Annotated in this window: 111 protein-coding genes and 1 riboswitch (2 of these 112 cut by a window edge); of the genes, 59 read left to right on the forward strand and 52 right to left on the reverse strand. The window is 71.3% G+C overall.

Features of this window, described 5'->3' with window-relative positions; genetic code table 11:
• The 3 genes in view from ACY34M_RS08920 to ACY34M_RS08930 are tightly spaced (each overlapping or abutting the next) and all read right to left on the reverse strand, a layout consistent with a single transcriptional unit that may run on beyond the window.
• Nucleotides 1-274 carry the start of an isocitrate lyase/PEP mutase family protein gene (locus tag ACY34M_RS08920; protein ID WP_462716139.1) on the reverse strand. The gene continues 452 nt to the left of window position 1, outside the view, so 274 of the gene's 726 nt are visible here — the first part of the coding sequence; the start codon lies at nt 272-274; the stop codon falls past the left edge of the window.
• A complete protein-coding gene (locus tag ACY34M_RS08925; RefSeq protein WP_462716138.1) occupies nt 268-717 on the reverse strand; it encodes a carboxymuconolactone decarboxylase family protein in 450 nt (149 codons plus the stop codon). The genes ACY34M_RS08920 and ACY34M_RS08925 overlap by 7 nt, the downstream gene beginning before the upstream one ends.
• The gene (locus ACY34M_RS08930) at nt 714-1238 is read right to left on the reverse strand and encodes a carboxymuconolactone decarboxylase family protein (protein ID WP_462716137.1); all 525 of its coding nucleotides are present in this window, start codon (nt 1236-1238) and stop codon (nt 714-716) included. Before ACY34M_RS08930 ends, ACY34M_RS08925 begins: the two co-directional genes overlap by 4 nt.
• A 47-nt stretch (nt 1239-1285) precedes the next feature.
• Here ACY34M_RS08930 and pdxR point away from each other — a divergent pair, with 47 nt between their 5' ends.
• The 3 genes from pdxR (at nt 1286) to ACY34M_RS08945 (ending at nt 4333) form a co-directional block, all read left to right on the forward strand.
• Entirely contained in the window at nt 1286-2707 is a 1422-nt protein-coding gene (pdxR, locus tag ACY34M_RS08935; RefSeq protein ID WP_462716136.1) for a MocR-like pyridoxine biosynthesis transcription factor PdxR, read from the forward strand.
• Between the two features lie 61 nt (nt 2708-2768).
• A complete protein-coding gene (locus tag ACY34M_RS08940) occupies nt 2769-3122 on the forward strand; it encodes a hypothetical protein (protein WP_462716135.1) in 354 nt (117 codons plus the stop codon).
• Between the two features lie 20 nt (nt 3123-3142).
• On the forward strand, nt 3143-4333 hold the full coding sequence (locus ACY34M_RS08945; protein ID WP_462716134.1) for a glutathionylspermidine synthase family protein: 1191 nt from the start codon (nt 3143-3145) through the stop codon (nt 4331-4333).
• 42 nt (nt 4334-4375) lie between these two features.
• On the opposite strand, the gene rocD is transcribed toward ACY34M_RS08945, so the two are convergent.
• Nucleotides 4376-5581, reverse strand: a complete 1206-nt coding sequence (gene rocD / locus ACY34M_RS08950; RefSeq protein WP_462716133.1) for an ornithine--oxo-acid transaminase — start codon at nt 5579-5581, stop codon at nt 4376-4378.
• Between the two features lie 141 nt (nt 5582-5722).
• Nucleotides 5723-5809: riboswitch (ZMP/ZTP riboswitch) on the forward strand.
• Nucleotides 5810-5837: 28 nt separating this feature from the next.
• Between rocD and ACY34M_RS08955 the strand changes: the two genes are divergently transcribed.
• Nucleotides 5838-7286, forward strand: a complete 1449-nt coding sequence (locus ACY34M_RS08955; protein WP_462716132.1) for a glycine hydroxymethyltransferase — start codon at nt 5838-5840, stop codon at nt 7284-7286.
• Between the two features lie 97 nt (nt 7287-7383).
• On the opposite strand, the gene ACY34M_RS08960 is transcribed toward ACY34M_RS08955, so the two are convergent.
• Nucleotides 7384-8040 (reverse strand): hypothetical protein, encoded by a 657-nt coding sequence (locus tag ACY34M_RS08960; protein WP_462716131.1) that lies wholly within the window; start codon nt 8038-8040, stop codon nt 7384-7386.
• Between the two features lie 147 nt (nt 8041-8187).
• On the opposite strand from ACY34M_RS08960, the gene trpS reads away from it, so the two are divergent.
• Both trpS and ACY34M_RS08970 read left to right on the forward strand, forming a co-directional pair.
• Nucleotides 8188-9201, forward strand: a complete 1014-nt coding sequence (gene trpS, locus ACY34M_RS08965) for a tryptophan--tRNA ligase (RefSeq protein WP_462716130.1) — start codon at nt 8188-8190, stop codon at nt 9199-9201.
• Between the two features lie 55 nt (nt 9202-9256).
• The gene (locus ACY34M_RS08970; protein ID WP_462716129.1) at nt 9257-9841 is read left to right on the forward strand and encodes a 2'-5' RNA ligase family protein; all 585 of its coding nucleotides are present in this window, start codon (nt 9257-9259) and stop codon (nt 9839-9841) included.
• 13 nt (nt 9842-9854) lie between these two features.
• Here the strand turns inward: ACY34M_RS08970 and ACY34M_RS08975 are convergent, their stop codons facing one another.
• Nucleotides 9855-10610 carry a decaprenylphospho-beta-D-erythro-pentofuranosid-2-ulose 2-reductase gene (locus ACY34M_RS08975; RefSeq protein ID WP_462716128.1) on the reverse strand — a complete coding sequence of 252 codons (756 nt, stop codon included), beginning with the start codon at nt 10608-10610 and terminating at the stop codon, nt 9855-9857.
• A 37-nt stretch (nt 10611-10647) separates the two neighbouring features.
• The gene (locus tag ACY34M_RS08980) at nt 10648-12054 is read right to left on the reverse strand and encodes an FAD-binding oxidoreductase (protein ID WP_462716127.1); all 1407 of its coding nucleotides are present in this window, start codon (nt 12052-12054) and stop codon (nt 10648-10650) included.
• A 184-nt stretch (nt 12055-12238) separates the two neighbouring features.
• On the opposite strand from ACY34M_RS08980, the gene ACY34M_RS08985 reads away from it, so the two are divergent.
• On the forward strand, nt 12239-13216 hold the full coding sequence (locus ACY34M_RS08985; protein ID WP_462716126.1) for a YihY/virulence factor BrkB family protein: 978 nt from the start codon (nt 12239-12241) through the stop codon (nt 13214-13216).
• On the opposite strand, the gene ACY34M_RS08990 is transcribed toward ACY34M_RS08985, so the two are convergent.
• Nucleotides 13203-14441 (reverse strand): D-alanyl-D-alanine carboxypeptidase family protein, encoded by a 1239-nt coding sequence (locus tag ACY34M_RS08990; protein ID WP_462716125.1) that lies wholly within the window; start codon nt 14439-14441, stop codon nt 13203-13205. The genes ACY34M_RS08985 and ACY34M_RS08990 overlap by 14 nt on opposite strands.
• A 109-nt stretch (nt 14442-14550) precedes the next feature.
• Between ACY34M_RS08990 and ACY34M_RS08995 the strand changes: the two genes are divergently transcribed.
• Together ACY34M_RS08995 and ACY34M_RS09000 are read left to right on the forward strand one after the other, a co-directional pair.
• Nucleotides 14551-14793: an SCO4848 family membrane protein gene (locus tag ACY34M_RS08995; RefSeq protein ID WP_462716124.1), complete on the forward strand. Its 243-nt coding sequence runs from the start codon at nt 14551-14553 to the stop codon at nt 14791-14793.
• A 12-nt stretch (nt 14794-14805) separates the two neighbouring features.
• Nucleotides 14806-16053, forward strand: a complete 1248-nt coding sequence (locus ACY34M_RS09000) for a metallophosphoesterase (protein WP_462716123.1) — start codon at nt 14806-14808, stop codon at nt 16051-16053.
• A gap of 6 nt (nt 16054-16059) precedes the next feature.
• Here ACY34M_RS09000 and ACY34M_RS09005 read toward each other — a convergent pair whose 3' ends face one another.
• From ACY34M_RS09005 to ACY34M_RS09045, 9 genes are all read right to left on the reverse strand, one after another.
• Complete coding sequence (locus ACY34M_RS09005) at nt 16060-17199, reverse strand: D-alanyl-D-alanine carboxypeptidase family protein (RefSeq protein ID WP_462716122.1); 1140 nt, start codon at nt 17197-17199, stop codon at nt 16060-16062.
• A gap of 45 nt (nt 17200-17244) precedes the next feature.
• Nucleotides 17245-17970: a TetR family transcriptional regulator gene (locus tag ACY34M_RS09010; RefSeq protein WP_462716600.1), complete on the reverse strand. Its 726-nt coding sequence runs from the start codon at nt 17968-17970 to the stop codon at nt 17245-17247.
• A gap of 28 nt (nt 17971-17998) precedes the next feature.
• Nucleotides 17999-18538 carry a thiol-disulfide oxidoreductase DCC family protein gene (locus ACY34M_RS09015; RefSeq protein WP_462716121.1) on the reverse strand — a complete coding sequence of 180 codons (540 nt, stop codon included), beginning with the start codon at nt 18536-18538 and terminating at the stop codon, nt 17999-18001.
• Nucleotides 18535-18942, reverse strand: a complete 408-nt coding sequence (locus ACY34M_RS09020; protein WP_462716120.1) for a hypothetical protein — start codon at nt 18940-18942, stop codon at nt 18535-18537. Before ACY34M_RS09020 ends, ACY34M_RS09015 begins: the two co-directional genes overlap by 4 nt.
• A 202-nt stretch (nt 18943-19144) precedes the next feature.
• Nucleotides 19145-19921 (reverse strand): succinate dehydrogenase iron-sulfur subunit, encoded by a 777-nt coding sequence (locus ACY34M_RS09025; RefSeq protein ID WP_462716119.1) that lies wholly within the window; start codon nt 19919-19921, stop codon nt 19145-19147.
• Nucleotides 19921-21675, reverse strand: a complete 1755-nt coding sequence (sdhA, locus tag ACY34M_RS09030; RefSeq protein ID WP_462716118.1) for a succinate dehydrogenase flavoprotein subunit — start codon at nt 21673-21675, stop codon at nt 19921-19923. Before sdhA ends, ACY34M_RS09025 begins: the two co-directional genes overlap by 1 nt.
• Before the next feature lie 19 nt (nt 21676-21694).
• Nucleotides 21695-22180 carry a succinate dehydrogenase hydrophobic membrane anchor subunit gene (locus tag ACY34M_RS09035; protein ID WP_462716117.1) on the reverse strand — a complete coding sequence of 162 codons (486 nt, stop codon included), beginning with the start codon at nt 22178-22180 and terminating at the stop codon, nt 21695-21697.
• An 8-nt stretch (nt 22181-22188) separates the two neighbouring features.
• A complete protein-coding gene (gene sdhC / locus ACY34M_RS09040) occupies nt 22189-22569 on the reverse strand; it encodes a succinate dehydrogenase, cytochrome b556 subunit (RefSeq protein WP_462716116.1) in 381 nt (126 codons plus the stop codon).
• A gap of 149 nt (nt 22570-22718) precedes the next feature.
• Nucleotides 22719-23243: a 2-oxo-4-hydroxy-4-carboxy-5-ureidoimidazoline decarboxylase gene (locus ACY34M_RS09045; RefSeq protein ID WP_462724111.1), complete on the reverse strand. Its 525-nt coding sequence runs from the start codon at nt 23241-23243 to the stop codon at nt 22719-22721.
• Nucleotides 23244-23551: 308 nt separating this feature from the next.
• On the opposite strand from ACY34M_RS09045, the gene ACY34M_RS09050 reads away from it, so the two are divergent.
• From ACY34M_RS09050 to ACY34M_RS09060, 3 genes are all read left to right on the forward strand, one after another.
• A complete protein-coding gene (locus tag ACY34M_RS09050) occupies nt 23552-25123 on the forward strand; it encodes a beta-N-acetylhexosaminidase (RefSeq protein ID WP_462716115.1) in 1572 nt (523 codons plus the stop codon).
• A gap of 102 nt (nt 25124-25225) precedes the next feature.
• Nucleotides 25226-25735, forward strand: coding sequence for a hypothetical protein (locus tag ACY34M_RS09055; RefSeq protein WP_462716114.1), 510 nt, complete (start codon nt 25226-25228; stop codon nt 25733-25735).
• A gap of 81 nt (nt 25736-25816) precedes the next feature.
• Nucleotides 25817-26383 carry a hypothetical protein gene (locus ACY34M_RS09060; protein ID WP_462716113.1) on the forward strand — a complete coding sequence of 189 codons (567 nt, stop codon included), beginning with the start codon at nt 25817-25819 and terminating at the stop codon, nt 26381-26383.
• 227 nt (nt 26384-26610) lie between these two features.
• On the opposite strand, the gene ACY34M_RS09065 is transcribed toward ACY34M_RS09060, so the two are convergent.
• Nucleotides 26611-29088: an N-acetylmuramoyl-L-alanine amidase gene (locus ACY34M_RS09065; RefSeq protein WP_462716112.1), complete on the reverse strand. Its 2478-nt coding sequence runs from the start codon at nt 29086-29088 to the stop codon at nt 26611-26613.
• A gap of 270 nt (nt 29089-29358) precedes the next feature.
• Between ACY34M_RS09065 and ACY34M_RS09070 the strand changes: the two genes are divergently transcribed.
• From ACY34M_RS09070 to ACY34M_RS09085, 4 genes are all read left to right on the forward strand, one after another.
• Nucleotides 29359-29946 (forward strand): RNA polymerase sigma factor, encoded by a 588-nt coding sequence (locus ACY34M_RS09070; RefSeq protein WP_462716111.1) that lies wholly within the window; start codon nt 29359-29361, stop codon nt 29944-29946.
• 60 nt (nt 29947-30006) lie between these two features.
• Nucleotides 30007-30291: a hypothetical protein gene (locus ACY34M_RS09075; RefSeq protein ID WP_462716110.1), complete on the forward strand. Its 285-nt coding sequence runs from the start codon at nt 30007-30009 to the stop codon at nt 30289-30291.
• 286 nt (nt 30292-30577) lie between these two features.
• The gene (locus ACY34M_RS09080; protein ID WP_462716598.1) at nt 30578-31264 is read left to right on the forward strand and encodes an RNA polymerase sigma factor; all 687 of its coding nucleotides are present in this window, start codon (nt 30578-30580) and stop codon (nt 31262-31264) included.
• Nucleotides 31264-32430, forward strand: a complete 1167-nt coding sequence (locus ACY34M_RS09085) for a hypothetical protein (RefSeq protein ID WP_462716109.1) — start codon at nt 31264-31266, stop codon at nt 32428-32430. The genes ACY34M_RS09080 and ACY34M_RS09085 overlap by 1 nt, the downstream gene beginning before the upstream one ends.
• Before the next feature lie 210 nt (nt 32431-32640).
• On the opposite strand, the gene ACY34M_RS09090 is transcribed toward ACY34M_RS09085, so the two are convergent.
• Nucleotides 32641-33462, reverse strand: coding sequence for a L,D-transpeptidase family protein (locus tag ACY34M_RS09090; protein ID WP_462716108.1), 822 nt, complete (start codon nt 33460-33462; stop codon nt 32641-32643).
• A gap of 255 nt (nt 33463-33717) precedes the next feature.
• Between ACY34M_RS09090 and ACY34M_RS09095 the strand changes: the two genes are divergently transcribed.
• Together ACY34M_RS09095 and leuE are read left to right on the forward strand one after the other, a co-directional pair.
• Nucleotides 33718-35298 carry an acyl-CoA mutase large subunit family protein gene (locus ACY34M_RS09095; RefSeq protein ID WP_462716107.1) on the forward strand — a complete coding sequence of 527 codons (1581 nt, stop codon included), beginning with the start codon at nt 33718-33720 and terminating at the stop codon, nt 35296-35298.
• Nucleotides 35299-35610: 312 nt separating this feature from the next.
• A complete protein-coding gene (gene leuE, locus ACY34M_RS09100) occupies nt 35611-36267 on the forward strand; it encodes a leucine efflux protein LeuE (RefSeq protein WP_462716106.1) in 657 nt (218 codons plus the stop codon).
• Here the strand turns inward: leuE and ACY34M_RS09105 are convergent.
• Complete coding sequence (locus tag ACY34M_RS09105; protein WP_462716105.1) at nt 36242-37732, reverse strand: FAD-dependent monooxygenase; 1491 nt, start codon at nt 37730-37732, stop codon at nt 36242-36244. The two genes, leuE and ACY34M_RS09105, sit on opposite strands and share 26 nt — an antisense overlap.
• Before the next feature lie 72 nt (nt 37733-37804).
• Between ACY34M_RS09105 and ACY34M_RS09110 the strand changes: the two genes are divergently transcribed.
• Nucleotides 37805-38500, forward strand: a complete 696-nt coding sequence (locus ACY34M_RS09110; protein WP_462716104.1) for a TetR/AcrR family transcriptional regulator C-terminal domain-containing protein — start codon at nt 37805-37807, stop codon at nt 38498-38500.
• Here ACY34M_RS09110 and ACY34M_RS09115 read toward each other — a convergent pair.
• From ACY34M_RS09115 to ACY34M_RS09125, 3 genes are read right to left on the reverse strand one after another with little or no spacing between them, the layout of a single operon-like run.
• Nucleotides 38485-39642, reverse strand: a complete 1158-nt coding sequence (locus ACY34M_RS09115) for an acyltransferase family protein (protein WP_462716103.1) — start codon at nt 39640-39642, stop codon at nt 38485-38487. The two genes, ACY34M_RS09110 and ACY34M_RS09115, sit on opposite strands and share 16 nt — an antisense overlap.
• A complete protein-coding gene (locus ACY34M_RS09120) occupies nt 39639-40976 on the reverse strand; it encodes a polysialyltransferase family glycosyltransferase (RefSeq protein WP_462716102.1) in 1338 nt (445 codons plus the stop codon). Before ACY34M_RS09120 ends, ACY34M_RS09115 begins: the two co-directional genes overlap by 4 nt.
• The gene (locus tag ACY34M_RS09125) at nt 40973-41950 is read right to left on the reverse strand and encodes a glycosyltransferase family 2 protein (protein WP_462716101.1); all 978 of its coding nucleotides are present in this window, start codon (nt 41948-41950) and stop codon (nt 40973-40975) included. The genes ACY34M_RS09120 and ACY34M_RS09125 overlap by 4 nt, the downstream gene beginning before the upstream one ends.
• 198 nt (nt 41951-42148) lie before the next feature.
• Here ACY34M_RS09125 and ACY34M_RS09130 point away from each other — a divergent pair, with 198 nt between their 5' ends.
• The 14 genes from ACY34M_RS09130 to ACY34M_RS09195 all read left to right on the forward strand — a co-directional run bounded on the left by ACY34M_RS09130 (nt 42149) and on the right by ACY34M_RS09195 (nt 58242).
• A complete protein-coding gene (locus ACY34M_RS09130) occupies nt 42149-43450 on the forward strand; it encodes a DUF6716 putative glycosyltransferase (protein WP_462716100.1) in 1302 nt (433 codons plus the stop codon).
• A 38-nt stretch (nt 43451-43488) separates the two neighbouring features.
• A complete protein-coding gene (locus ACY34M_RS09135) occupies nt 43489-44772 on the forward strand; it encodes a cytidylyltransferase domain-containing protein (protein WP_462716099.1) in 1284 nt (427 codons plus the stop codon).
• 14 nt (nt 44773-44786) lie between these two features.
• On the forward strand, nt 44787-45731 hold the full coding sequence (locus ACY34M_RS09140; protein ID WP_462716098.1) for an N-acetylneuraminate synthase family protein: 945 nt from the start codon (nt 44787-44789) through the stop codon (nt 45729-45731).
• Between the two features lie 79 nt (nt 45732-45810).
• Nucleotides 45811-46836, forward strand: coding sequence for a hypothetical protein (locus ACY34M_RS09145; RefSeq protein ID WP_462716097.1), 1026 nt, complete (start codon nt 45811-45813; stop codon nt 46834-46836).
• A 233-nt stretch (nt 46837-47069) separates the two neighbouring features.
• The gene (locus ACY34M_RS09150; RefSeq protein WP_462716096.1) at nt 47070-48242 is read left to right on the forward strand and encodes a Cmx/CmrA family chloramphenicol efflux MFS transporter; all 1173 of its coding nucleotides are present in this window, start codon (nt 47070-47072) and stop codon (nt 48240-48242) included.
• A 139-nt stretch (nt 48243-48381) separates the two neighbouring features.
• Nucleotides 48382-49632 (forward strand): amidohydrolase, encoded by a 1251-nt coding sequence (locus ACY34M_RS09155; RefSeq protein WP_462716095.1) that lies wholly within the window; start codon nt 48382-48384, stop codon nt 49630-49632.
• Nucleotides 49633-49863: 231 nt separating this feature from the next.
• Nucleotides 49864-50925: a BMP family lipoprotein gene (locus ACY34M_RS09160; RefSeq protein ID WP_462716094.1), complete on the forward strand. Its 1062-nt coding sequence runs from the start codon at nt 49864-49866 to the stop codon at nt 50923-50925.
• A 197-nt stretch (nt 50926-51122) separates the two neighbouring features.
• Nucleotides 51123-52178, forward strand: a complete 1056-nt coding sequence (locus ACY34M_RS09165) for a BMP family lipoprotein (protein ID WP_462716093.1) — start codon at nt 51123-51125, stop codon at nt 52176-52178.
• A 153-nt stretch (nt 52179-52331) separates the two neighbouring features.
• Nucleotides 52332-53915: an ABC transporter ATP-binding protein gene (locus tag ACY34M_RS09170; protein ID WP_462716597.1), complete on the forward strand. Its 1584-nt coding sequence runs from the start codon at nt 52332-52334 to the stop codon at nt 53913-53915.
• Nucleotides 53916-53920: 5 nt separating this feature from the next.
• Nucleotides 53921-55057 carry an ABC transporter permease gene (locus tag ACY34M_RS09175; RefSeq protein WP_462716596.1) on the forward strand — a complete coding sequence of 379 codons (1137 nt, stop codon included), beginning with the start codon at nt 53921-53923 and terminating at the stop codon, nt 55055-55057.
• A complete protein-coding gene (locus ACY34M_RS09180; protein WP_462716092.1) occupies nt 55054-56319 on the forward strand; it encodes an ABC transporter permease in 1266 nt (421 codons plus the stop codon). The genes ACY34M_RS09175 and ACY34M_RS09180 overlap by 4 nt, the downstream gene beginning before the upstream one ends.
• Nucleotides 56316-56702 (forward strand): cytidine deaminase, encoded by a 387-nt coding sequence (locus tag ACY34M_RS09185; protein WP_462716091.1) that lies wholly within the window; start codon nt 56316-56318, stop codon nt 56700-56702. The genes ACY34M_RS09180 and ACY34M_RS09185 overlap by 4 nt, the downstream gene beginning before the upstream one ends.
• A gap of 116 nt (nt 56703-56818) precedes the next feature.
• Nucleotides 56819-57370 (forward strand): carboxymuconolactone decarboxylase family protein, encoded by a 552-nt coding sequence (locus ACY34M_RS09190; protein ID WP_462716090.1) that lies wholly within the window; start codon nt 56819-56821, stop codon nt 57368-57370.
• Entirely contained in the window at nt 57370-58242 is an 873-nt protein-coding gene (locus ACY34M_RS09195; protein WP_462716595.1) for an RNA polymerase sigma-70 factor, read from the forward strand. Before ACY34M_RS09190 ends, ACY34M_RS09195 begins: the two co-directional genes overlap by 1 nt.
• Before the next feature lie 10 nt (nt 58243-58252).
• On the opposite strand, the gene ACY34M_RS09200 is transcribed toward ACY34M_RS09195, so the two are convergent.
• On the reverse strand, nt 58253-58954 hold the full coding sequence (locus tag ACY34M_RS09200) for a DNA alkylation repair protein (protein WP_462716089.1): 702 nt from the start codon (nt 58952-58954) through the stop codon (nt 58253-58255).
• A gap of 156 nt (nt 58955-59110) precedes the next feature.
• Between ACY34M_RS09200 and ACY34M_RS09205 the strand changes: the two genes are divergently transcribed.
• On the forward strand, nt 59111-60388 hold the full coding sequence (locus tag ACY34M_RS09205) for a thymidine phosphorylase (protein WP_462716088.1): 1278 nt from the start codon (nt 59111-59113) through the stop codon (nt 60386-60388).
• Nucleotides 60389-60430: 42 nt separating this feature from the next.
• Here the strand turns inward: ACY34M_RS09205 and ACY34M_RS09210 are convergent, their stop codons facing one another.
• Nucleotides 60431-61363 (reverse strand): AEC family transporter, encoded by a 933-nt coding sequence (locus ACY34M_RS09210; RefSeq protein ID WP_462716087.1) that lies wholly within the window; start codon nt 61361-61363, stop codon nt 60431-60433.
• Between the two features lie 130 nt (nt 61364-61493).
• Between ACY34M_RS09210 and ACY34M_RS09215 the strand changes: the two genes are divergently transcribed.
• Nucleotides 61494-61892 carry an STAS domain-containing protein gene (locus tag ACY34M_RS09215; RefSeq protein ID WP_462716086.1) on the forward strand — a complete coding sequence of 133 codons (399 nt, stop codon included), beginning with the start codon at nt 61494-61496 and terminating at the stop codon, nt 61890-61892.
• Here ACY34M_RS09215 and ACY34M_RS09220 read toward each other — a convergent pair.
• Nucleotides 61803-62780 (reverse strand): sigma-70 family RNA polymerase sigma factor, encoded by a 978-nt coding sequence (locus tag ACY34M_RS09220; RefSeq protein WP_462716085.1) that lies wholly within the window; start codon nt 62778-62780, stop codon nt 61803-61805. The genes ACY34M_RS09215 and ACY34M_RS09220 overlap by 90 nt on opposite strands.
• A 166-nt stretch (nt 62781-62946) precedes the next feature.
• A complete protein-coding gene (locus ACY34M_RS09225; RefSeq protein ID WP_462716084.1) occupies nt 62947-64236 on the reverse strand; it encodes an MFS transporter in 1290 nt (429 codons plus the stop codon).
• Nucleotides 64237-64300: 64 nt separating this feature from the next.
• On the opposite strand from ACY34M_RS09225, the gene ACY34M_RS09230 reads away from it, so the two are divergent.
• A complete protein-coding gene (locus tag ACY34M_RS09230; RefSeq protein WP_462716083.1) occupies nt 64301-65326 on the forward strand; it encodes a LysR family transcriptional regulator in 1026 nt (341 codons plus the stop codon).
• A 75-nt stretch (nt 65327-65401) separates the two neighbouring features.
• Here ACY34M_RS09230 and ACY34M_RS09235 read toward each other — a convergent pair whose 3' ends face one another.
• Nucleotides 65402-66154, reverse strand: coding sequence for an alpha/beta hydrolase (locus tag ACY34M_RS09235; protein ID WP_462716082.1), 753 nt, complete (start codon nt 66152-66154; stop codon nt 65402-65404).
• 164 nt (nt 66155-66318) lie between these two features.
• Between ACY34M_RS09235 and ACY34M_RS09240 the strand changes: the two genes are divergently transcribed.
• Together ACY34M_RS09240 and ACY34M_RS09245 are read left to right on the forward strand one after the other, a co-directional pair.
• On the forward strand, nt 66319-67485 hold the full coding sequence (locus tag ACY34M_RS09240; RefSeq protein WP_462716081.1) for an adenosine deaminase: 1167 nt from the start codon (nt 66319-66321) through the stop codon (nt 67483-67485).
• 146 nt (nt 67486-67631) lie between these two features.
• Nucleotides 67632-67964, forward strand: coding sequence for an ATP-binding protein (locus ACY34M_RS09245; RefSeq protein ID WP_462716080.1), 333 nt, complete (start codon nt 67632-67634; stop codon nt 67962-67964).
• Between the two features lie 88 nt (nt 67965-68052).
• On the opposite strand, the gene ACY34M_RS09250 is transcribed toward ACY34M_RS09245, so the two are convergent.
• The 5 genes from ACY34M_RS09250 to afsQ1 all read right to left on the reverse strand — a co-directional run bounded on the left by ACY34M_RS09250 (nt 68053) and on the right by afsQ1 (nt 71847).
• A complete protein-coding gene (locus tag ACY34M_RS09250) occupies nt 68053-68253 on the reverse strand; it encodes a PspC domain-containing protein (protein ID WP_399227762.1) in 201 nt (66 codons plus the stop codon).
• An 86-nt stretch (nt 68254-68339) separates the two neighbouring features.
• Nucleotides 68340-68882, reverse strand: coding sequence for a VanZ family protein (locus tag ACY34M_RS09255; protein ID WP_462716079.1), 543 nt, complete (start codon nt 68880-68882; stop codon nt 68340-68342).
• 105 nt (nt 68883-68987) lie between these two features.
• Nucleotides 68988-69590 (reverse strand): hypothetical protein, encoded by a 603-nt coding sequence (locus ACY34M_RS09260; protein ID WP_462716078.1) that lies wholly within the window; start codon nt 69588-69590, stop codon nt 68988-68990.
• Nucleotides 69587-71173 (reverse strand): ATP-binding protein, encoded by a 1587-nt coding sequence (locus ACY34M_RS09265; RefSeq protein ID WP_462716077.1) that lies wholly within the window; start codon nt 71171-71173, stop codon nt 69587-69589. Before ACY34M_RS09265 ends, ACY34M_RS09260 begins: the two co-directional genes overlap by 4 nt.
• The gene (afsQ1, locus tag ACY34M_RS09270; RefSeq protein WP_013001223.1) at nt 71170-71847 is read right to left on the reverse strand and encodes a two-component system response regulator AfsQ1; all 678 of its coding nucleotides are present in this window, start codon (nt 71845-71847) and stop codon (nt 71170-71172) included. Before afsQ1 ends, ACY34M_RS09265 begins: the two co-directional genes overlap by 4 nt.
• A gap of 308 nt (nt 71848-72155) precedes the next feature.
• Here afsQ1 and ACY34M_RS09275 point away from each other — a divergent pair, with 308 nt between their 5' ends.
• The gene (locus ACY34M_RS09275) at nt 72156-72920 is read left to right on the forward strand and encodes a SigE family RNA polymerase sigma factor (RefSeq protein ID WP_462716076.1); all 765 of its coding nucleotides are present in this window, start codon (nt 72156-72158) and stop codon (nt 72918-72920) included.
• 209 nt (nt 72921-73129) lie between these two features.
• Here the strand turns inward: ACY34M_RS09275 and ACY34M_RS09280 are convergent, their stop codons facing one another.
• A complete protein-coding gene (locus ACY34M_RS09280; RefSeq protein WP_462716075.1) occupies nt 73130-73762 on the reverse strand; it encodes an ATP-binding protein in 633 nt (210 codons plus the stop codon).
• 125 nt (nt 73763-73887) lie between these two features.
• Here ACY34M_RS09280 and ACY34M_RS09285 point away from each other — a divergent pair, with 125 nt between their 5' ends.
• Nucleotides 73888-74295, forward strand: coding sequence for a hypothetical protein (locus ACY34M_RS09285; protein ID WP_462716074.1), 408 nt, complete (start codon nt 73888-73890; stop codon nt 74293-74295).
• 94 nt (nt 74296-74389) lie between these two features.
• On the opposite strand, the gene ACY34M_RS09290 is transcribed toward ACY34M_RS09285, so the two are convergent.
• From ACY34M_RS09290 to deoC, 3 genes are read right to left on the reverse strand one after another with little or no spacing between them, the layout of a single operon-like run.
• Nucleotides 74390-75286: an aldehyde dehydrogenase family protein gene (locus tag ACY34M_RS09290; protein ID WP_462716073.1), complete on the reverse strand. Its 897-nt coding sequence runs from the start codon at nt 75284-75286 to the stop codon at nt 74390-74392.
• Nucleotides 75279-76715 carry an aldehyde dehydrogenase family protein gene (locus tag ACY34M_RS09295; protein WP_462716072.1) on the reverse strand — a complete coding sequence of 479 codons (1437 nt, stop codon included), beginning with the start codon at nt 76713-76715 and terminating at the stop codon, nt 75279-75281. Before ACY34M_RS09295 ends, ACY34M_RS09290 begins: the two co-directional genes overlap by 8 nt.
• Nucleotides 76716-76721: 6 nt before the next feature.
• Complete coding sequence (gene deoC, locus ACY34M_RS09300; RefSeq protein ID WP_462716071.1) at nt 76722-77675, reverse strand: deoxyribose-phosphate aldolase; 954 nt, start codon at nt 77673-77675, stop codon at nt 76722-76724.
• A 178-nt stretch (nt 77676-77853) separates the two neighbouring features.
• On the opposite strand from deoC, the gene ACY34M_RS09305 reads away from it, so the two are divergent.
• Complete coding sequence (locus ACY34M_RS09305) at nt 77854-78471, forward strand: PH domain-containing protein (protein ID WP_462716070.1); 618 nt, start codon at nt 77854-77856, stop codon at nt 78469-78471.
• 71 nt (nt 78472-78542) lie between these two features.
• On the opposite strand, the gene ACY34M_RS09310 is transcribed toward ACY34M_RS09305, so the two are convergent.
• The 3 genes from ACY34M_RS09310 to ACY34M_RS09320 form a co-directional block, all read right to left on the reverse strand.
• On the reverse strand, nt 78543-80189 hold the full coding sequence (locus tag ACY34M_RS09310) for a phospho-sugar mutase (RefSeq protein WP_462724109.1): 1647 nt from the start codon (nt 80187-80189) through the stop codon (nt 78543-78545).
• A gap of 49 nt (nt 80190-80238) precedes the next feature.
• Nucleotides 80239-81063, reverse strand: a complete 825-nt coding sequence (locus ACY34M_RS09315; RefSeq protein ID WP_462716068.1) for a purine-nucleoside phosphorylase — start codon at nt 81061-81063, stop codon at nt 80239-80241.
• Between the two features lie 104 nt (nt 81064-81167).
• The gene (locus tag ACY34M_RS09320) at nt 81168-81605 is read right to left on the reverse strand and encodes a gamma-glutamylcyclotransferase (RefSeq protein ID WP_462716067.1); all 438 of its coding nucleotides are present in this window, start codon (nt 81603-81605) and stop codon (nt 81168-81170) included.
• Nucleotides 81606-81735: 130 nt separating this feature from the next.
• On the opposite strand from ACY34M_RS09320, the gene ACY34M_RS09325 reads away from it, so the two are divergent.
• Both ACY34M_RS09325 and ACY34M_RS09330 read left to right on the forward strand, forming a co-directional pair.
• On the forward strand, nt 81736-83184 hold the full coding sequence (locus ACY34M_RS09325; RefSeq protein ID WP_462716066.1) for an NAD(P)H-quinone dehydrogenase: 1449 nt from the start codon (nt 81736-81738) through the stop codon (nt 83182-83184).
• A gap of 174 nt (nt 83185-83358) precedes the next feature.
• A complete protein-coding gene (locus tag ACY34M_RS09330; protein ID WP_462716065.1) occupies nt 83359-84294 on the forward strand; it encodes a DeoR/GlpR family DNA-binding transcription regulator in 936 nt (311 codons plus the stop codon).
• A 119-nt stretch (nt 84295-84413) separates the two neighbouring features.
• Here the strand turns inward: ACY34M_RS09330 and ACY34M_RS09335 are convergent, their stop codons facing one another.
• A complete protein-coding gene (locus tag ACY34M_RS09335; RefSeq protein ID WP_462716594.1) occupies nt 84414-84959 on the reverse strand; it encodes a TetR/AcrR family transcriptional regulator in 546 nt (181 codons plus the stop codon).
• A gap of 201 nt (nt 84960-85160) precedes the next feature.
• A complete protein-coding gene (locus tag ACY34M_RS09340) occupies nt 85161-86933 on the reverse strand; it encodes an acetyl/propionyl/methylcrotonyl-CoA carboxylase subunit alpha (RefSeq protein WP_462716064.1) in 1773 nt (590 codons plus the stop codon).
• Between the two features lie 435 nt (nt 86934-87368).
• On the opposite strand from ACY34M_RS09340, the gene ACY34M_RS09345 reads away from it, so the two are divergent.
• Nucleotides 87369-87848 (forward strand): hypothetical protein, encoded by a 480-nt coding sequence (locus tag ACY34M_RS09345; protein WP_462716063.1) that lies wholly within the window; start codon nt 87369-87371, stop codon nt 87846-87848.
• Here ACY34M_RS09345 and ACY34M_RS09350 read toward each other — a convergent pair.
• From ACY34M_RS09350 to ACY34M_RS09365, 4 genes are all read right to left on the reverse strand, one after another.
• Entirely contained in the window at nt 87820-88431 is a 612-nt protein-coding gene (locus tag ACY34M_RS09350) for a Maf family protein (RefSeq protein WP_462716062.1), read from the reverse strand. The genes ACY34M_RS09345 and ACY34M_RS09350 overlap by 29 nt on opposite strands.
• Nucleotides 88432-88485: 54 nt before the next feature.
• Nucleotides 88486-88614 carry a morphogenic membrane protein MmpB gene (gene mmpB, locus ACY34M_RS09355; protein ID WP_462716061.1) on the reverse strand — a complete coding sequence of 43 codons (129 nt, stop codon included), beginning with the start codon at nt 88612-88614 and terminating at the stop codon, nt 88486-88488.
• Between the two features lie 76 nt (nt 88615-88690).
• The gene (locus ACY34M_RS09360) at nt 88691-88897 is read right to left on the reverse strand and encodes an acyl-CoA carboxylase subunit epsilon (RefSeq protein WP_462716060.1); all 207 of its coding nucleotides are present in this window, start codon (nt 88895-88897) and stop codon (nt 88691-88693) included.
• An 11-nt stretch (nt 88898-88908) separates the two neighbouring features.
• On the reverse strand, nt 88909-90513 hold the full coding sequence (locus ACY34M_RS09365) for an acyl-CoA carboxylase subunit beta (RefSeq protein ID WP_462716059.1): 1605 nt from the start codon (nt 90511-90513) through the stop codon (nt 88909-88911).
• A gap of 149 nt (nt 90514-90662) precedes the next feature.
• Between ACY34M_RS09365 and ACY34M_RS09370 the strand changes: the two genes are divergently transcribed.
• The 4 genes from ACY34M_RS09370 to ACY34M_RS09385 all read left to right on the forward strand — a co-directional run bounded on the left by ACY34M_RS09370 (nt 90663) and on the right by ACY34M_RS09385 (nt 94904).
• Nucleotides 90663-91535, forward strand: a complete 873-nt coding sequence (locus ACY34M_RS09370) for a biotin--[acetyl-CoA-carboxylase] ligase (RefSeq protein WP_462716058.1) — start codon at nt 90663-90665, stop codon at nt 91533-91535.
• A gap of 119 nt (nt 91536-91654) precedes the next feature.
• The gene (locus ACY34M_RS09375; RefSeq protein ID WP_462716057.1) at nt 91655-92785 is read left to right on the forward strand and encodes an adenylate/guanylate cyclase domain-containing protein; all 1131 of its coding nucleotides are present in this window, start codon (nt 91655-91657) and stop codon (nt 92783-92785) included.
• Between the two features lie 41 nt (nt 92786-92826).
• Nucleotides 92827-93639: an enoyl-CoA hydratase/isomerase family protein gene (locus tag ACY34M_RS09380; RefSeq protein WP_462716056.1), complete on the forward strand. Its 813-nt coding sequence runs from the start codon at nt 92827-92829 to the stop codon at nt 93637-93639.
• A 98-nt stretch (nt 93640-93737) separates the two neighbouring features.
• The gene (locus ACY34M_RS09385) at nt 93738-94904 is read left to right on the forward strand and encodes a GGDEF domain-containing protein (RefSeq protein ID WP_462716055.1); all 1167 of its coding nucleotides are present in this window, start codon (nt 93738-93740) and stop codon (nt 94902-94904) included.
• A gap of 38 nt (nt 94905-94942) precedes the next feature.
• On the opposite strand, the gene ACY34M_RS09390 is transcribed toward ACY34M_RS09385, so the two are convergent.
• Nucleotides 94943-95227 (reverse strand): hypothetical protein, encoded by a 285-nt coding sequence (locus ACY34M_RS09390; RefSeq protein WP_462716054.1) that lies wholly within the window; start codon nt 95225-95227, stop codon nt 94943-94945.
• A gap of 108 nt (nt 95228-95335) precedes the next feature.
• On the opposite strand from ACY34M_RS09390, the gene ACY34M_RS09395 reads away from it, so the two are divergent.
• From ACY34M_RS09395 to ACY34M_RS09425, 7 genes are all read left to right on the forward strand, one after another.
• Nucleotides 95336-95677 carry a hypothetical protein gene (locus ACY34M_RS09395; protein ID WP_462716053.1) on the forward strand — a complete coding sequence of 114 codons (342 nt, stop codon included), beginning with the start codon at nt 95336-95338 and terminating at the stop codon, nt 95675-95677.
• Between the two features lie 234 nt (nt 95678-95911).
• Nucleotides 95912-97171, forward strand: a complete 1260-nt coding sequence (locus ACY34M_RS09400; RefSeq protein WP_462716052.1) for a L,D-transpeptidase — start codon at nt 95912-95914, stop codon at nt 97169-97171.
• 175 nt (nt 97172-97346) lie between these two features.
• On the forward strand, nt 97347-98855 hold the full coding sequence (locus tag ACY34M_RS09405) for an ABC transporter permease (protein ID WP_462716051.1): 1509 nt from the start codon (nt 97347-97349) through the stop codon (nt 98853-98855).
• Nucleotides 98856-98902: 47 nt separating this feature from the next.
• Nucleotides 98903-99586 carry an ABC transporter ATP-binding protein gene (locus ACY34M_RS09410; protein WP_462716050.1) on the forward strand — a complete coding sequence of 228 codons (684 nt, stop codon included), beginning with the start codon at nt 98903-98905 and terminating at the stop codon, nt 99584-99586.
• Between the two features lie 216 nt (nt 99587-99802).
• A complete protein-coding gene (locus ACY34M_RS09415) occupies nt 99803-101911 on the forward strand; it encodes a glycosyltransferase (protein ID WP_462716049.1) in 2109 nt (702 codons plus the stop codon).
• Entirely contained in the window at nt 101908-103110 is a 1203-nt protein-coding gene (locus tag ACY34M_RS09420; RefSeq protein ID WP_462716048.1) for an LCP family protein, read from the forward strand. The genes ACY34M_RS09415 and ACY34M_RS09420 overlap by 4 nt, the downstream gene beginning before the upstream one ends.
• Nucleotides 103111-103158: 48 nt before the next feature.
• The gene (locus ACY34M_RS09425) at nt 103159-103881 is read left to right on the forward strand and encodes a globin domain-containing protein (RefSeq protein WP_462716047.1); all 723 of its coding nucleotides are present in this window, start codon (nt 103159-103161) and stop codon (nt 103879-103881) included.
• A 32-nt stretch (nt 103882-103913) separates the two neighbouring features.
• On the opposite strand, the gene ACY34M_RS09430 is transcribed toward ACY34M_RS09425, so the two are convergent.
• Entirely contained in the window at nt 103914-104816 is a 903-nt protein-coding gene (locus ACY34M_RS09430) for a helix-turn-helix domain-containing protein (protein WP_462716046.1), read from the reverse strand.
• A gap of 128 nt (nt 104817-104944) precedes the next feature.
• On the opposite strand from ACY34M_RS09430, the gene ACY34M_RS09435 reads away from it, so the two are divergent.
• Both ACY34M_RS09435 and ACY34M_RS09440 read left to right on the forward strand, forming a co-directional pair.
• Nucleotides 104945-105988: an NAD(P)-dependent alcohol dehydrogenase gene (locus tag ACY34M_RS09435; protein ID WP_462716045.1), complete on the forward strand. Its 1044-nt coding sequence runs from the start codon at nt 104945-104947 to the stop codon at nt 105986-105988.
• A 111-nt stretch (nt 105989-106099) separates the two neighbouring features.
• The gene (locus tag ACY34M_RS09440) at nt 106100-106462 is read left to right on the forward strand and encodes a DUF1330 domain-containing protein (protein WP_462716044.1); all 363 of its coding nucleotides are present in this window, start codon (nt 106100-106102) and stop codon (nt 106460-106462) included.
• Here the strand turns inward: ACY34M_RS09440 and ACY34M_RS09445 are convergent.
• A complete protein-coding gene (locus ACY34M_RS09445; protein ID WP_462716043.1) occupies nt 106456-107553 on the reverse strand; it encodes a hypothetical protein in 1098 nt (365 codons plus the stop codon). The two genes, ACY34M_RS09440 and ACY34M_RS09445, sit on opposite strands and share 7 nt — an antisense overlap.
• A gap of 109 nt (nt 107554-107662) precedes the next feature.
• On the opposite strand from ACY34M_RS09445, the gene ACY34M_RS09450 reads away from it, so the two are divergent.
• Nucleotides 107663-108838 carry a cystathionine gamma-synthase gene (locus ACY34M_RS09450; RefSeq protein ID WP_462716042.1) on the forward strand — a complete coding sequence of 392 codons (1176 nt, stop codon included), beginning with the start codon at nt 107663-107665 and terminating at the stop codon, nt 108836-108838.
• Between the two features lies 1 nt (nt 108839).
• On the opposite strand, the gene ACY34M_RS09455 is transcribed toward ACY34M_RS09450, so the two are convergent.
• The 3 genes from ACY34M_RS09455 to ACY34M_RS09465 all read right to left on the reverse strand — a co-directional run bounded on the left by ACY34M_RS09455 (nt 108840) and on the right by ACY34M_RS09465 (nt 110137).
• Complete coding sequence (locus tag ACY34M_RS09455) at nt 108840-109094, reverse strand: hypothetical protein (RefSeq protein ID WP_462716041.1); 255 nt, start codon at nt 109092-109094, stop codon at nt 108840-108842.
• Nucleotides 109091-109570 carry a sigma factor-like helix-turn-helix DNA-binding protein gene (locus ACY34M_RS09460; protein WP_462716040.1) on the reverse strand — a complete coding sequence of 160 codons (480 nt, stop codon included), beginning with the start codon at nt 109568-109570 and terminating at the stop codon, nt 109091-109093. Before ACY34M_RS09460 ends, ACY34M_RS09455 begins: the two co-directional genes overlap by 4 nt.
• Before the next feature lie 81 nt (nt 109571-109651).
• The gene (locus ACY34M_RS09465) at nt 109652-110137 is read right to left on the reverse strand and encodes a MarR family winged helix-turn-helix transcriptional regulator (RefSeq protein WP_462716593.1); all 486 of its coding nucleotides are present in this window, start codon (nt 110135-110137) and stop codon (nt 109652-109654) included.
• Nucleotides 110138-110311: 174 nt separating this feature from the next.
• Between ACY34M_RS09465 and ilvA the strand changes: the two genes are divergently transcribed.
• A protein-coding gene (gene ilvA, locus ACY34M_RS09470) for a threonine ammonia-lyase (RefSeq protein ID WP_462716039.1) crosses the window boundary here: on the forward strand, nt 110312-111321 show its 5' portion. 232 nt of this gene lie beyond the right edge of the window; only the first 1010 of its 1242 coding nucleotides appear in the window; it begins with the start codon at nt 110312-110314; its stop codon lies off the right edge, out of view.

Raw genomic sequence — 111321 nt, forward strand, 5'->3', positions numbered from 1 at the left:
CGAGCCCGTACCCGCCCTCGATGTCCGCCGACACCGGCACCGACACCGACCGCACGATCCTGCGCACCGTCGCGAACATCTCGTCCGCGGGCGTCGACCCGTCCTCGTAACCGAGTGACGCGGCCACCCCCGCGCTGGGCGTCGCCAGCGCCGGGAAGCCGGCCTCCTCGAAGACTCGGGCGCTGGCCGCGTCCCAGGGGCCGGGCAGGACGAGCGGGTCGCCGGGGGAGCGGTCGTGGTGCAGGGCGCGGAGCGTCTCGACAGGACTCACCATGCGGGGCCTCCTGGTTCGATGCGCCGGCTCACCATCAGCCGGTTCCAGTTGTTGATGACCGCGATCGAGGCGATGAGGTGGGCCAGTTCGGCTTCAGGGAAGTGCTTGGCCGCTTCCTCGTACACCTCGTCGGGGACGTAGGCGTCCGTCAGGAGAGTAATCGCGTCGGTGAGGGCCAGTGCAGCCCTTTCCCGGTCGTTGAAGACCTCGCCCGCCTCGCGCCACGCGTTCAGCATCGCGATGCGCTTCGGGCTCTCGCCGTTCTTGTCCAGCGCGATGTCCACGTGCATGTCCAGGCAGAACGCGCACTGGTTGATCTGCGAGGCCCGGATCGCCACCAGTTCCGCGAGGACCGGGTCGCCGAGGCCCTTCTTGGCCGCCGCGCCCAGCGCCAGCATCGCCGCCTTGACCCCGGCGTCCAGCACCGTCGTACGAGCGCTCACTTGAAGTCGCCCGGCGTGTAGTGGCCCGGCGACTGGCGGGTGGAGACGCCGAAGCGGTTCCAGGCGTTGATGACCGTGATCGCGGCGATCAGCTGGGACAGCTCCTTCTCCTCGAAGACCTTCGCCGCCTTCTCGTACACCTCGTCCGGCACGAAACCGTCCGTGAGGACGGTGATCGCCTCGGTCAGTTCGAGGGCCGCGACCTCCTTCTCCGTGTAGAAGTGCTTCGACTCCTCCCACGCGCTGAGCTGGATGATCCGCTCGACGCTCTCGCCCGCCGCGAGCGCGTCCTTGGTGTGCATGTCGAGACAGAGCGCGCAGCGGTTGAGCTGCGAGGCGCGGATCTTGACCAGTTCGGCGATCTTGGGGTCCACCCCGGCGCGGGCGGCCGCGTCGAGCCTGACCATCGCCTTGAAGACCTCGGGCGCGAGCCGGTGCCAGTCGAGGCGGGGCGTGTGCTCGTGGACGTAAGCCGGGGTCGTGCTCGTGCTCGTGTTCGCGTTCGTGTCCGTGTTCGTCATGACGTCGAGCCTACGAAGGAAGTAGCCCAGGGGTATGGTCCATTTACGTGGAAGAATCTTGGGCCAATTCGGCGTCCGGGCGGGCGCTCGGCATCGATCTGCATCTCGACACCGGCACCTCAGGGGGTGTGCGTCGCGGGCTCACCGACGCGCTCCGCGAAGCCGTGCGCGGCGGGCGGCTCGCCGCCGGTGTCCGGCTGCCCGCCTCCCGTACCCTCGCCGCCGACCTCGGCCTCGCCCGCAACACCGTCGCCGACGCCTACGCCGACCTCGTCGCCGAGGGCTGGCTCACCGCCCGGCAGGGCTCCGGCACCCGGGTCGCCGAGCGGCCGGGGCGGGCGCCGACCCCGGGCCCCGTCACCAACCGCGTGCCCTTCGGCGGGTACCGCTACGACCTCCAGCCCGGCCGCCCCGACCTCGCCTCCTTCCCCCGCGCCGAGTGGCTGAAGGCCGCCCGCCGCGCCCTGGCCGCCGCCCCGAACGAGGCCCTCGGCTACGGCGACCCCCGCGGCCGCCCCGAACTGCGCGGCGCCCTCGCCGACTACCTCGCCCGCGCCCGCGGCGTACAGGCCTCGCCGGAGCGGATCGTCGTCTGCGCCGGGTTCGTGCAGGGCATGATCCTGCTCGGCGAGGTGCTGCACGGGCGCGGCGTGCGCGACGTCGCCGTCGAGTCGTACGGGCTCGACCTGCACTGGGACTATCTGACCCGGCCGGGGCTGCGTACCCGGCCGCTTTCCTTCGATCAACAGGGCGCGGATGTCAGCGAGTTGGACGACGCGGGTGATGTGGGTGCTGCTCTGCTCACCCCCGCCCATCAGTTCCCCCTCGGCGTCGCCCTCCACCCGCGCCGTCGCGCCGCCGCCGTCGACTGGGCGCGCCGCACCGGCGGGCTGATCCTCGAGGACGACTACGACGGCGAGTTCCGCTACGACCGTCAGCCCGTCGGCGCCCTCCAAGGGCTCGACCCCGACCGCGTCGTCTACCTCGGCACCGCCAGCAAGTCCCTCGCCCCGGGGCTGCGGCTCGGCTGGATGGTGCTGCCCGCGGCGCTCGTCGACGCGGTCGTCGCCGCCAAGGGGCACACCGACTGGTCCTGCGGCGTCCTCGACCAGCTCACGCTCGCCGAATTCCTGGAGTCCGGCGCGTACGACCGCCATGTGCGCGCCGCACGCCTGCGCTACCGGCGCCGCCGCGACCAGCTCGTCGCCGCCCTCGCCGAGCGCGCCCCGGACGTCCGCGTCAGCGGCATCGCCGCCGGGCTCCACGCCGTACTGCAACTCCCGCCCGGCACGGAGCGGTCCGTGGTGCAGGCCGCCGCCTGGCAGCGCCTCGGCGTCAACGGTCTTGCCGCCTTCCGGCACACGGACGCGACGGCGCAGGCGCCGGACGCCCTGGTCGTCGGATACGGCACCCCGCCCGACCACGCATGGCCCGCCGCGTTGGATACGCTGTGCCGCGTCCTGCCCTAGGGCGGGCGCCACGCACGTATCGAAAGTGCAGCAGAAAAGCAGAACTACGGGGGAGATTTTCATGACGGACAACGTCACTCAACGACGGCTGCGCTCCGGCACCGTCGCGCTCGGCAGTGTCAGCCTGCTCGCCGCCGCACTCACCGCCTGCTCGTCGGACTCCGACGTCGACAAGCGCTGCATCGACCGCAACAGCTACAACGCGGGCAAGGGCTACAAGGTCGTCTCCGACAAGTACTGCAAGTCCTCGTCCGGCACGACCGGCAAGTCCTCGGTCAACGGCGGCTGGTACTACGGCGGTTCGAAGAAGGGTGCCCGCGTCGGCGGCGGCTCCTTCAGCAAGCCCTCGGGCGGCGGCGGCGTCACGCGCGGCGGCTTCGGCAGCGGCGGCAAGGGCGGAAGCTCCGGCGGCTGAGCCCGACCGGAGACCCCGCGATGAAGCGACACACCATCACCCCGCGCCCCGGCTGGCAGCAGACCGTCGAGGAGCAGGGGCTCATCTACCCGCTCACCCGCTACCCCGACGACTCGCTGCGCCCCTACTGGGACGAGAGCGCCTACTACGAGTTCTCCCTGCCCGAGGTGGAGGCGTTGGAGGAGGTCGTCGAGGAACTGCACCGCATGTGCCTCGCCGCGGCCGAGCACATCGTCCGCACCGACCGCTTCGCCGACCTCGGGATCACCGACCCGCGCGTCGCCGCCGCGGTCGCCGAGGCATGGGAGCGGCGCGCCGAACTCCCTTCCGTCTACGGCCGGTTCGACCTGCGCTACGACGGCCGGGGCGGCCCGGCGAAGCTCCTGGAGTACAACGCCGACACCCCGACCTCACTCGTCGAGGCCGCGTCGCCCCAGTGGTTCTGGATGGAGGAGCGCTTCCCCGGAGCCGACCAATGGAACTCGCTCCACGAGCGGCTCATCGACGCCTGGAAGAAGCAGGCGCGCCTGCTCCCGCCGGGCCGCCCGCTCTACTTCGCGCACTCCTCCGCCGACGAACTCGGCGAGGACCTGATGACGGTCGGCTATCTGAAGGAGACCGCCGAACAGGCCGGTCTCGACACCGACTGGATCTCCATGGAGGAGATCGGCTGGGACAGCCTGTCCGAGCGCTTCGTCGACAACCAACTCCGTTACATCCGCAGCTGCTTCAAGCTGTACCCGTGGGAGTGGCTGACCTCCGACGAGTTCGCCCCGCACGTCCTGGGCAGCCTCGACAACGGCGGCGGCACGGGTACGACGATGTGGATCGAGCCCGCCTGGAAGATGCTGCTCAGCAACAAGGCGCTGCTCGCCGTGTTGTGGGAGCTGTATCCGGACCACCCGAACCTGCTCCCCGCCTATCTCGACGGCCCGCGCGAACTCGCGAGCAGCGGCCCCGGCTACGTGTCGAAGCCGCTGCTCGGCCGTGAGGGTGCGGGCGTCACGATCCACGAGCCGGGGAGCACGCCGCCGGCGCCCGAAGAGCCCTGCTGCTACCAGCAGTTGAGCGAGCTGCCCGACTTCGACGGCAACCGCGTCGTCCTCGGCGCGTGGGTCGTCGAGGACGAGGCGGCCGGGCTCGGCATCCGGGAGTCGGCGGGGCTGGTCACGGACGAGTACGCCCGCTTCCTGCCCCACGTCATCCTGTGAGCCCTTGAGCGTCCTAGAGCCTTTGAGCGTCCCAAAAATGGCTTACGCGCCGAGCACCGCCCGGAGCTGATCGAGGCCCCAGTCCAGATCGTCCTTGCTGATCACCAGCGGCGGGGCGATCCGGATGGTGGACCCGTGGGTGTCCTTCACCAGGACCCCGCGGTCCATCAGCTTCTCCGAGATCTCCCGGCCGGTCCCGTACGACGGGTCGATGTCGACGCCCGCCCACAGGCCGCGCCCGCGCACCTCGGCGACCTTGCCCGTGCCCGTCAGCAGGCCCAGCTCGGCGTGCAGATGCTCGCCCAGCTCCGCCGCCCGCTCCTGGAACTCGCCGGTACGCAGCATCGCGATCACCTCCAGGGCGACCGCGCAGGCGAGCGGGTTCCCGCCGAACGTCGAACCGTGCTCGCCGGGCCGGAAGACGCCGAGCACGGCCTTGCTCGACACCACCGCCGACACCGGCACCACCCCGCCGCCGAGCGCCTTGCCGAGCACGTACATGTCCGGCACGACGCCCTCGTGCTCGCACGCGAAGGTGCGGCCCGTGCGGCCGAGGCCCGACTGGATCTCGTCGGCGACGAACAGCACGTTCCGCTCGCGTGTCAGCTCCCGTACCCCGGCCAGGTAGCCCGGCGGCGGCACGAGCACGCCCGCCTCGCCCTGGATCGGTTCGAGCAGCACCGCCACCGTCTCGTCCGTGACGGCGGCCCGCAGCGCCTCCAGGTCCCCGTACGGGACGATGTCGAAGCCCGGCGTGTACGGGCCGAAGTCGGCGCGCGCCTCCTGGTCGGTGGAGAAGCTGACGATCGTCGTCGTACGGCCGTGGAAGTTGTCGCTCGCGACCACGATCCGGGCCCGCCCGTCCGGCACGCCCTTCACCCGGTAGCCCCACTTGCGGGCGGTCTTCACGGCGGTCTCGACGGCCTCGGCGCCCGTGTTCATGGGCAGCACCATCTCCATGCCGCACAGCTCCGCCAGCCGCGTGCAGAACTCCGCGAACCGGTCGTGGTGGAACGCCCGCGAGGTCAGCGTCACCCGCTCCAGCTGCGCCTTCGCGGCCTCGATGAGCCGGCGGTTGCCGTGCCCGAAGTTCAGCGCCGAGTACCCGGCGAGCATGTCGAGGTAGCGCCGCCCCTCGACGTCCGTCATCCACGCGCCCTCGGCGGTGGCGACGACGACGGGGAGCGGGTGGTAATTGTGCGCGCCGTGGTCTTCGGCGAGGGCGATTGCTGCTTCGGTAGCACTCACGGGATCTCCGATCGTCGCGGGCTCTGCCCGGCGCGGCTCCGCTTGTCGCGGCAATGCGCCGAGCGGGCTTGTGGCCCCTTCCTATCGTCGCTCGGGATGTGGACGTGGAAACCTCGCCGTGCGCCGTGACCGGTACTGTGAGGGCAGGGCCGTGACTGGCGCGCTGGGATGGGATCGACCATCGGGGAGCGGCCCGAGCAGTGTGTGCCGTGCGCCTGGGCCGAACCGTGAACCGACCGTGTCCGGAGGCTGCCCCATGAACGATTCCCGTCTGACCCCCGAGTCCACCGCGTACCGCGCCGCCCTCGACGTCGTGCGCGCCGTCGAGCCGCGCGTCGCCGACGCCATCGGCCAGGAGCTCACCGACCAGCGCGAGATGCTCAAGCTGATCGCCTCGGAGAACTACGCGTCCCCGGCGACGCTGCTGACCATGGGCAACTGGTTCAGCGACAAGTACGCCGAGGGCACCGTCGGCCGCCGCTTCTACGCGGGCTGCCGCAACGTCGACACCGTCGAGTCGCTCGCCGCCGAGCACGCCCGCGAGCTGTTCGGCGCCCGGCACGCCTACGTGCAGCCGCACTCCGGGATCGACGCGAACCTGGTCGCCTTCTGGGCCGTGCTCGCCGACCGGGTCGAGGCGCCGTTCCTGGCGAAGACCGGGGTCCGGCAGATCAACGACCTCACCGAGGCCGACTGGGCCGAGCTGCGGCAGGCCTTCGGCAACCAGCGGATGCTCGGCATGTCGCTCGACGCCGGTGGCCACCTCACGCACGGCTTCCGGCCGAACATCTCAGGCAAGATGTTCGACCAGCGCTCCTACGGCACCGACCCCGCCACCGGCCTCATCGACTACGAGGCGCTGCGTGCGCAGGCCCGTGAGTTCAAGCCGATGATCATCGTCGCCGGTTACTCCGCGTACCCGCGTCTCGTGAACTTCCGGATCATGCGGGAGATCGCCGACGAGGTCGGCGCCACGCTCATGGTCGACATGGCGCACTTCGCGGGCCTGGTCGCCGGCAAGGTGCTCACCGGTGACTTCGACCCGGTGCCGCACGCGCAGATCGTCACCACGACCACCCACAAGTCGCTGCGCGGGCCGCGCGGCGGCATGGTGCTGTGCGACGACTCGCTCAAGGACCAGGTCGACCGGGGCTGCCCGATGGTGCTCGGCGGGCCGCTGCCGCACGTCATGGCCGCCAAGGCCGTCGCCCTCGCCGAGGCGCGGCAGCCCGCGTTCCAGGACTACGCGCAGCGCATCGTCGACAACGCGCGGGCGCTGGCCGAGGGGCTGACGCGGCGGGGCGCGACGCTGGTCACCGGGGGCACGGACAACCACCTGAACCTCATCGACGTCGCTTCCTCCTACGGGCTCACCGGGCGGCAGGCCGAGGCCGCGCTGCTCGACTCCGGTGTCGTCACGAACCGCAACGCGATTCCGGCGGACCCGAACGGGGCCTGGTACACGTCCGGGATCCGGATCGGTACGCCGGCGCTGACCACGCGTGGGCTCGGTACCGGTGAGATGGACGAGATCGCCGCGCTCATGGACCGTGTGCTGACGGCCGCCGAGCCGGGGACCACGAAGTCCGGGGCGGTCTCGAAGGCCAGTCATGTCCTGGAGTCGAAGGTGGCGGACGAGGTGGCGGGTCGCGCCGCGGATCTCCTGTCCGGGTTCCCGCTGTACGGCCAGATCGACCTGGGCTGAGCCTCTCCGTGGCGTGGAGCGGGCGACCGCGCCACGCCCCGGGCCTCCGCCCCGGCCCCCGCGCCTCAATCGCCGGCGGGGCTTGAAGGGGCGGGGCTCACAGGTCGATCAGGTGTTGTCTTGGTTCCCGTGGGGGGCGGGGGCGTAGGTGCCACGCCACGCCGGCCGTCGTCGTGAGGCCGAGGGACAGGCCGCCCAGGGCCCACCACCACGGGGTCCGGGGTGACGTCTCCCGGGGTGGGGTGGTGGTGGGGAAGAGGCCGGAGTGGGTCAGCCGGGTGACCAGGGCGGGGGAGGCGTGGTGCCAGCGGAGGTCGTCGTCGTCGACGTCGACCATGGGGTCCGTGCGGATCCACGGCGTGCCGTCGTCCGCCACGATCAGCTGGTCCTGGCGTTCGACCACCGTGTCCGTGCCGGGCGCCCGATGCGTCTGCGGCCAGCCCGCCACGCCGGTCATGCCCCATACGATCGTGGCCACGACGGGTGGGAAGCGCCCCTCCTGCCAAGCCTCCGGCACCCGCTCGGTCACCGTGTCGAAGTCCGTCGTCAACCGCTCAAGACGGGCGAAGTCCCGGTCCTCGTCGTGGACGGCGACCGAAGGGCCCGCCGCGGCGCCGGGCGCGATCACCAGCGCGAGATCCGGCAGGTCGGGGCCGCCCGGCCGCGTGGGCCGGGCCTGCGCGGCCGATGCCCCCACCAGAAGCAGCAGCAGCGCCGCCAGCAGCGCCACCCCACCCCCACGTACGTACCGCATCGCCACCCCCGTCGACGTGCCCCCACGTGACTCCCGCCACATCGTCAAGCTACCGGCGCCCACTGACAACGAACAGGTGGGCCACGGACGGTCACAGGACCTTTGGCCGCTGCGGAGCTGTGTGGCGCACCTGAGACAATGAGGCACATGGCCTCTGAAAGTCCTCGCGTGCTCTCCGGAATCCAGCCCACGGCAGGCTCGTTCCACCTCGGCAACTACCTCGGCGCGGTCCGCCAGTGGGTGGCGCTGCAGGAGTCCCACGACGCCTTCTACATGGTCGTCGACCTGCACGCGATCACCGTGCCGCAGGACCCCAAGGAGCTGCGGGCCAACACGCGCCTCGCCGCCGCGCAGCTGCTCGCCGCCGGGCTCGACCCGGAGCGCTGCACGCTGTTCGTGCAGAGCCACGTCCCCGAGCACGCGCAGCTGGCCTGGGTGATGAACTGCATCACCGGCTTCGGCGAGGCCAGCCGCATGACGCAGTTCAAGGACAAGTCCGCCAAGCAGGGTGCCGACCGGGCGAGCGTGGGGCTGTTCACGTATCCGGTGCTCCAGGTCGCCGACATCCTGCTGTACCAGGCCGATCAGGTCCCGGTCGGTGAGGACCAGCGCCAGCACATCGAGCTGACCCGCGATCTGGCGACGCGTTTCAACGGCCGCTTCGGCGACACGTTCACGCTCCCGGCGCCGTACATCCTCAAGGAGACGGCGAAGATCTACGACCTTCAGGACCCGTCGATCAAGATGAGCAAGTCTGCGTCGACGCCGAAGGGCCTGATCAACCTGCTCGACGAGCCGAAGACGACCGCGAAGAAGGTCAAGAGCGCCGTCACCGACACCGACACGGTGATCCGCTACGACGCGGAGAACAAGCCGGGCGTCAGCAACCTGCTCACCATCTACTCCACCCTCACCGGTGCCGGTATCCCGGAACTGGAGAAGAAGTACGAGGGCAAGATGTACGGTGCGCTGAAGACGGACCTGGCCGAGGTCATGGTGGACTTCGTGACTCCGTTCCGGACCCGTACCCAGGAATATCTGGACGACCCGGAGACGCTGGACTCGATCCTGGCCAAGGGCGCGGAGAAGGCGCGGACCGTCGCCGCCGAGACCCTGTCCCGGGCCTACGAGCAGGTCGGCTTCCTGCCCGCCAAGCACTGAAGCGTCCGTACGCACGCGACGCCACCCGCCCGCCACACGACGACAGGAGTATGACGTGGGGACCGTAACGATCGGTGTCTCGATCGCGGTCCCGGAGCCTCATGGCAGCCTGCTCCAGGAGCGGCGCGCGGGCTTCGGCGACGCCGCGGCGCACGGGATTCCCACGCACATCACCCTGCTCCCGCCGACCGAGGTGGACGGCGGGGACCTCACGGCGATCGAGGCGCACCTGGAGGAAGTCGCCTCCGGCGGGCGCCCGTTCGTGATGCGCCTGTCCGGCACGGGCACGTTCCGGCCGCTGTCGCCCGTCGTGTTCGTGCAGGTCGTCGAGGGCGCCGAGGCCTGCACCTGGCTGCAGAAGCAGGTGCGGGACGCGTCGGGCCCGGTCTCCCGCGAGCTGCAGTTCCCGTACCACCCGCACGTGACCGTGGCGCACGGCATCGACGAGGAGTCGATGGACCGTGCGTTCGCGGAGCTCGCCGAGTACGAGGCGGCCTGGGCGTGCACCGGGTTCGCGCTCTACGAGCAGGGCGCCGACGGGGTGTGGCGCAAGCTGCGCGACTTCGCGTTCGGCACGTCGGCGCTGCCCGGCCAGACCTCGGGCCGTACGACGCGGGGGCCCCGCCTCCCGGCGAGCTGACGCCCCGCGCCGGTCAGCCGGGCAGCCGGCGGAACACCGGGCGCGGCACATGCCGCAGCGCGGACATCACCACGCGCAGCGTCCCCGGCACCCACACCGTCTCCGACCTGCGCCGCAGCCCCGTCTCGATGGCCCGCGCCACCGTCCCGGGCGTCGTCGCCAGGGGCGCTTCGGCGCGCCCTGCCGTCATCTTCGAGCGGACGAATCCGGGGCGTACGACCATGACGTGCACGCCCGTGCCGTGCAGCGCGTCCCCGAGGCCCTGCGTGAACGCGTCGAGCCCCGCCTTGCTGGAGCCGTAGATGAAGTCGGCGCGGCGGGCCCGCTCGCCCGCCACGGACGACAGGACGACGAGCGAGCCGTGGCCCTGGGCCTGCAGCGCCCGCGCGCAGACGAGGCCCGCGGAGACGGCGCCCGTGTAGTTGGTCTGGGCGACGCGGACCGCGGACATCGGGTCGTCCTCGTCGCGGGCCTGGTCGCCGAGGATGCCGAACGCGAGCAGCACCATGTCGATGTCGCCCTCGGCGAAGAGCTTGCCGAGCGTCTCCTCGTGCGCGGTGGGGTCCAGCGCGTCGAAGGGGACGGTACGGGTGTCGGCGCCCAGGGCGCGCAGCCCGGCGGCGGCCTCGTCGAGTGCGGGGGAGGGGCGGCCCGCGAGCCACACGGTGCGGGTGCGCCGGGCGACGAGACGCCGGGCGGTCGCGAGCGCGATCTCCGAGGTGCCGCCGAGGACGAGCAGGGACTGGGGAGTGCCGAAGGCGTCTTTCAACGGGGGCTCCAGGGAGGCGGGTCGGGCGGGCGGGAGGTCAGAGGTTCAGCCGCCGCGACAGGTCGGAGCGGAACACCCCCCGCGGGTCCCAGCGCGCCCGCAGCGAGCGGAAGTCGTCGAGGCGCGGATACATCGCGGCGAGCAGCTCGGGCCGCAGGCGGGAGTCCTTGGCGAGATGGACGCGCCCGCCGGCGGCGGCCACCTCCTCGTCCAACTCGTCGAGGAGGGAGTCGAGTCCGGGCAGGCTCGCGGGGATGTCGAGTGCGAGCGTCCACCCCGGTACGGGGAACGAGAGCCAGCCCGGGTCGCCTTCGCCGAAGCGCTTGAGGGTGGCGAGCAGGGACGGGCAGCGGTGCTCGGAGACGCGGTGCACGATGCGGCGCAGCGCTTCCTCCTGGCCGTGTCCGACGGCGAACTGGTACTGCACGAGGCCGCCGCGCCCGTAGAGCCGGTTCCAGTGCGGGAGGCCGTCGAGCGGGTGGAAGAACGTGGCGAGTTTCTGCAGTTCACCGGTGCGGATCCGGGGCGCCGTGCGGTACCGGAGTTCGTTGAACAGGCCGACGCTGGTGCGGCCGAGCAGTCCCTCGGGCAGGAACGGCGTGGCGGCGGGCAGGCGGCCGGGACGGAACTCCAGCGGGGCCCTGCGGGTGCGTGCGGGCAGGGCGTCGAACGGGGCGTGCTCGCCGCGGGTGAGGACCGCGCGGCCCGTGGCGGCGCCGCGTGCGAGCAGGTCGATCCAGGCGACCGCGTAGCGGTGGCGCTGGTCGGTCGCGGTGAACCGGGCCAGCAAGTCGTCGAGATCGGTGGCCCGTTCGGTGTCGACCGACATCAGCGACGTCTCCACGCGCTGCAGTTGGACGGTCGCCGTGAGGACGATCCCGGTGAGGCCCATGCCGCCCGCCGTCGCGTCGAACAGCTCGCTGCCGCGCTCCACGAGGCGTACCTGCCCGTCGGCGGTGAGGAGTTCGAACGCGGGCACGTGCCGGGCGAAGGAGCCCGCGACGTGGTGGTCCGTGCCGTGGATGTCGGCGCCGATCGCCCCGCCGACCGTGACCTGGCGGGTTCCGGGGGTGACCGGCACGAACCAGCCGAGGGGGAGCAGCACCTCCATCAGGCGGTGCAGCGAGACGCCCGCGTCGCACAGCACGGTGCCGGAGGCGGCGTCGATGGCGTGGATCCGGTCGAGTGCCGTCATGTCGAGGACGGTGCCGCCCGCGTTCTGCGCCGCGTCCCCGTAGGCCCGGCCGAGGCCCCGCGGGATGCCGCCGCGCCGCCCCGTGGCGGCCCAGTCCCGGACCGCGAGGACCGCGTCCTCGTAGGAGCGTGGGCGGATCAGGTGGGCCGAGGTGGGGGCGGTCCGGCCCCAGCCGCTGACCGGCACGGTGTGCGGGGCGGGGATGGAGGGAGCGGTGGATACGGGGGCGGTAGCGGGGTCGGCAACCATGACCGTGACCGTATCGCCCGAAGGTGCGAAGTTTGTCGTAAACCTAGCGGCCCCTCACTGGAACGGGTGATCGGAGAATGGGGGTGGCGCTCGTCACGGTCCTGCGGTTCCGTGGAACTCGAACCCTTGTCTTCCGCGCGCGTCGCCTCTGCATCGAGCCCGTCGACGAAGGCAGGCTGGGATCATGGACTGGCTGAAGAAACTCCCCGTTGTCGGGCCGCTGTTCGTCCGGCTGATGCGGACCCACGCCTGGCGCGCCTACGAGCGGCTGGACGAGGTCCGCTGGTCGCAGCTCGCCGCGGCGATGACATTCATCAGTTTCCTCGCGCTGTTCCCGCTGCTCACGGTGGCCGCGGCGGTCGCCGCCGGCACGATGGGCCCTGAGCAGCAGAGGAAGCTGGAGCAGAGTCTCAGCGACCAAGTGCCGGGCATCTCGAACCAGTTGGACATCGGCGCGCTCGTCGACAACGCGGGCACGATCGGGCTCGTCGCCGGAGCGCTGCTGCTGTTCACCGGTGTCGGCTGGGTCGGCTCGATGCGGCAGTGCCTGCGGGACGTGTGGGAGCTGCCCGATCCCGACGAGAACCCGATCCTGCGCAAGTTGCAGGACGCCGGGATCCTCGTCGGGCTCGGACTCGCGGGCATCGTGTCGATCGCGGCGTCCACCCTCGCCAACACGGCCGTCGACTGGACGGCCGACCAGATCGGCATCGACAAGGCGGGCTGGGGCGGCATACTGCTTCAGATCGCCGCCTTCGCGATCGCCGTCGTCGCGGACTTCCTGATCCTGCTCTACGTCCTGGCCCTGCTGCCCGGAGTGCAGCCGGGCCGCCGCGACCTGATCACCGCCGCGCTCATCGGCGCCGCGGGCTTCGAACTGCTGAAGGTGCTGCTCAGCGGCTATATGAAGGACGTCGCGGCGAAGAGCATGTACGGGGCGTTCGGCACCCCCGTGGCCCTCCTCCTGTGGATCAACTTCACGGCGAAGCTGCTGCTGTTCTGCGCGGCGTGGACGGCGACGGGCCGGGTCGGCCTGCGCAAGACGGAGGAGGAGACGGCCGAGGCGGAAGCGGAGGCGGAGGCCAAGGAGGCCGAGGCCAAGGAGGCGGAGGCCAAGGAGGCGGAGGCGGCGGAGGACGCCGAGGACGTCAGCCCTTCGTGATCTTCAGCGGCCACTTCTTGCGCACCACGTACACCGCGCCCGCCAGCACCACGAGCAACCCGCCCATGATCGCGAGCGCCACGCCGACGCCGCTGGAGCCGCCTGTCGTGACGGCTGCGTGCGCGGCCGGCTTGGCGGGTCCCGCGCCGCCGGGACCCGTGGACTTCGCGCCCTCCGGCGTCTTGCTCTTCGGAGTGACGAGATGACCGACGGGGGAGACCTTGCCGTCGGCCTGGAAACCCCAGTCGAAGAGGCGCGCGGTCTCCTTGTAGACGGCGTCGCTCTCCTTGGACTTGGGGTTCATGACGGTCACCAGCAGCACCCGGTTCCCGCGCTCGGCGACGCCCGTGAACGTGGCGCCCGCGTTCGTCGTGTTGCCGTTCTTCACGCCCGCGATGCCCTTGTACGCGGGCAGCGTCGGGGTGCCGGTGAGCAGTCGGTCGGTGTTCTGGATCCCGAAGCGCTTGGTGGTCTTCCCCTTCTTCTGCTTCATGGGGAACTCGGCGGTGGGCGTGGCGGCGTACTCCCGGAAGTCCGCCTTGTGCAGCCCGGAACGGGCGAACAGCGTCAGGTCGTACGCGGAGGAGTGCTGCCCCGGCATGTCGTAACCGTCGGGGCTGACGACGTGGGTGTCGCCCGCCTGCAGCTCGTCGGCGTGCGCCTGCATGTCCTTGACGGTCTGCGCGACGCCCTGGTTCATGGCGGACAGGACATGCACCGCGTCGTTGCCGGACCGCAGGAAGACGCCCAGCCACAGATCGTGCACGGAGTACGTGAAGCCCTCCTTGACGCCGACGAGGCTGGACCCCGCCCCCATCCCCGCCAGGTCGGAGGGCACCACCTTGTGCGTCGTCGTCTTCGGGAACTTCGGCAGCACGGTGTCCGCGAACAGCATCTTCAGCGTGGAGGCGGGCGGCAGCTCCCAGTGCGCGTTGTGCGAGGCGAGCACCTCGCCCGACTCGGCGTCCGCGACGAGCCACGACTTCGCCGTCAGCTCCTTCGGCAGGACCGGCGCGTCCCCCTTGAGGTTCACCTGCGTGCCCGGCTTCCCCAACTGGGCGCCGCCCACCTGTGACATCGACGCGGGCGGCTTGTCGCTCTTGTCCTTGTCCTTGTCCGCGGCGGCCGCCGGTAGCGCGCCGGCGAAGGTCAGGGCGGAGGCGGCGAACAGCACCGCGGCCTTCTTGAAGTGCGACGTCGGTCGCGCAGCGTGGGAGTCGGGCACGCTGGCGAACGTACCTGTACCTGCCCCGTAAGTCTCCACCGCTGCGTCCTGTGTCCGGTGCGACCCACCCCGGCGGCGGTGCGCGAAGCCTCGCGGCGATACTGAGGACATGAAGCTCAGCCGTCCCGTTTCCTGGTTCCTGCTCGCCTTCGGGGTGTGGAGCTGGGTCATCTGGATCACTTTCGTCAAAAACCTCGTCAAGGACGGCAGCGGCCTCGCCTTCGACGACGCCGGGGATCCGACCGCGTACTTCTGGGTGCACCTGACGCTCGCCGTCGTCTCCTTCGTATTGGGGACGATCGTCGGAGGCATTGGGTTGCGTTCGGTGCGTGCACTGCGTCGGACCTCATAGGCGTCCGGGCAGATGGTCGTCGTCTTCGTACTGATCGCGGTCGCCGTTCTCGCGGCGTTCGCAGGGTTGCACTACTACGCGTGGCGCCGTCTCGTGCGGGGCACGACGGCCAAGGGCGGATGGCCCAGACGCCTCGGCACCGTGGTGTTCGTCGCCGGTCCCCTCCTGGTGTTCGCCGCGCTGATCGCGGAGCGCACCGGGGCGCCGTTCCTGTTGCAGCAGGTGCTGGCCTGGCCCGGCTTCCTGTGGCTGGCGTTCGCGCTCTACCTGCTCCTCGCGCTGCTCGTGGGGGAGGTCGTACGCCCGCTGCTGCGGCGTTTCCTGGAACGCGGGCCGCGCGCCGCCACCGCCACCGCCAAGGAGGCCCCGGTCCGCGTCCCGGTGCCCGAGCTGCGGGAGCTGGAACCGGTGCCCGGCCTCGCGCCGGCGCCCGCGCCCACCCGCCGCCTCGTCCTCGCCAGGACCGTCGGCGCCGCCGCGACCGTGGCCGCCGCGGGCGTCGTGGCCGGCGGCGCGTACGGCGTGCTGCGCGGGCCGACGGTCAAGCGGGTCACCGTGCCGCTGGCCAAACTGCCGCGCGCGGCCCACGGGTTCAGGATCGCCGTGGTCAGCGACATCCACCTCGGGCCCGTGCTCGGCCGGGGCTTCGCCGAGCGCGTCGTCCACACCATCAACTCCACGCAGCCCGACCTGATCGCCGTCGTCGGCGACCTCGTCGACGGGACCGTGGAGGACCTCGCCCCGGCCGTCGCCCCGCTCGCCCGGCTCAGCGCCCGGCACGGGACGTACTTCGTCACCGGCAACCACGAGTACTTCTCCGGCGCCGACCCGTGGGTGGAGCACGTGCGCGAGCTGGGCCTGCGCCCGCTGGAGAACGCGCGCGTCGACATCGGCGCCTTCGACCTCGCGGGGGTCAACGACATCGCGGGCGACAGCTACGGCGAGGGCCCCGACTACGCGAAGGCGCTCGGCGACCGCGACACCTCGCACGCCTCCGTGCTCATGGCCCACCAGCCCGTGATGATCCACGAGGCGGTGAAGCACGGCGTCGACCTGCAACTGTCCGGGCACACCCACGGCGGGCAGCTGTGGCCCGGCAACTTCGTCGCGGGAGCCAGCAACCCCACCCTCGCGGGCCTCGACCGCTACGGCGACACACAGCTGTACGTCAGCCGGGGCGCGGGCGCCTGGGGGCCGCCGGTGCGGGTGGGCGCGCCCTCCGACATCACCGTGGTGCAGCTGGCATCCAAGCAGGCCTGACCCGCGTCACGCCTTCCTGCGGCGGCCCGTCGGCCTCGCGCGGCGGCGCAGGGCGAGCAGTCCGCCGCCCGCGAGCGCCACGAGGGCGGCGGAGCCGCCGAGCGCCCAGTCGTCGGCGCCCGAGCCGCCGGACGTGGTCGCGGGGGCGGGACCGGCGCCCGCCACGCCCGGCCTGCGCGTCGGCTTCGGCTGCTCGCTCAGCGGCGTGGCCAACTCGCCGACGGGGCGCACCTTGTCCGCCGCCCCGAACCCCCAGTCGAGCAGCGCGGCCGTCTCCTCGTACACCGCCTCGTAGCCCGCCTTCGGGTGCATCACGGTGACCAGGAGGGTGCGGCCGTCGCGGGTGGCGGCGCCGGTGAAGGTGTTGCCCGCGTGCGAGGTGTAGCCGTTCTTGACGCCGATGAGGCCCCGGTACGGGGCGACGCCCTGCCCGGTGAGCAGCCGGTCGGTGTTCTGGATCTGGAACGTCTTGGAGCCGCCCGCCGGGAAGTCGGCGACCTTGGTGGCGCAGTAGCCGCGGAAGTCGTCGTTCTTCAGGCCCGCGCGGGCGAACAGCGTCAGGTCGTACGCGGACGAGACCTGGCCCTTGTGGTCGAAGCCGTCCGGGCTGACGACGTGGGTGTCGTTCGCCTGGAGGTCCTTCGCGCGCGCCTGCATCTGCGCGACCGTCTTTTCGACGCCGCCGTTCATGTTCGCGAGCACGTGCACCGCGTCGTTCCCCGAGCGCAGGAACACGCCCTGCCACAACTGGTGCACGCTGTACGTCGTCCCGGCCTGGACGCCGACGAGGCTGGAGCCGAACGGTATGTCCGCGAGGTCCTCGGCCGTCACCTTGTGCTTCAGCGTGTGGTCGAACTTGGGCAGCACGGTGTCCGCGAACAGCATCTTCAGCGTGGAGGCCGGCGGCAGCCGACGGTGCCCGTTGTACGAGGCGAGCACCTCGCCGCTGTCGTTGTCGGCGATCAGCCAGGCCTTCGCGGCGAGCTTCGGCAGCTTCGGCGCCCCGGCCCGGTACCGGACCTGGAGGTTCGAGGCCGCCGAGGCGGACGGTGCGGGCAGGGCGACGGCCGCGGCCGCGCCCGCCCCGATACCGAGGGCGCTGCGGCGGCTGAACCGTGGAGAGGACGCTGAGGTGGTGCCGGGCATCCCGTGAAGGTACAGGCCAAAGGGCAGGTAAAGACCAGCGGGTCCCTATCGGCTCAGGGGCCGGGTCATCCCCGGCAGGAAGTCGACGAACAGTTCGTGCACCTCCAGGACGAGCGGCCGCAGCACCCGGAACCGGGCGAGGGCCACGCCCCGCGTCGTGAGGCGGGCGCCCCGGTCGGCGAGCCGGCGGCTGCGCTCACGCCCCTCGGAGCTGTCGAACACCCAGTACAGGACGAGCCCCATCTGGGACAGCCACATCAGCTCCGGCAGGATCTCCGCGAGTTCCGCGGGCACCTTGGCCCTGGACCCCGTGAGCACCTCGCGGTGCAGGTCGATCGCGGCCTCCCGGGCGTGCTTCGACTCGGCGGAGAACGGGCTGAGCGGGGAGTCCGGGTCCGCCGCGTTCTTGAAGAACTGGGCCGCGAACTCGTGGTACGGCTCCGCGATCTCCAGCCAGGCCCGCAGCACGCCCGCGAGCCGTGCCTGAAGGTCGGTCTCCGTGTCGAGCACCGACCGGACCGCCGCCTGGTGTTCGGCGGTGATCCGGTCGTAGAACCCCTGGATCAGGTGTTCCTTGCCCCCGAAGTAGTAGTACGCGTTGCCGACCGAGACCCCGGCCTCCTGGGCGATGGCCCGCATCGTGGTCTTGTCGTAGCCCCGCTCCCGGAACAGCCGCATCGCGGTCTCCAGGATGAGCGCCCGCGTCTGCTCGCTCTTCGCGGGCTTGTCGGGCTTGTCGGGCTTGGCCGGGGTGCCCGCGCTCTTCTTCAGGGGATCTTCTGCTGCCACGGTGCCGAGCCTAATCGCCCGCGCGGCAGCCGCTGTCGCAGCCGGGCGGCGCGTACCCGGAGCCGGGCGCCACGTAGTACCAGCCGCCGTTCGGGTCGTACGTCCAGCCGTCCTGCCGCCGGTACGCGCCGCCCCCGGCCTGCCGGGCCTGGTGCGTCTCGCGGTACTTGGCGGCGCCGAGCACGACCTGCTTGGCGACCTTCATCCCGGCGGGCGTCGCCATCCGGTGGGCGGTGGCCCGGTACTCGCGCAGCGCCCACATGCACACGACCCAGGCGGCGGATCCCCGGTAGACCTGGCCGCCGTCCCCGATCACGGTGATGTCGGCGAGCGTCGCGGCGTGGTCGAGGTGCGGCCAGCGGCGCCGCGCCTCGTCCGAGCCCGCGGGGACGAACTCCAGCGGCACCAGCTGCCGCTGCCGGGCGAGCCAGTTGTGCGCGAACGTGCACAGCGGGCACTGGGTGTCGTACAGGACCGTGAGCCGGCGGACCGGGACCACCCCCGTGGCGCCCCGGTCCGCCGCCTGTCCGGCCGCCGTCACGGCTGTCACGCCCCGCTCACCGGGGCGGCCCAGCCCTGCGGCGCGACCGGCGGCTGCTGCTCCCGCTCCAGGACGCCGCGCCGCCGGATCTTGCTGAGGACGTAGACGTTGCCGAGGTGCATCACGCCGAGCACGAGCAGGACGACGCCGAGCTTGGTGGACAGCGCCTCGAACACCTCGCGGGTGCTGGCGAGCTGTTCGTCGCCGCTCAGGTACAGGGCGACGAAGCCGAGGTTGACCAGGTAGAAGCCCACCACCAGAAGGTGGTTGACGGCATCGGCGAGCTTCTCGTTCCCGTGCAGCACATCGGCCAGGAAGACCCGGCCGTTGCGGCTCAGGGTGCGGGCCACCCAGATGGTCAGCCCGATGCTGACGACGAGGTAGACGACGTATGCGACGACTGTGAGGTCCATGCCCCACCCTCCTTGAACGCGTTCAAAAACGCTGACGGTGATGAATCTAGACCCGTTTTTGAACATGTTCAAGCGGGAGTCGTCGTACGTGACGGGGGTCTCAGAGGGAGGTTTGGAGGGAGGTCTCCACAGGGGGTGGAAAACGGCGAAGGCCCCGCTCCCGGAGGGGAGCGGGGCCTTCGGAGCCGTGCGGCTCGGAAGCTCAGTAGCGGCGCGTGATGAGCGCGCGCTTCACTTCCTGGATCGCCTTGGTGACCTCGATGCCACGCGGGCAGGCGTCCGTGCAGTTGAAGGTCGTGCGGCAACGCCACACACCGTCACGGTCGTTGAGGATCTCCAGGCGCTGCTCCCCGGCCTCGTCGCGCGAGTCGAAGATGAAGCGGTGGGCGTTCACGATGGCGGCAGGACCGAAGTACTGGCCGTCGTTCCAGAACACCGGGCAGGACGACGTGCACGCGGCGCACAGGATGCACTTGGTGGTGTCGTCGAAGCGGGCCCGGTCCTCGTCGGACTGGTGGCGCTCACGCGTCGGCTCGTTGCCCGTCGTGACGAGGAACGGCATGACGTCGCGGTACGCCTGGAAGAACGGGTCCATGTCCACGACCAGGTCCTTGAGGACCGTGAGGCCCTTGATGGCCTCGACCGTGATGGGCTTCTCGGGGTTGATGTCCTTGAGAAGCGTCTTGCAGGCAAGACGGTTCTTGCCGTTGATCCGCATCGCGTCGGAGCCGCAGATGCCGTGCGCGCAGGAGCGACGGAACGTCAGCGTGCCGTCCTGCTCCCACTTGATCTTGTGCAGCGCGTCGAGGACCCGCTCCTTGGGGTCCATCTCCAGCTGGAAGTCCTGCCAGTTCGACTCGTCGGAGACCTCCGAGTTGAAGCGGCGCACGCGCAGCGTGATCGTGATGTTCGGGGTGTCGGCGAAGCCGGGCTCGGGCGCGCCTGCCGCTTCCGCCTTGTCCATGGTCGGGGTAGCCATCAGTACTTACGCTCCATCGGCTGGTAGCGGGTCTGGACGACCGGCTTGTAGTCGAGACGGATGGACTCGGAGCCGTCGTCGCCGACCTCGCGGTACGCCATGGTGTGGCGCATGAAGTTGACGTCGTCGCGGTTCGGGAAGTCCTCGCGGTAGTGACCGCCGCGGGACTCCTTGCGGGCCAGGGCGGAGGTCGCCATGACCTCGGCCAGGTCGAGCAGGTTGCCCAGCTCGATGGCCTCGAGCAGGTCGGTGTTGAACCGCTTGCCCTTGTCCTGGACCGACACGTTCTTGTACCGCTCGCGCAGCTCGGCGATCTTCTCGACGGCCGTCTTGATCGTCTGCTCGGTGCGGAACACCATCACGTTGGCGTCCATGCACTCCTGCAGCTCGTTGCGGATCACCGCGACGTGCTCGGTGCCCTGCGAGTCGCGCAGCTGCTCGATCAGGTCCTCGACCAGCTTCGCCGGGTTCTCCGGCAGCTCGACGAACTCGGTCTTGTGCGCGAACTCGGCCGCCGCGATGCCCGCACGACGCCCGAAGACGTTGATGTCGAGCAGCGAGTTGGTGCCGAGGCGGTTGGCGCCGTGCACGGAGACACAGGCGACCTCGCCGGCCGCGTACAGGCCGGGGACGACGGTGGTGTTGTCCGCCAGGACCTCACCCTCGACGTTGGTCGGGATGCCGCCCATGGCGTAGTGCGCGGTCGGCTGGATCGGGATCGGGTCCGTGTAGGGCTCGATGCCGAGGTACGTACGCGCGAACTCGGTGATGTCCGGGAGCTTGGCGTCGAGCTGCTCCGGCGGGAGGTGCGTGAGGTCGAGGTAGACGTGGTCGCCCTCGGGACCGCAGCCGCGGCCCTCACGGATCTCCGTGTAGATGGAGCGGGACACGACGTCACGGGACGCGAGGTCCTTCATGACGGGCGCGTACTTCTCCATGAAGCGCTCGCCGTCCTTGTTGCGGAGGATGCCGCCCTCACCACGGGCGCCCTCCGTGAGAAGGATGCCCATGCGCCAGATGCCGGTCGGGTGGAACTGGAAGAACTCCATGTCCTCCAGCGGGATCCCGCGCCGGTAGCAGGCGGCCTGGCCGTCACCGGTCAGGGTGTGCGCGTTCGAGGTCACCTTGAAGAACTTGCCGGTGCCGCCGGACGCGTAGATGACCGACTTCGCCTGGAAGACGTGGATCTCGCCGGTGGCCAGCTCGTAGGCGACCACACCGGCGGACTTCTTGACGCCGTCTTCCTCGACGATCAGCTGGTCCAGGACGTAGAACTCGTTGAAGAACTCCACGCCCTCCTTCACGCAGTTCTGGTACAGCGTCTGAAGGATCATGTGGCCCGTGCGGTCCGCGGCGTAGCAGGACCGGCGGACCGGGGCCTCACCGTGGTTGCGGGAGTGACCGCCGAAGCGGCGCTGGTCGATGGTGCCGTTCGGGGTGCGGTTGAACGGCAGGCCCATCTTCTCCAGGTCGAGGACCGAGTCGATGGCCTCCTTCGCCAGGATCTCGGCGGCGTCCTGGTCGACCAGGTAGTCGCCGCCCTTGATCGTGTCGAAGGTGTGCCACTCCCAGTTGTCCTCCTCCACGTTGGCCAGCGCGGCGGCCATGCCGCCCTGCGCGGCGCCCGTGTGGGAGCGGGTGGGGTAGAGCTTGGTCAGCACGGCGGTGCGGCTGCGCTTCGTCGACTCGATGGCCGCACGCATGCCCGCGCCGCCGGCGCCGACGATGACGGTGTCGTACTTGTGAATCTTCACGATTTCGCTCGCCTCGGCTTTAACGGATGTTGGGGTCGAAGGTGAAGATCACCAGCGTGCCCAGCAGGACGGTGAAGACCGTCGCGGCGTACAGCAGGCCCTTCAGCCACATACGGGTGTTGGGGCGCTCGGCGTAGTCGTTGATCACGGTACGCAGGCCGTTGGCGCCGTGCAGCATCGCGAGCCACAGCATCAGCAGGTCCCAGCCCTGCCAGAACGGGGACGCCCAGCGGCCCGCGACGAACGCGAAGCCGATCTTGGAGACGCCGCCGTCGAGCACGAGCTGGATCAGCAGGTGGCCGAGGACCAGGACGACGAGGACGACACCCGACAGGCGCATGAACAGCCAGGCGATCATCTCGAAGTTGCCGCGCGTGGAGCGCGGGGTCTTCGAGGTGCGCTTGCGCGGCGGCTCGATGTACGGGGCCGGGTTGTCGACGTCGTAGAGGGAGACGCCCTCCACGGGGCCGACGCCGGAGTTCGCGGGGGTGGTGTCAGCAGACATGTCTGGCCTCAGCTCCCGAAGAGTGCGCGGACGGCGTGGCCGAGTACGGGGTAGAGAGCCCCGACCATCAGGACGATCCAGACGCCCATGACGGTCCAGAGCATCTGCTTCTGGTAGCGCGGGCCCTTCGACCAGAAGTCGACGGCGATCACACGCAGGCCGTTGAGCGCGTGGAAGAGAATCGCGGCCACGAGGCCGTATTCCAGAAGCGCGACGATCGGCGTCTTATAGGTACCAACGACATCGTCGTACGCCTCGGGGGAGACGCGGACGAGAGCGGTGTCCAGGACGTGCACGAACAGGAAGAAGAAAATGAGGACACCGGTGACTCGATGAGCCACCCACGACCACATGCCTTCCCGGCCGCGGTACAGCGTTCCAGCCGGCACGGAAGAACCCTCCGGGAGCGGGGACTAGGGCCGCGCCGGCTTCAGTGTCGGGCGAGCCCGGCCGGGTACGGTCCACCGGCCGCTCGTCATCGTATCGACGAGTTGTCGGGACACCCGCACGGGGGCCTTATGTGTGATCAAACAGGCAATCAAACAGGCACGTACGGGCTATTGATGCCGCTTTCCAGGCCGGTCGTCGGGCGGGTGAGCCGGGCGAGCCGGCCCCGGGCGAGTCGCCGCAGCTCCTCGGCGGCCAGCTCGCGCTCGTGCACCGGGTCGTGGCCGAGGCGGGTGCGCAGGCCCGCGAGCAGGTGGTCGAGGGCCTCGCTGGGTGCGATGTCGTCCAGGCAGATCACGAAGGGGTGGCCGAACCGGGCCTGGTAGGCGCTGTGGGCGGCGGCCAGCGCGGTGTTCGCGGCCGCGTACGCCGAGTAGCCCGAGTGTCCCGAGAACGCGGCGGGGTCGGGCGGCAGCACGAGGTCCTCGCCGGTCAGGGCCTCGGTGATGTCGGCCGGGGCGAGGTCGTAGGTCGCCTCGTCCGCCGCGGCGAGCAGCGCGTCCACGTCCGGGTAGGGGCGGTGCGCCGCGACCCGGCGTGCCCAGGCGTGGCTCCGGCAGCACGTGTGCAGCGTCCGCTCGGCCTCCTCCTGCGGCAGTGCGTTGAAGCGCGCCAGGCGTCCGGCGGTGCCGGATGCCGTGGCCCGGGCCGGTATGGGCAGACGGCCGGGAGTCTGGAGGGGGCTCAGCGGGGGCCTCCGGCGGCGGGGCTGGTGTGGTGGTTGTGGCGTAACGGTAGTCGGGGGTTGTCGTGAGTGTCCGGCGGATACGTGAAATTCACTCGGACGGGAGGGTTTGCGGGGATTGGGTGGACGGTACGCGCGAGCGCCACGCGGTGAAGCCGCAAACCGAGACCTCCCCGCGCCCCTGTGGATCCCCCGTTAACGTCGGCGGCGTACATGTCGGCTCGACGGGGGTCAGCGAGGTGTTCGTGGAGAAGCAGCGGCAGGCTCTGGTGGTCGTCGCCGCCGGGATCGTCCTGGTCACGGCCGCGGGGTGCTCGGACGGCGGCGGGTCTCCCTCCGACGGGAAGTCGGCGACGTCCGCGACGCCCTCGCCCACCCGTTCGTACCCGCTGTCCAAGCCCGCGCACACGATCCCCGAGGTACGCGACTTCACGCCCGCGCACGGGCCCGGCTGGAAGCCCGGCGGCGGCGAGGTCGTCGTGAAGGACGGCGACCTCGCCGACGAGGGGCGGCTCGTCGCGAAGGAGCTGGGCCTGACGTACGCGGGGTCCGGCGGGGACGCGGGATCCGGCGACGTCGAGCTGGCGATCGGCGGGAAGAGCGGGGCGAACCCGGAGTCGTACCGGATGACGGTGGAGAACGGGACCGTGCGGATCGTCGCGCCCAGCGACACCGGCGTGTTCTACGGGACGCGCACCCTCAAGCAGGAGGTGCACGGCGGGGCGAAGGCGCCCGAGGGCGTCACCGCGGACGAGCCCGGCAAGCCGCAGCGCGGGTTCAACCTGGACATCGCCCGCAAGCACTTCACGGCCGACTGGATCAAGGACCGGATCAAGGAGATCGGGGACCTCAAGTACAACCAGCTGGGCCTGCACTTCTCCGACGACCAGTCCTTCCGGATCGCGTCCGACTCGCATCCCGAGGTCGTCTCCAAGGAGCACCTCAGCAAGGCGCAGGTGAAGGACATCCTGCGGCTCGCCGCCGAGCGGCACATCACGGTCGTGCCGGAGATCGACTCGCCGGGGCACCTCGGCGCGGTGATCGCGGCGCACCCCGAGCTCCAGCTGCGCGACGCGAGCGGGGTGGCGGCGCGCGGCGCCGTGGACATCTCCAAGCCGGGCTCGGCGAAGATCGTCGACGATCTGCTGCGGGAGTACGCGAAGCTGTTCAAGGGCGCGTACTGGCATCTGGGTGCCGACGAGTACCGGGCGCTGATGAGCGAGAATCCCGAGACCTCCTTCCCGCAGCTCGCCGCCGCGGCGCGCGAGAAGTACGGGGCGAACGCCAAGGTGCAGGACCTCGCCCAGGGCTGGCTCAACGACCGGGCGAAGACCATGAAGCCCTACGACCGGAACCTGAAGGCCTGGAACGACGGGTTCTACAAGGGCGGGGTCGTCGACGCCGACAAGGGCATCGAGGTCGCCTACTGGACCGGCAAGGAGATCGGGGCGCGCGAGCCGCTCGAGTATCTGAGCCAGGGGCGGAAGGTGACGAACTACAACGACGAGTACATGTACTACGTCCTCGGCGAGCCCAACACCTTCGTCTATCCGACCGGTGAGCGGATCTACAAGAGCTGGACGCCGCGCGTGCTGCGCGGGACGAGCCCGGTGCCCGCGAAGTACGACGACCAGATCCTCGGCGGTTCCTTCGCCGTGTGGTGCGACATCTCGGGGGCGAAGACCCAGGCGCAGGTCGCACAGGGCATCCGGATGCCGCTGCGGGCCACCGCGCAGAAGCTGTGGGACCCGAAGAAGCCGGAGCTGAGCTGGCCCGAGTTCGCCGACCTGGCGAACAAGCTGGACGGCTGACCGCCCCGATCCGCCGTTCTGGTGGCGAAGTCCCTTATGGCTGTGGTCTATTCGGCCGCAGGTACGACGTATGGGGCATACACCGGGACGGGGGGATCGGGCATGGGCTACTGGGGCTACTACGTGGTCGCGAGAAGCGGGCAGCCGCTGGACAAGTGCGAGGCGCTGGGCGGCGTGCGCGAGGAGCTGACGCTCCTGGAGGAGCGGGCCGACGGCTGGCAGGTCTGGGAGTGCCCCGGTGGCGGCGAGCAGACGCGGGACGTGGGCAGCATGAACGCGCTGGCGGCGGAGACCGGGGCGCCCGCCCTGTTCGCCTACGTCATGGACTCGGTCTGCGCGGTCGTCGAGGCGGCCGGGCCAGGGAGCGGCGTCTGGACGGCGTGCCTGGGGCGCGCCGCGATGGCCGGGTACATCGGCGGCGACGAGCGGGCCCTGGAGGACTACTTCCTGCTGCCCGACGACGCCGCCGAGCGGGCCGTCGGCTGGGCCGCCGAGTGCGGCCGCGAGGTGCCCGCGGCGCCGCTCGCCGAGGTGCTGCGCTCGGCCGCGGAGCCCTCGGCGGAGGAGCTCTTCTTCCGGTTCCTCGACCGGCTCGGTGTGCGGGCGCTGTGACGATCCGCGCCGCCGGGGCGCAGTAAGTGCCGTAGGGGTCAAAGGGAACGACTGGGTCCGCGTACGAGGAGCGTTGCGTCCATGAGCCTGGTGGAACTGATCGCGCAGGCCGACGAGCGTGGCCTCGCCACGAGCGGGCTCGGCTGCCTCGACCGGTGCGTGCCGCTGCTCGGCGTCGGCGAGCCCGGCGCCCCCGCCGAGGACGTGCTGCGCCCGCTGTGGGCGAGCCTCGCCGAGGACGGCGCCGACTGGGGCGCGCGGCTCGTGGCGGCGCGCGACGAACTGGACGGGGCCGTCCCCCGGGGCGAGGCCGCGGATCTGGTGCGGCGGATGCTCGGCGCCGCACCCGAGCGGGCACGCGCCGACGCGTGGCGGGAGTGGGCCGACGCCTGCTCGGTGGCCGCGCTCCAGGTGCACCGGATGATCGACACGGCGGAGGACCGGGCGACCAGCGTGAGCGCGCGCCGCGAGGGCCGCACCGAGGGGATGTCGCCGCTGGTCGCGGCCGAACTGCGGCGCCAGACCCAGATCCTGGAACTGCTCGCGGGCGGCGGCGCGGCCGGACTGCGCCAGGCCCTGGTCGTCTCGACGGAGGGGCGCAGGGTGCTGCGGGCGGCCGTCTCGCGGCGCGAGCGGGGGCGGGGCTGACCCGCCGCGGCTGACCCGGCCCCCCCCGGTAGGCGGCCGGTGCACGCACCGGTGCCACGTGGTGGGCGACGGGTTCGGTGCTGGTCGGGGCGCTCGTCGCGGCGGTCGTGGTGAACGCGCCGCGGGCGCCGGGGCCCACGGGCACGGTGCGGGTGACCGGGGACCTCACGGCGAAGGCCGTGGAGGACTGAACGGCCCCCACGGCCCTCGACAGGACAACTGGCGCTCTACGGCGCCAGGTTGGTGCCCAGGCGTCCGGTGGCCGGGGTGCCCAGCGTCGCCTTGGTGAGGTTCTTCGTCGACGTCAGGCCGAGCCCGCCGGAATTGCTCGGCACGTACGTCAGCATGCCCTCGCCCGCGTTCTCGCCCGCCGAACCGATCACCAGGTCGGTGCGCCCGTACCCGGAGAGGTCGGTCAGGGCGACCGCCGAGCCGAGGTTGTCGTCCGTCTCGGTCGAGCCGGGGACGCCGCTGGTGTCCTGTGTGACGGAGAGCGCGCCGGTGCCGGTGATGCCGGTCGACGTGCCCTTCAGGAGGATCGAGTTGCCCGCGTTGGAGCGGTTCGACGTCCGGGTGATGTCCTCGTTCGGCGTGCCCGCGAGCACGTCCGCGTAGCCGTCCAGGTTGTAGTCGCCGACGGCGATCGAGGCGCCCATCGCGTCGCCCGCCTCCGCGGCCCCCGGCACGCCCGAGGTGTCCTGATGGACGGTCCTGGCGCCGGAAGTGGTCAGTCCGCCGGCCGTCGTGGCCGTGGGCAGGGAGCCCTTGACGAAGGTGACCTGGCCGCCCGCGGCGGCGCCGGACTCGGCGGTGTACGGCTGGCCGACGGCGATGTCGTCGATGCCGTCGCCGTTGATGTCGCCCGCGCCGATGGAGCGGCCGCCCTTGGTCGACAGGGTGGCGGCCTTGCGCAGTCCGCTCGCGCCGCCCTTGTACCAGACGACCCTGCCGATGCCGGTGCCGTCGCGGTAGTTGAGAGCGACGTCCGCGTAGCCGTCCTGGTTGAAGTCGCCGGACGCGGCGTCCGCGTAGGACAGGTTCGACTCGGTGGTGGTGATCGCCGAGTCGGCGTCCCAGCCGTCGCCGTAGCGGGCGCTCCAGGTGCCGCCGGTGCCGGTGGAGGCGGCGAACACGTCGGCCGTGCCGTCCGCGTTGAAGTCGCCGACGGCCACGGCGGAGCCGTACCTGGCGTTGGTCAGCTCGTAGCTGCCGTCCATGTTGACTCCGGTGCCGGAGGTGAAGTCCGGACCGTAGAGGATCGTGTACGCGCCGCGGTTGGAGTGCCCCGCGGTGTCGTCCTCGCCGGGCTGGCCGACGACGATGTCGGTGTGGCCGTCGCCGTTGATGTCGCCGGTGGCGGTGGCGGCGCCGAACTCGTCGCCGCTCTCGCCCGTGCCGGGCACGCCCGAACTCGACTGCGAGATCAGCTTCTTGCCGGTGGCCGTGGGCCCGGAGACGCTGCCGGGCACGAGGGCGATCTGGCCGCCGCTCGACCCCTTGGGCAGGCCCGCGACGATGTCGTCGGTGGCGTCACCGACGACGTTCTGGCTCGCCAGGGCGTGCGAGACGCCGGGGGCGGCGGCGAGGGTCGCGATCTGGCCCAGCTTCGGGTGCAGGTTCGCGCCGGGGCACGCCGTCTTGTTGGTGTCCTTGTGGCCGAAGACCCGCGGCAGGGTGATGTCCGTGCCGAGCGGGACCTTGTTGCCGTCCGTGTCGAGGTCGCCGTTGGACGTCAGCGTCACCTTGTCGGTCGCCTTGATGCCGTACTGGCCGAACTTCCAGGCGACGACGCGGGCGATGGAGTCGAGCGCGGCCCTGGTGGGCTTCGCCGACTCGAAGTTGCCGATGTACGAGATGCCGACGGTGTCCGTGTTGAAGCCGTAGTCGTGGGCCCCGTGCACCGGCAGGTCCATGCCGCCGGTGCGGCCCTCGAATATCTGGCCGCAGCGGTCGACCACGAAGTTGTAGCCGATGTCGTAGTAGCCCTTGCCGACGTGGTCCTGCTGGATCTCGCGCAGTCGCTGGGCGGTCTGCGCGCAGGGCACCTGGTTGTCCGAGTCCACTCCGGTGTGGTGCACGACGGCGGCCTTGATCTCCGTGTCGTACACGGGAGTTCCGTCGTGCGGGAGGCCGGGGCCCCACACCGACTGCGGGATGATCGTCGGCTTCACGACCGTCGAGGGGCGGGCCTCGGGAGGCGTCTCGTCGGAGGTGAACGCGGCGTTCTCGGCGCCGCCCTTGCGGGTTCCGGTGCCGGGGTCGATCAGCTTGACGTCCATCCCGGCCGGAAGCCCGGACGCCTTGCCGTCGGCGTCGACGACGCGCACCTCCACGCCGTCCGACGCGGCCTGCGTCGACACGGACGCGGTGCCGCCGCGGATGTCGGCGGCCTCGCGCTCGGCGCCGTCCGCGTCGTTCGTGTCCTTCGGCAGGGTGGTCCAGGAGCCCCACGTGCCGGACGCCGCGTCCCGCGCCCGGAACTGGGCCGTGCCGTCGATCCGGTCCTTCGGGTTCTTCCACGTCACCGACACGGCGTTGAACCGCTGCGTCGACTTCGGCGGCACGACCTTGCGGTCCGCCTTCGTCTCCAGGCTCAATGTGTGCACGGACGCGGCCCGGTACGCGGCGGTGCCCGCGTCCTGCGTACCGGGATCGGCCATCGCGTACGACACGACTCCGGCGCCGCCGACCACGACCGCCCCCATCGTGATCCACGCTCTCCGCTTGAGACTCAGCGGCCGGTACGCGTGCGATCTGCGCGCGTCCGCCGCCTTTTCTCGCGAATGTCGCGGGCTCAATTGCCCCACCCCTCGATGAAGTTCACACATATCCCGCGTGACACGCGGGTTGAATGCTCTATCCAGCGAACGACCGTTGAAAAACGTCACGGGTTGCACGGGTGTGGCGTACGTCACCACGCGGACTCTGTGACGTTTTTGTGGAGGGCGGCGCTGATCCGGTCAGGGGGTGACCGGTTGGGCCAGGGAGGGGAGTCCCGTCGTGCGCAGGCGCACGACGGGGAGCTGGGCGCCGCCGTCGCCCGGGCCCAGGAGGGCGACGAGGTGGCGTTCGCCGTCGCCTACCGGCTCGTACAGCCGGGGCTGCTCGGGTATCTGCGCGGGCTCGTGGGGGAGGAGGCGGAGGACGTCGCCTCCGACGCGTGGCTGGAGATAGCCCGCGACCTCGGCCGGTTCCGCGGGGACGGGGCCGGGTTCCGCGGCTGGACCGCGACCATCGCCCGGCACCGCGCGCTCGATCTGCTGCGCCGCCAGAAGGTGCGGCCGAGGCAGTCCGTCCTGGAGCAGGACGTGCTGGAACTGCCCGGCGGGCACAACACCGCCGAGCAGGCCCTCGAAGCCCTCTCCACCGAGCGTGCGCTCGCACTGCTCGACCTGCTGCCGCGCGACCAGCGCGAGGCCGTGCTGCTGCGGGTCGTCGTCGGGCTCGACGCGCCCGCCGCCGCGCGCGTCCTCGGCAAGCGGCCCGGAGCCGTGCGCACGGCGGCGTACCGGGGGCTCAGGCGGCTCGCCCGGCACCTCGGGGGCGGCGAAGGAGCGGAGTGAGCCGGGGAGCGGGCCCCGGGGTGTGACGGATCGCGGGGCGCGCACGCTGGGGGAGGCGAGATGACTGAGAAAACCCCGCCGCCGGGCGTCCCCGGCGGTGCCGGCCGCGTCGCCGACCGGGGCTCCGTCGCCGGCCGGGGCTCCGTCGGCGCGGTGCTGGCCGCCGCCGTGCGTGGCGGCGTCCCGCCGCCGGATGCCGAGGGTGAACTGCGGGCGCTCGCCGCGTTCCGCGAGGCCTGCGCCGCCGGGGCGCTCGCCGCGGCACCCCGCCGCCGTGACGACTGGCGCCCGCGCGGGCCGCGGCCGTCGCCTTCGTCACGGGAAACGGGCCTGGAGCCTTCGTAGGGGAAAACGGCCGGGAAACGGCTCGGAAAAGCGGGACGGCCGAGGTCGCCACCCCCCACAGGAGAGACCCCGGCCGCCGCGCGTTACGGGTCGCGAGCGGCCCGTACTTGTCTCAGCGTCGCGGGTGCGTTTTCTGTCACACCGCTCTGGAGCGCCGTTGGTTGTCTGTTGTACGAACATGGACGAGAGGACGTTTCAGGCCGTAGCGTTCTGGTTCGCGCCGGGCGCGCGCACCCGTTCATACGGCGCACACGGCTTCACGGCCAGAGCAGGGCAGGGGCAGGGAGTGCTGGGGGACGACGCGGAGCTGACCGCCGCGGTGCTTGCGGCGCAGGACGGGAGCGAGACCGCCTTCCGCACTGTGTACCGCACCGTGCACCCACGGCTGCTCGGATACGTACGCACACTCGTCGGCGATCCGGACGCGGAGGACGTCGCGTCGGAGGCCTGGCTGCAGATCGCCCGCGACATCGACCGCTTCGAGGGCGACGCCGACCGGTTCCGCGGCTGGGCCGCCCGGATCGCCCGCAACCGCGCGCTCGACCACATACGCATGCGGGGGCGCCGGCCCGCCATCGGCGGCGACGAGACCGAACTCACCGGCAAACCCGCGCTCTCCGACACCGCGGACGAGGCCATGGAATCCCTCGCCACCGGCGACACCATGGCGCTCATCTCCGAGCTCCCGCAGGATCAGGCCGAGGCCGTCGTGCTGCGCGTCGTCGTCGGGCTGGACGCGAAGAGCGCGGCCCAGACCCTCGGCAAACGGCCCGGCGCGGTACGCACCGCCGCGCACCGCGGCCTGAAACGGCTCGCCGAACTGCTCGGCGCCGCCGAGCCCACGGCGGCCGAGAACGCCGAGAGCTCCGCCGACTCTCTCGAAGCGGTCCCGACTCCACGGCGTGACCGCACTCGCACGACAACGTCCGCAGGTGTGACGCATTCGCGTACGCGGACGCAGAAGGACATGTGATGGCCGACGAGCACGACAAGTGGCTTAACCGCGACGCGGCGGACCGCCTGCTGCGCGGAGAGCCCCCGGCCGTCTCCGGTGACGCCGCCCTGCGGGCCGACCGGCTGGCCGCCGCGCTGCACGCGCTGGCCGAGGCCCCGGCCGGACCCGGAGGCGAACTGCCGGGCGAGGAAGCCGCCTTGAAGGCGTTCCGCGAGACGCGCGCGGTCACCGCGGTGAACGGCGCGGTGAGCGGGACCGCGAACGGCGCGTCGCGCGCCCGCCGCGCCGCCCGTCCCGGCCGGTCCGCCGCGAAGACGTCCGAGGGCCGCTCGCGCTGGGGGCGCCCCGCGCGGCTCGGCGTGGTCGCCGCGTTCGCCGCGTGCATGGTCGGCGGGGTCGCCGTCGCCGCGGGGACCGGGGTGCTGCCCTCGCCGTTCCACAAGGCGGACGAACCGGCGCCCGGCGCCTCCGTGTCCGCCGCGGCCAGCCCCGACCGGCCGCTCTCCTCGCCGTCCGCGGGGATCAAGGAGGACGGGCACGCGGTGCCCAGCCCCACGAAGCCGTCCGGTCCGCCCGACGGCCGTTCCGGCTCGCCCTCGCAGGACCCCGGCAAGGGCGTCCCGCGTGACGGCCGTACGTCCCACGAGCAGGGCCCCGGGCTGAACGTGCCGGGCGGCGGGGGCGCGAAGGTCCAGGGGCGCAGGCTCGCCGAGACCTGCCGCAAGTACCGGGGCGGGGAACTCGCGGCCGAGGACGTACAGCGCCTGGAGGCGTCCGCGAGAGTCGTCGGGCAGAGTCCACGGGCAGTGGGCCGCTTCTGCGACCGCGTCCTGGACCGGAACGGCGGTCCGGCCGGGCCGGCCGACAGGAGCACGTCGAACGACACGAACGGCACGGGCGAATACAGCACCAAGAGCGCCTCGGACGGCAAGAACGGCAAGGACGGCAACGGGAACGGCGGCAAGGGCGACAGCGAGGGCGAGGGTGACGGCGAGGACGCCGACCCGGGCAGCAGCACCACCCCGAGCGCGAGCGTCAGCCCCAGCGCGAGCGTCAGCCCCGACGCGAGCGTCAGCCCCGACGACGGCGGGAGCGCGAGCCCGAGTGCGAGCGTCAGTGCCAGCCCGACCGCGAGTGCCAGCCCGACCGCGAGCGCCGGCGTCAGCACCAGCCCAAGCTCTTGACCTGCGAAAACGCGATCCTCTGAAGGGTCGCGGTCGTGGGTGTGACGTTTCTGGCCGTCGCGACGCAGTAATAGATGTGCCGACTGGTCATCGGCCGCGCACGAGCCCGGGTTCCCCCCGTATCCGCGGCGTCGTGCCACTGGCGCGGGTGGGACACGTTCCCCCGGTCCCACCCGCGCCGTTCAACTTCTCACCGCCCGCTCCAGTGCCTCACCAGTAGACGACGACCTTGTCGCCCGTGCGGACCTGGGCGAACAGCCGCGCGATCTTCTGCTCGTCCTTGACGTTCACACAGCCGTGCGAGGCCCCCGCGTAGCCGCGCGCCGCGAAGTCCGACGAGTAGTGCACCGCCTGGCCGCCGCTGAAGAACATCGCGTACGGCATGGGGCTGTCGTAGAGCGTCGAGACGTGGTGCCGGGACTTGAAGGTGACGTGGAAGACGCCCTCGCGGGTCGGCGTGTACTGGGAGCCGAAGCGCACCTCCGTCGTCAGCACGCGTCTGCCGTCCACCATCCACGCCAGCGTGCGGCTGGTCTTGCTGACGCACAGCGCCCGCCCCGTCATGCAGCGCGGATCCGGCTTCGCCGGGGGCTGCCCACCGAACTGGTACAGCTCCCACTTGCCCGGCTCGTGCGTCATGTTCAGCAGGCGCTGCCAGGTCACGGTGTCCGTCTCACCCGTGCGCGGAAGGCCGCGCTTGCCCTGGAATCCCTTGACCGCGTCGGCGGTCACGTCGTCGTACGTGCCCGTGGGCCCGTTGTAGAGCCAGGCCACCTGGCGCAGCCGCGCCTGCAGTTCCCGTACGCCCTTGGAGCTGTCACCGGGGGAGAGGAGGACCTTGGGTGCGGGCGTCGGGGGCCCGGTGGGCTTGGCGTCGTCGGCGGGGGCCCTGGACGCGTCGGGGGCGGACGGCTCGGACGTCAGTGGCGGTGCGGCGCGCCCGCCGTCCTGCACCGCCTGTGCCCTGCACCCGACCGCCAGGGCCAGCACCCCGGTGACCGCGATCGATGAACGTAGGACAGCTGTCCGCATGACGTCCCCCCGCCTGCCGCGCCGCTCTCTCGTGTCACGACAGATGCTGCCCGCCTCCGAACGGGATCGAACTCGGTGCGGGGGCACCGTGACGCCGCGGGCAAACACGGGAAAGTCTGTGAGCAAGGTCCCAGCGCGGGGCTCTCCACTGGCCGCACGCCCGCCGCTACAGTCCGTCGCGAGGGTCGTTCACTACTGGCAAGTAATCAGCTTTTCATCGGCAAGCATCGGCAAGTCATCGCTGGAGGCACAACCATGGCGCGCGAATCCGAGTCCGGACTGCCCATCGAGCCGGTCTACGGCCCGTCGGCTCTGGAGGGCTGGGACCCGGATCAGAAGCTGGGTGAACCGGGCGCCTACCCCTTCACGCGCGGTGTCTACCCGACGATGTACACGGGCCGCCCGTGGACGATGCGGCAGTACGCCGGGTTCGGCACGGCCACCGAGTCCAACGCCCGCTACAAGCAGCTCATCGCGAACGGCACGATGGGCCTGTCCGTCGCCTTCGACCTGCCGACCCAGATGGGCCACGACAGCGACGCCCCGATCGCCTCCGGCGAGGTCGGCAAGGTCGGCGTCGCGATCGACTCCATCGACGACATGCGCGTCCTGTTCGGGGGCATCCCGCTGGAGAAGGTCTCCACGTCGATGACAATCAACGCCCCGGCCGCGCTGCTGCTGCTGATGTACCAACTCGTGGGCGAGGAGCAGGGGGTGCCGGCCGACAAGCTCACCGGCACCATCCAGAACGACGTGCTCAAGGAGTACATCGCCCGCGGCACCTACATCTTCCCGCCCAAGCCCTCGCTGCGGCTGATCGCGGACATCTTCAAGTACTGCAAGGCCGAGATCCCGAAGTGGAACACCATCTCGATCTCCGGCTACCACATGGCCGAGGCCGGTGCCTCGCCCGCGCAGGAGATCGCCTTCACGCTCGCCGACGGCATCGAGTACGTCCGCACGGCCGTCGCGGCCGGCATGGACGTCGACGACTTCGCGCCGCGCCTGTCGTTCTTCTTCGTCGCTCGTACGACGATCCTGGAGGAGGTCGCCAAGTTCCGCGCGGCGCGCAGGATTTGGGCGAAGGTGATGAAGGAGGAGTTCGGCGCCAAGAACCCCAAGTCGCTGATGCTCCGCTTCCACACGCAGACCGCGGGCGTGCAGCTCACCGCCCAGCAGCCCGAGGTGAACCTGGTGCGCGTCGCCGTCCAGGGCCTCGGCGCCGTCCTCGGCGGCACGCAGTCGCTGCACACGAACTCCTTCGACGAGGCGATCGCGCTCCCCACCGACAAGTCCGCCCGCCTGGCCCTGCGCACGCAGCAGGTCCTCGCGTACGAGACCGACGTGACGGCGACGGTGGACCCGTTCGCGGGCAGCTACGTCGTCGAGAGCATGACGGACGACGTGGAGGCCGCCGCCCTCGAACTCATGGAGAAGGTCGAGGAGTTGGGCGGCGCGGTCAACGCGATCGAGCGCGGCTTCCAGAAGAGCGAGATCGAGCGCTCCGCCTACCAGATCGCGCAGGAGACCGACTCCGGCGAGCGCGTCGTGGTCGGCGTCAACCGCTACCAGCTCGACGGGGAGGAGCCCTACGAGCCGCACCGGGTCGACCCGGCCATCGAGGCCCAGCAGGCGGAGCGCCTGGCGAAGCTGCGGGCCGAGCGGGACCAGGACGCGGTCGACACGGCGCTCGCCGCGCTGAAGAAGGCGGCCGAGGGCGAGGACAACGTCCTCTACCCGATGAAGGACGCGCTGCGCGCCCGCGCGACGGTCGGTGAGGTGTGTGACGCGCTCCGCGGGATCTGGGGGGCGTACGTACCGTCGGACACCTTCTGACGGTCCCGGTGTGGGTCGGGGTGGGCCCCGTGCTCCTGGTGCGCGGCGCCGGGGCCGGGCTCACGGGGCTCTGCCCCGGACCCCGCGCCTCAATCGCCGGCGGGGCTTGATTTGGCTCGCCTTGAGCGCCCCGGCGGCGGCTGGGCACACCAAGCCCCTGCGGCGATTGAGCAGCGGGGTCCGGGGCAGAGCCCCGATCTTTTCAGCCCCGCCGGCGATTGAGGCGCGGGGTCCTGGGCGGAGCCCGAGGGCGGGTGTCCGGAATTCGGGCCCTGTGGGCGGTGGGCCGGGCGGTCGTGCGAGACTCCCGCCATGCTGGGTGTCATCGATCTTCCGACCTATCTCGCGGGCCTCGCCCTGATCATCCTCCTTCCGGGGCCGAACTCGCTGTACGTGCTGTCCGTCGGCGCCCGCCGCGGCATACGCACCGGCTACAAGGCGGCCGCGGGCGTCTGGTGCGGTGACACCGTCCTGATGACCCTCTCCGCCGCCGGGGTCGCCTCCCTGCTCCAGGCCAACGCCCTGATCTTCGGGATCGTGAAGTACCTGGGCGCCGGCTATCTCACCTGGCTCGCGATCGGCATGATGCGGGCCGCGTGGAGCATGTGGCGCAGCCGCAAGGAGCGGCTCGCGGCCGAGAGCGGCGCCGCCGAGGAGGAGCCCGCCCAGGAGCGGCCCTTCCGCCGCGCCTTCGTGATCAGCCTCCTGAATCCCAAGGCGATCCTGTTCTTCATCGCCTTCTTCGTGCAGTTCGTCGACCCCTCCTACGCGTACCCCGCTCTGTCCTTCGTGGTCCTCGGTGCCTTCGCGCAGGCGGCCAGTGTGCTCTACCTGTCGGCGCTGATCTTCAGCGGCATGAAGCTCTCCGCCGCCTTCCGCCGCCGCAAGCGCCTCTCGGCGGGCGCGACCTCGGCCGCCGGTGTCCTGTTCCTGGGCTTCGCGGTCAAGCTGTCGCTGGCGAGCGCCTAGCCACGCCGATCCGCGCCAGGTACTCCTCCACCCCCTGAGCCGTCCGGCCGGCCCACGCCACATAGCCGTCCGGCCGGACCAGGAACACGCCCCGGCCGTACGCCTCGTGCGACGGGATGTGCGCCGTGCGGAGGGAATCGCCCTCCAGGGCCGGGAGTTCGGGCTCCGTGCCCACCGTGCCCACCGTGAGCAGCGTCCAGTGCGGGCCCCGGAACGCGTCGAAGAGGCGGATCCCGGCTCCCCGGCCGTCCGGGGCCCGGTCGCCCGCCCGCAGCGCGTCGGCCGGGAGGGCGGGGCGGGTCTCCCGGCTCAGCGTCGACTCCCGGTAGCCGATCCCCAGCTGCTGCACCTCGCTGCCGCGCCGCGTGGGCGTGCCCGCGGTGCTCGCCCGGTGGATGCGGGTGCTGATGCCGAGGATGCCGGCCGCCACCGGTATCCGCTCCTCCTCGTAGGTGTCCAGCAGCGCGGGCGGCGCCCCGGCCAGTACCGCCGCCAGCTTCCAGCCCAGGTTGTACGCGTCCTGCACGCTCGTGTTCAGACCCTGGCCGCCGGCCGGGGAGTGGATGTGCGCCGCGTCGCCCGCGAGGAAGACCCGGCCCACCCGGAAGCGGTCGGCCATCGCCGCCCGCGCCCGGAAGTCCGAGGCCCACAGCACCTCGGCGACATGCTTCGCCGACAGCGCCGTGCGGGTCGCGAGGAGTTTCGTCACCGCGTCCGGTGACGTGTCCACCACTGCCGTCTCGTCCGCGAACTGGGCCGCCAGCTGGAAGACCCGGCCGCCGCCCCTCTCCCCGTCCGACGGCAGGGGGCAGAACGCCACCGTGCCCTCCGGTGCCTTGGGCCACACATGCCAGTGCGTGTCCGGAAGTGGTGCGTCGTCCGTGATCCGCACGTCCGCCACCAGCATCGGCTTCGCGTCCACCGTCTCCCCGGTCATGCCGACGCCGAGCGCCCTGCGGACCGTGGACCTGCCGCCGTCGGCCGCCACCGCGTACCGCGCCCGCACCGCCGAGCCGTCCTCGAACGTCGCCGTCACCCCGGCCGCGTCCTGCGCCAGACCGCTCAGCGCGGCGCCGAAGCGGACCTCGCCGCCCAGCTCCCGCAGCCGCGCGTACAGCACCTCCTGCGTACGGGCCTGCGGTATCAGCCAGCCCTCCGACCACGGGATCTGCTCGGTCGGCTCGGAGCGCTCCACCATGTCCCACTCCTGGCCAGGCTCCGCGCCCTCCCAGATCCGCATCTTCGGGTACCGCGTCCCCGCCGCGTGGATCGCGTCCAGCACCCCGAGGTCGTACAGCACCTCCTGGGTGCGCGGCTGCAGGCCCTTGCCGCGCGAGCCGGGGAAAAGACCGTCGGCCCGCTCGGCCAGCAGCGCCCGCGTCCCGCGCCGCGCCAGGTCCACCGCGAGTGCCAGGCCCGTCGGGCCCGCGCCCACGATCAGTACGTCCGTCGTCTCCACGCTCATCCCCATCACTCTCCTTAACGCCGTTAAGTTCGATGGATCGAGCATGGCCTTAACGGCGTTAAACTGTCAAGCGTGGCCGAGAAGAAGAAGCAGAACGAGAAGCAGAACGAGAAGCCGAGGCTCGACAAGGCGCACGTCGCCGACACCGCCCTCGACCTGCTGAACGACGTGGGGCTCGAAGGGCTGACGCTGCGCGCCATCGCCAAGCAGCTGAACGTGCAGGCACCCGCCCTGTACTGGCACTTCAAGAACAAGCAGGCGCTGCTCGACGAGATGGCGACCGTGATGTTCCGGCGGATGACGGAGGCCGGGAAGGACATCGGCTACGAGCCGGGGCGCGCGCCCGCCGGGACGTGGCAGGACCGGCTGATCGAGGGAAACCGGCAGCTGCGCGCGACGCTGCTGCGCTACCGCGACGGCGCGAAGGTCTTCAGCGGCTCACGCTTCACGGGTACCGACCACGGCCCGGAGCTGGATGCGAATCTGCGCTTCCTGATCGACGCCGGATTCACCCCCGAGCAGGCGGCTTGGGCGAGCTCCACGGCGTACATGTTCACGCTCGGGTTCGTCACGGAGGAGCAGGGCATGCTGCCCGAGCCGGGGAGCGGCGCGCCGGCCGTGGACGTGGACGAGCGCGCGGAGAAGCTCGCCGCGTACCCGCTCGCCGCCGCCGCGGGCGAGCACTTGTTCGCGGGGTACGACGAGCGGTTCGAGGAGGGGCTGCGGCTGATCGTGGCGGGGGTGGCGGCGCGCTACGACGTGCGCTGAACCGCCGGGCCGGTCTGCCGGTTGAGCGACCTGCGCAGCAGCGGCGTCGCCCACTTCTCGACGTAACGGTTCAGCAGCCAGGCGAGCGTCAGCATCACCGCGACCGTCGCCGCGAACGTGAGCCACGACGGCAGGCCGAGGCGGCGGTGCAGGGCCGCGATCGCCACCCAGCCGAGGTGCTCGTGGACCAGGTAGAAGGGGTACGTGAGGGCGCCCGCGACCGTCAGCCAGCGCCATTTCGCCCAGCTCGTCCAGCCGAGCGCGATCGCCGCCACTGCCGCGAAGCCGAGCGTGACCACCACGACGATCCCGAACGAGGAGCGGTACGAGAAGAAGTCCGGGTTCGGCGCGTGCCAGGTCCTGTCGACCGCGAAGTGCTGGCCGACCAGCCAGCTCACCGCGACGATGCCCCAGGCCGTGACGTCGTGCCGGTTGCGGTGGACCAGGTACAGGCCGATGCCGCCGATGAAGAACGGGGCGTACTCCGGCATCAGGACGAGCGTCGCGAGCGGCTCGCCGGAGCCCTCCGCGAGAACCGCCGCCAGCATCCACACCGCGCTGAACAGCACCACCCGGTGCCGGGTCGCGCCCGGCAGGACGACACAGAGCGCGAACAGGGCGTAGAAGCGCAGCTCCGCCCAGAGTGTCCAGCACACGCCGAGGACCCGGTCCACGCCCAGCGGCTGCTGCAGCATGGTCAGGTTCACCAGCGCGTCGCTGGGCGACACCGCCTTGTACACCACGACGGGCAGCGCGAAGACGGCCGTCACCAGGACGATCGCCACCCAGTACGACGGCAGGAGGCGGGCCGCGCGGGAGGCGAAGAAGGAGCGCAGGGGGCGGCCCCAGCCGCTCATGCAGATCACGAAACCGCTGATGACGAAGAAGATCTGCACACCCAGGCAGCCGTACGCGAACCAGCCGTGCAGCGAGGGGAACTGGGTCTTCGGGGAGGACCCCCACGCCTGGGAGACCTCCCCGTCCCTGCCCCCGTAGTGGTACGCCGCCACCATCAGCGCCGCGATCAGCCGCAGCCCGTCCAGGGCGTACAGGCGCGACGGAGGGTGCGGGAGCATCGACTTCGTCTGCTCGCCCGCCTGCGGTGCCGGAAGCGGGGGCAGCGTCGTACCGGTGGCCGTCATCCGAGGGCCGCCCGCTTCAGGGACCGGGCCCGCTTCGCGACCCTGCGCACCGTCGGGTTGCGCGGGATGAAGGCGAACTGGGTCGGGATCGCGCCGGGCAGCCCAAGCGAGGTCAGCCGGCGCCGCTTGAAGTACCGCCACGTGCTGTCGTCGAGGCGCGTGGCGAGATAGCGCTCGGCGGAGCGGCGCAGGTCCGGGTAGATCTTGGACTGCATGGCGTAGCCGACCGCGCGCAGCAGCTCGTCCAACTCTCCGACGGGCAGCGGCTGTTCCTGCGCCTCGACCGCCGTACGGTCCGCCAGGTCGGGCAGCAGCGCGTCGACGATGGTGACCGGCACCCGGTTGCTGTTCTGGTACGGCGTGAGACGGTCGAGGAGCGTCGCCGTGCCGACGCGCGCCACCGGGATGCCGTACAGGGCGCTCGCGGTGAGCAGCGCCGTGGAGAAGCAGCCGACGACGAGGACCGGGCGCATCCGCTGGTAGAGCACCTCGGCGAGGACGGGCGTCTCCAGGACGGTCAGCTCGACGCCGAGGCGCTCCGCCTCCTTCTCCAGGACGCGCGACCAGCGGGCCGGAGCCGTGGGGTGCGGCTTGAACACGACGTGCCGGTGGCCCAGTTGGGCGGCGCCGCGCATCATCCGTACGTGCAGGTCCTCCTCCTCGTCGGCCGTGAGGATGCCGAGGGCCGAGAGGTACTGGCCGAGCAGCAGGGCCGGTTCGCCGGACAGGCGCGGCAGTTCGCCCGCCACGTCGCACAGCTCGGCGAGCACCTTGAGGAAGACCTCGGTGGGGACGACCTCGGGCTCGACGCCGAACTCCGTGAGCAGCAGCGGCTTCAGGCCCGGCACCAGATCGAGGTGGAGCAGGCGGCGCACCCGCGTGCCGATCAGCGGGTCGATCTTGTTGCGGGTCGGCCCGTAGCTCATCAGGCCGTCCGCGTACACGTCGACGGGGGCGCCCGCGAAGATCTGCGCGACGGCCATCGCCGGGTTGACCTGGATGGACTCCACGGCCAGCTCGACGTCGTCGTCGCCGAGGCCCCATTCGAGCCGCAAGTACCGTTCCCACAGCGGGATGTCGTCGGCGCGCGGGCCCCAGCTGCCGGGGTGGAAGGGGGCGATGGCCGCGTTCCACGACAGGACGCCGTCGAAGCGGCCGCGCAGCTGCTCGAAGCCGGGCATCTCGTCGACGGACGGGGTGGTCTCGGGCGTCGCCGCGTTGTTGGCGACCAGCAGCAGCGTGCGGTCCGCGGGGGCGAACCGTTCCGCGTCGAGGGCCGCGGCGAGGGTGGCCGCGCCGTACAGCGTCGAGGCCAGCAGGATGCGGGTCGTCATGCCGTGACCTCCGCGCTGACCGGTCGGCGGCGCAGGCGGCGCAGGCGCGTGGCGCGCTGCGTGTCCATCGAGTCGAGCGCGTCGTCGAGCACCCGCTGCGGCATGCGCTTGAGCGCGGCCGCGCTGAGCGACTTCAATGTGCGGGCCACGGGAGGTTCGAACCTTTCGATGGATCCCAAGTGGTGGGAAATGATGGCGCAGTACGTGCGCACGGCCTTCGGGAGAAGCAGCTCGGCATCCCGGTCCTGAGCGGTTTCCCGGACCACCTGGTCGAATGCGCGAATGAAATCGAGCTGCCGTACGTCACCGATCTGGGTGAGCGAGGACGACACGCCCCGGCGATAGAAAACGCCCAGGGTGCTGACCGCCGCGAAGGATTTCGCCTCGCGGTGCAGCCGCCAGATCCACGGCCGGTCCTCGGCCGTGCGCAGCCCGTCGGTGAAGTGCAGCAGCCCTTCGTCGGCGAGCCGCCGGTGGTACATGCCGGCCCACGCGTAGGCGTAGTCGACGGCGGTCGAACGGTCTGCGGGCAGGATCGCGGCGCGCGGATCCATCACGGTGTTGCGCAGTCCGTGCGGGAAGCGGTGCACCGAGCGGGCCCGCGCCGTGCACTGGACGTGGTCCGTGCGCACGAAGTCGCAGCCCAGACCCTCCATGGCGGCGAGGAGCTGCGCGTAATAGCCGGGCGCGAGCCAGTCGTCGCCGTCCAGGAAGGCGAGGTATTCGCCGCGGGCCCGGTCGAGTCCGGTGTTGCGGGCGGTCGCGAGTCCTCCGTTCCGTTCGTGTCGGACGACGACCGCGCCGGGCAGCTCGCGCTCGGCGCGCGCGAGAATGTCCGGTGTCTCGTCCTTGGAGCAGTCGTCGACGAGAATGAATTCGAAGTCGTCGCGTGCGTTCGCTCGCAGACTTCTCAGGGTGTCGGGCGCGTATTGCTGCACGTTGTAGAACGGCACGATGACGGAGAGCTTGACCACGTCGGTGACGTTAGGGCGCGGCCCGGCATTCGTCTTGACCGATGGCTTGATGTCAGGTGAACGAAGCGTGGCGGGACCGTGAACCGGCCCTGGCGCAGGCCATTTCCGGGGCCGATTCGCCATTCGTCGGTGTGCTGTTAACCGTTTGTTGCATTCTGGTTGGGCCGCGGCTCGGAATTGCTTCCTAAGTTTTCCAGCGTGCCAGTAAGGAACGTAAAGCAGCTCAGGGTCGCCGTGCTCGCGGACTCCGACACCCGGTGGAAATGGGGGTCGCTCACCGCCTCCCGCATCGCCCCCGACCGTGCCGCCCTCGACGGCTTTCTGCTGCGCGGCCGGGCCACCCCGACCCCGCGTCAACTCCGTGAGGTCGGCGTCCGCGCCGACAGCCTGCGCGAGGTCACGGCCGTCGAGTTCCTGCGCGGGATGAGGCCCGAAGCCTACGACGTGGTGGTGCTCGCGCTCGTCGGCGGGGGAGTCCAGGCCATGCTCCACGGACTCGCCCGGGCCTGGCGGGACGCGGCCCGGCGCCCCGTCGTCGTCACCGGCTACGTCGGCGTCGTCTACGAGAAGCTCGCCGACGGACTGCTCCTGCGGCACGGCGCCGACGTGGTGCTCGCCAACTCGGGCTACGACGCGGACCGGTTCCGCGCCGTGTACGAGGGGGTGGGCGCGGACGCCGCCGCGGTGACCGAGTGCGCGCTGCCGTTCCTCGGCGGCGAGCCGTACACCGGTGAACACGAGCCGTACACGGTGACCTTCGCCGCCCAGCCGTCCGTGCCGGACACCGCGGCCGACCGCGCGTACCTCCTCGACCGGCTCGTCCGGCACGCCGAGGCGCACCCCGACCGCGAGGTGCTGCTCAAGCTGCGCAGCCGGCCCGGCGAGCACACCACGCACATCGAGGAGATCCCCTACCAGAAGCTCGCGCAGCGCCGCGAACTCCCGCCCAACCTCCGCCTCGTGTACGGGAACATGGGCGAGGTCCTGGACCGCACCGACCTGCTCGTCACGGTCAGCTCCACCGCCGCCCTCGAATCCCTGCACCGGCGCATCCCGACCGCGCTCCTCACCGACCTCGGTGTGCGCGAGGCGCTCGGCAACCACCACTTCACCGGCTCGAACTGCCTCGTCTCCTGGGATCAGCTGGACGCCGGACTGCGGCCCGGGCCGGACCCCGAATGGCTCGCCCGGCAGGGCGTCGCCGCCGACGGCGGGTACGAAAAGGCCTTCGACGGCGCGCGGGCCAGGGTCGCCGAACTGCTCGACCAGGAGCGCCCCCCGCTGGCGCCCTACTACACCCGCACCACCGCCCCCGGCTATCTGCCGCGCGTCCTCGCCCGCCACCACCTCGCGCCCGACGGCACCCCGCTGCCCGGCGCGCCGGCCGCCGACCGCGCGCCGGGACCCGTGCGCCAGGTCGTGCGCCGGGCCGCCCGCGGCGCCTACCGGCACGGCGTGCAGCGCGTCGCCCCCGTGATCCGGCGGATGGGGGAGCTGTGAGCCCTCAGAATCCTCGACTCCCCGAAGGAGAAGCGCACATGACCGATCCCGAGCCCGTACGGCGCGTCCTCGCCGTCATCCCGGCCCGCGGCGGCTCCAAGGGCGTACCGGCCAAGAACCTGGCTCCGGTCGGCGGTGTGCCCCTCGTGGCCCGCGCCGTGCGCGAGTGCCTCGCCACCCGGCACGTCACCGACGTCGTGGTCTCCACCGACGACTCCTCCATCGCCGCCGCCGCGCGGGACGCGGGCGCCGAGGTCGTCACCCGGCCCACCGCCATCGCAGGCGACAAGTCCAGCTCCGAGGCGGCCGTACTGCACGCCATGGACGCGCACGAGGCGCTGCACGGCGCGGCCGTCGACGTGGTGCTGCTCGTCCAGTGCACCAGCCCCTTCCTCGTACGGGAGGACATCGACGCGGTGGTCGGCGCGATCCTCGACAAGGGGGCTGACAGCGCGCTGACGGTCGCGGCCTTCCACGGGTTCGTGTGGCGCCATGAGGACGACGAGCCGCGCCCGGCCACGGTGCACAGCGCGGCCGCCGAGGCGGGCGGCGTCGCCGTCCTCGCCGACCGGACCACCGCGACCGGCGGCGGCTACGGCGTCAACCACGACAAGTCGCGCCGCCAGATGCGCCAGGACCGGCCCCAGGACCTCCTGGAGACCGGCGCCGTCTACGGCATGGAGACCACCGGGTTCCGCCGCCACGAGCACCGCTTCTTCGGCCGCACGGAGCTCGTGCGCACCGACCCCGCGCGGGTCCTGGAGATCGACGACCCGCACGACCTGGCCCGCGCCCGCGCGCTGGCCCCCCTCTTCGACCAGCAGTCCGCCCTCCCCGCCAGGGAGGACGTCGACGCGGTCGTCCTCGACTTCGACGGCACCCAGACCGACGACAGGGTGCTGATCGACTCCGACGGACGGGAGTTCGTCACCGTGCACCGCGGTGACGGCCTCGGCATCGCGGCCCTCCGCAGGAGCGGCCTCGAACTGCTGATCCTGTCCACGGAAGTGAACCCGGTCGTCGCCGCACGGGCCCGGAAGCTCAAGATCCCGGTCCTGCACGGCATCGACCGCAAGGACCTCGCACTCAAGCAGTGGTGCGAGGAGCAGGGCATCGCGCCCGAGCGCGTGCTCTACGTCGGCAACGACGTCAACGACCTCCCGTGCTTCGCCCTCGCGGGCTGGCCCGTGGCGGTCGCGAGCGCCCATGACGTCGTGCGCGGCGCCGCACGCGCCGTCACCACCGTCCCCGGAGGCGAAGGCGCGATCCGAGAGATCGCCAGCTGGATCCTCGGCCCTTCTCTCGACTCCCTCGACAAGTAAGGAACGCAAGAACCATGTCCAACGCGAACAACTCCCGCATCCGCAGCTTCGGTTCTCGCGAGGCCGGCCCCGGCCGTCCCGTCTACATCACCGGCGAGATCGGCATCAACCACAACGGTGACCTGGAGAACGCCTTCCGGCTCATCGACGCCGCCGCCGACGCCGGCTGCGACGCCGTCAAGTTCCAGAAGCGCACCCCCGAGATCTGCACGCCGCGCGACCAGTGGGACATCGAGCGGGACACCCCCTGGGGCCGGATGACGTACATCGACTACCGGCACCGCGTCGAGTTCGGCGAGGACGAGTACCGGGCCATCGACGAGTACTGCAAGAAGCGCGGCATCGACTGGTTCGCCTCCCCGTGGGACACCGAGGCCGTCGCCTTCCTGGAGAAGTTCGACGTCCCCGCCCACAAGGTGGCCTCCGCGTCCCTCACCGACGACGAGCTGCTGCGCGCCCTGCGCGCCACCGGCAAGACGGTCATCCTCTCCACCGGCATGTCGACGCCGAAGCAGATCCGCCACGCGGTCGAGGTCCTCGGCTCCGACAACATCCTGATGTGCCACGCCACGTCGACGTACCCGGCCAAGGCCGAGGAGCTCAACCTGCGCGTCATCAACACGCTCCAGGACGAGTACCCGAACGTCCCGATCGGCTACTCCGGCCACGAGCCCGGCCTGCAGACCACGCTCGCCGCCGTCGCCCTCGGCGCCGCCTTCGTCGAGCGCCACATCACCCTCGACCGCGCCATGTGGGGCTCCGACCAGGCCGCCTCCGTGGAGCCGCAGGGCCTGGAGCGCCTGGTCCGCGACATCCGCGTCATCGAGACCGCGCTCGGTGACGGCGTCAAGAAGGTCTACGAGTCCGAGCTCGGCCCGATGAAGAAGCTGCGCCGCGTGCCGGGCGTCGTCGCCGAGTCGGAGATCGCCGTCGCCGCAGGCGAGCCGGTGGGTGTCTGACGAAATCGGAACGACCAGAGGGCGGCCGGGCGCGGCGTGGACCGCGCCCGGCCGCCCCGGCGCCCTCGGGAGGGCCCGCATGTCCGGCAGTACGTTGTGCTTCGTCGAGAGCCCGGTACAGCTCCTCAACGTCCTGGAGTGGGCGCACCACCAGGAGGTCGTCGCGACCGTCGTGGTGCTCTCGCCCACCGACCCGATGACCCGCGGCCAGCTGCGCCGCATGGCCGAACTCGCCCGCGCGGACGGCCACACCGTGCGCTGGGAAGAGGCCCGCGGCGGCGCCGCCGCGCCCTTCCAGACCATCGGCGGACTCGCCGGCTCGCTGCGCAGGGCCCACCGGATCGTCCTCGGCGACCCGTTCTCCCGCTACGTACAGCTGCTGCTCACGATCACCAGGGCCCGCGAGCTCGTCGTCGTCGACGACGGCACCGCCACCATGGAGTTCGTCGCCCAACTGGTGCGCGGCGAACCCCTCGTGCGCTGGCACCGGCGGGGCGGCAGGACCGGCCCCCGCGACCTCGTCTTCGGGCCCGTCGCGGCCGCCGCCCGCCGCAGACTCACCGCGCACGCGCGCCGCGACTCCGTGTCCGTGTTCACGTCGATGCCGGTGGCCGAGGTCCCCGAGGGCGTCACGGTCACCTCCAACGACTACGCCTGGACCCGCGCCCGGTTCGGCCCGCCCCGCATCACCCGCGGCGCGGACATGGTCGGCACGTCCCTCGTGGAGACGGGCGTCGTCGACCTGGAGCAGTACCTGATCGCGGTCCGTGAACTGGCCCGCGCGCACGGCGCCACCCGCTACTTCGCGCACCGCCGCGAGAGCGCCGACAAACTGCACCGCCTCGCCGCGGAGACCGGCCTGGAGATCGTCCGCCCCGACCTCCCGCTGGAGCTGATCGCCCGGCGCGGCCCCATAGGCCGGACGATCCTCAGCTTCCCGTCGACCGTCGTGCACACCCTGCCCATCGCCCTCGAAGGCACGGGCGTGAAGGTCGCGGTGTGCGAGATCGACCCGGCGTGGCTGCGCCACGGCGTCTCCGACCACGCGCAGGGATTCCTCGCGGGGATCGCGGGCTCCGCGCGGGGCGTGGTGCGGGCCGTGTGAAACCCGGTGGCCCGGGTGCCGCCGCGGGCCGTACGCTCGCCTCCGTGACCAGCCCCGAGTCCGACAGACTCCGGCCACCGGCAGCCGTCCGGTGGCCTTCTTCCGCGCACCGCTGAGGCCCGTCCGCTCCAGGACCGGGCCTCCGCCGACGCACGCCGCAGTCGCCGCCACCGCCCTCGCACGGCCTGCCGGAACCGCGACCAGATCCCTTCTCCACGGTCACGGAGTCCGTCGTGCCTTTCGCTCTCCATCTGCTCGCCCTCGCCGTCTTCGCGCAGGGCACATCCGAGTTCATGCTCTCGGGGCTCGGCCCCGACATCGCCCATGACCTGGGCGTCTCCATCCCCGCCGCCGGTGCGCTCACGTCCGCCTTCGCGCTCGGCATGGTCGTCGGGGCGCCGCTGACGGCCGTCCTCGCCGTGCGGTGGCCCCGCCGCCCGGCCCTCTTCGGCTTCCTCCTGGCCTTCGCTCTCGTCCACGTCGTCGGCGCCCTGACCAGCAGCTTCCCGGTTCTGCTCGGCACGCGCGTCGTCGCGGCACTCGCCAACGCCGGATTCCTCGCGGTCGCCCTCGCCACGGCGGTCGGCATGGTCGCCCCCGACGCCAAGGGCCGCGCCACGTCGATCCTGCTCGGCGGCACCACCCTCGCCTGCGTCGCGGGCGTGCCCGGCGGGGCGCTGCTCGGCCAGCTCCTGGGCTGGCGGGCCGCGTTCTGGGCCGTCGCGCTGATCTGCGTACCCGCGATGATCGCGGTGCTGCGGTCGGTGCCGGCGGAGGGCGGGGCGGGCGCGCCCGGCGACGTACGCACGGAGCTGCGGGCCCTGCGCGGCCCGCGCCTGCTCACGGTGCTGCTGCTCGGAGCGCTGGTCAACGCCGCCACGTTCGCCACGTTCACGTACCTGGCGCCGCTCGCCACGGAGGTCGCCGGGACCGGGGCGGCCTGGATCCCGGCGGTGCTCGCGCTCTTCGGCCTCGGTTCGTTCGCCGGGGTCACGGCGGCGGGCCGGCTTTCGGACACGCGTCCGATGCGGGTCCTGGTGCTCGGCGGGGCGGCGCTGCTGCTCGGCTGGATCCTCTTCGGAGTGTTCGCGGGACACGCCCCGGCGGTCCTCGCCCTGGCTTTCGTCCAGGGCGCCCTGTCCTTCGCGGTCGGCTCCACCCTGATCGCGCAGGCCCTCTACGCGGCGTCGGGCGCACCCACCCTCGCGGGCGGCCTCGCGACGGCCGCCCTCAATGTCGGCGCGGCGCTCGGCCCGTGGCTCGGCGGGCTCGCGATCGGCGGAGGGCTCGGATACCGGGGTGCACCGACGGTCAGCGCGTTGCTCGTGGGACTCGCGTTCGTTGTGACGTGTGTCGCACGAGTGATGCGAGGGAGGGCCGCCGATGAGACCCTGGTCGGACGCTGAAGGCGCAGGTCGAAAAGAGCTTTCATACCCTTCCTGCGCGATCGACATGCGCATCGCGACCATATTTCTTACCCCAATCCGGCTTAACTTTTGTTGATCGCGGGTTAGTTGGTACCTGCATCGCCCTACCCTTCAGAGGGTGAACCAGTTGAAGTCCCGTGATTCAGAGGCCGACCAGCCCGGGGAATCCGTGCCGGGCACCGCACTTCCGGGTGCGCTGCCCGAGGCGCTCCGCGCCGAACTCGTCGCGTTCCGGCGCGACCTGCACAAGCACCCTGAGCTGGGCAACCAGGAGTTCCGCACGACCGCGGCGCTCAAGACCCGCCTGGAGGAGGCGGGGCTCGCGCCCCGCGTGCTCGGCATGGGAACCGGTCTCATCTGTGACATCGGCACCGAGGACGGCCAGTGGCGGGGCGGGCGCGGCATGCTCGCGCTGCGGGCCGACATCGACGCGCTGCCGATCCCGGACACCAAGACGGACTGTGCGTACCGGTCGACCGTGCCGGACCGGGCGCACGCCTGCGGGCACGACGTGCACACCACGGTCGTGCTCGGGGCGGGTCTCGTCCTGGCGGACCTGCACCGCAAGGGTCAACTGCCACATCCCGTAAGGCTGCTGTTCCAGCCCGCGGAGGAGGTGCTGCCCGGCGGCGCGCCCGACGCGATCGACTGCGGGGTCCTGGAGGGCGTACGGAGCATCATCGGCGTGCACTGCGACCCGAAGGTCGACGCGGGCCGCATCGGGATCCGGCCGGGTCCCATCACGTCGGCGTGCGACCGCCTGGAGGTCACGCTCGACGGCCCCGGCGGCCACACCGCGCGCCCGCACCTGACCACGGACCTGGTCACCGCGGCGGCGAAGGTCGCCACGGAGGTCCCGGCGCTCGTCGCCCGCCGCGTCGACGCCCGCTCCGGGCTCGCCGTGACGTGGGGCCGCCTGGAGACCGGTCACGCGTGCAACGTGATCCCGCAGCACGCGGAGCTGTCCGGCACGGTGCGCTGCCTGGACCTGGACGCGTGGCGCCAGGCGCCGGACCTGGTGCACGGCGCCATCCAGGAGATCGCGGACCTGTACCGGGCGAAGCCGGTGGTGAACTACATCCGGGGCGTCCCCCCGGTGGTCAACGACCCGGTGGTCGCGGAGCTGTTGCGTGACGCGATGACGTCCCGTCGGGGGGCGGACTCGGCGGAGGACACCCAGCAGAGCCTGGGCGGCGAGGACTTCTCCTGGTACCTGGAGCACGTCCCCGGCGCGATGGCCCGCCTCGGCGTCAAGCCCCCGGCCGACCGCACCTCCCGCGACCTCCACCAGGGCGACTTCGACGTGGACGAGTCCTCGATCACGGTCGGCGTCGAACTCTTCACGGCGGCGGCCCTCCTGGACGCCTGAAGGCCGGGGCTCAATCGCCGGCGGGGCTTGATTTTTCAAGCCCCTGCGGCGATTGAGCAGCGGGGTCCGGGGCGGAGCTCCGTGACCGAGGACCGGTTAACCGCAACGTAACCGCCCCCGGCACCAAATAGATAACGGCGCCGCCCAACCCCCTGACCCGCCACGCTACGCGCGTTACGCTCCGCCGAACTCAGCGCCCCACACGGCGTGTTGACGAAGGAGCACTTCACCATGCGCCCATCTCGTACGTCCCGGCTCACGCAGCTGTCCGTCGCCGTCGTCGGTCTCGCCCTCGCCGCCACCGCCTGCGGCGGCACCAGCGCGGACAAGGCGAGCGACGACGCCAAGGACAAGAACCTCGGGCTCGCCATCTCCTACGACGTCGGTGGCCGCGGCGACCAGTCGTTCAACGACGCCGCGTACGAGGGCATGGTCAAGGCCGACCAGGAGTTCGGATACAAGAGCGACGACCAGGAGCCCAGCGACGGCGAGAGCGACGCCGACAAGATCGCGCGGCTCAGCTCGCTCGCGAAGAAGGGCTACAACCCGGTCATCGGCGTCGGCTTCGCCTACGCACCGGCCGTGAAGGCCGCCGCCGCGAAGTACCCGAAGACCACCTTCGGCATCATCGACGACTCCACGATCCAGGCGAAGAACGTCGCCGACCTGGTCTTCAGCGAGGAGCAGGGCTCGTATCTCGCGGGTGTGGCGGCGGCCAAGGCCACCAAGACGAACACGGTCGGCTACGTCGGCGGCGTCGACGTCCCCCTCATCCACAAGTTCGAGGCCGGCTTCGTGCAGGGCGTGAAGGACACCGACCCGAAGGTCAAGGTGCTGACCCAGTACCTGACCGAGACGGCCCAGGAAGGCGGCTTCTCCAGCCCCGACAAGGGCAAGACCGCAGCCGCCGCCCAGCTGGAGAAGGGCGCCGACGTGATCTACCACGCGGCGGGCCTGTCCGGGCAGGGCGTGATCGAGGCCGCCGCCGCGAAGAAGAAGTTCGCGATCGGCGTCGACTCCGACCAGTACCAGCAGAAGCCGCTGGCCAAGTACAAGGACTACATCCTGACGTCCGCCACGAAGGACGTCGGCCGCGCCGTCTACGAACTGGCCAAGTCGGTGCACGACAAGAAGCCGCTGTCCGGTGTGACCCGGTTCGACCTGAAGGCGGGCGGCGTCGGCATCACCGACACCAACCCGAAGTTCAAGGAGATCCCCGGCCTGGTCGCGGCGGTGGACAAGGCCAAGAAGGGCATCGTCGACGGCAAGGTGAAGGTGGCGACGAAGCCGTAACCGCCACCGCACCCCACGCACGCACCGCGCCCCGGCTTCCACGACGAAGCCGGGGCGCGGTTGCAGTACGGACCGATAACGGTCTTCCTGAGGGGGTTCAACGCGCGTTCTACGCGCGTTAATCTGCGGCGAAGCCAGCGCCGTCCGGTCCGTCGTCGGTGCTCGTACGTACCTCTGTACCTCTAGGAGCTCATTCCATGCGCCGGGTTTCCCGCATCGCGCTCGCAGGCACTGCGACCGTCGCCCTCGCCGCGTCCCTCACCGCCTGCGGCGGCACCTCCAGCGAAGCCGCCAAGGACAAGAACGGCGACAAGTCCACCGGCATCGCCATCTCCTACGACGTCGGCGGCCGCGGCGACCAGTCGTTCAACGACGCCGCGTACGCCGGCATGGTCAAGGCCCAGAAGGAGTTCGGCTACAAGGGCGAGGACCAGGAGCCGACCGACGGCGAGACCGACGCGGACAAGACCGCGCGCCTGGTCTCCCTCGCCAAGGCGGGCTACAACCCGGTCGTCGGCATCGGCTACGCCTACGCGCCCGCCGTGAAGGCCGCCGCCGCGAAGTACCCGAACACCACCTTCGGCATCGTCGACGACTCCACGGTCCAGGCGAAGAACGTCGCCGACCTCGTCTTCAGCGAGCAGGAGGCCTCCTACCTCGCCGGTGTCGCCGCCGCGAAGGCCACCAAGACCGACACGGTCGGCTTCGTCGGCGGTGTCGACGTCCCCCTCATCCACAAGTTCGAGGCCGGCTTCACGCAGGGCGTGAAGGACACCGACCCGAAGGTCAAGGTCGTCAAGCAGTACCTGACCGAGACCGCCGACGAGGGTGGCTTCTCCAGCCCCGACAAGGGCAAGACCGCCGCGTCCGCGCAGATCGAGAAGGGCGCCGACGTCGTCTACCACGCGGCCGGCCTCTCCGGTCAGGGCGTGATCCAGGCCGCCGCCGCCAAGAAGGTCTGGGCGATCGGCGTGGACTCCGACCAGTACGAGCAGAAGGCGCTCGCCAAGTACAAGGCCAGCATCCTGACCTCGGCGACGAAGAACGTGTCGGAGGCCGTGTACAACCTCGCCAAGTCGGTTCAGGATGGCAAGCCCGAGACGGGCATCGTCACCGGTGACCTGAAGTCGGGCGAGGTCGGCCTCGCGGACTCGAACCCGAAGTTCTCCGGCGACAAGGAGATCCAGAAGGCGCTGAAGACCGCGGAGTCGGGCATCACCAGCGGCAAGATCAAGGTTCAGAGCAAGCCGTAATAGCGGCGACATGAGTGCGGAACGGGGCGCGGGGAGTCTGTGCTCACGGCAGGTCCGTGAGCACCGGGGCTCCCACCGCGCCCCGTTCGCAGCCGTAGGGGCTCCAGCGCAGTGAAGGCGCCCGGCCCCCTTCCTTCTCCAGGAGAGTGCGCCATCAACGCGTCAAGCAGCCCGCCGGCCGTCGAACTGGCCGGCATCACCAAACGCTTCCCCGGCGTCGTCGCCAACCACGACATCCACCTCACCGTCCACAAGGGCACCGTGCACGCCCTCGTCGGGGAGAACGGTGCGGGCAAGTCGACCCTGATGAAGATCCTCTACGGCATGCAGAAGCCGGACGAGGGCACCATCGCCATCGACGGGACCACCGTCACGTACTCCTCGCCCGCCGACGCCATCGCGCGCGGCATCGGCATGGTGCACCAGCACTTCATGCTCGCCGACAACCTCACGGTCCTCGAGAACGTGGTGCTCGGCAGCGAGAAGCTGTACGGGATCGGGGCGCGGGCCCGCCGCAAGATCGTCGAGATATCCGAGCGGTACCACCTGAACGTCCGGCCCGACGTCCGCGTCGAGGACCTGGGCGTCGCCGACCGGCAGCGCGTGGAGATCCTCAAGGTCCTCTACCGGGGCGCCACCACGCTGATCCTCGACGAGCCGACCGCCGTGCTCGTGCCGCAGGAGGTCGACGCGCTCTTCGACAACCTGCGCGAACTCAAGGCCGAGGGCCTGTCCGTCATCTTCATCTCGCACAAGCTCGGCGAAGTCCTCTCCGTGGCCGACGAGATCACCGTCATCCGGCGCGGCACGACGGTCGGCACCGCCGTCCCCGCCGAGACCACGCCGAAGCAGCTCGCCGAGCTGATGGTCGGCTCCGAACTCCCCACGCCGGAGACCGCCGAGTCGACCGTCACCGACCGCCCCGTCATCGAGGTGAGCGGGCTGCGGCTCGACGCCGAGGGCGGCCGCCCGCTGCTCGACGACATCTCGTTCACCATCCACGCGGGCGAGGTCCTGGGCCTCGCGGGCGTCGAGGGCAACGGGCAGACCGAGCTGATCGACGCGCTCATCGGCCTCAAGCACGCCGACTCCGGGACCATCGCGCTGGACGGTGAGGAGATCACCTCCTGGGCCACCCGCAGACGCCGCGAGCAGGGCATCGGCTACATCCCCGAGGACCGCCACCGGCACGGGCTGCTCCTCGAATCGCCGCTGTGGGAGAACCGGATCCTCGGCCACGTCACCGAGAAGCCGAACGCGCGCGGCGTGCTCATCGACATCAAGGCGGCGCAGGCGGACACCCGCCGCATCGTGCAGGAGTACGACGTCCGCACCCCCGGCATCGACGTCACCGCGGCGTCCCTGTCCGGCGGCAACCAGCAGAAGCTCATCGTCGGCCGCGAGATGAGCCACAAGCCGCGCTTCCTCATCGCCGCCCACCCGACGCGCGGCGTGGACGTCGGCGCGCAGGCCCAGATCTGGGACCAGATCCGCGAGGCCCGGCGCGAGGGCCTCGCCGTGCTGCTGATCTCCGCCGACCTGGACGAGCTGATCGGCCTGTCCGACACCCTGCGCGTGATGTACCGGGGGCGGCTCGTCGCCGACGCCGACCCGGCCACGATCACGCCCGAGGAGCTGGGTTCGGCCATGACCGGCGCGGCCTCGGGACACCTGGAACACGTAGACGAAGAAGGCGCCGACATTCCGGCGGCCCGGCAGCCGGAGGACGAGTCCTGATGGCCATGAGCTCGACGAAGAAGTTCGACAAGGAGCGGCTGCTCCTCGGCGTGGCGGGCCCGGTCATCGCCCTCGTCACCGCCGTCGTCCTCACCTCGGTGGTGCTGCTCGCCTCGGGCAAGTCGCCGATCGAGCCGTACAGCATCATGTTCGAGCAGGCGACGTTCTCGGACGTGCAGGTCCTGATCATCAACCAGGCCGGCATGTACTACCTCGCCGCGCTCGCGGTCGCCATCGGCTTCCGCATGAACCTCTTCAACATCGGTGTGGACGGCCAGTACCGGCTCGCCGCCGTGGTCGCCGCGATCGTCGGCGCGAAGGTGGCGCTGCCCGGCATCGTCCAGGTGCCGCTGCTGATCCTCGTCGCCATGCTCACGGGCGCCATGTGGGCGGGCATCGCGGGCCTGTTGAAGGTGACGCGCGGCGTCAGCGAGGTCGTCGCGACGATCATGCTGAACTCCATCGCGTCCAGCGTCATCGGCTACCTCTACCTGCCCAGCGTCTTCGGCGTGCAGGTCGGCAACAACAAGACGACCGGCGTGATGCACGAGTCCGGCTGGTTCCCCGGCATCAACATGGGGGCCGCGGGCGAGATCTACGGCTTCGTGGTCATCGCCGCGCTGCTCGGTGTCGCGTACTGGTTCGTCCTGGGCCGCACCCGCTTCGGCTTCGACCTGCGCGCGACGGGCGCCTCCGAGTCGGCCGCCGCCGCCTCGGGTGTGGACGCCAAGCGCATGGTCCTCACCGCGATGCTGGTCTCCGGCGGACTCGCGGGCCTGGCCGGTCTGCCGCTGCTGCTCGGCGACACGCACACGTACTCGCTCACCTTCCCGACGACGATCGGCTTCCAGGGCATCACCATCGCCCTGCTCGGCCGGAACTCGCCGGTCGGCATCGCCTTCGCCGCGCTCCTCATCTCCTGGCTGGAGAAGGCCTCGCAGGAACTCGACCTGCAGGGCTACGACAAGGAGATCGCGGTGATCATGCAGGGCATCATCACGATCGCCGTGGTGGTCTCCTACGAGGCCGTCCGCGTCTGGGGCCAGCGCCGCCAGCAGCGCAGGGTCGGCATCGAACTCGCGGTCGCGGCGGCCGAGAACAACCACAGCAACGACACGGAGAAGGAGGTGGCTGCCCGATGAGTACGGTTCTCGTCGACAAGAAGGCCGCGTCGCAGCCCGCACCCGGCGGCCGCCGAAAGCTCTCGCTGCCGGTCCTGATGATCGCCATCGCGGGCGTGCTCGTCCTGACCTCCGTGGTCCGCCTGATCACGGGCGCCGACGGCATCACCAACGTCAGCCAGATGGCCACGGCCCTCCAACTCGCCGTGCCCATCGGCCTCGCGGGCCTCGGCGGTCTGTGGTCCGAGCGCGCGGGCGTGGTCAACATCGGCCTTGAAGGCATGCTGATCCTCGGCACGTGGTTCGGCGCCTGGGCCGGTTACCAGTGGGGCCCGTGGGTCGGCGTCTGCGCCGGCATCATCGGCGGCGCGCTCGGCGGACTGCTGCACGCGGTCGTCACGGTCACCTTCAACGTGAACCACATCGTGTCCGGTGTGGCCATCAACATCCTCGCGCTCGGCGCCACCCGCTACCTCTCCAACTTCACGTTCGAGGGCGTCGAGGGCGGCACGACGAAGCAGTCCCCGCCGGTCGACTCGCTCGGCACGTTCTCCGTCCCCGGCCTGTCCGACTGGCTGACGACCCTGAACGAACAGCACTGGTTCCTGGTCTCGGACATCGCGGGCCTGCTCGGCGGACTGGTCACGGACCTGTCGCCGCTGACGATCGTCGCGGTCGCCCTGATCCCGTTCACGTGGTGGGTGCTGTGGCGCACCTCGTTCGGACTGCGCCTGCGCTCCTGCGGCGAGAACCCGGTCGCGGCCGAGTCCCTCGGCGTGAACGTGATCAAGTACAAGTACCTGGCGGTCATCGTCTCGGGAGGCCTCGCGGGCCTCGGCGGCGCGTTCCTGTCGATCGTCGCGAACCCCTTCTACCTGGAGGGGCAGACGGCCGGAAAGGGCTACATCGGCCTCGCCGCGATGATCTTCGGCAACTGGATGCCGGGCGGACTCGCCCTCGGCGCGGGCCTGTTCGGCTACACCGACAGCCTCCGGCTGCGCGGCGGCACGGAGAACGTCCACGCGCTGCTCCTCCTCGTGGCCATGCTCCTGGTCATCGCCGCGATCTGGACGCTGGTCAAGAAGAAGTACGTCGCCGGTGTCGTCTGCGCCGTGGCCGCCGCCGGTGCGGCAGTCTGGTACGCGACCACCGACGATGTCCCGCAGCAGCTCGTCACCGCTGTCCCGTACATCGCCACGCTGCTGGTCCTCTCCTTCTCGGCCCAGCGCCTGCGGATGCCGAGGGCGAACGGCCAGCCGTACCGGAAGGGCCAGGGCGCGTGAGCGTTGACTGGGAGGACCTGAGGAAGGCGGCGCGCGAGGCGATGGCGCAGGCCTACGCCCCGTACTCCGGCTTCCCGGTCGGCGCGGCCGCCCGCGTCGACGACGGTCGCACCGTCACCGGCTGCAACGTCGAGAACGCCAGTTACGGCCTCGGCCTGTGCGCCGAGTGCGGACTCGTCTCGCAGCTCGTCGCCACCGGCGGCGGCCGCCTCACCCACTTCACGTGCGTGGACGGCAAGGGCGAACTGCTGATGCCGTGCGGCCGCTGCCGCCAGCTCCTGTACGAGTTCGGGGGCCGGGAGCTGCTGCTGGAGACCGGGGCGGGGGTGCGGACGCTGGGGGAGATGCTGCCCGAGGCGTTCGGCCCCGAGCACCTGAACTGACGGGAGCCGGCCGGGGCCCGCGCGCTGTGGATGTCACACGCGCGGGCCCTTCGGTGTCTTCATGTCGAACGGCCGGGAAGAGCCCGGCCGGCGACGGTCCCGAGAGGACGCACACCATGGCGCTTCGTATCGCGAAGGCGGAACTCCCCGACGAGCTCAAGCAGGGCATGGTCGACCAGCTCGGCGCGGTCATGGAGCCCGCCGAAGTGCTCTGGCACAACCCGAAGGTCGCACAGGACGGCCTCGGCCTCGGCCGTCAGGTCGCCCAGTGGGACGCGGCCGACGCGAGCCTCAAGTCGTTCGCGCACATGGCGGTCGCGGCGCAGGTCGGCTGCAGCTGGTGCCTCGACGTCGGCTACTTCCAGGCGCGGAACGAGAAGCTGGACCTGACGAAGGCGAGCCAGGTCCCGCGCTGGCGCGACTCCGACGCCTTCACCCCGCTGGAGCGGGACGTCATGGAGTACGCCGAGGCCATGACCAGCACCCCGCCGACCGTCACCGACGAGCTGTACGCGGGCCTGCTCGACCGGCTCGGACCGGCGGCGATGGTCGAACTCACCACGTACATCGCCTTCGTCAACTTCTCGACGCGCGGCAACACGGCCCACGGCATCAGCTCGCAGGGCTTCTCGGAGGCGTGCGAGATCCCCCTGACGGCGCGCGCCTGATGGAGGAGCGGACGGACCCCTTCGTCACCCACCGCAGCCTGCTCTTCACGGTCGCCTACGAGATGCTCGGCTCGGCGGCCGACGCGGAGGACGTGCTGCAGGAGTCCTGGCTGCGGTGGGCCGACGCGGACCGGACCGGGGTGCGCGACCCGCGCGCGTACCTCGTCCGGATCGTCACCCGCCAGTCCCTCAACCGGCTGCGGACGCTGTCCCGCCGCCGCGAGGACTACGTCGGCCAATGGCTCCCGGAACCCCTCCTCACCAGCCCCGACGTGGCGGAGGACGTGGAGCTTGCGGAGAGCGTCTCCCTCGCGCTCCTCACCGTCCTGGAAACCCTCGGGCCCACGGAACGCGCGGTCTTCGTCCTCCGCGAGGTCTTCGACGTCCCGTACGGGGAGATCGCCGAGGCCGTCGGCAGATCGGCGGCCACCGTGCGGCAGATCGCGCGGCGGGCCCGCGACCACGTGGCGGCGCGGCAGCCGCGCGTGCGGGTGGCACGCGCGGAACAGCAGGCGGTGGTGGAGCGGTTCCTGGCGTCCCTGCGCACGGGCGACCTCCAGGGCCTGATGGAGGTCATGGCCCCGGACGTGGTGATGATCGCCGACGGCGGCGGGCACGTGGCCGCGGCGCTGCTTCCGCTGCACGGCGTCGACGTCGTGGCGAAACTGCTCGCGACGGCGCGGACCAAGGTGGCCGAACTGGCGGCGATCCCGGTGTGGTTCAACGCGTCCCCCGCGGCGCGCGTCGAGTTCGACGGCGAACCGGCGGCGGTGAGCGTGGTGGTGGAGGACGACCGGATCACGCACATCTACGTGGTCCGCAACCCGGTCAAGCTGACCCGCATCGACGAGGAGGCGGACCTGGCCAGATGAGCACCGGCGCTCAGGCCCGCCGCTTCCCGTCCTGCCGCCGCACGATCTCCGCGATCCACGTCGGGGCGTACGGGGACGTGCACCCGGGCGACGTCGGGTAGTCCTTGAGGACGCCGAGGCGCTCGCCGATCGCGACGGCGCGGGCGCGGTGCGCGGGGTGGGCGATGCCGATCTGGGCGAGGCAGGTGTTCATCGCCCACTGCGGGCGCTCCGGAGCGTCGCCCATCTCCGCCTCGATCACGTCGAGCAGGGCGGGAAGGTCGAGTCCGGCCGGCTTCTTCGTCACGCGGTCCGCCGTCAGCGCCCAGCCCGCGGCGGCGGCCACCGGATCCTCGTCGTCGAGCCAGGCCACGCGCAGCGCCTCGGCGTGCGGGCTCTTCCTCACCACATAGCTGATCAGCCAGTCCCGCACCTTCGGGGCGCGGGCCTCGCGCAGCATGGCGTCCAGCCCGCCCTCGTCGAACGCCTTCGGGCGGCAGACGAGGAGGGCGAGCAGCCGGGCCGCCGTGTCGCCGCTCGCCCAGAGCCCGACGGCGAGGTCCTGCCGGGTCCCCAGGCGCTTGGCGACGGCGCGCAGCCTGCTCAGGTTCACACCGTGGTCGTCGCCGTGCCTCTCGTTGACGGCACGGGCCTTCGGATCCTCGAGCCCGGCCAACTCGTCGAGCAGCTCGCGCACCGTCTGCGCGGTCGCCGTCGGCGTGGTCTCGGACACCACGGTCTCCTGTCGTTCACGGGGTGGGATCCCACCGTACGGGGGAGGGGCGGGCCGGGCACTTCACGCGAGGCGTCTATGCGCGTAGAGTCGCCGCCGAGCCCGTGGAGCGTGCCGGTGTGCGACACGCTGTGCTGAACCGTTGGAGGATTTGCCATGGACGTCATCTCCGTCATCCGTACGAAGCGGGACCGCGGGCGGCTCTCCGACGCGCAGATCGACTGGGTCGTCGACGCGTACACGCGGGGCGAGGTCGCCGACGAGCAGATGTCGGCCCTCGCCATGGCGATCTTCCTGAACGGGATGGACCGCGCGGAGATCGCCCGGTGGACCGCCGCGATGATCAACTCCGGGGAGCGGATGGACTTTTCGGTCCTCGCGCGGCCCGCCGCCGACAAGCACTCCACGGGCGGCGTCGGCGACAAGATCACGCTGCCGCTCGCGCCCCTCGTCGCGGCCTGCGGGGCCGCCGTGCCGCAGCTGTCGGGGCGCGGCCTCGGCCACACCGGCGGCACGCTCGACAAGCTGGAGGCGATCCCCGGCTGGCGCGCGGACATCACCAACGACGAGATGATGCGCACCCTGGAGGACGTCGGCGCGGTCGTCTGCGCGCCCGGCAGCGGCCTCGCCCCCGCCGACAAGAAGCTCTACGCGCTGCGCGACGTCACGGCCACGGTCGAGTGCATCCCGCTGATCGCGTCCTCGATCATGTCGAAGAAGATCGCGGAGGGCACCGGCTCGCTGGTCCTCGACGTGAAGGTCGGCTCCGGTGCCTTCATGAAGGAGATCGGGCCGGCCCGCGAACTGGCCCGCACCATGGTCGGGTTGGGCGCGGACCACGGGCTGCCGACGGTCGCCCTCGTCACCGACATGAACACCCCGCTGGGCCTGACCGCGGGCAACGCGCTCGAAGTCCGGGAATCCGTCGAGGTGTTGGCGGGCGGCGGCCCCGACGACGTCGTGGAACTGACCCTCGCCCTCGCCCGCGAGATGCTCGACGCGGCGGGCCTGAAGGACGCCGACCCGGCGAAGGCACTCGCCGACGGCCGCGCGATGGACGCGTGGCGGCGGATGATCGCGGCGCAGGGCGGCGACCCGGACGCGGCGCTGCCCACGGCCCGCGAGACGCACGTGGTGACGGCGGCCGAGTCCGGCGTGCTCACCCGCCTCGACGCGATGGGTGTCGGCCTCGCCGCCTGGCGCCTCGGCGCGGGCCGCTCCCGCAAGGAGGACCCGGTGCAGGCGGCGGCGGGCGTCGAACTGCACGCCAAGCCCGGCGACTCGGTCTTCGCGGGCCAGGCCCTCATGACCCTCCACACGGACACCCCCGAGCGCTTCCCGTACGCGCTCGAAGCGGTGGAGGGGGCGTACGACATCGCGCCCGCCGGTACGGACTTCACGGCGCGCCCCATCGTGCTGGAGCGGATCGGCTGACGGCTGCCGTCGGGGTGACCCGCGGCCCGGCAGCCGCGCGGGTCACCCCAGCAGCGCCGCCACCACCACCAGCGCCGGTACCGACGCCATCGTCGACAGCAGGATCGACTCCCGCGCCAGGCGCTCGCCCACCCGGTAGCGGCTCGCGTACGTGAAGATGTTCTGGGCCGCCGGGAGGGCCGACGTCACCACGACGTCGAGCAGCCGCGCCCCGTGCAGGCCGAAGACGAACGAGGCCAGCGCCCACGCCACCACCGGCTGACCCACCGCCTTCAGGGCCGTCGACAGCAGCACCGGCACCCGGTCCGCGCCCCGGCCGCCCGGCCAGGAACTCCCGCACAGCGAGATGCCGAACGCGATCAGGATCCCCGGCACGGACATGTTCGCGATGAGCTCCAGCGGGTCGAAGATCGGGCCGGGGACCGTGATCCCCGTGGCCGACACCAGCACCCCCGAGAGCGAACCGATCGCGACCGGGTTCCGGAACGGCGTGAGCAGCCGCTGGCCCCACGTCAGCCGCTCCGTGCCCGACGCGGCCTCCGACAGGTCGAGCACCGTCAGCGCCACCGGCGTCACGACGAGCTGCTGGAAGAGGAGGACCGGGGCGACCAGCGAGGCGTCACCGAGGACGTACACCGCGATGGGGATGCCCAGGTTCCCGGAGTTCACCAGCGACGAGCACAGCGCGCCGATCGTGGTGCGGCCCGTACCCCAGCCGCGCAGGACGCCCACCGCGATGAAGATCCCGGCCACCACCGCCGTGGAGAGCGCCGTGACCAGCAGGCTCGGCGACAGGATCACGGCCAGGTCCGCCTTGGCCAGCATGGTGAACAGGAGCGCGGGCGACGCCACATGGAACGCCAGCTTGTTCAGGACCTCACGGCCGTTGGCACCCAGATAGCCGCGCCGTCCGATGACGTAGCCAACCGCGATGACGATCGCGATGACCGCGAAACCGTTGAGTACCCCCTGCACCCGTCAAGACTCCGTCGTGGACGGATCGACGGTCAACGTTGATCCACTATTCGAATCAACGTGATCCAACCCACGCATCCATGCGGGGGCGTGACCGATGAATTCCGCGCAGCCGCACGGTCATTCGTACGTGGCTGCTTCCTCCCCTTCTCCCCAGTCCTCTCCCGTCGTGGTGCTCGCCGGGCCCATCCGCTCCGGCGACGCACCCCGCCTGAACGAGCGCTTCAACGCCGCGCTGGCCGACGCGCAGACCGTGATCTGCGACGTCTCCGGCGTGACCACCGCCGATCTCACGACCCTCGACGCGCTCGCCCGGATGCACCTCGCCGCCCGCCGCGCCGGATCACGGATGGTGCTCCGCGACCCGCCCGCGGGACTCGCCGTGCTCCTCGAACTCGCCGGTCTGACCGACGTGCTGTCAGCGACGGCCGGCCAGGACTCAGGCGTCGAGGTGGTCGGGGACGCCGAACAGCGGGAACCAGCGCTGGGTGTCGAGGAAGCAGTGGTACCCCGCGATCCTCCCGGCTGAGAACTCGATGACCTGGATCGCCCAGGGCGCGAAGCCTCCCTTGTCCGGATCCGGCTTGTAGTGGGCGAAGGCCGGCGTCCCGTTCGACACCACCGGCAGCAGCCGCGAACCCGCGCAGGACGCGCCGATCGTGGTCATGAAGCCCGTGATGTCCTCGGGGCCGCGAAGCCACAGGTCGAACGGCGGCATCGTCATGATGGCGTCCTCGGCGAGCAGCTCGGTCAGCGCCTTCATGTCGTAGCCCTCGAACGCCGCTATGTAGCGCTCCAGGAGCTTCTGCTGCTCCTCGTCGAGCGGGTCGGCGGTCGCGGAGTCCGCGGGCGGTGCCTCCGCGAGCGTCGCCCGGGCCCGCTGCAGCGCGCTGTTCACCGACGCCACCGAGGTGTCGAGCAGGTCCGCGACCTCCTGCGCCCGCCAGGCCAGGACCTCCCGCAGGATCAGCACCGCCCGCTGCTTCGGCGGCAGCTTCTGGAGCGCCGCGACGAACGCGAGCCGCACCGACTCCCGCGCCACGGCCGCCTCCGCCGGATCGTGCACCGTCGGCAGCACGCGCGCGTCCGGGACGGGCTCCAGCCACACATTGTCGGGGCGCGGATTCAGCGCGGCCCGGGCGAGCGGCGCCGCCGCCGTCAGATCCATCGGCCGGGCCCGCCTGTTCCCCGCGTTCAGCGAGTCCAGGCACACGTTCGTCGCGATGCGGTAGAGCCAGGAGCGCAAGGAGGAGCGGCCCTCGAACTTGTCGAAGCTGCGCCAGGCCCGCACCATCGTGTCCTGCACGGCGTCCTCGGCCTCGAACGCCGAGCCCAGCATCCGATAGCAGTACCCCGTCAGCTCGACCCGGTGCTTCTCCAGATCGTCGAGCCCGGCCTTCGTCGCGGTGTCACTCATGTCCAACGCCCCCATCGCCGCTGTGAGTTCCAGCACGAGGAAAGCTACCGCAGCCCACTGACAACGGCCTCCGGACCGGGAAAATGCCCAGGTCGGGAGGCCGATGTGGTAACAGCAGAGGCAGTCGTTCAGTGCGCCGCGCGTGCGCGGGCCGTCACGAGGGGTGTCAGTGCGCCGCGACCGTGCCGCCGGCCGTCCGGTGCCGCGCGGTCCGCGCCGCGTACGTCCCCCACACGGTGATCGCCACGACGCCGAGCACCGCGAGGAAGCCGAGACCCACCGTCCCCGACCAGCCCGCCGCGTGGAAGGCGACGGCGCCGACGGCCGAGCCGACGCTGGAGCCGATGTAGTACATCGACTGGTAGAGCGCGGAGGCCTGCGCCCTGCCGTGCGTGGCCGTGTGGCTGACGGACGACGAGGCCGTCGCGTGCCCGGCGAAGAAGCCCGCGGTGATCAGCACGAGTCCGAGCAGCACCAAGGCGATGTTCGGGACGAGGGCCAGCAGCAGCCCCGCCATCGTCGTGCCCGCCGCCAGGTACAGCGTGCCGCGCCGGCCGAGCCGTGTGACGAGGCGCCCCGCGGCGGCCGAGGAGACGGTGCCCACCAGGTAGACGATGAAGATCGAGCCGACGATGCCCTGCGGGAGGGAGAAGGGCGCGGCGGACAGCCGGTAGCCGATCACCGTGTAGACCCCGCCGAACACCATCATGAACAGCGCGCCGATCACGTACAGGCGGCGCAGCAGCGGGTTCGCGAGGTGGCTGCCCACCGTGGCGGCGAGGGCGCGCGGGCGCAGCGAGCCCGGCGTGAAGTGGCGCGGCGTCGGCAGCAGCATCCGGAACGCGACGGCGCACGCCACCGCGATCACCCCGATGACCCCGACGGCCACCCGCCAGCCCCAGGCCTGCGCGAGCCAGCCGCCGATGATCCGGCCGCTCATGCCGCCGATGGAGTTTCCGGCGACGAACAGCCCGATGGCCGAGACCAGCGCCTTCGGCCGGACCTCCTCCGCGAGGTACGCCATCGCGGACGCGGGCAGCCCGGCGAGGGCTGCGCCCTGCAGCGCGCGCAGCGTGATCAGCACGCCGAGGTTCGGTGCGAAGGGAACCAGGAGACCCACCGCGACGGCGACCGTCAGCGAGACGGTCATCACCGTGCGGCGCCCGAACCGCTCGGACAGCGCGCTCAGCGGCAGCACGCACACCGCGAGCGCGAAGGTCGCGGCGGACACCGTCCAGGCGGCCGAGCTCGCGCTCGCCGCGTAGTCGCTGGAGATGAGGGGGAGCAGGGCCTGCGTCGAGTAGAGGAGCGCGAAGGTGGCGACTCCGGCGAGGAACAGGGCGAAGCTCATGCGGCGGTAGCCGGGGCCGCCGGGCGCCAGCCGGGTGTCGGCGGTGGGCTGGGAATCGGCGACCGCGTCGGTGGAGGCGGTCGCCTGGCTACTGGCAGGTGACATGCCCAGCAACGTAGGCTCACCTGGATTCATGCGTCCAATGCATGGACAGCCCATAATCGTTCCCATGGAGCATCAGCAGAGGTCACGTCCTTCGCTGTCACGCGGTAGTGACGCAGCAGACATGCGGGAACAGCTGTCCGGCGACGAGATCGTGCGGCTCCTCGCCCCGCGCCTCGCCCACTTCGCCGGGGTCGCCCGCACCGAGCACGTCACGCGCGCGGCGCAGGAGATGAACGTGCCGCAGTCCACGCTCTCCCGCGCCATGGTCCGCCTCGAACGAGACCTGGGTGTCGACCTGTTCGCCCGGCACGGCCGCACGGTCTCGCTGACCCCGGCCGGCCGTACGTTCCTCGGCTCGGTGGAGCGCGCGCTCGGCGAGATCGAGAAGGCGGCCGAATCGGTGCGCGCCGACGCCGACCCCGAGTCCGGCAAGGTCGCCTTCGGCTTCCTGCACACCATGGGTACGGAGACGGTGCCCGGCCTGATCCGCGCCTTCCGCGCCGAGCACCCCCGCATCCGCTTCAGCCTCGTGCAGAACTACGGAGAGGCGATGCTGGAGCGGCTGCGCGCGGGCGAGCTCGACCTGTGCCTCACCTCGCCCGTCCCCGACGCGCCCGGCCTCGTCGCCCGCCGCCTCGACGAGCAGCGGCTGCGCCTCGTCGTCCCGGAGCACCACCGCCTCGCCGCCCGCAAGCGCATCCGGCTCGCGGAGGCGGCCGAGGAAACCTTCGTCACCCTCGAACCGGGCTACGGTCTGCGCCGCATCTGCGACGACCTGTGCGCGGAGGCCGGGTTCAGGCCCCGGATCGCGTTCGAGGGCGAGGAGGCGGAGACGCTGCGGGGCTTCGTCGCGGCGGGGCTCGGCGTCGCGCTCCTGCCGCCGCCGACCGTGCCGCGTCCGGGCGTCGTGGAGCTGGCGGTGACGGGGCAGCGGGCCGTGCGGGAGATCGGCGTGGCGTGGCTGGAGGGCCACCCGGACACACCTCCCGTAGCGGCCTTCAAACGATTCCTGCTCTCCCGCCGGGGCAGACTCCTCCCGGAGCACGCATCAAGCGCCGAGGCGGCCGATTCAAGCCCCGGCGGCGCTTGAGCGGCGGGGTCCGGGGCAGCGCCCCGCGACCGCAACCCCGGTCCGGGCGCACAGGCCGGAGGCGGCGCCCACCCCTCAGAGCGTGCGCCCGAACCCGGCCGCCAGTGGCATCCGCAGGCCCAGCGGCGGCGGCGCCGCCAGCGCGTCCTGGAGCGGGCGCGCGAACGGGCGTCCGAACAGCGTGCCCAGCGCGAAGTCCACCGCCAGGGAGGCCACTTCGAAGCGGTGCTGGGTCAGTCCGTGGCCGTCCGAGTGCACCTCGAAGCGGCACACGTCGCGGTTCGTCTTCTTGGCGCGGCCCGCGAGCCGGAACGACAACTCCGGGTCCGTGCGCCGGTCGTCGGTGCCGTGCACGATGAGGACCTGGCGGCCCGCGAGCTGCTTCACCGGTTCGAGGGGTGCGGCCACGTCGTCCTCCGGCAGCCAGGGGGCAAGCGCCAGCACGGAGGTGACGGCCTCGTGGTCGGCCACGTGCAGGGCCGCCCGGCCGCCCATGTCGAGGCCCGCGAGGCAGATCGGTACGTCGCCGTAGCGGCGCACGACCTCGTCGGCGGCCCACCGGGTGTCCCGCGCCAGCTCGGCCTGCGTCCCGTTCCAGCCGCGGCACCGGTACTGCACGACGTGCGCGACCAGGCCCGCGTTCCGCCCCTCGCGCGTGAGGCGGCGCGCGAGGGGGCGCAGCGCGAGCCGGTCCATGGGGGAAGGTCTGCGGGCCGAGGTCTCCTCGCCCGCGGGGAGCAGCAGCACCACGCCGCCCACCGCCCCCGGCACCGGCCCGGCCGCCCTGGCAAGCCGCGCCTCGCGGCCCTGCGTCGCTCGCTGCTGCATGACAGCACAGTGTCAGAAGCCCTGACGTGCGGTCCCGCAGACGGGTCACTGTTGCGTATCGACGGGATCATGACCGGGGACGTACCGCACGTACCGCACCGTTCCGCGCAACGAACACACAACGAACCGCAGCGATCTACGCGCGTAGGCGTTAGAGTGCGGAAATGACGAGCCCGATCACCGCGAACCCCAACAGCCCCCGGGTGCCGACCGGCGAGCAGATCCGCCGCGCACCCAAGGTGCTCCTGCACGACCACCTCGACGGCGGGCTGCGGCCCGGCACGATCGTCGACCTGGCGCGCGAGCAGGGGTACGAGAACCTTCCGGAGACCGACCCCGACAAGCTCGGCGTCTGGTTCAGGGAGGCGGCCGACTCCGGGTCCCTCGAGCGGTACTTGGAGACGTTCAGTCACACCTGCGCCGTCATGCAGACGCGCGAGGCCCTGTTCCGGGTCGCCGCCGAATGCGCGGAGGACCTCGCCGAGGACGGCGTCGTCTACGCCGAGATCCGGTACGCCCCCGAGCAGCACCTTGAGCAGGGGCTCACCCTCGAAGAGGTCGTCGAGGCGGTCAACGACGGCTTCAGGGAGGGCGAGCGGCGCGCGAGGGAGGCGGGGCACCGCATCCGCGTCGGCGCCCTGCTCACCGCGATGCGGCACGCGGCCCGCGCCCTGGAGATCGCCGAACTGGCCAACGGCTACCGGGACCTGGGCGTCGTCGGCTTCGACATCGCGGGCGCCGAGGCCGGCTTCCCGCCCACCCGCCACCTCGACGCCTTCGAGTACCTCAAGCGGGAGAACAACCACTTCACGATCCACGCGGGCGAGGCCTTCGGTCTGCCGTCCATCTGGCAGGCCCTCCAGTGGTGCGGCGCGGACCGGCTCGGCCACGGCGTGCGCATCATCGACGACATCAAGGTGGCGGACGACGGCAGCGTCCAGCTGGGCCGCCTCGCCTCGTACGTGCGCGACAAGCGGATCCCGCTGGAGATGTGCCCCTCGTCCAACCTGCAGACCGGCGCCGCCAGTTCGTACGGCGAGCACCCCATCGGCCTGCTGCGGAAGCTGCACTTCCGGGCGACCGTCAACACCGACAACCGGCTGATGTCCGGTACGTCGATGAGCCGCGAGTTCGAGCACCTGGTCGACGCATTCGGTTACACGCTCGATGACATGCAGTGGTTTTCTGTCAATGCGATGAAGTCAGCATTCATTCCTTTCGATGAACGACTGGCAATGATCAATGACGTCATCAAGCCCGGTTACGCCGAGCTGAAATCCGAATGGCTGTTCTCGCAGACCGCTTCCACCAGCGGTTCTGTCGCCGAATAGCGTTTTTCGGCGGCGCGTTGGCGTAGTGGGGAACGGGTGTTCCCGGCCGTTTTCCTGGCGGTTCGCTGTTTGCGGGCGCAGCGAAGGAATGTTTACGGTCGTGGACCGCTCATTCCCCCGTCATCGTCAAGAGGACGCATTTCACAATGAAGCACTCTGCTGCCAAGACCCTCGGTGTCGCCGCTCTCGGAGCCGCCTTCGCAGCCGCCGGTGCCGGCGTCGCGAGCGCCGCCCCGGCCGCCCCCGACGCGACCGACGCCGTCGGATCCGTGACCTCCGCCCTCCCGCTCCAGGACGTGACGTCGACGCTGCCCGCCGGTGGCGCCGAGTCGCTGGCTGCAGGACAGAGCGCCGTGGCCAACGGGCTGAACACCGCCACCCCCGTCGTCGAGCAGGCCGCCCGGGGCGCCCTGCCGGGCGACAGCGGCGACGCGGTCTCCGGACTGCTCGGCGGCCTGCCGGTCGGCGGACTCAGCTGACCCTGCGCACACCGCGCACACGACGAAGGGGCGCACCCGCGAGTCCGCGGGCGCGCCCCTTCGTCGTGCGTCGTGACGTCGTCGGACGTCACCAGGCCTGGCGGACCTTGTTCTCACTCGGGAACAGGATCCACAGCGCGATGTAGAGCAGGAACTGCGGGCCCGGCAGCAGGCACGAGACCAGGAAGATCACGCGCATCGTGGCCGCGGAGGTGCCGAAGCGCCGTGCCAGCGCTGCGCACACTCCGCCGATCATCCGTCCGTTGGTGGGGCGGGCAAGGGCGGTCATGGTGGGCTCCTTCGCGAACCGTAGGTCTTCGGTGTGTGGTGCTTACGTCTTCGACGGTACGGCGACGAGCCCGGTAAAACGTCAGCTCACGGGGCGATGCCGACCCTGGAAATCGTCGGGGTCGGACCCTGAGCCGGTTCCTGCGCGGGGAGGGGACCCTCCTCGACCCTGCGGCGGAGCCGGGCTCGCAGGGCGGGCACCACGGCGAGGTGGGCGACGGCGACGCCCACCGTGTTCAGGAGCAGCGAGTCGACGTCCACGACCTGCCCCGGCACCCCGGTCTGCAGCAGTTCGATGCCGAGCGAGATCAGCGCGGCGACGGCGACCGTACGCACCAGCGAACCCCACAGCGAGACGTACAGCCGGCCGCCCGCGACGGGCAGCAGGACACCGAGCGGGGCGAGCAGGGCCAGCCCCTCGCCGATCCGCAGCGTCGCCTCGCGCCAGCCGAGGGCGAGGTCGGAGCGGATGCCGGCGAGGGGATGCAGGTTCGCGGCGCTGACCCAGGGGACGTCCAGGGGACGCAGCGTGAACCAGGCAACGAAGAGGAGATGCGCGGCGAGAAGGGCGATCCCTGCCGCACGGAAATGGACGGCGGCCCTGTGGCCGCCCGAGCGATGGCGCTGCACGCACCCCTAGACGCCGGGCACCGGAGGATCGGTTCCGCCGAGGTCGCGCGGGTCCGTGACCGGTTTCCCCGCCGCGTCCTTCTCCGCCGCGTCGCGGCGGAGCCGTCAGCCCGCCGTCTTGGTGGGGGCCGGGATCAGGCCCGGCCGGGCCTTCAGGGCGTCCGTGCAGGCGTAGTCGCGGACCGGGTCGTCGTCCGGGCCGCCGAGGACCACGTGCTCCTCGTCCTCCGCCGTGGCCTCGCTGTTGGCGAAGGTGCAGACGATCTGGGCCAGGGCGTACGGCGACAGGTCGTCCGGCGAGGTGCTGAGGCGCAGCGCGTCCGCGGGGTCGCCCGAGTGCGGCCCCGAGACCCGGAGGCCGGAGCGGACCTCCGTCGTGTAGCCCGCCGACTTCTCGTCGCCCTCGGGGGCCGCCGCCAGCTGCGCCAGGAGCTCGCGGGCGACCGCGACCCGGTCGGAGGACTGGCCGCGCTCCAGCGTGATCGTCCGGTCGACCGTGACCAGCTGCGACGTACAGACCAGATAGACCTGGACGGGGAACTCGACGCCGGCGCTCGCCCCCAGTTCGTCCGAGCCCGACAGGGAGCAGCCCACGCGGGTGGGCGCGGCGCCGAACTCGGTCGGCACCTCGGTGGGCCGGATCCCGCAGCCGGCGAGCAGGATCGAGGCGAGGCCGAGGAGGCCCAACAGGCGTGCGTTCCGTCTCACTTGCCGGCACCGCCTTCGTGCTCGTCCTTGGTGTCCCCTTCTTCTTCCGCCGCGGACGCGAGAGGACCCGCGTCACGCGGCAGGTGCAGCGTGAACACGGCACCCCCTTCGGGGGAGTTGGCCGCGCTGATCCGGCCCCCGTGGATGCGGGCGTTCTCCATGGCGATGGAGAGGCCGAGGCCGCTGCCCTCCGAGCGGGGCCGCGAGGCGCTCGCCTTGTAGAAGCGGTCGAAGACGTGCGGCAGGACGTCCTCGGGGATGCCCGGACCGTGGTCGCGCACGGCGATCACGACCTCCGAGCCCTCGGCGTGCTGCTCCACCCGCACCGAGACGCGCACCGGGGATCCGCCGTGCTTGAGCGCGTTGCCGATCAGGTTCGCGAGGATCACGTCGAGGCGGCGCGGGTCGAGGCGGGCGGTGATGCCGCGCTCGGCGTCGAGCTCGACGGCGTCCAGCCAGGCGCGGGCGTCGATGCAGGCGGTGATCTGGTCGGCGAGGTCGACGTCGTCGAGGACGAGCTTCGCGCTGCCCGCGTCGAAGCGGGTGACCTCCATGAGGTTCTCGACGAGGTCGTTCAGGCGCCGGGTCTCGCTGACCACGAGCCGTACGGCCGGTTCGATCATCGGGTCGACCGAGCCGGTCTCCGCGTCGAGCTCCTCCTCCAGGACCTCCGTCACCGCGGTGATCGCGGTCAGCGGAGTGCGCAGCTCGTGCGACATGTCGGCGACGAAACGGCGTGAGGACTCGTCGCGGGCGCTCATGTCCGCGACCTTCTTCTCCAGGTTCTCCGCCGTCTTGTTGAACGTACGGGACAGCTCCGCGAGCTCGTCCGTGCCGGAGACGCGCAGCCGGGTGTCCAGCTTCCCCTCGCCGAGCCGCCGGGCCGCGACGCCGAGGCGGTGCACCGGTTTCAGCACCGTCGTCGCGGCGGCCTGCGCGAGCAGCGCCGAACCGACGAGCGCGAGCGCGGTGGCGATGCCGAGCGACCAGGCGAGCGAGCTGAGGTCCTTGGCCTCCGGCTCGAGCGACTTGAGCATGTAGCCGGTCGGCCCGCCGTCCACCGTGGCGCCGCCCACCAGGTACGGGGTGTCGTCCTGCGTGATCCGCTGCCAGTACAGGTGGTACGCATGCTTGTTGCCGCCGTCGATCGGCTGCTTCTTGGTGACCGCCGCCCGCAGCGACTTCGGCACGTCGGCGACGGTGAAGGCGTCCAGGTCCGAATTGCCCACGACCTGATCGCCGTTCTCGTCCTTCGCCATGAGCATCACGCTGAAGTGCTGGCTGCTGCCCGCCATCAGGTTCGCCGCGTGCTGCAACTCGCCCTGCGTGGGCTTCTCGGGCAGCGCCGCCGCCCGGTTCTGCATCTCCTGCTTGAAGTCGCTGAGCGCCGCGTCCTGCGTGCGCGTCAGCACGGCCTCACGATTGAGCCAGTACGCGATCCCCGACGCGGACACCGCGGCCGTCAGGGCCACGAGCGCGAACACGACGACCAGGCGCAGACGCAGACTGGTGAAGCGCAGACCGGCGAGCAGAGTCTTCTTCGCGGCGGCGGCGCCCCGGAGCTTGTCGTGCGGTTTCGTCACTGAGGCGTGTCCAGCCGGTAGCCCACACCACGCACCGTACGGATCAGGGTCGGCGACGACGGCACGTCCTCGACCTTCGCGCGCAGCCGCTGCACACACGCGTCGACGAGCCGCGAGTCACCGAGGTAGTCGTGCTCCCACACGAGGCGCAGCAACTGCTGCCGGGACAGCGCCTGTCCGGGCCGCCGGCTCAGTTCGAGCAGCAGCCGCAGCTCGGTGGGCGTCAGTTGCAGATCCTCGCCGTTCTTCGTCACCGTCATCGCGGCACGGTCGATCACCAACGAGCCGAACGTCGCGGCGTCGTTGGCCTCCCGCTCGCCGCGCCGCAGCACCGCACGGATCCGTGCGTCGAGTACGCGTCCCTGCACCGGCTTCACGACGTAGTCGTCGGCACCGGACTCGAGGCCCACCACGACGTCGATGTCGTCACTGCGCGCGGTCAGCAGGATGATCGGCAGTTGATCCGTGCGCCGGATGCGGCGGCACACCTCGAAACCGTCGATGCCGGGCAGCATCACGTCGAGGACGATCAGATCGGGCCGCTGCTCGCGCAGCAGCTTCAGACCGTCCTCTCCGGTGGCAGCGGTGGCAACCCGATGCCCCTGGCGCGTAAGAGACAGCTCCAGGGCCGTACGGATGGCGTCGTCGTCCTCGATCAGCAACAGGGAAGGCACGAGCGCCATTCTGGCCCATCAGGGGGCTTCAGTTCGACCGAGTGTGCGCGTCAGGTGCGCGTCAGGTGCGTGAAGAAGCCCCGGACACGGCCCGGCGAGTCCCTGACGAGGCCTTGGCCAGGGCTCGTCGCAGGGGTGACGAGTGCGCTTTCTCCACATCCACTCCCCACTGCGGGAGCCGCTGTGACAGGCCTGTGACAGTCGACGGACACCGTCATGAACTCGGCCCGGCAAGCTTTTGGTCATCGCGAAGAAGGACCGCGAAGACGACGCAGAAGTATTCGGTACTCCACGACGGGGGGCGCGAGATGAACACGCTGCACAGCACCAACTCAAGCGCGGTTGTCACGCGTCTGCACGACATGGGCCGAGTGGTTTCCGAGCGTCACGAGAAGTCCGGTGCCGTGAGCGGGCGGGGGTGCGCTCGCGGCACCGGGCGTCAGCACACCGGGTTCATGACGGTGGTTGACGCACGGCAGACCACGCCCGAGGGGGGCCACGGGGGAGCCGCGTACAGGGAGGACTCGGGGGAGCAGCGTCGGACGTCCTTGTCGGAGGCCGAGTTCACGGCCTACGTCCAGGAGCGCCGCGCCTCCCTGTACGCCACCGCCTACCACCTGACCGGAGACCGGTTCGAGGCCGAGGACCTGCTGCAGAGCGCGCTGTTCTCGACGTACCGGGCCTGGGACCGGATCAGTGACAAGGCGGCCGTGGGCGGCTATCTGCGTCGCACCATGACGAACCTGCACATCAGCGCGTGGCGCCGCCGCAAGCTGAACGAGTACCCGACCGAGGAGCTGCCGGAGACGGCCGGCGACACGGACGCGATGCGCGGCACCGAGCTGCGCGCGGTCCTGTGGCAGGCACTGGCCCGGCTGCCCGAACTCCAGCGCACCATGCTGGTCCTGCGCTACTACGAGGGCCGTACGGACCCGGAGATCGCGGAGATCCTCGACATCAGCGTGGGCACGGTGAAGTCCAGCATCTGGCGCTCGCTGCGGCGACTGCGCGACGACGAGGTGCTCAGCTTCGGCCGTGACCAGGAGGAGTCCTTCGGCGAGCTTGTCGCCTGAAGGCTGGGGGGAACGGGGGCCCTGTTCGGGGGAGCGGGGTTCAGTACGGGGGACGCACGGGGGGCGTACGGGGGATCAGGAGGGGGAGAGCGGGACCGGGGGGCCGGGGGGTCTGTCCGGTCCCGTTCCGCATTCCAAGCCCCTGCGGCGATTGAGCAGCGGGGTCCGGGGCGGAGCCCCGAGACCTCAACCCCGTTGCGGCCATCCGGTCACGTGGCGCGAGCCTTCACGCAGCGTCCCGCGGCGGCCGCCGCCACACGGCCCAGCGCTTCCTCCTTGGCGCACGCGTGGGCGCCGAGCGCCACCTGGCGGGTCACGATGGACCGCTCCGTACGCATCAGGCGCCAGCCGCGCCGCAGCAGGAACGGCACCGACTTGCGTCCCTCCTTGAGGTCGCGCAGCAGCCGACGGCGGAACGTCGTGGACGGCCGGCCGCGCAGGCACAGCGCGTCGGCGAGCACCCCCAACTCCCGGCAGCGCTCCACGATGTCCGCCGCGAAGATGCCCTCCGCGATGAACAGCGGGGTGCGCTCGATGTCCAGCGTCTCCTCGCCCACGCGCGAGCTGGAGGCGATGTCGTAGACGGGAACGCTTGTCCGTCCCTGCCCGCACAGCGCCACGATCGCGGCGACGGCGGCCTCGGTGTCCCAGGACATTGGCGAGTCCCAGTCGATGTCCGAAGTGCCCGCGACCAGTGGCAGCGTGGGGTCGCCCGCCTCCTTGTAGAAGTCGTCGAGGCACAGGACGGGCAGCCCGGAGCGGGCGGCGAACGACGACTTGCCGGAGCCCGAGGGGCCGGAGAGCAGGACGACCCGGGTCGGTATCGGAGGATGCGAACTCACGAGACACCAGTGTGAGGCATGGAGACCGGCGTGCCGCCCCGCGTGGTGCCGTTGTGGCACGGACCACCCCAACTACCCTGTGTACCCATAAGATTACGCAAGTGAAAGGTTTCGGGCGGAACGCCATGGCACGACACACGCACTCCTCACACCAGACCACCGTGCGACGCACCCTGATGCGCGTCGGGCTCACCCTGACGGCGGCCGGTGCCGCCGTCGGCGCCGGTGGTGCCGCGGCGAGCGCGGCGCCGATCCCGCTGCCGCAGACCGGTGACACCAACATGGACGCGGCGGCCGGGGGCGTCTCGACGGCGCTCGACTCGGCGACGTCGAACGGTCTCGGCACGCTGAAGAAGCTGCCGATCGACCCGCTGGCCGGTACGGGTGTCGACCCGCTGGACAACTCGATCGGCACGCAGGTCGCGGACTTCGCGCCGGTCAGCACGGCCGCGTTGACCGACCCCGTGACCTCCGGGTCGTCGCTGGAGGAGCTGCCCGTGGTGGGTCCCGCGACCGGTCTGCTGCCGGGCTGACCCCGCCGGCCCGCACGGCAGCGGCCCCGGCTCCTCCTGGACGGCGGAGGAGCCGGGGCCGCTGCTGTTCGGCGGGTGACGCCCAGTACGGGGGCTAGTACGCGGAGCCGGACGCGCCCAGCGAACCCGTCGGGTGCCAGACCGTCTTCGTCTCCAGGAAGTACGTCAGGCGGTCCGTGCCCGGATCCGCCGTGAAGTCCTCCACAGGCTGTGGACGACGGACGCGCTTCAGATTGTCGGCGGCCGCGATCTCCAGCTGCTTCGCCAACTCGGCGTCGGCGCCCGTCAGGTCGATCCCGTTCACGTCCTGGTGCGCGGCGAGCGACGGCGCGATCTCCGCCGCCCGGCCCGACAGGACGTTCACGACGCCGCCGGGCACGTCCGAGGTCGCGAGCACTTCGCCGAGCGAGAGCGCCGGGAGCGGGGACTTCTCGCTGGTGATGACGACGACCGTGTTGCCGCTCGCGACGACCGGGGCGATCACCGACACCAGGCCCAGGAATGACGAGTCCTGCGGGGCCAGGACCGCGACGACGCCGGTCGGCTCGGGCGTGGAGAGGTTGAAGAAGGGGCCCGCGACGGGGTTCGCCCCGCCGACGACCTGGCCGATCTTGTCGGTCCAGCCCGCGTACCAGACCCAGCGGTCGATCGCGGCGTCCACGATCGCGGTCGCCTTCGACTTGCCGATGCCCTCCGCCTCGGAGACCTCGCGCACGAACTGCTCGCGGCGGCCCTCCAGCATCTCGGCGACGCGGTACAGGACCTGCCCGCGGTTGTACGCGGTCGCGCCCTGCCAGCCGCCGAAGGCCTTGCGGGCGGCGACCACGGCGTCACGGGCGTCCTTGCGCGAGGACAGCGGCGCGTTGGCCAGCCACTCGCCGCTCTTGCCATCGGTCACTTCGTACACCCGGCCGCTCTCGGAACGCGGGAACTTCCCGCCGACGTACAGCTTGTAGGTCTTGAAGACGCTCAGACGGTTGGGCTCAGACATCGAGGTAGGCCTCCAGACCGTGACGGCCGCCCTCGCGGCCGAAGCCCGATTCCTTGTAACCGCCGAACGGCGAGGTCGGGTCGAACTTGTTGAACGTGTTGGCCCAGACGACGCCCGCGCGCAGCTTGTTGGCGACAGCCAGGATCCGCGAGCCCTTCTCGGTCCAGATGCCGGCCGAGAGCCCGTACTGCGAGTTGTTGGCCTTGGCGACGGCCTCGTCCGGCGTACGGAAGGTGAGCACGGACAGGACCGGGCCGAAGATCTCGTCGCGGGCGACGGTGTGCGCCTGCGTGACGTTCGTGAAGAGCGTCGGCGCGAACCAGTAGCCCGCGGAAGGCAGTTCGCAGGGGGCCGACCAGCGCTCGGCGCCCTCCGCCTCGCCCTGCTCGGTGAGTGCGGTGATCCGGGCCAGTTGCTCCGCCGAGTTGATGGCGCCGATGTCCGTGTTCTTGTCCAGCGGGTCGCCGAGCCGGAGCGTCGACAGGCGGCGCTTCAGGCTGTCGAGCAGCTCGTCCTGGATCGACTCCTGGACCAGGAGGCGGGAGCCCGCGCAGCAGACCTGGCCCTGGTTGAAGAAGATGCCGGTGACGATGCCCTCGACGGCCTGGTCGATCGGGGCGTCGTCGAAGACGATGTTCGCCCCCTTGCCGCCGAGTTCGAGCGTCAGCTTCTTGTCCGTACCGGCGACGGTGCGGGCGATCTCCTTGCCGACGGCCGTGGAGCCGGTGAAGGCCACCTTGTTCACGTCGGGGTGTCCGACGAGGGCCGCGCCCGAATCGCCGTATCCCGGAAGGATGTTGACGACGCCCTTCGGCAGGCCCGCCTGGCGGCAGATGTCCGCGAAGAAGAGGGCGGACAGCGGGGTCGTCTCGGCAGGCTTCAGGACCACGGTGTTGCCGGTCGCGAGCGCCGGGGCGATCTTCCAGGCCAGCATCAGGAGCGGGAAGTTCCACGGGATGACCTGGCCGGCGACGCCCAGCGCCTTCGGGGCCGGTCCGAAACCCGCGTGGTCGAGCTTGTCCGCCCAGCCCGCGTAGTAGAAGAAGTGCGCGGCGACGAGGGGGAGGTCGGCGTCCCGCGTCTCCTTGATCGGCTTGCCGTTGTCGAGCGTCTCCAGGACGGCGAGCTCGCGGCTGCGCTCCTGGATGATGCGCGCGATACGGAAGAGGTACTTGCCGCGCTCCGCGCCGGGCAGCGCCGACCACTTCTCGAAGGCCTTGCGGGCCGCCTTCACCGCCCGGTCCACATCGGCCTCGCCGGCCTGCGCGACCTCGGAGAGAACCTCCTCGGTGGCGGGGGAGACCGTCTTGAAGACCTTGCCGTCGGCGGCTTCGGTGAACTCGCCGTCGATGAACAGGCCGTAGGAGGGCGCGATGTCGACGACGGAGCGCGACTCGGGCGCCGGGGCGTACTCAAATGCAGATGCCATGGGTGATCAGTCCACCGTCACGTAGTCGGGACCGGAGTAGCGGCCTGTGGCCAGCTTCTGGCGCTGCATCAGCAGATCGTTCAGAAGGCTGGAGGCGCCGAAGCGGAACCAGTGGTTGTCGAGCCAGTCCTCGCCCGCGGTCTCGTTCACGATGACCAGGAACTTGACGGCGTCCTTGGAGGTGCGGATGCCGCCCGCGGGCTTCACGCCGACCTGTACCCCGGTGGCAGCGCGGAAGTCGCGGACGGCTTCGAGCATGAGGAGGGTGTTGGCGGGCGTCGCGTTGACCCCCACCTTGCCCGTGGAGGTCTTGATGAAGTCGGCCCCGGCCAGCATGCCGATCCAGCTCGCGCGCCGGATGTTGTCGTACGTCGAGAGCTCGCCGGTCTCGAAGATGACCTTGAGCCGGGCGGCGCCTGAGGCCTCCTTCACGGCGCGGATCTCGTCGTGGACCTTCATGTAGTCGCCCGCGAGGAAGGCGCCGCGATCGATGACCATGTCGATCTCGTCGGCCCCCGCGGCCACGGCCTCCCGTACGTCCCCGAGCTTGACCTCGAGGGCGGCGCGGCCCGCCGGGAAGGCGGTCGCGACGGAGGCGACCTTGACGTCCGTACCGGCGACGGCGGCCTTCGCGGTGGCCACCATGTCGGGATAGACGCAGACCGCCGCCGTGCGCGGCGTGCCGCGGTCGGTGGGGTCCGGGTGGATCGCCTTCGCGCCGAGGGCCCGGACCTTGCCCGGGGTGTCGGCGCCTTCCAGGGTCGTCAGGTCGATCATCGAAATGGCCAGGTCGATGGCGTACGCCTTCGCCGTGGTCTTGATCGAACGGGTCCCGAGCGAAGCGGCGCGCGCCTCCAGGCCGACCGCGTCGACGCCGGGCAACCCGTGCAGGAAGCGGCGCAGCGTGCTGTCGGACGCGGTGACGTCGCTGAGAGCGGGTGCGGGTGCAGAACTGGGCATGGTCACGAGGGGAGCATATCTACGCGCGTAGCGGCTTGTACAGGGCGGGGTTCAACGGTTGCGGGCGCCGTGGTTGCGGACTCGGGGCTCTGCCCCGGACCCCGCTGCTCAATCGCCGCAGGGGCTTGAACGGTCGGCTGATTGATACGGGGCTTGACGGGTCGGGCACAATCGAGCCATGACGAGCAGCCAGACCACGCCCCCGCAGGCACGTGACCGGATCTATCGGTCTCCCGCCGGTATCGCCGGTGGTGTCGTGCTGCTCCTGATCGGGGCCTGGCTCGCGGTCGACTCCGTGGTCAACGGGGCCGGGCGCACGCCGTGGACGGCGCTCGCCGGGCTGCTGTTCGTGGTGCCGCTCGTCGTCGCGTTCACCATCCGGCCGGCCGTCTTCGGCAACGAGGAGCGGCTGCGCGTGCGCAACCCGTTCCGTGACATCACGCTGCCGTGGTCCGCGGTCTCCGGCCTCAGGTCCGGGTACTCGAACGAGGTCTTCGACCAGGCCGGTACCAAGTACCAGCTCTGGTCCATCCCGGTGTCGCTGCGGGGCCGCCGCAAGGCGCAGCGCCAGCAGATGCGCGCCGCCAAGGGCGGTCGCGGCGCCACCGGGGCCAGCGGCCTGCCGGTGACCGCCCCGCGCTCGACGGGCGACCAGGCGATGGACGAACTGCGCGAACTCCACGAGGAGCACGCCACGACCGGAACGAGTCAGGCCACCACGGTCCGCTGGGCGTACGAGATCATCGCCCCGGCGGCCGTGGGAGCCGTACTCCTCGTGATCCTCGTCGCGCTCTGACAAGCCCCTGCGGCGCTTGAGCAGCGGGGCCCGGGGCGGAGCCCCGAGACCGCACCCCGGCCTACGCCGAACTAGATCCCGGCCGCAACGGAGAGATCCCGCTTGACCGCCGCGAGGCGCTCCGCGGCGGTGGCCCGGGCGGCGGGCAGCGCTCCCCGGTCCGCGACCGGCACCACGACCTCCAGATAGCACTTGAGCTTCGGCTCGGTGCCCGACGGCCGCACCACGACCCGCGCCCCGTCGAGCGTGTACCGCAGCCCGTCCGTGGGCGGCAGCCCGCCCTCCCCTTCGGAGAGGTCGTCCGCGCGGTTCACCGCGAGCCCGGCCAGCTCCACCGGCGGAGCCTCCCGCAGGCGCCGCATGGCGTCCGCGATGACCGACAGGTCCTCGACCCGCACGCTCAACTGGTCCGTGGCGTGCAGCCCGTGCGCGAGCGCCAGGTCGTCGAGCGCGTCGAGGAGCGTACGGCCCTGCTCCTTCAGCTCGCTCGCCAGCTCGGTCACCAGCAGCGCGGCCGTGATGCCGTCCTTGTCGCGCACGCCCTCGGGGTCGACGCAGTAGCCGAGCGCCTCCTCGTAGCCGTAGCGCAGGCCCTCGACGCGGGCGATCCACTTGAAGCCGGTCAGCGTCTCCTCGTACGGGAGCCCCGCCGCCCCGGCGATCCGGCCGAGCAGCGAGGACGACACGATCGACTCGGCGAGTACGCCGCTCACGCCCCGCTTCACCAGGTGCGCCGCGAGGAGCGCGCCCACCTCGTCGCCGCGCAGCATCCGCCAGTCGCCGCCGTCGGGCACGGCGACGGCGCAGCGGTCCGCGTCCGGGTCGTTGGCGACGATCAGGTCGGGGGTCTCGTCCTGCGCGCGGGCCGTCGCGAAGGACAGGTCCATCGCGCCCGGCTCTTCCGGGTTCGGGAACGCGACCGTGGGGAAGTCCGGGTCGGGCTCGGCCTGCTCCGGCACGAGCACCGGCTCGGGGAAGCCCGCGCGCGCGAAGGCGGCGAGGAGCGTGTCCTTGCCGACGCCGTGCATCGCCGTGTAGACGGTGCGGGCGCCACGGGCCGAGCCCGGCGCGAGGACCGCGTCCGTACGTGCCAGGTAGGCCTCCAGGACGTCGTCGCCGAGCGTCTCCCAGCCCGACTCCGCGCGCGGCACGTCGTTCAGCGACGCCACCGCGTCGATCTCGGCGGCGATCTCCGCGTCCGCCGGCGGCACGATCTGCGAGCCGTCGCCGAGGTAGACCTTGTAGCCGTTGTCGCGCGGCGGGTTGTGCGAGGCCGTGACCTCGACGCCCGCGACCGCGCCCAGGTGCCGTATGGCGAAGGCGAGCACGGGGGTGGGCAGCGGACGGGGAAGGACCGCGGCGCGCAGCCCGGCGCCCACCATCACCGCCGCCGTGTCGCGCGCGAAGTCCGCCGACTTGTGGCGCGCGTCGTAGCCGATGACCACCGGCCCGTCCGTCTGCCCCTTGGCCTTCAGGTACGCCGCGAGGCCCGCGGCCGCGCGGACGACCACCGCGCGGTTCATCCGCATCGGGCCCGCGCCCAGCTCTCCGCGCAGCCCGGCCGTGCCGAACTGCAGCGTTCCGGCGAAGCGCTCGCCGACGGCCGCCAGGTCCCCGGCCTCGATGAGCCCCGCCAGTTCCTCGCGGGTCTCCGGGTCGGGGTCCTCCGCCAGCCAGGTCTTCGCCCGGTCGAGCAGTTCGCTGCCAGATACGGTCACGGTTCGCATTCCTTCTGACGTATGGGTACGACGGCGGTCCACGGCGGGATCAGATCTTCGCGAGGACCTTGGTCAGCAGCTCGCCCATGGCGGAGGCCGAGTCGCGGCCCGCCTGGAGGACCTCTTCGTGGTTGAGCGGCTCGCCGGACAGGCCCGCCGCCAGGTTCGTCACCAGGGAGATGCCGAGCACCTCGGTGCCCGCCTCGCGGGCCGCGATGGCCTCCAGCGTGGTGGACATGCCGACCAGGTCGGCGCCGAGGACGCCGGCCATCCGGACCTCGGCGGGCGTCTCGTAGTGCGGGCCCGTGAACTGGGCGTACACGCCCTCTTCCAGGCTCGGGTCGATCTCCTTGCACAGCGCGCGCAGCCGCGGCGAGTACAGGTCGGTGAGGTCGACGAAGTTGGCGCCGACGATCGGGGAGGCCGCGGTCAGGTTGATGTGGTCGGAGATGAGCACCGGCTGGCCGGGGCGCATGCCCTGGCGCAGGCCGCCGCAGCCGTTGGTGAGCACGACGGTCTTGCAGCCGGCTGCGGCGGCCGTGCGCACGCCGTGCGCGACGGCGGCGACCCCGCGGCCCTCGTAGAAGTGCGTGCGGCCCAGGTAGACCAGGGCGCGCTTCTCGCCGACCTGGTACGAGCGGACCTTGCCGCCGTGGCCCGCCACCGCGGCGCCGGTGAAGCCGGGCAGCTCGGTGAAGGGGAACTCGGCGGCGGGCTCGCCGAGCGCCTCGGCGGCCGGTGCCCAGCCGGAGCCCATCACGAGCGCGACGTCGTGGGTCTCGGCGCCCGTCAGCTCGCGCAGGCGCGCGGCGGCGGCGTCGGCGGCGGCGTAGGGGTCGCCCTGGAGGTTGTCGGAAGTAAGAGAAGCGTTCACGCCGACGAGGGTAGCCTGTCGTTGCCTACGCGCGTAGATGTCGGAGGTCACGTCCTGGTGATCGTTGCTTTGTCGTTTCCGACAAGAGGGACGCGTGAAGGACCTCAGCAGGGCCGCTTGCGCAGCTCCATCGCGTAGTCGTGCGGCGCGCCCGCCGACTCGGCCGCGTCCGCGATCTCGCCCAGGTACCGGGCCGAGGGGAGACCGCCCTCATAACCGTTCAGTACGTACACCCATGCGGGCTCCTCGCCCTCCAGGGTGTCGACGCGGACCCGCATCCGCCGGTAGATGTCGAGGCCGACACCCTCCCAGCGGTCCATCGAGTCCTCGTCCATCGGGGCGATGTCGTACAGCGCGACGAAGACCTGTGAGCGCGGCGCCTCGACGATCGTGGCGAGCGCGCCCTCCCAGCCCATGTGCTCGCCGCCGAAGGTGAGCCGCCAGCCGGTCAGCCAGCCGGTCGCGCGCAGCGGCGAGTGCGGGGCGCGGCGCGTCATGAGCCGCGCGTCGAGATTGCCGGCGTACGCGGCGTAGAGCGACATGGGACCGAGCGTACGTCAGACGGACCACGTGTCTCGTAAGTAACCGATGCACCCCTCTTAAGAGGGGATACGCGTTTTTCTGGGCCGGACGGGGGCCCCGGCTCGGTGCGGTCTTGAAGCGTGCGGGACAATGGAGCATGTGACTCGGATCGTGATCATCGGTGGCGGACCTGGCGGATACGAGGCGGCATTGGTGGCCGCGTCCCTCGGGGCGGAGGTGACCGTCGTCGACTGCGACGGTCTCGGCGGGGCGTCGGTGCTCACCGACTGCGTGCCGTCGAAGACCCTGATCGCCACGGCCGAGGTGATGACCACCTTCGACTCCTCGTACGAAGAGCTCGGCATCATCGTCGAGGACGACACCCCCGACCCGGACAGCCCGGCCCGCGTCGTCGGTGTGGACCTCGGCAAGGTCAACCGCCGTGTGAAGCGCCTCGCGCTCGCCCAGTCCCACGACATCACCGCTTCCGTCACGCGTGCGGGCGCGCGCGTGCTGCGCGGCAAGGGCCGCCTCGACGGCCAGCAGGACCTGGACGGCTCCCGCAAGGTGATCGTCACGGCGGCCGACGGCACCGAGGAGACCCTCGTCGCCGACGCCGTGCTCATCTCGACCGGCGGCCACCCGCGCGAGCTGGCCGACGCCCAGCCCGACGGCGAGCGGATCCTCAACTGGACGCAGGTGTACGACCTGGACGAGCTCCCCGAGGAGCTCATCGTGGTCGGTTCCGGTGTCACCGGTGCCGAGTTCGCCGGTGCCTACAAGGCGCTCGGCTCCAAGGTCACCCTGGTCTCCTCCCGCGACCGCGTGCTGCCCGGCGAGGACCCGGACGCCGCCGCCGTCCTGGAGGACGTGTTCCGGCGCCGCGGCATGAACGTCATGGCGCGTTCCCGTGCCGCCTCCGCCAAGCGGGTCGGCGACCGCGTCGAGGTGACGCTCTCCGACGGCCGGGTCATCTCCGGTACGCACTGTCTGATGGCGGTCGGCGCCGTGCCCAACAGCGAGGGCCTCGGCCTGGAGGAAGCGGGCGTCAAGGTCAAGGAGTCGGGCCACATCTGGACCGACAAGGTCAGCCGCACCACCGCCCCCGGCGTGTACGCGGCCGGTGACGTGACCGGCGTCTTCGCCCTCGCCTCCGTCGCCGCGATGCAGGGCCGCATCGCGATGTACCACTTCCTGGGCGACGCGGTCACGCCGCTGAACCTCAAGACGGTCTCGTCCAACGTCTTCACCGACCCGGAGATCGCGACCGTCGGCTACACGCAGGCCGACGTCGACTCCGGCAAGATCGACGCCCGCGCCGTCAAGCTGCCGCTGCTGCGCAACCCCCGCGCAAAGATGCAGGGCATCAGGGACGGCTTCGTCAAGATCTTCTGCCGTCCGGGCACGGGCATCGTGGTCGGTGGTGTGGTCGTCGCACCGCGCGCTTCGGAACTGATCCATCCCATCTCGATCGCGGTCGACAACAATCTGACGGTCGAGCAGATCGCGAACACGTTCACCGTGTACCCCTCGCTCTCCGGCTCGATCGCCGAAGTGGCGCGTCAGCTGCACACCCGGAAGACCGCAGAAGAAGGCTGACACGCTGCAACGGGCCGCAGATCACGGTGAGTTGCGGCCCATGCGCATGGCATAGGCGCTACGGATAGGCGCCCGTCGGTGCGTATACCACTTCCGGGGTTCCAGCGCGAACAGAATCTGTAATTCGGCGCAAACTGCTGAAACCAGACGGTCGTTGGGGTTACTGTCAGTTTCGTGTTCGCTGCAGAACGTCGTCAATTGATCCTCGAAATGGTGCGAGCCAACGGAGCCGTTTCGCTCCGTGAGCTCGCCCGCGTCGTCCAGACCTCAGAAGTGACCGTACGGCGGGACGTGCGCGCACTGGAGGCAGAAGGACTCCTCGACCGCCGGCACGGCGGTGCGGTATTGCCGGGCGGATTCACGCGGGAGTCCGGTTTTCCGCAGAAGTCACATCTCGCGACCGCAGAGAAGACGGCCATCGCCGATCTCGCCGCGGGTCTCGTCGAAGAGGGCGAGGCCATCGTGGTGGGCGCGGGGACGACCACGCAGGAGCTGGCCCGCCGGCTCGCGCGTGTGCCGGGCCTGACCGTCGTCACCAACTCGCTGCTGGTGGCGCAGGCACTCGCCCACGCCAACCGCGTCGAGGTCGTCATGACCGGTGGCACGCTGCGGGGTTCCAACTACGCGCTGGTGGGCAGCGGGGCGGAGCAGTCCCTCCAGGGGCTGAGAGTGTCCCGTGCCTTCCTGTCCGGCAGTGGCCTGACCGCCGAGCGCGGGCTCTCCACGTCCAACATGCTGTCGGCGTCGGTGGACCGGGCGCTCGTGCAGGCCGCGTCCGAGGTCGTCGTGCTCGCGGATCACTCCAAGCTCGGTACGGACACCATGTTCCAGACCGTGCCGACCGATGTGATCACGCGTCTCGTGACCGACGAGCCGCCCGCGCACGACGACCGGGCCGCGACGGAGTTGCAGGCGCTGGCCGATCAGGGCGTGCAGGTCGCTGTCGCGGGGGCGGACGATTCGTCGGGTGGCGCGGAACCGACCCCGGCGCGTCAGCCGCGCCGGGACGTCCCCCTGCCGGGGCAGCGCCGCAACCATCCGCTCCGCTCCACGTCCCTGGACGCCCCGCCCGAGCGCACGGCCAGGGTGGCCGACCTCCGCCGCCGGTAACGACTCGGAGGGGCTTGAACGATCAAGCCCCTGCAGGGGTCCCCCCCCGGACGGAGTCTGGGGGAGGTTGAGCAGCGGGGTTTGGGGCGGAGCCCCAGGAGCGCAACGGCCGGTGCCGGTCAGTCCGCGATGCCGCGCAGCGTCAACCTCAGCAGCCGATCCGCCAGTTCCGGGTCCGACGGAGTCTCCTCCGCCGCGAGGGCAATCGCATTCGTGAGCTGCAATAGATCCGGCATCGAGATGTCCTGCCGCACCGCCCCCGCCCGCTGCGCCCGCGACAGCAGCGCCTGACCCGCCTCCCTCATCGGATCACTGCACCGGGCCAGCGCCGAACTCGCGTCCTGCGATGCCGACATGAGGGCGCGGGACAGCCCCCGGTACTCACTCGCGTGCGTGATGATCTCGCGCAGCCAGGTAACGAGCGCCGCACAGGGCTGCGGCGCGTCGAGCAGCGCCCGGGAGCGGTCCAGCAGATCGTTCACCGCCTCCTCGAAGACGGCGCTCATCAGCGCGTGCCGGTTGGGGAAGTGCCGGTACAGCGTGCCGATGCCGACCCCGGCCCCGCGTGCCACGTCCTCCAGCGACGCGCCCGTGCCGTGCTCGGCGAACGCGATACGGGCCTGCGCGAGCAGCCGCTCGTAGTTGCGGCGCGCGTCCGCACGCATCCGGCGCGAGCGATCGTGCTCGGCTGTCGTCATCGGGCCTCCCTGGGCGTACGCGGGCCTGGTGCGCGGGGTTCCAAGGATGCCCGATGGCGGGATCCCGGCGGTGCGCAGGGACCGTCACCGCCGAACGCCCGAGGGCCCGGCGCACCGGTGTCGGTGCGGCCGGGCCCTCGGCGCGAACGGTACGGACCGGGCGTGATGTCAGTCCTTGATCTCGCAGATCGCCGCACCGGAGGTGAGCGAGGCGCCGATCTCGGCGGACAGGCCCTTGATGGTGCCCGACTTGTGGGCGTTCAGGGGCTGTTCCATCTTCATGGCCTCCAGGACGACGACGAGGTCGCCCTCCTTGACCTCCTGGCCCTCCTCGACCGCGATCTTGACGATCGTGCCCTGCATCGGGGAGGCGAGGGTGTCGCCGGAGACGGCCGAGCCGGACTTCTTCGCGGCGCGGCGCTTCGGCTTGGCGCCCGCGTTGAGACCGGTGCGGGCCAGGGACATGCCCATGCCCGCGGGGAGGGAGACCTCCAGGCGCTTGCCGCCGACCTCGACGACGATGTTCTCGCGGCCGGCCTCGTCCTCCTCGTCGCCGGGCGCCGGGGCGGCGAACGGCTCGATGTCGTTGACGAACTCGGTCTCGATCCAGCGGGTGAAGACCGTGAACGGGTCCTCGCTGCCGGTCAGTTCCGGGGCGAAGGCGGGGTCGACGACGACCTTGCGGTGGAACGGGATGGCGGTGGCCATGCCCTCGACGTCGAACTCGGCCAGCGCGCGCGAGGCCCGCTCCAGGGCCTCCTTGCGGGTGCGCCCGGTGACGATCAGCTTCGCCAGCAGCGAGTCCCAGGCCGGGCCGATGACCGAGCCGGACTCCACGCCCGCGTCCAGGCGGACACCGGGGCCGGCCGGCGGGTCGAACTTGGTGACGGTGCCGGGCGCGGGCAGGAAGTTGCGCCCCGGGTCCTCGCCGTTGATGCGGAACTCGAAGGAGTGGCCGCGCAGTTCGGGGTCGCCGTAGCCGAGCTCCTCGCCGTCGGCGATGCGGAACATCTCGCGCACCAGGTCGATGCCGGCGACCTCCTCGGTCACCGGGTGCTCGACCTGGAGGCGGGTGTTGACCTCCAGGAAGGAGATCGTGCCGTCCGCGCCGACCAGGAACTCGACCGTGCCGGCGCCGACGTAGCCGGCCTCCTTCAGGATCGCCTTCGAGGAGCTGTACAGCTGCTCCAGCTGCGCGTCGGACAGGAACGGCGCCGGGGCCTCCTCGACGAGCTTCTGGTGGCGGCGCTGCAGCGAGCAGTCACGGGTGGACACGACCACGACGTTGCCGTGGCTGTCGGCCAGGCACTGGGTCTCCACGTGCCGCGGCTTGTCCAGGTAGCGCTCCACGAAGCACTCGCCGCGGCCGAAGGCGGCGACCGCCTCGCGCACCGCGGAGTCGTACAGCTCCGGCACCTCTTCGAGGGTGCGGGCGACCTTCAGGCCGCGGCCGCCGCCACCGAAGGCGGCCTTGATCGCGATCGGCAGGCCGTGCTCCTCGGCGAACGCCACGACCTCGTCGGACCCCTCGACCGGGTCCGGGGTGCCGGCCACCAGCGGGGCGCCCGCGCGCTGCGCGATGTGCCGGGCCGCGACCTTGTCACCGAGGTCGCGGATGGCGTGCGGGGGCGGGCCGATCCAGATCAGATTGGCGTCCAGGACGGCCTGGGCGAACTCGGCGTTCTCCGACAGGAATCCGTAGCCGGGGTGGATGGCGTCCGCGCCGGAGTCCTTGGCGGCCTGCAGCACCTTGGCGATGTCCAGGTAGCTGGTCGCCGGGGTGTCACCACCGAGGGCGAAGGCCTCGTCGGCCGCGCGGACGTGCAGAGCGTCCCGGTCCGGCTCGGCGTAGACGGCAACGCTCGCGATCCCCGAATCCCGGCACGCCCGGGCCACGCGGACAGCGATTTCGCCACGGTTGGCGATGAGCACCTTGCGCACGATGGCTCCCTCCTTGCTGTGTCTTCCCGGGGGCGACCCCCGGACCCCCGGCCGTGCTCGCCCGAGCCGGGGCGGTCGGCGGGTCACCGTGAAGCTTGACTCACTGAAACAAGCTGAGTTTAGGGACTGCCGACACGGACCCACGAGTCACCCTCGGGCGTGAGCTTGCCCACACGGAGTGTGACCCGGGGCTTTTCCGGTCCCTGAAATCCCTTGTCGCGCCTGGATACGCGCGATCCCTCAGAGCAACCCTAGCCCTCCTCTGTGGCCAAGGTCTCTGTGAGACCGTGCTGCGGCCCGTCGGCATTCTTTGTGGAGTCCCTACGAATGGCCCAACGATTCTTTGCCTTCTGCAGAACCCTTGTCCCGGGGTTTACCCGTTAGTAGCGTTCGAGATGTCTTGGCCGTACTAGCGGTAACAGTCAGCGGAAGTGGGTGGGACCGGTGGCACGCAGGCCGGTGGCGTGGGTGGCCGCGATCGTGTTGTTCGCGGAGGCGTTGGGGATCGTTCTCCTGAACTGGTTCCTCGGCCTGGTGGTCGACAAGCAGGAGATGTCCCTCGCCGGACTCGACCCGCGGGCGATGTCGGCGGGCGCATGGGTCGCCGGTGGCCTGTTCGGGCTCTACCTGGTGCTCTGCGGAATCGTGCTGGTGCGCGTCGCGGTCGTCGACCGGGCGCCCGCCGGGTTCGGGCGGATCCTGCTGATCAGCGCGGCCGTGGTGCACGGACTGCTCGGCGCGTTCGCGATCGGCCTGGTGGGCTGGAGCAGCTTCGTGTTCCTGATGGTCGTGCTCGCCCTGCTCGTGCTGACGCTGGTGGCGTACGACCGGCACGAGCAGGAGGAGCAGCGGTCGGGGACGGACGCCCCCGCGCAGAACGGTCCGGCTACTCCGCCGGCGCCCACAACTCCGTGATGGAGACACCCAGTTCGGCCAGCAGGCGGCGGACCAGCGGCAGTGAGAGACCGATCACATTGCCGTGGTCGCCGTCGATGCCGTCGATGAACGGCGCCGAGCGGCCGTCCAGGGTGAACGCGCCCGCCACGTAGAGGGGTTCGCCCGTCGCGACGTACGCGGCGATCTCCGCGTCGCTCGGCTCGCCGAACCGGACGACGGTGGAGGCGGTCGCCGAGGTGTACCGGCCGCTCTCCGTCTCGTAGACGCAGTGGCCGGTCTGCAGCGTGCCCACGCGGCCGCGCATCGCCTTCCAGCGGGCCGTGGCCTCCTCGGCGTCGGCCGGCTTGCCGAGCGCCTCGCCGTCGAGGTCGAGCACGGAGTCGCAGCCGATGACGACGGCGCCGTGCGCCTCGGGCCGCGCCGCGACCACGGACGCCTTGGCCTCGGCGAGGGCAAGGGCGAGTTCGGCGGGCGTCGGGGCCGTCACGGCGTCCTCGTCGACCCCGCTGACGATCACCTCGGGGGCGAACCCGGCCTGCCGCAGCAGACCGAGGCGGGCGGGGGACTGGGAGGCCAGGATCAGGCGGCGTGGAGCAGTCATGCGGCTCAGGTTATCCAGCGTGGCGCCGTGCATTCACCGGCCGCCCGCACGTCCTCACACGGTCCCCAGCATCAGGAACAGGACGACCATGGCCAGCGCCACCACGACCCCCGCGCGCCGCAGCATCGCCTGCGTTTCGCGGAGCTCCTCTGGGGGCTCGTTCTCGGGATCTGACCACAGCACATACAGCATGGTGCTGCGCGCACGCGCGGGGCGCCTGAGTACGCGTACTCAGGCGCCCCGTCACGAAGGGACTAATTCACGCGGGCCAGTAGGTGCGCGACCAGCTGGACGCGCCGGGCGCCGGGAGTCGGTGCCGGGCGATACGGGCCGGGTCGGACCACGCGTCCCGGTCCACCGCCGCTGCCGGGGCGTCCGGGACCGCCGCGGCACGCGCCTGGACCACCGCCAGTGCGGCGGCCAGCTCCTCGGGGGTCGGATTGCCCCGTACGACCTTGATCATCACAGCGGCGCTCCTTACAGCGGGATGTTGCCGTGCTTCTTCGGGGGCAGTGATTCCCGCTTCGTGCGCAGTTGACGCAGGCCGCGGACGACGTGGGCACGGGTGTCGGAGGGCATGATCACGGCGTCGATGTAGCCGCGCTCGGCCGCCGTGTACGGGTTGAGGAGCGTGTCCTCGTAGTCCTGGATCAGCCGCTCGCGGGTCTCCTCGACGTTCCCCGCGGCCTCGGCCGCGGCGATCGTCTTGCGGTGCAGGATGTTGACCGCGCCCTGCGCGCCCATGACGGCGATCTGCGAGGTGGGCCAGGCCAGGTTGAGGTCGGCGCCCAGGTGCTTGGAGCCCATGACGTCGTAGGCGCCGCCGAAGGCCTTGCGCGTGATGATCGTGATGAGCGGGACGGTGGCCTCGGCGTACGCGAAGATCAGCTTGGCGCCGCGCCGGATGATGCCCTCGTGCTCCTGCTCCACGCCCGGCAGGAAGCCGGGGACGTCGACGAACGTCAGCACCGGCACGTTGAAGGCGTCACACGTGCGGACGAACCGCGCGGCCTTCTCGGAGGCGTGGATGTCGAGGCAGCCGGCGAACTGCATCGGCTGGTTGGCGACGATGCCGACCGGGTGGCCCTCGACGCGGCCGAAGCCGGTGATGATGTTCGGCGCGAACAGCGACTGGGTCTCGAAGAAGTCGGCGTCGTCCAGGACGTGCTCGATGGCCGTGCGCATGTCGTACGGCTGGTTCGCGCTGTCCGGGATGAGGGTGTCGAGCTCGCGGTCCTCGTCGCTGAGCGCGAGGTCGGCCTCCTCGGGGAAGGCGGGCGGCTCGCTCAGGTTGTTCGACGGGAGGTAGGACAGCAGCGACTTGACGTACTCGATCGCGTCCTTCTCGTCGCCCGCCATGTGGTGCGCGACACCGGAGCGCGCGTTGTGCGCCCGCGCGCCGCCCAGCTCCTCGAAGCCGACGTCCTCGCCGGTGACCGTCTTGATGACGTCGGGTCCGGTGATGAACATGTGCGAGGTCTGGTCGACCATGACCGTGAAGTCGGTGATCGCGGGGGAGTAGACCGCGCCGCCCGCGCAGGGGCCGACGACCAGGCTGATCTGCGGGATGACGCCCGAGGCGTGCGTGTTGCGGCGGAAGATCTCGCCGTACATGCCGAGGGCCATGACGCCCTCCTGGATGCGGGCGCCGCCGGAGTCGTTGATGCCGATGACCGGGCAGCCGGTCTTCAGCGCGAAGTCCATCACCTTCATGATCTTCTGCCCGAAGACCTCGCCGAGGGCGCCGCCGAAGACGGTGAAGTCCTGCGAGAACACGGCGACGGGGCGGCCGTCGACCGTGCCGTAACCGGTCACGACGCCGTCGCCGTACGGCTTGTTGGCATCGAGGCCGAAGTCCGTCGAGCGGTGCCGGGCGAACTCGTCCAGCTCCACGAAGGAGTCCTCGTCGAGCAGCAGCTCGATCCGCTCACGGGCGGTCAACTTGCCCTTGGCATGCTGCTTCTCGACGGCGCGTGCGGACCCCGCGTGGGTCGCCTCGCCGATCCGGCGCCGCAGATCCTCGATCTTGCCTGCGGTGGTGTGGATGTCGGTCTGCGCGGTCGGCTGTTCCAACTCGGACATCGGGATGCGGCTCCCTGCCTGGTTCGACGCTGCTCAAGGGGACGGTTCGGGGGTCGTTCAAAAAAAGGGGAGTGGGGCTACTGATTCGTAGCGTAGTGGCCTGAATACCGTTCAGCAGTGCGGTCTTTGCCACACCTAGGCTGGGTTGCATGACGCCGCGAGATGGTTCAGACGTACCCGCCAACCCCTGGTCCGACCTGGACAGGCCGCCCCTGTCCGCAGCCGGACTGCGCCGGGCCCTCGTCCGGGAAGGGGGGCTGTGGTCGTCCGTGGACGTGGTGCCCCGTACCGGGTCCACCAACACGGATCTGGTGGAGCGGGCCTCGGCGGGGTCCGTGGCCGAGGGGACCGTGCTCGTCGCCGAGGAGCAGAGCGCGGCGCGCGGACGCCTCGACCGCAGCTGGTCGGCGCCGCCGCGCTCGGGCCTGTTCTTCTCCGTGCTGCTCAAGCCGGGCGAGCACGAGGTGCCGGTCGCGCGCTGGGGCTGGCTGCCGCTGCTCACCGGGATCGCGGTGGCCACGGCCCTGTCCTCGGCGGCCGGTGTCGACACCGCCCTGAAGTGGCCCAACGACGTGCTCCTCACGGTCGAAGGCGAGGAGCGCAAGGCCGGCGGCATCCTCCTGGAGCGGGCCGGGGCGGACGGCGTCGTGATCGGCGTCGGCCTGAACGTGTCGCTGCGCGCCGACGAACTGCCCGTCCCCACGGCGGGCTCCCTCACGCTGGCCGGGGCGAAGGTCTCCGACCGGGAGCCGGTGCTGCGGGCGGTGCTGCGGTCCCTGGAGAAGTGGTACGTCGAGTGGTGCGCGGCCGAGGGCGACCCCGCCCTCTCCCGACTCCAGGAGGCCTACGCGGCGGGCTGCGCCACGCTGGGCCGCCAGGTCCGGGCGATCCTGCCGGGCGACCGGGACCTGGTCGGCGAGGCGGTGGCCGTGGACGGCGACGGCCGCCTGGTGATCAACCCGGCGGAGGGCGCACGCGAGGCGGTCGGCGCGGGCGACATCGTCCACCTGCGGCCCGCGTAGGTACGGAAGTCCCTGGTCGACGCCGCCCGGAACCGAACGGAGTGACGTGGGGCACAGGGGCTGCCGTAGAGTTGAGCGCGGTCGATACCTGACCGCGGCAGATCGGAAGGGCAGCAGGCGTGACCGTCGACGACTCGGGCTCCGGCACGGGCTCTCCCACCGACCCCGAGAAGCCGGAAGGAGCGGACGCAGAAGAGGCAGAGGCCGAGGATCCTCTCGCCCTGCGGCTCGAAGGGCTCATCCTCGGGGCCGAGCGCAGATACACACCGTTCCAGGCGGCGCGCAGCGCGGGCGTCTCCATGGAACTGGCCTCCCGGTTCTGGCGGGCCATGGGCTTCGCCGACATCGGACAGGCCAAGGCCCTCACCGAGGCGGACGTCCTCGCGCTGCGGCGCCTCGCCGGTCTCGTCGAGGCGGGACTGCTCAGCGAGGCCATGGCCGTCCAGGTCGCCCGGTCCACCGGGCAGACCACCGCCCGGCTCGCCGACTGGCAGATCGACTCGTTCCTGGAGGGCCTCACCGAGCCCCCGGAACCCGGAATGACCCGCACCGAGGTCACGTATCCGCTGATGGAGCTGCTCCTGCCGGAGCTTGAGGAGTTCCTCGTCTACGTGTGGCGGCGCCAGCTCGCCGCGTCCACGGGCCGCGTCGTGCAGGCCGGTGACGACGAGGAGATGGTGGACCGGCGGCTCGCCGTCGGCTTCGCTGACCTCGTCGGGTTCACGCGGCTCACCCGGCGCATGGAGGAGGAGGAGCTCGGCGAGCTCGTCGAGGCCTTCGAGACCACCGCGGCGGACCTCGTCGCCGCGCACGGCGGCCGGCTCATCAAGACCCTCGGCGACGAGGTCCTGTTCGCGGCCGAGAACGCGGGCATCGCGAGCGAGATCGCGCTGCGCCTGATCGAGACGATGAGCAACGACGAGACGATGCCGGAGCTGCGCGTCGGCCTCGCGTTCGGCACCGTCACCACACGCATGGGCGATGTCTTCGGCTCGACCGTGAACCTCGCGAGCCGCCTCACGTCGATAGCGCCACGGGACAACGTCCTGGTGGACGGCGCCTTCGCCGCGGAGCTGATCAGGACGGGCGAGACGCCCACGTCGGAGGCGGAGGCCGCGGCCGAGGCGCAGAAGGCGAAGGAGGACGGCGAGGAGCCGCCCACGTACCGCTTCGCGCTCCAGCCCATGTGGCAGCGGCCCGTGCGTGGCCTCGGCGTCGTGGAGCCCTGGACGCTGACCCGGCGCACCTGACAACCTTGGCGGTTAACTGGCGTTAACCGGAAGGGTCTGTCATGAGTGACGAGCGGCGGTTCGGGGAGTTCGTGGCGGTGCGCCGACACGTCGACGAGGGTGCCGGGACGGTCGCCGAGCTGGTGCTCGACCGGCCCAAGGCCATGAACGCCGTGTCGAGCGACATGGCCCGCTCGGTCACCGCGGCGTGCGACGCGCTGACGGCCGACCGGGACGTCCGGGTCGTCGTCCTCACGTCGAGCGCCGAGCGCGCCTTCTGCGTCGGCGCGGACCTCAAGGAGCGCAACTCCTTCTCCGACGCCGATCTCCTGCGTCAGCGACCGGTGACCCGCGCCGCGTACACGGGCGTCCTGGAGCTGCCGATGCCGACGATCGCGGCCGTGCACGGCTTCGCGCTCGGCGGCGGCTTCGAGCTGGCGCTCGCCTGCGATCTGATCGTGGCCGACGGGACGGCCGTGGTCGGCCTTCCCGAGGTGTCCGTCGGCGTGCTCCCCGGCGGCGGCGGTACGCAGCTGCTGCCGCGCCGCGTCGGGGCGGCGCGGGCCGCCGAGCTGATCTTCACGGCGCGCCGGGTGCAGGCGGCCGAAGCCGCGGAGCTCGGGCTCGTGGACCAGCTCGTGCCGACGGGCGAGGACCGCGCGGAGGCGCTCGCGCTCGGCGCGCGCATCGCCGCCAACTCGCCGGTCGGGCTGCGCGCGTCGAAGAAGGCGCTGCGCCTCGGGCACGGCCTCGACCTGCGGGCGGGCCTCGAGGTGGAGGACGCGGCCTGGCGGTCCGTGGCGTTCTCCGGGGACCGGGCCGAGGGAGTGGCGGCGTTCAACGAGAAGCGGAGCCCGCGGTGGCCGGGTGAGTGACCCCGTTCGGTGACGGAGTGTGACGGCATCCTGGTCGTCGGCACCGGATTGCCGCACTGAATTCACCGAAATGCCCGAAACCTTCTTACCCTGGAGTGATGGGTGAGGACGTTCGGCTACGCGCCGTGGTGGCGCTCGCGCAGGGCATGGCCGCCGCGCGGAGCCCGCGCGGCTCCTGGCGTGCGGCGGCGCTGGGCGCCTGCCGCGCGCTGTCCGGGAGCTTCGCCGCGCTCTCCGTGTGGGAGCGCGAGCGCGGCCGGCTGCGCGTGCTCGTCAACGTGGGGGAGCTGGCCGAGGGGGAGGAGGAGTTCCCCGAGGGCGAGGGCTACCCCGTGCACCAGTTCCCCGAGATCACCGAGTTCCTGCACGAGCGGTGGGCCAGGGGCGGGGAGCCGGACGCCTGGGTCGAGACGGCCGAGGGCCCCACGACGGCCGCGGAGCGCGCCGGCTACTGCCATCAGCGGGTCGCCGCGCTGCGCCGCAGGGGCCGCGGCGCCTGCGTCGTCGCGCCGATCGTGCTGCACGGGCGGGCCTGGGGCGAGCTGTATGTGGCGCGGCCGACCGGGGAGCCCGTCTTCGACCGCTCCGACGCCGATTTCGCGACCGTGCTCGCGGCGGTCGTCGCGGCCGGCATCGCGCAGACCGAGCGCCTGGAGGAGGCGCGCAGGCTCGCCTTCACCGACGCCCTGACCGGCCTCGCCAACCGGCGCGCGGTCGACATACGCCTCGACGAGGCCGTGGAGCGGCACCGGGCCGACGGCTCGGTGGTCAGCCTCGTCGTGTGCGACCTCAACGGTCTGAAGCGGGTCAACGACACCTACGGGCACGCGGCGGGCGACCGGCTCCTCGAACGGTTCGGCTCGGTGCTCTCGCTGTGCGGGGCGATGCTGCCGGGGGCGCTCGCGGCCCGGCTCGGCGGCGACGAGTTCTCGCTGGTGGCCGTGGGACCCTCGGCCGACGAGGTGGTGCGGGTGGGCGACGAGATCTGCTCGCGGGCCGCCGACCTCGACCACGGCGACGGCGTCGCGTGCGGGATCGCGTCGACCGGCGACCCGATCGGCGAGGTGAGCAGCGCGCGCCGCCTCTTCCGCCTCGCGGACGCCGCCCAGTACAGGGCGAAGGCGCTGCGCTCGGCGAAGCCCGTGGTGGCCGGGCGCGACGGCGGGCTCGACGACCCGGTGGTCCGCCTCGCGGACTCCCCGCCGGCCCCGGGCGAGGGGGAGCGGCGCCGGATCAGGGGACTGGAGCCGGGGGCCGGCCGCTGAGGCCCGAAGTGGCCCGGCCGCCGGAGGAGTTCAGCTCCTCACGCCTCGTACGCCCGGCCCCTGCGCACCGAGTACGTCACGAAGCCGACGCCCAGGCCGAGGCAGACCGAGCCGCCGATCACGTACGGCGTCGTGTCCACCTGGCCCGTGTCCGCCAGGCGCAGTTGACGGTCCGTCTGCTCGGTGACCGCCGTGGCGGTGTGCTGCTGTTCGGCTTGGGTGACATGCTCGGGAGTCGCCGTCGCTGTGGGGACGAACCAGAGCGCGCCGAGAAGCGCCCCGGCGGCGGTGGCGGTGAACAGTGATCGGCGTGCGGCAGACACGGAAGCGATCCCCCTTGTGGCGCTGGCGAATTGGCCGTGTGTGCTGATGTTAGTTAAAGACGCGGGTCACAGGAAAGTCACGGGGCGTTTGAGTCGTACGCTCCGCCCATGAGTACTGATGACACGTCATGCTTTGTTCGGCTGAAGGTGGAATTGGTCCTGGAGGTCTCCGACGCGGAGGCGCTCACCGGGGCCGCCCTGCAGCGCGTCGCGGAGGAAGAGGGGACCGAGGCGGAGGAGCGGGCGCACGCGGTGAGCGCCGTGGAGGCGGACGAGGCGGAGGCGGTCGCGTATCTCGTGGACCCCTTCGACCTCGTCGCCGACGTCCCCGGGGCCGAGCTGGTGCAGGCCTCCTGGTCCAGCGAGCAGGTCGACTACGACCCCGACTCGCCGGACTGGGACATCAGCGAGGATGATGAGGAAGAGGAGGCTGCGGGAGACGGCGTGTAGCGGTCCTTGAAACGGGAACCCTGGGCGGCAACCGCTGTCCGGGGTTTTGTCGTCCCTGGTGGGGAAGTGTCTGACGTGGTCTTGCCCACACCGGGGGCTCCCCGGGAACGGGACGAACCGGTCATGACGTTAGGTGGGTACGAGGGGACAGCTGTGTCCTCTTGGGCCAGCTGTCGACCGGGCTCGGGGCGGTCGACAGCCGGTGATTCGGCGAAGTCGGGAAATTCGGCGACTATGGAGAAGCGTGTGATAACGGACGGTAAGCGGCGCAAGGGCCTGATGGCCGCGTCCGCCCTGCTCGGCGGTGTGCTCGTGCTGACGGCCTGTGGCGGCGGCGACGACAACGGCGGCTCGGGCAAGAAGGAGTCGCAGGCGCAGGCCGACGAGGCCGCGGCGAAGAAGACCTCCGAGGCCGACATCAAGATCGCGCCGAAGGACGGCTCCGACAACGCGAGCATCAACAGCGCCGCGAAGGTCACCGTGAGCAAGGGCACGCTCACCGACGTCCAGATGACGACGGCCGACGGCACGGAGGTCGCGGGACAGATCTCCGCCGACAAGAAGAGCTGGAAGCCCACGAACCAGCTCGAGCGTGCGACGACGTACAAGATCGCCGCCGAGGCGAAGGACTCCGACGGCCGCGCGGCCCACGAGAACTCGCAGTTCACGACGGTTTCCCCGGCCAACAGCTTCATCGGCAACTTCACGCCCGAGGACGGTTCGACCGTCGGCGTGGGCATGCCGGTGTCGATCAACTTCGACAAGGCCATCAGCAACAAGGCCGATGTCCAGAAGCACATCACCGTCACGTCCAGCAGCGGCCAGGAGGTCGTCGGGCACTGGTTCAACGACACCCGGCTCGACTTCCGCCCCGAGGACTACTGGAAGGGCGGCTCCACGGTCACCATGAAGCTCGACCTGGACGGGGTCGAGGGCGCGAACGGCGTGACCGGCGTGCAGCAGAAGACCGTGTCGTTCAAGATCGGGCGCAACCAGGTCTCCACGGTCGACGCCAAGACGAAGATGATGACCGTCACGCGGGACGGCAAGACCGTCAAGACGATCCCGATCTCCGCGGGGTCGCCGGACAACAAGACGTACGAGGGTCAGATGGTGATCTCCGAGAAGTTCAAGGAGACCCGGATGAACGGCGCGACGGTCGGCTTCACGGACGACGACGGCAAGGGCGAGTACGACATCAAGGACGTGCCGCACGCGATGCGCCTGTCGAACTCCGGCACGTTCATCCACGGCAACTACTGGGGCGCCAAGTCGATCTTCGGTGGCGCCAACACCAGCCACGGCTGCGTCGGCCTCCAGGACGCCAAGGGCGCCAATGACAACAGCACGCCGGGCGCCTGGTTCTACAACAACTCGATGGTCGGCGACGTCGTCGTCGTGAAGAACACCGGCGACAAGACGGTCCAGCCGGACAACGGGCTGAACGGCTGGAACCTCAGCTGGTCGCAGTGGAAGGCCAATTCCGCCGAGTAACCGGCCGGACACGGCCGCCGCGGGTCTCATTTCACTCTCATCGAGACCTCACGCAACCCTTACAACGCCGCCATACCGTTTCGCCGCAGCGGGAGCCGGAGCGTCATCGAACGCTCCGGCTCCCGCTGATTCCTGTCAGCGCCCCTACACGTGGGCCGTCATCGGCGAGGCTTCGATGTTCTTCACCTATCTCAGGCGTGAGCTGCGCCGTCGCAGAAAGGCGGCGCTCGTCGTCGCCTCCGGGCTGGCGCTCGGTATCGCGCTCGTCATCGTGGTCAGCTCGGTCTCCTCGGGCATGAGCACCGCGCAGGACAAGGTCCTTCAGTCGCTGTACGGCCTGGGCACGGACATGACCGTCACCAAGGCGGCGAGCGCCCCGAAGGCGGGCGACGACTCCGGCCGCCCGAAGTTCGACTTCGACGCCAAGGACAGCGACTCCGGCGACAAGGAGCAGTCCAGCGACCGCGTGATGGTGCAGGGCTTCCAGACCCTCGCCGACTCCACCGTCACGAAGGTCGCCGACCAGAAGGGCGTCGCCGACACCGTGGGCGGGCTCAGCCTCCAGGTGATGAAGGTCAGCGGTCAGTTCACGCGCGGCCAGTTCAAGCAGGACGAGAGCAGCGGTTCGCAGGGTGGCCCCGGCGGCCAGAACGGCGGCGGTCAGGGCGGCCAGCCGCAGGGCCGTGTCCAGGGCGGCGGCGCCTCCTTCGACGTCAATTCCTTCTCCGTCTACGGCACCGACGTCACGCAGCAGCACCTCGGCCCGCTGACCTCCTCGAAGATCACCAAGGGCCGGACCTTCAAGACGTCCGAGACCGACGCGAAGGTCGCCGTCGTCGACTCCGCGTACGCCAAGGAGAAGAAGCTCGCCGTCGGCGACAAGGTCACCGTCAAGGGCACCAAGTACCAGGTCGTCGGCGTCGCGACCGCCGACAGCGGGGACGCGGCGGCCAATGTCTACGTCCCGCTGAAGCAGGCCCAGACGCTCGCCGACGCCAAGGCCGAGGTGACCACGGTCTACGTCAAGGCGACCGACTCGCAGCGGATCGACGCCGTGAAGGCGGCCATCCAGAAGAACATCGACGGCACCACGGTCACCACCTCCGCCGACCTCGCCGACACCGTCTCCGGCTCCCTGTCGACCGCGTCGAACCTCGCCTCCAACGTCGGCAAGTGGCTGTCCATCGCGGTGCTCGTCGCCGCCTTCCTGGTCGCGGGCCTGCTCACTTCCTCGGCCGTGTCCCGCCGCGTACGGGAGTTCGGCACGCTCAAGGCGCTCGGCTGGACCTCGGGCCGCGTGACGCGGCAGATCGTCGGCGAGGCCGTCGTCAACGGACTGATCGGCGGCGTCCTCGGCATCGCCGTCGGGCTCGCGGGCGCGTACGCCGTGACCGCGATCAGCCCCACCCTGTCCGCGCAGCTCGGCGGCGGCGCGGGCGGCGGGGGCGGCATGGGCGGCGGTCCCGGTGGCGGCGGCTTCGGCGGCGGGGGCGGCGGAATGATGCGCCAGGCGGCCGGTGGCGGCCAGAAGACCCTCGACATCGCCCTCAGCGCGCCCGTCTCCGCGACCACCATCGCCCTCGCGGTCGGCCTCGCCGTCGCGGGCGGACTGATCGCCGGCGCCTTCGGCGGCTGGCGGGCCTCGCGCCTGCGCCCGGCGGACGCATTGCGCCGCGTCGAGTAGCACGCACCGGCAGCGCCAATCACCTCACGTATCGCAGGAGTTGCACCATGTATCAGCTCAAGGGCGTCACCAAGCAGTACCGGCGCGGCAAGGACACCGTCGACGCGCTCGCGGGCATCGACCTGGCCATCGGCGACGGCGACCGGCTCGTCATCCAGGGCCCCACGGGCGGCGGCAAGTCGACCCTCCTCCAGATGCTCGGCGGGCTCGACCGGCCGACGGCGGGCAGCGTCGAGCTCGACGGCGTCGACCTGGCGTCGCTGCCGGAGGCCAGGCTCACCAAGGTCCGCGCCGAGTCCATCGGCTTCGTCTTCCAGTCCTTCAACCTCGTCCCGACGCTCAGCGCGCTGGAGAACGTCGAGACGGCGCTCGTCCCGCTGGGCCTGAAGGCCGCCGAGCGGCGGGAGCGGTCCGCCGAGGCCCTGCGCTCCGTGGGCCTCGGCGAGCGGCAGGGGCATCTCCCGGCGGAGCTGTCCGGCGGTCAGCAGCAGCGCGTCGCCATCGCCCGGGCCCTGGTGAAGAACCCGAAGGTGCTGCTCGCCGACGAGCCCACGGGCAACCTCGACGAGTCCATGCGCGACGAGATCATGGACGTGCTGGAGGACCGCTGGAAGGAGCACGGCCTCACGTTCGTGATGGTCACCCACGACTCGGCCATCGCGAAGAAGGCACCGCGCCTCGCGACGATCAGGAAGGGGACGATCACGATCACGGAGAACGCCTCGAGGTGAACACGTAGTGGCCAGAAGGTTGTACTCAAAACGGTAGGTGTGCCGTTTGTCACGTGCCACACGGGTCCCAGATGTTTCTCAATGCCCCAATTCCCCAGCCGCCACATCAATACACTCGCCTCCCATGTGTGAGTGGAACGTGGAGAACGGGCGCCGAATATGGATGCCTCGTCGAGGCCGGGGCCGGCCGGGCGGCAACGCCGGCGCCGACGCCTGATGGGGGCACGGCACAAACAAGCAAGGGACCCGCGGGCCCACTGGCTGCTGCTCGCCCTCACCCTGCCGGTGCTCCTCGGCGCCCTCCTCTTCCAGGGCTGGACCCAGAACGAGGTGGACGGCGCCACGACCAAGCCCGCCTGCACACGGCCCGTGCCCGCGTCGGCCGCCGGCGCGGGACCCGTGCTGTCGGTCGGCGGCGGCGGACAGGTGCACAGCGCCTCGATGCCGCCCGGCACGGTGGCGCTCACCTACGACGGCGGACCCGATCCGAAGGCGACGCCGAAGCTGCTCGCGCTGCTCGACAAGCACCACGCGCACGCCACGTTCTTCCTCAACGGCGCCAAGGCCGCGCAGTACCCGCACCTGGTCGAGCGGATCAGGGCCGCGGGCCACGACATCGGCTCCAACACCTACACGGGCGCCGACCTGGGCAGCTCGTCCAAGGTCCGCAGCAAGCTCGAACTCGGTCTCACCCAGAGCGCGTTCGCGGGCAGCGGCGGCTTCCACACCACACTCCTGCGGATGCCGATGACCACGACCGTCGCCACGATGTGCGGCGGCGAGTGGCCCGCCGCGCAGGCCGCGACCGAGGCCGGCTACACCCTGGTCGCGGCCGACCACTCCGGGCAGCGGGTGCGGGACGGTCTCGTGCGCCAGCTCAGCCAGACCTCGCTCGGCTACCGCGAGACCGAGAAGCTGCTCGCCAACCCTCAGGCCAAGCGCTTCGCCACGATCACCGAGGGCGCGAACCTCGGCCGGCAGTCGACGGGCGACGTGATCGCGCCCGTCCGCTGGCTCGGCCAGGGCCTGATCTGGTTCCAGACCCTCGGACGCAGCTTCGTCTCGGCGATCTCGTGGGTGCTCGTCGCGGCCGCCGCGCTCGGTGTGCTGCGCCTGTTCGTGCTGGTCCTGTTCGCCCGCGCGCACGTCAGACGCCTGGAGCGGTTCCGGCCCGGATCGCCCTGGCTGCGCGAGATCCGTGACCCGGTGACCGTGCTCGTACCGGCGTACAACGAGGAGGCGGGCATCGGCGCGACGCTGCGGTCGCTGCTCGGCTCCACCCATCAGCCGATGCAGATCATCGTCATCGACGACGGGTCGAGCGACCGCACGGTGGAGATCGCCGACGAGTTCGCGGCCCGTGACCCGCGCGTACAGGTGCTGTGCCAGCCCAACTCGGGCAAGGCGGCGGCGCTCAACCACGGCCTTCGCTACACCCGGTGCCCGTACGTCGTGATGGTCGACTCGGACACCGTCTTCGAGCCGGACGCCATCCAGCGCCTCGTGCAGCCGCTGGCCCACCCGGCCGTCGGCGCGGTCAGCGGCAACACCAAGGTCGGCAACCGCAAGCGGATGCTCGGCCGCTGGCAGCACCTGGAGTACGTCTTCGGCTTCAACCTGGACCGCCGGATGTTCGAGGTCCTGGAGTGCATGACGACGGTGCCCGGCGCGATCGGCGCGTTCCGGCTCGACGCCCTGATGGGCGTCGGCGGCCTGAGCGAGGACACCCTCGCGGAGGACACCGACCTCACCATGGCGCTGTGGCGGGCCGGCTGGCGCGTCGTGTACGAGGAGACGGCCGTCGCCTGGACCGAAGTGCCCACGTCGCTGAAGCAGTTGTGGCGACAGCGCTACCGCTGGTGCTACGGCACGCTCCAGGCGATGTGGAAGCACCGGCACGCGGTCGTCGAGGTCGGACCCGCGGGCCGCTTCGGGCGCCGCGGCCTGTCCTACCTGTTCCTCTTCCAGGTCGTGCTGCCGCTGCTCGCCCCGATGATCGACGTCTTCATGTTCTACAGCGCCGTGTTCGCCGGCGACACCGTCAAGTCCGTGGCGGCCTGGGTGGGCTTCCTCGTCCTCCAGATGGCCGTCGCGGCGTACGCCCTGAAGCTCGACGGAGAGCGCAGGCGCACGCTCTGGTCGCTGCCCTTCCAGCTGTTCGTCTACCGGCAGTTGATGTACCTCGTGGTCATCCAGTCCGTGGTGGCCTTCGTGGGCGGCAGCCGGCTGAAGTGGCAGCGCATGCACCGTTCCGGAACGGCCGCCGCGGCGGCCCAGCACATCGTCAGGCCGGCCGACCAGCCGGACCTGCCGGTCGCGAGGTGACGACCCTGAACCCCAGCGCCCACACCCCCACGCCGTACGAGCCGTACGGGTCGTACGGGTCGTACGAACCCACGCCCTACGACTCGTACGAAGTCGAGCACCACCCCTTCGACCCGGTGCCGGCCAACGGGCCGAGCGGGCGGATGGGCGGCGGCTACAAGCGCAGCGAGCGCGAGCCCAAGCGCAAACGGAAGCGCTCCAAGTTCCGGCTCCTGGTGCGCGTCCTGTGCCTGCTCGTCCTGCTGACGGTGCTCGCGGGCGCGGGGACGTACGTGTGGGCGGGCACCCGGCTCGACGGGGAGGTCGACCTCGACTCGCTGTCGGCGCGGGCCGCACCCGGCAAGGGCACCAACTACCTGATCGTGGGCTCCGACAGCCGTGAGGGACTCAGCGAGAAGGAGACCAAGAACCTGCACACCGGCTCCGAGCTGGGCTCCGAGGGGCGCCGCACCGACTCGATGATGGTGCTGCACACCGGCGCGCACGGCACCACCCTCACCAGCCTGCCGCGCGACTCCTGGGTCACGATCCCGCCCTACGTGGACCCGGAGACCGGCGTCCACCACAGGCCGGCGAAGAACAAGCTCAACGCGGCGTTCTCGCTGGGCGGCCCCGAACTCCTCGTCCGCACGATCGAGTCGAACACCGGGCTGCGGATCAACCACTACACGGAGATCGGCTTCGCCGGGTTCGTCGGCATCGTCGACGCGGTCGGCGGCGTGCCGATGTGCGTCGACCGGCACATCGTCGACAACAAGGCGGGGCTCGACCTGGCCAAGGGCTGCCACAACCTGACCGGGCGCGAGGCGCTCGGCTTCGTGCGCCAGCGCCACCAGGAGAAGGAGGGCGACATCGGCCGCTCCCGCAACCAGCAGAAGTTCCTCTCCGCGCTCGCCAAGAAGGCCTCGTCGCCGGGCGTGCTGATGAACCCGTCCACCATGTACGGCACCGCGGGCGCGGGCCTGGACACACTCATCGTCGACAGGTCGACCGGGGTTCCGCAGCTGACCCGGCTGTTCAAGGCGATGCAAGGGGTGTCGTCGGGCCAGGGCAGGCAACTGGGCGTGCCCGTGGGCACGTTGGGGCTCGCCACGTCCAAGGGCAGCGCCATCGTCTGGGACAAGCAGAAGGCGAACCGCTTGTTCACGGAGCTCAGGGAGGACCGCCCGGTGACCGAACCGGGCTCCGCGGGCGGGTGAGACACGGGACGCTGGCCACAGCGGAGCACCGGTGCTTCGCTGGAGGGCATGACGACTGGATCCTCGCGAACCATCGAGTACATCCGTTATCGCGTCCCCGAGGACCGCTCGGCCGAGTTCCTGGCGGCCTACACCCAGGCGGCCCGGCAGCTCGCGGCGTCCGAACACTGCGTCTCGTACGAACTCGCCCGCTGCGAGGAGGACTTCGAGCACTACATCCTGCGCATCGTGTGGACCTCGACGGAGGACCACCTCAAGGGCTTCCGCGCCTCCGACCTCTTCCCCGGCTTCCTCGCCCGCATCCGCCCCTACGTCGGGTACATCGAGGAGATGCGCCACTACACGCCGACCACGGTGCGCGGCGAGGGGTCGGCCGAGCCCACGCTCTTCGAATGGGCGGGCGGCGCCCCGGCGTTCAGCCGCCTCACGTCGGTGTTCTACGCGAAGGTGCTCAAGGACGAGCTGCTCGGCCCGCTCTTCGCCGACCTCCCGGCGGAGCACGCGGAAGACGTCGCCCTGTGGCTGGGCGAGGTCTTCGGCGGCCCGCGGACCTACTCCGAGCAGTACGGCGGCCACGGCCACATGGCCGCCCGGCACATCGGCAGGAGCATCACCGAGGCGCAGCGCCGCCGCTGGGTCAACCTCGTCCAGGACGCCGCCGACGAGGCGGGGCTGCCGACGGACCCCGAGTTCCGCTCCGCGTTCTGCGCGTACATCGAGTGGGGCACCCGCCTCGCAAGCCGCTCACAATCAAGCCCCTCCGGCGATTGAGGAGCGGGGTCCGGGGCGGAGCCCCGAGACGTCTACAACTCCGCCCGCAACGCGTCCGCACCCCAGCTGGCAAGCAACCGCAGCGCCTCGGCCGAGGCGCTGTCGGCCTCCGCGTGGTACACGGACAGGAACTGTCCGTCGTCGTCCGGCAGGTGCAGCGTCTCGTAACCGAGGGTGAGCTCACCCACCAGCGGATGCCGCATCCGCTTCACGCCGTGGCCCTTCTCCTTCACGTCGTGCGTGGCCCACAGCCGCCGGAACGTCTCACTCTTGACGGAGAGCTCGCCGACCAGCGCCGACAGCTCCGGGTCCTCCGGGTTCCGGCCCGCGTAGAGCCGCAGGTAGCTGACCATGTCGGTGGCCTTGGAGTCCCAGTCGACGAACAGCTCCCGGTAGTCCGGGTTCAGGAACGTGAGCCGCGCCCAGTTCCGCTCGGCGCGCGGCAGCCGCCCCCAGTCGCCGAACAGGGCCGCCGCCATCCGGTTCCAGGCGAGGATGTCCGAGCGCGCCCCGCCGATGTACGCGGGCACGCCCTCCAGTGAGTCGAGCAGGTGGCGCAGCGCCGGCCGCACGTGCTGCTGCCGCTTCGGCGCCGGAGCCTTGCGGCGCTGCCGCGTCGGCCTCGCCAGGTGGACGAGGTGCGCGTGCTCGGTGTCGCTGAGCCGCAGGGCGCGCGCGATCGCGTCGAGCACCTCGGCCGACACATTGCGCCCGTTGCCCTGCTCCAGGCGTGTGTAGTAGGCGACCGAGACCCCGGCGAGCTGCGCCAGCTCCTCGCGCCGCAGGCCCGGCACCCGCCGGTGCCGCCCCAGCGAGGCGAGCCCCACGTCCTCCGGCTTGAGGCGGGCCCGCCGGGTGCGCAGGAACTCGCTCAGTTCGGCCCGCCGGTCCAGGTGGTCCGCCGCGGGGGCCTTGGCCGCATCGTTCTCGTCCATGCTTCCAGTATTCCCGGTCGTACGACCGGGAGCCTGACCCCGCCAGTAGTAGGACCACTGGACGTACGCAAAGCGGTGACCTGCGCATTCTTTGCGGACAGGGGCGGGCCGGGAGCAGTCTTGAGGACATGACCACGACTGTTGCCGCATACGCCGCTCCCAGCGCCAAGGCCCCGCTGGAGCGCACCACCATCGAACGCCGCACCGTCGGCGAGCACGACGTACTGATCGACATCAAGTTCGCCGGAATCTGTCACTCCGACATCCACCAGGCCCGTGAGGGCTGGGGCGAGGCCATCTTCCCGATGGTGCCGGGGCACGAGATCGCCGGTGTCGTGGAGGCGGTCGGCGCGGGCGTCACCAAGTTCAAGGTCGGCGACCGGGTCGGCGTCGGCTGCATGGTCGACTCCTGCGGCGCGTGCGAGGCCTGCACGTCCGGGTTCGAGCAGCACTGCGTCCAGGGCAACGTCCAGACGTACAACGGCGTCGGCAAGGACGGCGAGCCCACCTACGGCGGCTACTCGCAGAAGGTCGTCGTCACCGAGGGCTTCGTCCTCGGCATCCCCGAGGGCCTCTCCCTCGACGTGGCGGCGCCGCTGCTCTGCGCCGGCATCACCACGTACTCCCCGCTGAAGCACTGGGGCGCGGGCCCCGGCAAGAAGGTCGCGGTCGTCGGCCTCGGCGGCCTCGGCCACATGGGCGTCAAGATCGCGCACGCGCTCGGCGCGGAGGTCACCGTCCTGTCGCAGTCGCTGCGCAAGAAGGACGACGGCCTGAAGCTCGGCGCCGACCACTACTACGCGACGAGCGACCCGGCCACCTTCGAGGAGCTGGCCGGCACCTTCGACGTGATCCTCTCCACGGTCTCCGCGCAGGTGGACTTCGGCGCCTACCTCGGCCTGCTCAAGACGGGCGGCGCGCTCGTCAACGTCGGCGCCCCCGAGGAGCCGATCGCGCTCAACCTGTTCTCCCTCATCGGCGGCAACAAGGTGCTCGCCGGCTCCATGATCGGCGGCATCGCCGAGACGCAGGAGATGCTCGACTTCTGCGCCGAGCACAACCTCGGCGCCGAGATCGAACTGATCGAGGCGAGCCAGGTCAACGAGGCGTACGAGCGGGTCCTCGGCTCGGACGTGCGCTACCGCTTCGTGATCGACGCGGCGACCATCTGAGCGTCGCCCACGTCGTTTTCATGACCTGAGAGGTCATGGCCGCCCTCCCCGGGCCCCGGCAGGATCGACCCCGTGAGCCAGATCCGGCCGGACCCGAGGGAGGGCTTTTCCATGACCGCCTACGCCATCGCGATACTCGGCACCACCGACACCCCGCACCCCGACGTCCTCACGTACATCGAGCGCATCCAGTCCACGTTCGGCCCGTACGGCGGCCGCTTCCTGGTGCACGGCACGCCGGGGGAGTGGGTGGAGGGGGAGCGGCTCGGCGGCGTCGTCGTGGTGGAGTTCCCCGACCTGGAGGCGGCCCGGGCCTGGTACGCGTCCCCCGCCTACCAGGAGATCCTGCCGCTGCGCACCGACCACCTGCCCGGCAGCCTGGTCTTCCTGGAGGGCGTCCCGGAGCCGTACGACGCGGCCCGCACGGCGGCCGCCATGCGGGCCGCGTCGGGATCAGGCGCGGCCGGTCAGTGACGCAGCGTCGCCGGGCTTCCGCCGTTCGCCTCGTAACCGGCCACGGCGAGCGCCCGGTACACGGCGTACGACGCGGCCGGGTCCGGCTCCGCGGTCCATGGGATCGCGCCCACATGCCCGTCCACGTGCACCAGCTGCTGCATCGCCTCGGACCAGCGCTCGCTGCGCACCAGGAAGAACACCAGCAGGTGCCGGACGTGCGCGAGCATCGGGTCGTCGGGGCGCGCGGAGTGCACCGCGTACAGGGCCCCGTGCAGGGCCTTCGTGACGACCTCGCTCTCGTAGAAGCCGCGCACCAGGTTCACGTCCGGCACGTGCTCGTACAGCGCGAACAGCGGCAGCGCCGCCAGCAGTGAACCGCGCGGGGCGCGCGCGGCGGCGGCCTCCGCGAACGAGAAGGCCTGCTCGCGCGAGCCGTGCCACTTCTCCGTCCAGTAGCGAAGACCGGCCAGATGCGCGCCCATGTGCCCCGGCGCGGTGTCGAGGATCTTCAGCCACAGCTGCTCGAACTCGGCCTGCGAATAGCCGAGTCCGCGCGCGACGGCGAGGTGCGTGATGTGCGGGACGGGGTCGCCGGGGGCCAGCAGCGCCGCCTGGTCGCAGGCGTCACGCGCTTCTTCGAGGACGATCCGCTGCTCCTCGGGGGTGCCGCCGCCGCGCCACGCCTGCTGCACCAGGAACTCGGCGAAGACCTGCGCCCCGCCCGCGTCCTTCGGCGCCTGCGAGCGCCACGCGTGCAGCCACCCGGCGCCGAGCCGCGGCGTCTGCTGGGCCTCCAGGGCCGCCGCCCCGGCGACCGCCTGCACCCGCTCCCAGCGGGTCTCGGTCTCCTTGCCGGTCCCCGCGAGCAGCTGGGAGGCCGCCGTGTAGTCCTGATTGCGCTGCACGACCGCCATCACGTCGAGCAGGTCCTGGTCGGGTCCGGGGAGCCGGACGTCCAGGTCCTCCTGAAGCATGAATCCGTAGTCGGCCGGGTCGGCGGCGTCCGGCGACCCCGGAGCGACCTGCCGAATACCGCCGCGGCGGCGCAGCAACTGCGACACCACGAGCCCGATCATGACCGCGGCCATCAGCCCCCAGAGAATTCCCATATCAACAACGCTAACGTGCCGCTCCGACGAGGGGTTCCCGACAGGAGCGGCGGCCAAAAAGGGCGCTGCGCCCCACCTCCACGCGCCCGAGCGCCTACGCTCGGGCGCCATGAGCGACACGCACAGCCACAGCGGCAGCACCCCGCGCGGCTTCGAGACCACCGCCATCCACGCCGGCAACACGGCCGATCCCGTGACCGGCGCCGTCGTCCCGCCGATCTACCAGGTCTCCACGTACAAGCAGGACGGCGTGGGAGGCCTGCGCGGCGGCTACGAGTACAGCCGCAGCGCCAACCCGACCCGTACCGCCCTGGAGGAGAACCTCGCCGCGCTCGAAGGCGGCCGGCGCGGCCTGGCCTTCGCCTCCGGGCTGGCCGCCGAGGACTGCCTGCTGCGTACGCTGCTCGGCCCCGGCGACCACGTGGTCATCCCGAACGACGCGTACGGCGGCACGTTCCGGCTGTTCGCGAAGGTCGTGACGCGGTGGGGCGTCGAGTGGTCGGTCGCGGACACCAGCGACGTCGAGTCGGTGCGCGCCGCGATGACCCCGAAGACGAAGGTCGTGTGGGTCGAGACGCCGTCCAACCCGCTCCTCGGCATCACCGACATCGCCGCCGTCGCCCAGGTCGCCCGCGGGGCGGGCGCCAAGCTGGTCGTCGACAACACCTTCGCCAGCCCCTACCTCCAGCAGCCGCTGGCGCTCGGCGCCGACGTCGTCGTGCACTCCATGACGAAGTACATGGGCGGCCACTCCGACGTCGTCGGCGGCGCGCTCGTCGTCAACGACGACGCCCTCGGCGACGACCTCGCGTTCCACCAGAACGCGATGGGCGCGGTGGCGGGCCCCTTCGACTCCTGGCTCGTGCTGCGCGGCATCAAGACGCTGCCCGTGCGCATGGACCGGCACAGCGAGAACGCCACCCGCGTCGCCGACATGCTCACCCGCCATCCGCGGGTCACGAAGGTGCTCTACCCGGGCCTGCCCGAGCACCCCGGGCACGAGATCGCGGCGAAGCAGATGAAGGCGTTCGGCGGCATGGTGTCGTTCCAGGTCGAGGGCGGCGAGGAGGCGGCCGTCGAGGTCTGCAACCGGGCGAAGCTCTTCACGCTCGGCGAGTCCCTCGGCGGCGTCGAGTCCCTCGTCGAGCACCCCGGCCGGATGACGCACGCCTCCGTCGCGGGCTCCGCCCTGGAGGTCCCCGCCGACCTCGTGCGGCTCTCCGTGGGCATCGAGTCGGTCGACGACCTGCTCGCGGACCTCCAGCAGGCCCTCGACCAGAAGTAGGTCACCAGCCGGTGAGCTGTGGAGTCGTCTTCGAGGGCGGCTCCACCCACGGCCGCTCGACCGTCGCCCACACCACGAACGCCACGACGGCGGCGACCAGCAGGAACCACAGGAACCGCTGCGCCGCGCGGCGCCTCCTGCGTGCGCGGGCGCCCCTGCGCATCGCCTCCGCGCACAGCTCCGCCGGCACCACGGGCACGGGACCGGCATCGAGCACCGCGCGGACGGCCGCCTCATTGCGTTCCTGGAGACTCATGCCGGGGCCGCTCCCCGCAGATCGGCGGGCGCGGGGCCGCGCGGCGGATGCAGGACGAGGGCCGTCGCCCGCGCGTGCACGGCGCGGACGCGCTCCAAAGGCAGCCCGAGCAGCGACGCGGTCTGCTCCTCGCCGACCCCTTCGAAGAGCCGCAGCACGAGGACGAGGCGCTCCTGGGGGCTGAGACGGTCCAGCGCGCCGCCCCGCGCGCGGTGCTGCCGCCAGGCGCCGCGGGCGAACCGGACGGCCAGTTCCTTGCGCGCGCAGTCGTAGGGATCCTCGCCCCGAAGACGGTCCCAGGAGGCGTACGTCCGGCCGAGGACGGTCGTGAGCAGCCGCCGCGCGCGCGGGTTGGCTTCCGGTGGTTCGCCCGTCAGGAGCGTCGCGGCACGCAACAGCCGCCCGGCCGCGCCCGCGACGAACGCCTCGAACTCACGGGCCCGGCGGGCGTCCCGCGACGCCTGCCGTTCTCGCACCCTTCATATGAGGCCGAGCGCGGCTCCCTGGTCAAGAGGGCGGGAGCCGCTCATGCCCTCCGCGTGTGTGCGCGGGAACCCTCAGGAGTCGGCGGGCGGCGTCGGCTGGCCGTGGCGCGCGGAGAGCGCGGAATTGAAGCGTGCGAGGAGCGCGCAGAACTGCTCGCGCTCCTCCGGCTCCCACTCCTGCGTCAACTGCGCCATCAATTCCCGCCTGGACGTGCGTACCTCGTCGAGGCGGGCCGCGCCGCGCGGCGACAGCTGCAGGACCACCGCACGTCCGTCTTCCGGGTGCGACGTGCGCTTGACGAGGCCGGTGTCGACGAGCGGGGCGACCTGGCGGGTCACCGTCGAGGAGTCGATCCCCATGCTCGACGCGAGCGCCTTGACGCCCATCGGGCCTTCCTTGTCGAGCCGGTTGAGCAGCAGATATGCCGCTCGGTCCATCGAATTGCGCACCTGCCCGACCCCGCCGAGCCGGGTCTGTTCGGCGCGACGGGCGAAGACCGCCACCTCGTGCTGGAGCGTTTCGAGGAGGCCGGTGTCGCCGGCGGTCGTCATGTCCATCGTTTCCTGTGGTGTGGGCATGGCCGGGGGCTCACTTCATGCGTGGGTGGTGGATTGCTTGGATTGGCCCACAGGGTACGCGGCGAAAGCGCTGGCCGTACCGGCCGTGCGCAATCCGGTCTCGCAGCGTGAGCATCTTGAGAGGCGTGCGCCGTGAGCTGCAAGACTTTCGTCATGAGCAACAGTGCGTCCGACTACTTGCAGACCTCGACGCCCGCGGTGACCCTCGACGACGTCCGCGGCGCCCAGAAGATGCTTTCCGGAGTGGCGCGGGTGACGTCGATGGCGCACAGCCACCACCTGTCCCAGCTGGCAGGGACGCCGGTCCACCTCAAGTGCGAGAACCTCCAGCGCACCGGATCCTTCAAGCTGCGCGGCGCCTACGTGCGGATCGCGGGGCTGCTGCCGGAGCAGCGGGCCGCCGGGGTCGTGGCCGCGAGCGCGGGCAACCACGCACAAGGAGTGGCCCTGGCCTCTTCACTCCTGGGCGTGCGCTCCACGGTGTTCATGCCGGTCGGTGCGCCCCTGCCGAAGGTCGCCGCGACCCGCGAGTACGGCGCAGAGGTGCGCCTGCACGGCCAGGTGGTCGACGAGACGCTCGCCGCGGCGCAGAGTTACGCCGAGGAGACCGGGGCGGTGTTCATCCACCCCTTCGACCACCCGGACATCGTCGCGGGCCAGGGCACGCTCGGCCTGGAGATCCTGGAGCAGTGCCCGGAGGTGCGCACGATCCTCGTCGGGGTCGGCGGCGGCGGACTCGCGGCCGGCATCGCGGTCGCGGTGAAGTCGCTGCGGCCCGACGTGCGGGTGATCGGCGTGCAGGCGGCGGGCGCGGCCGCGTACCCGCCCTCGCTGGCCGCCGGGTACCCGGTCGCGATCCAGTCCCCTTCCACGATGGCCGACGGGATCAAGGTGGGGCGGCCCGGCGACGTCCCGTTCGAGCTCGTCTCCGGTCTTGTCGACGACGTCCGTACGGTCTCCGAGGACGCGCTCTCCAGCGCCCTGCTGCTCTGCCTGGAGCGCGCCAAGCAGGTCGTCGAACCCGCGGGCGCGAGCCCCGTCGCGGCGCTCCTGAGCGAGCCCGGTGCGTTCGAGGGCCCGGTCGTCGCGCTGCTGTCCGGCGGCAACATCGACCCGCTGCTGATGCAGCGCGTCCTCACCCACGGCCTGGCCGCCGCGGGCCG

The organism is Streptomyces sp. EDA2-14, assembly GCF_054963755.1.

Excerpts from the sequence above, each read along its gene's own strand:
- ACY34M_RS08930 (WP_462716137.1), bottom strand. The coding sequence starts at position 1,238 with ATGACGAACACGGACACGAACGCGAACACGAGCACGAGCACGACCCCG.
- ACY34M_RS08940 (WP_462716135.1), top strand. The coding sequence starts at position 2,769 with ATGACGGACAACGTCACTCAACGACGGCTGCGCTCCGGCACCGTCGCG.
- ACY34M_RS08945 (WP_462716134.1), top strand. The coding sequence starts at position 3,143 with ATGAAGCGACACACCATCACCCCGCGCCCCGGCTGGCAGCAGACCGTC.
- ACY34M_RS08955 (WP_462716132.1), top strand. The coding sequence starts at position 5,838 with ATGAACGATTCCCGTCTGACCCCCGAGTCCACCGCGTACCGCGCCGCC.
- ACY34M_RS08960 (WP_462716131.1), bottom strand. The coding sequence starts at position 8,040 with ATGCGGTACGTACGTGGGGGTGGGGTGGCGCTGCTGGCGGCGCTGCTG.
- trpS (WP_462716130.1), top strand. The coding sequence starts at position 8,188 with ATGGCCTCTGAAAGTCCTCGCGTGCTCTCCGGAATCCAGCCCACGGCA.
- ACY34M_RS08980 (WP_462716127.1), bottom strand. The coding sequence starts at position 12,054 with ATGGTTGCCGACCCCGCTACCGCCCCCGTATCCACCGCTCCCTCCATC.
- ACY34M_RS08985 (WP_462716126.1), top strand. The coding sequence starts at position 12,239 with ATGGACTGGCTGAAGAAACTCCCCGTTGTCGGGCCGCTGTTCGTCCGG.
- ACY34M_RS08995 (WP_462716124.1), top strand. The coding sequence starts at position 14,551 with ATGAAGCTCAGCCGTCCCGTTTCCTGGTTCCTGCTCGCCTTCGGGGTG.
- ACY34M_RS09000 (WP_462716123.1), top strand. The coding sequence starts at position 14,806 with ATGGTCGTCGTCTTCGTACTGATCGCGGTCGCCGTTCTCGCGGCGTTC.
- ACY34M_RS09005 (WP_462716122.1), bottom strand. The coding sequence starts at position 17,199 with ATGCCCGGCACCACCTCAGCGTCCTCTCCACGGTTCAGCCGCCGCAGC.
- ACY34M_RS09020 (WP_462716120.1), bottom strand. The coding sequence starts at position 18,942 with ATGGACCTCACAGTCGTCGCATACGTCGTCTACCTCGTCGTCAGCATC.
- ACY34M_RS09025 (WP_462716119.1), bottom strand. The coding sequence starts at position 19,921 with ATGGCTACCCCGACCATGGACAAGGCGGAAGCGGCAGGCGCGCCCGAG.
- ACY34M_RS09035 (WP_462716117.1), bottom strand. The coding sequence starts at position 22,180 with ATGTCTGCTGACACCACCCCCGCGAACTCCGGCGTCGGCCCCGTGGAG.
- ACY34M_RS09055 (WP_462716114.1), top strand. The coding sequence starts at position 25,226 with ATGGGCTACTGGGGCTACTACGTGGTCGCGAGAAGCGGGCAGCCGCTG.
- ACY34M_RS09060 (WP_462716113.1), top strand. The coding sequence starts at position 25,817 with ATGAGCCTGGTGGAACTGATCGCGCAGGCCGACGAGCGTGGCCTCGCC.
- ACY34M_RS09065 (WP_462716112.1), bottom strand. The coding sequence starts at position 29,088 with ATGGGGGCGGTCGTGGTCGGCGGCGCCGGAGTCGTGTCGTACGCGATG.
- ACY34M_RS09075 (WP_462716110.1), top strand. The coding sequence starts at position 30,007 with ATGACTGAGAAAACCCCGCCGCCGGGCGTCCCCGGCGGTGCCGGCCGC.
- ACY34M_RS09085 (WP_462716109.1), top strand. The coding sequence starts at position 31,264 with ATGGCCGACGAGCACGACAAGTGGCTTAACCGCGACGCGGCGGACCGC.
- ACY34M_RS09090 (WP_462716108.1), bottom strand. The coding sequence starts at position 33,462 with ATGCGGACAGCTGTCCTACGTTCATCGATCGCGGTCACCGGGGTGCTG.
- ACY34M_RS09095 (WP_462716107.1), top strand. The coding sequence starts at position 33,718 with ATGGCGCGCGAATCCGAGTCCGGACTGCCCATCGAGCCGGTCTACGGC.
- leuE (WP_462716106.1), top strand. The coding sequence starts at position 35,611 with ATGCTGGGTGTCATCGATCTTCCGACCTATCTCGCGGGCCTCGCCCTG.
- ACY34M_RS09105 (WP_462716105.1), bottom strand. The coding sequence starts at position 37,732 with ATGAGCGTGGAGACGACGGACGTACTGATCGTGGGCGCGGGCCCGACG.
- ACY34M_RS09115 (WP_462716103.1), bottom strand. The coding sequence starts at position 39,642 with ATGACGGCCACCGGTACGACGCTGCCCCCGCTTCCGGCACCGCAGGCG.
- ACY34M_RS09120 (WP_462716102.1), bottom strand. The coding sequence starts at position 40,976 with ATGACGACCCGCATCCTGCTGGCCTCGACGCTGTACGGCGCGGCCACC.
- ACY34M_RS09135 (WP_462716099.1), top strand. The coding sequence starts at position 43,489 with ATGACCGATCCCGAGCCCGTACGGCGCGTCCTCGCCGTCATCCCGGCC.
- ACY34M_RS09140 (WP_462716098.1), top strand. The coding sequence starts at position 44,787 with ATGTCCAACGCGAACAACTCCCGCATCCGCAGCTTCGGTTCTCGCGAG.
- ACY34M_RS09145 (WP_462716097.1), top strand. The coding sequence starts at position 45,811 with ATGTCCGGCAGTACGTTGTGCTTCGTCGAGAGCCCGGTACAGCTCCTC.
- ACY34M_RS09160 (WP_462716094.1), top strand. The coding sequence starts at position 49,864 with ATGCGCCCATCTCGTACGTCCCGGCTCACGCAGCTGTCCGTCGCCGTC.
- ACY34M_RS09165 (WP_462716093.1), top strand. The coding sequence starts at position 51,123 with ATGCGCCGGGTTTCCCGCATCGCGCTCGCAGGCACTGCGACCGTCGCC.
- ACY34M_RS09175 (WP_462716596.1), top strand. The coding sequence starts at position 53,921 with ATGAGCTCGACGAAGAAGTTCGACAAGGAGCGGCTGCTCCTCGGCGTG.
- ACY34M_RS09180 (WP_462716092.1), top strand. The coding sequence starts at position 55,054 with ATGAGTACGGTTCTCGTCGACAAGAAGGCCGCGTCGCAGCCCGCACCC.
- ACY34M_RS09190 (WP_462716090.1), top strand. The coding sequence starts at position 56,819 with ATGGCGCTTCGTATCGCGAAGGCGGAACTCCCCGACGAGCTCAAGCAG.
- ACY34M_RS09195 (WP_462716595.1), top strand. The coding sequence starts at position 57,370 with ATGGAGGAGCGGACGGACCCCTTCGTCACCCACCGCAGCCTGCTCTTC.
- ACY34M_RS09205 (WP_462716088.1), top strand. The coding sequence starts at position 59,111 with ATGGACGTCATCTCCGTCATCCGTACGAAGCGGGACCGCGGGCGGCTC.
- ACY34M_RS09220 (WP_462716085.1), bottom strand. The coding sequence starts at position 62,780 with ATGAGTGACACCGCGACGAAGGCCGGGCTCGACGATCTGGAGAAGCAC.
- ACY34M_RS09225 (WP_462716084.1), bottom strand. The coding sequence starts at position 64,236 with ATGTCACCTGCCAGTAGCCAGGCGACCGCCTCCACCGACGCGGTCGCC.
- ACY34M_RS09230 (WP_462716083.1), top strand. The coding sequence starts at position 64,301 with ATGGAGCATCAGCAGAGGTCACGTCCTTCGCTGTCACGCGGTAGTGAC.
- ACY34M_RS09235 (WP_462716082.1), bottom strand. The coding sequence starts at position 66,154 with ATGCAGCAGCGAGCGACGCAGGGCCGCGAGGCGCGGCTTGCCAGGGCG.
- ACY34M_RS09240 (WP_462716081.1), top strand. The coding sequence starts at position 66,319 with ATGACGAGCCCGATCACCGCGAACCCCAACAGCCCCCGGGTGCCGACC.
- ACY34M_RS09245 (WP_462716080.1), top strand. The coding sequence starts at position 67,632 with ATGAAGCACTCTGCTGCCAAGACCCTCGGTGTCGCCGCTCTCGGAGCC.
- ACY34M_RS09250 (WP_399227762.1), bottom strand. The coding sequence starts at position 68,253 with ATGACCGCCCTTGCCCGCCCCACCAACGGACGGATGATCGGCGGAGTG.
- ACY34M_RS09275 (WP_462716076.1), top strand. The coding sequence starts at position 72,156 with ATGAACACGCTGCACAGCACCAACTCAAGCGCGGTTGTCACGCGTCTG.
- ACY34M_RS09285 (WP_462716074.1), top strand. The coding sequence starts at position 73,888 with ATGGCACGACACACGCACTCCTCACACCAGACCACCGTGCGACGCACC.
- ACY34M_RS09290 (WP_462716073.1), bottom strand. The coding sequence starts at position 75,286 with ATGTCTGAGCCCAACCGTCTGAGCGTCTTCAAGACCTACAAGCTGTAC.
- ACY34M_RS09295 (WP_462716072.1), bottom strand. The coding sequence starts at position 76,715 with ATGGCATCTGCATTTGAGTACGCCCCGGCGCCCGAGTCGCGCTCCGTC.
- deoC (WP_462716071.1), bottom strand. The coding sequence starts at position 77,675 with ATGCCCAGTTCTGCACCCGCACCCGCTCTCAGCGACGTCACCGCGTCC.
- ACY34M_RS09305 (WP_462716070.1), top strand. The coding sequence starts at position 77,854 with ATGACGAGCAGCCAGACCACGCCCCCGCAGGCACGTGACCGGATCTAT.
- ACY34M_RS09320 (WP_462716067.1), bottom strand. The coding sequence starts at position 81,605 with ATGTCGCTCTACGCCGCGTACGCCGGCAATCTCGACGCGCGGCTCATG.
- ACY34M_RS09325 (WP_462716066.1), top strand. The coding sequence starts at position 81,736 with ATGGAGCATGTGACTCGGATCGTGATCATCGGTGGCGGACCTGGCGGA.
- ACY34M_RS09335 (WP_462716594.1), bottom strand. The coding sequence starts at position 84,959 with ATGCGTGCGGACGCGCGCCGCAACTACGAGCGGCTGCTCGCGCAGGCC.
- ACY34M_RS09350 (WP_462716062.1), bottom strand. The coding sequence starts at position 88,431 with ATGACTGCTCCACGCCGCCTGATCCTGGCCTCCCAGTCCCCCGCCCGC.
- ACY34M_RS09365 (WP_462716059.1), bottom strand. The coding sequence starts at position 90,513 with ATGTCCGAGTTGGAACAGCCGACCGCGCAGACCGACATCCACACCACC.
- ACY34M_RS09370 (WP_462716058.1), top strand. The coding sequence starts at position 90,663 with ATGACGCCGCGAGATGGTTCAGACGTACCCGCCAACCCCTGGTCCGAC.
- ACY34M_RS09380 (WP_462716056.1), top strand. The coding sequence starts at position 92,827 with ATGAGTGACGAGCGGCGGTTCGGGGAGTTCGTGGCGGTGCGCCGACAC.
- ACY34M_RS09385 (WP_462716055.1), top strand. The coding sequence starts at position 93,738 with ATGGGTGAGGACGTTCGGCTACGCGCCGTGGTGGCGCTCGCGCAGGGC.
- ACY34M_RS09395 (WP_462716053.1), top strand. The coding sequence starts at position 95,336 with ATGAGTACTGATGACACGTCATGCTTTGTTCGGCTGAAGGTGGAATTG.
- ACY34M_RS09400 (WP_462716052.1), top strand. The coding sequence starts at position 95,912 with ATGGAGAAGCGTGTGATAACGGACGGTAAGCGGCGCAAGGGCCTGATG.
- ACY34M_RS09405 (WP_462716051.1), top strand. The coding sequence starts at position 97,347 with ATGTTCTTCACCTATCTCAGGCGTGAGCTGCGCCGTCGCAGAAAGGCG.
- ACY34M_RS09410 (WP_462716050.1), top strand. The coding sequence starts at position 98,903 with ATGTATCAGCTCAAGGGCGTCACCAAGCAGTACCGGCGCGGCAAGGAC.
- ACY34M_RS09415 (WP_462716049.1), top strand. The coding sequence starts at position 99,803 with ATGGGGGCACGGCACAAACAAGCAAGGGACCCGCGGGCCCACTGGCTG.
- ACY34M_RS09425 (WP_462716047.1), top strand. The coding sequence starts at position 103,159 with ATGACGACTGGATCCTCGCGAACCATCGAGTACATCCGTTATCGCGTC.
- ACY34M_RS09430 (WP_462716046.1), bottom strand. The coding sequence starts at position 104,816 with ATGGACGAGAACGATGCGGCCAAGGCCCCCGCGGCGGACCACCTGGAC.
- ACY34M_RS09435 (WP_462716045.1), top strand. The coding sequence starts at position 104,945 with ATGACCACGACTGTTGCCGCATACGCCGCTCCCAGCGCCAAGGCCCCG.
- ACY34M_RS09440 (WP_462716044.1), top strand. The coding sequence starts at position 106,100 with ATGACCGCCTACGCCATCGCGATACTCGGCACCACCGACACCCCGCAC.
- ACY34M_RS09445 (WP_462716043.1), bottom strand. The coding sequence starts at position 107,553 with ATGGGAATTCTCTGGGGGCTGATGGCCGCGGTCATGATCGGGCTCGTG.
- ACY34M_RS09450 (WP_462716042.1), top strand. The coding sequence starts at position 107,663 with ATGAGCGACACGCACAGCCACAGCGGCAGCACCCCGCGCGGCTTCGAG.
- ACY34M_RS09455 (WP_462716041.1), bottom strand. The coding sequence starts at position 109,094 with ATGAGTCTCCAGGAACGCAATGAGGCGGCCGTCCGCGCGGTGCTCGAT.
- ACY34M_RS09465 (WP_462716593.1), bottom strand. The coding sequence starts at position 110,137 with ATGGACATGACGACCGCCGGCGACACCGGCCTCCTCGAAACGCTCCAG.